We start from the raw sequence: 109746 nt of genomic DNA, 5'->3' as shown, positions 1-109746 counted from the left end.
GGCGACCTTGAAACGGCTGATCACTTCGACCGCATCATGCCCGCGCTCGGCCTTGCCGATCATGGCGAGGAGGCCGAGATCGAGCATCATCTCGGTGAACTTGTCCATGCGGGTGGCCGTGGTCGGGCCAGCCGGACCGACGACCTCGCCCATCACCGGATCGACCGGGCCGACATAGTAGATCGCGCGGCCCTTGAACTCTACCGGCAGCTCCTCGCCCTTTTCGAGCATGTCGTGAATGCGCTTGTGCGCGGCATCGCGCCCGGTGAGCATCTTGCCCGAAAGCAGCAGGCGGTCGCCATGCTCCCAGCTCGCCACTTCTTCGGGAGTGAGATTGTTCAGGTCGACGCGCTTGGCCGCCGTATCCGGCTTCCAGGTCACATCGGGATATTCGTCGATGTTCGGCGGATCGAGATAGGCGGGACCCGATCCGTCGAGCATGAAGTGCGCATGGCGCGTGGCAGCGCAGTTCGGGATCATCGCCACCGGCTTGCCCGCCGCATGGCAGGGCGCGTCGAGGATTTTCACGTCGAGCACGGTCGAAAGGCCGCCGAGGCCCTGCGCGCCGATACCCTGCGCGTTGACGGCATCGAAAATGTCGATCCGCAGCTGCTCGAGATCGGTCTGCGCGCCGCGCTGTTTCAATTGGCCCATGTCGATCGGGTCCATCAGCGAAAGCTTGGCGAGCTTCATGCAATGCTCCGCCGTGCCGCCGATGCCGATACCGAGCATGCCGGGGGGGCACCAGCCAGCGCCCATCGACGGCAGCTGCTCGACCACCCAGTCGACGATATTGTCGCTCGGGTTCATCATCTTGAACTTCGACTTGTTCTCGCTGCCGCCACCCTTGGCTGCGACGTCGATGTCGATCGTGTCGCCCGGCACCATCTCGACCGAGAGGACGCTGGGCGTGTTGTCACGCGTGTTGCGGCGGGTGAATGCAGGATCGGCGAGAATCGAGGCGCGCAGCTTGTTGTCGGGATGGTTGTAAGCCTGGCGCACACCCTCATCGACCACTTCCTGCAAGCTGCGCGTCGTGTCGAGGCGGCAGTTCATGCCCCATTTGACGAAGACGTTGACGATACCCGTGTCCTGGCAGATCGGGCGGTGCCCCTCGGCGCACATGCGGCTGTTGGTGAGGATCTGCGCGATGGCATCCTTCGCCGCCGGTCCGGCTTCCGCCTCATAGGCTTTGCCCAGCGCGCGGATATAATCCATCGGATGATAGTAAGAGATGTACTGGAGCGCGTCTTTCACGCTCTCGATAAGGTCCTCTTCCTTGATAACCACCATGCCGTTCATCGCTGCCTATTCCCATGTTGCAGATTTGCGCTCCCCGATAGGCGCGTTTGACGGCATCGGTCAAAGCGCTTGGAAGCAAAGGGTCTTGCGCCTAAGGCAACGCAGCACTTGCGCAACCGTGTTATTACTGTAATACAGCACTCGGATATTTATGAGCACCACGACCAAGACCCGCCCCGACTACGCCGCCGCAAGGAAGGCGATGATCGACAGCCAGCTGCGCACCAGCGGCGTGAACGAGCCCTTCGTGCTCGAACGCATGGGCACGCTTGCCCGCGAGGATTTCGTTCCCGAGAACGCCAAGGGCACCGCTTACATGGATCGCGCGATCCGGCTGGGCGAGGGCGGCTTCCTGCCCGCACCGCTGTTCCACGGCGCGATGCTCGCCGAAGCCAGCCCCAAGGCGGATGACACCGTCCTCGTGATCGACGGCGGCAGCGGCTACCTGCCTGCGCTGGTCGAACCGCTGGTGGCCTCGGTCAAGGCGATCTCGCCTGCTGACGCGCTCAAGGCCAAGAAGGGCAATTACTCGCTCGTCCTCGTCGACGGTGCGATCGAACATGTTCCGGCAAGTCTTGCCAAGCAGGTCGCCGAAGGCGGCCGTATCGTCACCGGCCTGGTCGAACGCGGCGTGACCCGCCTCGCCACGGGCCGCAAGTCGGGCAAGGCGCTCGCGCTGCTTCCGCTTGCAGAAATGGGCGTTCCGCGCCTCGGCGCATTCGACAAGCCGGAGAGCTGGAGCTTTTAAGAGATGCACAAGGGAGGGGTAGTGAACAGACTGGTACTTTCGGGGAGCGCAATCGCGCTGGCCCTGGCCGCAAACCCTGCCCAGGCCGACACGCTGCAGGAAGCGCTGACCGACGCCTATGTGAACAACCCGACGCTCGAAGCGGCGCGCGCCAACCAGCGTGCGACCGACGAAGGCGTGCAGATCGAACGCTCTGCAGGCCTGCCTTCGGTCGACGGCGCGGCCTCCGTCACCGAATTCATCAAGCAGCGTTCAACCAGCTTCTTCACTCCCGACCGCGTGCTGACGGCAGGCGTCGATCTCGGCGTTCCCATCTATTCGGGCGGCGCCGTGCGCAACTCGGTCGCTGCCGCGAAAGAACGCGTGCAGGCCGGTCGCGCAGACCTGCGCGGCTTCGAAAGCGCAATCTTCACTCGCGTAGTGGCCGCATATATGGACGTGCTTCGCGGTCAGGCGCTCGTCGCCCTGTCGGCCAACCAGGTCGACGTCCTTTTGGTCAACGTTTCGGCGACCAGCGACCGTTTCGAAATCGGCGACCTGACGCGCACCGATGTTGCCCAGTCGCAGGCCCGCCTCGCGCTGGCCGAGGGCGACCTGCGCAGCGCACAGGCCAACCTCATCGCCGCGCGCGAGGACTATATCGCCCTCGTCGGCAAGGCTCCGACCGACCTGCAGGCACCGCCGCCGCTTCCCGGCCTCCCCGGCGATGTGGAAACCGCCGTCGATGTCGCTCTCGAGAACAATCCCGACCTGATCGCTGCCAAGGAACGTGCAGCTGCGGCAGGGTACGATATCGAAGTCGCCGGTTCGAGCCGCCTTCCCCGCCTGTCGGTCTTCGCAGGCTACGATTACGACAACTATCTGGGCAGCATCGCAGACGGTCCGCTCGATCCTTCGGATCCCAACAGCCCGATCGTTCCCAGTGACCAGACCGCGACAGCCGCATCGGCAGGTGTTTCGCTGCGGATTCCCCTGTTCCAGGGTGGCCGTCCGGCAGCCTTGCAGCGGCAGGCAACCGCGCGGGCTACAGCCGCCTTCGAAAATGTTGTCGCCGCCGAACGTGATGTGATCGCGCAGACCCGCGCCGCCTATTCGAGCTGGCAGGCGAGCCTCGCGATCATCGAAAGCTCGCAATCGGCCGTCGATGCCGCCGCGCTCAGCCTTGAAGGTGTGCGGGCCGAAAACTCGATCGGCAACCGGACGATCCTCGACGTGCTGAACGCGGAACAGGAACTCCTGTCTTCGCGCGTCCAGTTGGTGACCGCACGGCGCAACGCCTATGTTGCGGGCTTCTCGCTCCTCGCCGCGATGGGCCGCGCGGAAGCGCGCGACCTCGGCCTGGGCGACGAGGGCGTGCTCTACGACCCGATCGACAATTACGACCGCGTCAGCGGCAGCGTCTGGGACTGGGGGCGCGATCCCGCTCCGGAAGCAAAGACCAGCAGCACCGTCGACATCCCGGCCCCCACTGCCGAGATTCCCGAGATTGAAGACTAGGGCATTAGGCCTTAGCACTGGGTCCGTACCCGATTCGGGACGGCAATGGAGGCAGGGGCTTGGCGTACATGCAGAATAACGGCGAACCTTCGGTCGAAGAGATCCTCGACTCGATCAAGAAGGTGATCGCGCGCGACAGCCGCGACGTCGAAGCCAGTGCATTCGGTCGTCGCCGCGGGCTCATTGCCGGCAGCGCCGAGCCCGCCGACGCGGAAGAAGCCGAGGAAGTGCTCGAACTGGGCGCCGAGCTCGGTGAAGAACTCATCATCGAGGACAATGCCGAGCTCGACGCCCGCTTCGGTGAAGAACCGGGCGAGGACGACGATCTCGACGAGAGCCTGATCGCCGATGCCACCCGCAGCGCGATGCAGCAGAATTTCGCCGCGCTTTCGATGCTCGCAAAGCCCGGCAAGCAGCCGCAGATCGTCCGCTCGGGCGAAACCTCGCTCGAAGGCCTCGTGCGCCAGATGTTGCGCCCGATGCTGGCCCAGTGGCTCGACGACAATCTGCCCTCGATGGTCGAAGAGCTGGTCAAGGCGGAAATCTCGCGCATCGCGGGCAAGAAGCGCTAGAAAACAACCATTTCATCTGCCGTTAACCCGGCGCGTTCCCTATTGGTGACTTCACCAAGGGGAGAATGAAATGCTTGCTCTTGTTACTGCCGCCGTCGCTCTGACCCCGGTTTCACTCGACGATCCCGTCCTGCAGTCCCCCGACACCTTCGTATCCGAAACAACCCGAACGGCGATCGCCGAGGGCGAGCCGGTGACGGTCCAGTGTCTCGATGTCTCGAGCGAAGATGCCAGTGCGAATCTGGTCTGCCTGAGCGAGGGCGAATGGCAGTCGGTCTATGACCGTATCGCGCACAACCGTTCCGCAGACCGCCGAGAACGAGCCATCACGATGGGCCTCAATTTCTCGCGCCGCTAAACCACTACCCAAGCGGTCGGCGCCGCGCTAAACCGCGCGACCATGACAGCACGCATCCGGGCCGCATTCCCGCTCGCCAGCGCTTTCGCGCTCATCGCCACACCGCTCGCCGCGCAGGACGCGGCCGAGCCGATGCAGGCGAAAGACCTCATCACCATGCCGCGCCTCGGCAGTCCGACGGTTTCGCCGGACGGGACCATGGCGGTCTATTCGGTCACCACGACCGATGCAGAAACGCTCGATCGTTCGGGCCAGCTCTTCGTGCGCTCGCTCACCGACAAGAATGCGCAGCCCATAGCGCTCGATCTCGCAGGCGGAGCGGCAAGTTTCGCTGGCGACGGGTGGCTCTACTATCTTGCAGAAGGCCATCACGGCGGAGCCACGCAGGTCTGGCGCGCACAAATCGCTGCGGACGGCACGGTTCTGAACGGCAGCCAGGTCACCGATATTGCGCGCGGCGTGGGCGGCTACAGCATTTCGGCCAATGGCGAGAAGGTCGCGATCTGGACCGACATCGCCCGCACCTGCACCCAACTTTCCTGCGACGACAGCGCCAAGCCCTATGCTCCGGGCCCCGGGGAAGGGCGGCTCTTCGACGGGAGCGGCGGCTTCTATCGCCACTGGGACCAGTGGGAAACGCCGGGCACCTACAGCCGCGTATTCACCGCCGATCTGGCCGAAGCCATGTCGAGCGATGCCTTCACACCCGTCGATGGTGCGATTGGCGCAGGCGGCCCGCAGGGCGACACGCCGACCAAGCCCTTCGGCGGTGGCGAGGACGTCGCATGGGCACCCGATGGCTCGGGCGTCTATTTCGTCGCCCGCGAGGGCGGGGCAAGCGAGCCCTATTCCACCAATCTCGACATCTGGTGGTCGGACCTTTCGGGCGAGGCGCCCGTCAACCTGACGGACGCGAACGAAGCGCTCGATGCGCTGCCGACCCCTTCGCCCAATGGCCAGTACCTTGCCTATGTCGCCATGGCGCGCCCGACTTATGAAGCCGACCGCCAGGTTATCATGCTGCGCGACCTCGAAAGCGGCGTGACGACCGCGCTGACGAAGGATTTCGACCGCAGCTTCTACACGCTGGCATGGACCCCGGATTCGCGCTGGATCGTCGCCACCGCCCAGGACGTGCTCGATACGCCGGCGTTCCGCATCGATCCGCGCACCGGCGCAGTCGAGCGCATCGACCTTATGGCCGGCAACGAAGCGCATATCGGCAATGTCACCCCGCTTGCCGGAGGCGATGTGCTCTTCACCCGCGATTCCATCGGTGCGCCTTCGGAAATGTTCCTCTCGAAGGACTGGGGCATGGCCGAACCGCTCACGCAGGTCGCCACCCCGACGATCGGCAAGTTCGCGCCCGTCGTGGTCGAGCGTTTCAGCTTCGCCGGCGCGAATGGCGACACGGTGTGGGGCCAGATCACCAAGCTCGAAGGGCGCGAGGGCAAGATGCCCGCGATCCTTTACGTCCACGGCGGCCCGCAAGGCTCGTTCAACGATGGCTGGTCGAGCCGCTGGAACCCGCGCGTCGTCGCAAGCCAGGGCTATGCGGTGATCTCGGTCGATTTCCACGGCTCCACCGGATACGGGCAGGAATTCACCGACAGCATCAACCGGGACTGGGGCGGCAAGCCGCTCGAAGACCTCAAGCTCGGCCTCGCCGCAGCGCTCGAGCGCGACACGCAGATCGACGGCAGCCGTGCCTGCGCAATGGGCGCGAGCTATGGCGGCTACATGATGAACTGGATCGCGGGTAACTGGCCCGACCGGTTCGACTGCCTCGTCCAGCATGACGGCCTCTTCGACATGCGCAGCTTCTATTACACCACCGAGGAACTGTGGTTTCCCAAGTGGGACTTCGGCGGCAGCTACGCCGAGAACAGCGAGCTCTACGAGCGCTGGAACCCAGTGAACTATGTCGAGAACTGGAAAACCCCGATGCTGGTCGTCGCGGGCGAAAGGGACTTCCGCGTACCCTATACGCAAGGCCTCGCCAGCTTCACCGCGCTGCAGGAGCGCCAGATCCCCAGCCAGCTGCTTGTATTCGAGAACGAGAACCACTGGGTACTCGGTGCGAAGAACTCGCTCCAGTGGCACAACACCGTCTTCGATTGGCTCGACCGCTGGCTGAAGCCGGATGAGTAAGAAGGGCGGGCTTGAAAAGGCGCAGAAGGCGCTGGCAAAGATCGGCGGTGAGACGGCCGAACGGCAGATCTTCCTGTGTGCTGTCAGCGAGAAGCAGAAATGCTGCTCGCGCGAGGACGGCAAGGCTGCCTGGAATTATCTCAAGAAACGCCTCAAGCAGCTCGACCTTGTGGGGCGGGGCGGCACGGTCCAGCGGACCAAGGCGGACTGTCTTCAGGTCTGCGCCCACGGCCCGATCGCGGTCGTCTGGCCCGATAACGTCTGGTATCATTCCTGCGACGAGGAAGTTCTCGAAGCGATCATCCAGCGCCACCTGATCGGCGGCGTTCCGGTCGAGGAGTACCGCCTGCGCGGTGCCGAAAAGGACTAATTCTCGTCGATCGAATTGTCGGGCAGATTGTTGTCGACCGCTTCGTCGTGGCCGGTGCCCGACGACAGGAAGACGAGGCCCATCAACGCGCCTGCCAGCAGCATGACGAAACCCACGCCCAGCGCAGTCGCGATGTAGAAGTGAACGGAGACTTCACCGCCGAACTTGTAGAGCAGGGCCATCGCGATCGAGACGAGACCGATTGTCAGCAGCAGCATGAAGCGCATGATCCTGCGATAACGGGCCCAGGCAAATGCCGCGGCTTCGGGATCGTCCAGGGGTGATTTGTCGACCATCGGCGCCTCCATGGGCCTATGCGGGCCCCGTTTCAACGCCTTAGGGGCGGATACTGGCTTTTCCTGCGCGAAAGTGGCATCTTTCCTCCAGCAAGAGGAGGCGCGAATGAACATCAGTAGCCTGATCGAGGGCAGGGCCAGCTCCGACATCATCTCGGTCACGGTGGACCAGGCGGTTCGCGACGCGGTAAAACTGCTTGCTTCCAAACGTATCGGTGCCCTGCCTGTCATGTCCGGCGGACGGATTGCCGGGATATTCTCCGAACGCGACGTGATCTATCGCCTCGCCGAAGAAGGTTCGGCCTGTCTCGATCGCCCGCTCGGCGAAGTGATGACTTCGCCCGCCATCACGACGACGACCGAAACGCCGATCCTGGACGCGCTTTCGCTCATGACGAAGCGTCGCATCCGCCATCTTCCGGTGATCGACGGGGAAGCCATGTGCGGCTTCATCTCGATCGGCGACCTCGTGAAGGCCCGACTGGACGAGATCCAGCACGAAGCCGAAGCGATGCGCGAATATATCCAGACCGCTTGAGACCAGGCCCAACGCCTCCTACATCGCGCTCATGGCCGAAATGCTCACCCTGACCCAAGCCGCCGCGAAACGTGTGGCGGCCATTGCCGACAAGCAGTCCAAGCCTGCGATCCTGCGCCTTTCGGTTGAGGGCGGGGGCTGTTCGGGCTTCCAGTACAAGTTCGACCTCGCCGAAGCGGCGGAGGGTGACGACATGGTCAGCGAGACCGAGGGCGTGCGCCTCGTCGTCGACCCGGTGAGTCTCGACCTTGTCGCGGGAAGCGTGGTCGATTTCGTCGAATCGCTGGGCGGGGCGGCCTTCCGCGTCGAAAACCCCAATGCGGCTGCCGGATGCGGCTGCGGCTCGAGTTTCGGGATTTAGGTTAGACCCGCGCGGCGGGTTCGGGCATGGGTTCTTCCATGCGTATCGCCAGCTTCAACATCAACGGTATCAAGGCGCGCCTGCCGCGCCTCATCGAATGGCTCGAGGAAACCCGGCCCAGCGTCGCCTGCCTGCAGGAAATCAAGACGATGGACGAGGGCTTTCCTGCCGAGGAATTCGAGAAGATCGGCTACCAGGCCATCTGGTACGGCCAGAAGAGTTTCAACGGCGTGGCGATCCTCGCCGATGGGACCAAGCCGGTCGAAATCAAGCGCGGCCTCGGTATCGATGGACCCAAGGACGGGGAGGGCGAGCAGGCCCGCTATCTCGAGGCAGAGGTGAACGGTGTGCGCATCTGCAACCTCTACCTGCCCAACGGCAATCCGCATCCCGGGCCCAAGTTCGACTACAAGCTGGCGTGGATGGAGAAGCTGCGCGCACGGATGAAGGAAATCTGGGCCGAGGAAGTCCCGGCCGTCGTGCTGGGCGACTATAACGTCATTCCTGAGGACAAGGACGTCTGGTCGCCCAAGGCCATGGCCAGCGATGCCCTGATGCAGCCCGAAAGCCGCGATGCCTACAAGCGCATGCTTGCAGACGGCTGGACCGATGCGATCGACACGCTCAACCCGCGTGGCGGGGTGTGGACCTATTGGGATTACCAGGCCGGTGCCTGGCAGCGCGACCACGGATTCAGGATCGACCACCTGCTGCTCTCGCCCGAGCTGGCCGACCGGATGACCGCGGCTGGTGTCGACAAGGAGTACCGCGGGCGGGAGAAGGCATCCGACCACACGCCCGTCTGGGTCGAGTTCGCCGACTGAGCGCAAACCACGAAAAAGGGCCGCCGCACATGGCGACGGCCCCTCTTTGTCTCTTGGCTGCCGCTTAGCGGTAGAAGATGTGCGTCTTGATCGCTGCGCGGCGGGTCTTCTTCGAAGCCCAGCTCGGTTTCACGTAGGTCGCGTGGAAATAGAGCGAATCTTCCGCTTCGCTGTCCCACATTCCCTGATGCGCGATACGGGCGATCGCCTTGGCGCGCGTCCAGGCGGCAGTGCCCGTCTGGATGCGCGGCATGGTGCCGCCCCGTACGAAGCTGAACTGCGCGCGCTGGTAAACGACGCCGCAATAGCTCGAGGGGAAGCGGCTGGATTCCGCACGATTGATCACCACCTGCGCAACGGCAAGCTGGCCGTGGAGCGGTTCGCCCCGCGATTCGAAATAGACTGCGCCGGCAAGGCAGCGCATCTCGTCGGAAAGTTCGCCGGCAGCAGGCATGGCCGCGACGAGTTCGCGCAGGCTATTGGCCTCGGGCACATTTCCGGAAAATTCTGTGGCAGCTTCCTCGGGAAGCTCCTGGACCACTTCTTCGCTGACGAAGACGGGAACCACCTCTTCGGTGAGGACCGCTTCTTCTGCAGTGGTTTCTTCTGCGGCTGCCTGGGCAGCCTGGGCACCGGTTTCTTCCGCACCGGCAAACGTTGCAATCGTGGCTGCGGCGCCTGCCGCAAGGCCAAAAATAGACTTTCGCATAGTTCCGCTTGTTTCGGCGGTGAGCGAGCTGTCACAGGCTGGGATTCAGTGCGCGTACTCTTGCGTCTTGAAACTCGAATCCGTTAGCGGGCCTGCCGCTGGCTCCCCGTCTGCGTGCTTGTCGTCTGACCCCATTGCCAAATCCGACCGCCTGCGCATCGAAGCTGCGGCGCCAAATAGTCACAATTGAAACCGTGTCAAGTTAACGGGCGGGAATTTCGAGAAGGCGTTCCACATCGGGACCGTCCAGCTCGACGAACCAGCAATCGGGGTCCTGGCTCTTCCTGCGGGCCACATATTCGTCGAATTCTCGAGTATTTTCATCGTCTTGTTCGCGGGTACAGGTGAACTTCCTGGACCCGTCCATCTGCGGCATCCGCTCCCACAAACGGGTATTTTTGCCACTATGTGTGGTTAATATGGCAATAGTTCCGGCATCGTATTCACCCTTCTGCAGGACCATGCCGAAGCCGCCCAATTGCTGTGTCAGACGCAGCAATCCCGCCACTTCGAGGTGGGCCGGGAGGCGGGCATCTTCCATCAGGCCGAATAGCCTTCGAGGCTGGAGAGCGGGATGCGCGATTTCATGAATGTCCCGGTGCCGCGCCCGATCTCGTCGCCTTCCGCATCCACCAGGCGCGATTCAGCCACGAAAACACGCCTGCGCCCGCTCACCCAGCGGCCTTCGGCAACCACCTTTCCTTCGCGGACCGGCTTGGTGAAATGCAGGTTGAAGGAGGTGGTCAGCAGGAAACGGTCGGTCACCAGCGTGTTGGCCGCGTAAAAGGCCGCATCGTCGAGCATCTTGAAATAGATCGTGCCATGCGCCGCACCGGCCGCATGGAAGCATTCGCCGGTAACTTCGAACTCGATCCGCGCCGCACCTTCACCGGTTACTTCCAGCGAGGAGGCGAACTGGTTGTTCACCGGGGCGGACGCGTAGAGGCTTTCGAGCGCGCGCCAGTGCCGCTCGGCTCCGCTGGTTGCCGCTGCGCTCATCAAATCCTCATCCGTTACAGTTCAGCCGCGCGGTTCGACCCAGCCGATCGAACCGTCGGGGCGGCGATAGACCATGTTATGCACTTCGGTAGCCCCGTTCTTGAAAAAGAGCGCATTGGTGTTCTGCAGATCGAGCAGCATCACTGCGTCGGCGACCGAGCATTCGGGGATAAGCGCGCTGGTTTCCGCGATCACCGGGGGGCTTTCGCTGGTAACTTCCTCCTCGGTATCGACCTCGGGCGCGGCGAAGATGGTGTAGGCGGCTTCCTGCTCGCGCATCGCGTGATCGGCCTGTTCGTGACGATCCTTGATGCGGCGCTTGTATCGGCGCAGCTGCTTTTCGATCTTCGCTGCCGCAGCGTCGAAAGCTTGGTGCACGTCATGCGCCTCGGCATGCCCCTTGAGGATCAGGCCCTGCATCACATGGGTAACGATGTCGGAGGAGAAGGCGCCACCGGACGCCTTGCCGAAGGTCACATGGCTGCTGATCGCTCGATTGAAATACTTCTCGACGATGCCCTGCAATCGGTCCTCGACATGGGTTTGCAAGGCTGCGCCGGTGTCGATCTGGTGGCCCGAAACGCGGATATCCATAAGCTTCGTACTCCTTCTTCGTACCCCTGCACGATCCCGTCGACCCCGTCCGTCGACCAGTCCGGGAATTCATCTACCCCCAGAGAGGGTTTTCGATCCCGGACATGAATTTCCTGTGCCGCGCCAGTTCTTCAGGCGAAGGCGCATGCGGCCGCGGTTCGCGGCGCGGGCCTTCCGGCGCCTGGCGGACCGCCACGGTTTCCTGCTCGATCTCGACCACGGTCGCTTCGGCGGCGAGTTCGAGCCCGATCTGGCGCCCGCCCTTCAGCTCGACATAAACCTGCGCGAGCAGTTCGGCGTCGAGCAGCGCGCCATGCTTTACGCGATGGCTGCGATCGATGCCGTAGCGGGTGCACAGCGCGTCGAGCGACAGCTTGGCGCCCGGATGGCGCTTCTTGGCGATCGCGACGGTGTCGATCATGCGGCTCATGCAGACCGGCTCGCGATCAATCAGCGTCAGCTCTGCATTGAGGAAGCCGAAGTCGAACCCCGCATTATGCGCGATCAGCGGCGCATCGCCGATGAAATCGAGCAGTTCATGCGCGATATCGCGGAACAGCGGCTTGTCCGACAGGAAAGCTGCCGAAAGACCGTGCACGGCTTCCGCGCCGGCAGGCATGTCGCGTTCGGGATTGTAATAGGCGTGATACGTGTTCCCGGTAGGGACGAGATTGACCATCTCGACGCAGCCGATTTCTACCATCCGGTCGCCCGTCTTGGGGTCGAGTCCGGTGGTTTCGGTGTCGAAAACGATTTCACGCATTGGGTAACCTATCGGACTCGTTCGCGCAGATTACAAGGGGTCTTGGCTACCTGCCTCGGCGCGCAGCCGCGCGATCAGCGAGAGGACCTCTTCCTCGGTTTCGGCGAGCGATTGCCCCGTATCGATGATGTGGTCCGCGCGCATACGTTTCTCGGCATCGGGGGTCTGGAGCGACAGGATGTGGGCGAATTTTTCCGGAGTCATGCCGGGCCGCGCAAGCACGCGGACACGTTGCACGTCCCCCGGCGCCGAGACGACGACGATCCTGTCGACCGATTCGTGTCCGCCCTTTTCGAACAAGAGCGGGATATCGAAAACCACGAAGGGAGCGCCGAAATGTTCGATCAGGAAAGCCTCGCGCTTGCGAGCCAGCGCCGGGTGGACGATCGCCTCGAGCCGGGCGAGCGCTTCCTTGTCGCCGAAGACCTCCTTGCCGAGAACATCGCGCAGGACGCCGGTTTCATCGGTACTACCGGGGAATTCGGCCTCGATCGCCGGAACCAGCTCGCCTTGCGGCCCCTGCAGCTTCCAGACTTCTGCATCGGCATCGAAAACGGGGATGCCTGCAGCCTCGAACATCGCAGCAACAGTGGACTTGCCCATGCCGATCGATCCGGTGAGGCCGATGATGAGCGGTTTCGTCATGCCATGAGCCTTTCGCGCAATTCTTCGTCATGCTCGCGGGGCGCCTCTTCGCCGAAGAAATAGGCAAAGGCCGAGGCCGCCTGGCCGATCAGCATCGACAGCCCGTCGATGGTCTCGAACCCGGCATCCCGCGCCGCCTTGAGGAATTCGGTTTCGACCGGGTCGGTGACGATATCATATGCGATCGATCCGGGCGGCGCATGGCTCCAGTCGAAAGCGAGGGGCGACTGGCCGCGCATGCCCAGCGGGCTCGCATTGACCACGAGGTCGCAGCAGCCTTCGCGGTCGTCGAAAGCGAAATCGGTGCCTTGCGCAAAATGCGAGAGCGGCGCCACGTGGTGCTCGCCCTCGGCCAGCTCCTCGAGGATGCCACTCGCCTTTTCCGGATTACGGCCTGCAAGGACCAGTGTGAAACCTTCCTTCGCCAGTCCCGCCACCACCGCTCGCGCGGCGCCGCCGGTGCCGATGATGCGCGCCATGCGGAAATAATGCTGGTGGGCCAGCCGCTCGCGCAAGGGTTCGAGGAAACCCCCGACATCGCTATTGCGCCCGACTAGCGCGCCATCCTTGCCGCGGTGGATCGTGTTGACGGCGCCGACGCGCCTGGCGAGCGGCTCGATCCGGTCGAGCAGCGGCATGACCGCCTGCTTGTGCGGCATGGTGACATTACAGCCGAGCCACGCATCGTCCGCACGGCGGGCGGCGAGATAGCTTTCCAGCTCGTCACCCGTCACGTGATGCGCGCGATACGCCGCGTCGATCCCGAGCTTGTCGATCCAGAAGCCGTGGATCGCGGGAGACTTGGACTGGGCGATGGGATCGCCGATGACTTCGGCATATTTGGTCACGAGGGAAGGGCGCCTTCTTCGCGAAGGGCATCAAGCACCTGCAGCAGCGGCATGCCGAGAACGGTGAACTGGTCGCCCATGATGCTTTCGAACAATTGCACGCCGGGACCTTCGATCCGGAACACACCCACGCAATAGGATACTTCCGGCCATTCCGCATCGAGATAGGCTTCGATGAAGTCTTCCGACAATTCGCGCACGCGGAGGCGCGCAAAATCCGATCCGACCCAGACGATCTGCCCGTCCTTTGCGAGCGCCGCCGCGCTGTGCAGCGTCATCACCTTGCCGGAAAAGAACCGCAGGTGCTCTGCCGCCTGTTCGCGGCTGGCGGGTTTGTCGAAGCGGCGACCGTCGACTTCGACGAGGGAGTCGCTGCCGAGCACGATCCGCGCATCTTCCACCGCAGCCGCTTTCGCAGCGGCAAGGGCCTGCGCGATCTCGGCAGGATCGGCATCCTCCATCTCGGCTTCGAGACCGCGCTCGTCGATATCGGCCGCACGCGCTTCGAATGCGACCCCTGCCGCTTCGAGCATGGCCTTGCGCGATGCACTGTTCGAAGCCAGCACAATGCCTTCACCGGCAATCGAGGTCATATCGGCTTTGCTCCTTCGAATGCGGTATCGTCCGACTGCTCGCGTTCGCCGAACAGGCGGATCACGGCCGCGGCGGTTTCCTCGATCGAGCGCCTGGTCACGTCGATCACCGGCCAGCCGTTATCGGCGAACATGCGCCGGGCAAAGGCCACCTCGCTCTTCACGCGCTCGTTATCGACGTAGGATGTCTCCGACTTCTCGTTTAGCGTCAGGAGACGATTGCGGCGGATCTGCACCAGCCGTTCCGGGGCCGTGGTCAGGCCGACGACCATCGGGCTTTTGAGTTCGAACAACTTCGGCGGAGGGGGGCTTTCGACCACCAGCGGGATGTTGGCGACCTTGTAGCCACGATTGGCGAGGTAGATGCTGGTCGGCGTCTTCGAACTTCGTGACACGCCTGCAAGCACGATATCCGCCTCCTCCCAGTTCTCCCATCCGATGCCGTCGTCATGGGCAATGGTGAACTGGATCGCCTCGACTCGCTCGAAATAGGCCTTGTCCATCTGGTGCTGGCGGCCGGGACGGCCATGGGCTTCCTGTCCCAGCGCCTTCTCCAGCGCCTCGGTCACGCGATCGAGGATGGGGACCGCGGGAAGCCCGTTCTGCGCGCAGACTTCTTCCAGCCGCGCGCGGGCTTCGGGATTGACCAACGTGAAGAGGACAAGTCCCGGGTTGCTCTTGAGTTCGGGCACGATGCGGTCGAGATGTTGCTTGCTCCTGACCATGGGCCAGAAATGGCGTACGACATCGGCATCGTCGAACTGCGCCAGCGCCGCTTTTGCGAGCATTTCCAATGTCTCACCGGTTGAATCGGACAAGAGATGGAGGTGGATGCGATCGGAAATGGGAGGCTCTCCGGCGGGTTGTTGATAGCTTCGGGATAAACCACGGGACAGGTCTGGCGACAAGTTCGGTGATGAATTCCCTCCCCGCTACGAGTCACCTTCGGGGGTGATTCCCGCACACCAAGGGACGAGTTTTGCGCAGGCTGGGAACAGTGGGGACAAGTTTGACTCGACTCATGTGCGAGCACGAGTCGCAAACCCGCCAGAAGCCTTCCAATCGCCGAAGAATTCGGGCAGGGGCCGCTTGTGCCCGATATCCACAGGGCCAACAGACTCCATCAATCCTTATAATAACTAGGTATTATTGGACTCCTGAATGCCCGGTCTCCTTCTCGACACGCTAAACGGTGCGCCTAGCGCACAGGTCCCTCTCTGGCTCATGCGCCAGGCTGGTCGGTACCTTCCCGAGTATCGCGAGCTTCGCGCACAGAAGGGCGGTTTCCTCGCAATGGCCTACGATAGCGAGGCGGCATGCGAGATTACCTTGCAGCCCATCGATCGCTTCGGGTTCGACGGGGCCATCCTGTTTTCCGATATCCTGATCGTCCCCCATGCGCTGGGTCAGCACCTCGAATTCCTTGCCGGCGAAGGGCCGAAGCTCTCGCCCAAGCTCGTCGACAGCTCGCTCGAGGCACTGACTCGCGATCCTTCGCGCTACGAACCGATTTACGAAACCGTACGCCTGTGCCGGAAGCGCCTACCCGAAGGCGTGACCATGCTTGGCTTTGCGGGAAGCCCCTGGACCGTTGCGACCTACATGGTCGCAGGCGAGGGCAGCCGGGACCAGCACGATGCGCGCGCTCTCGCCTATCGCGATCCGGCAGCGCTGCAGGCGATCGTGGATGCGATCGTGGGTGAGACGATCGAATATCTCTCAGGCCAGATCGAAGCGGGTGCGGAAGCCGTGCAGCTGTTCGACAGCTGGGCGGGCAGCCTTGCGCCCGACGAGTTCGAGAAATGGGTCATCGCGCCCAATGCACGGATCGTTGCCGCTCTTGCAGAGAAGCATCCCGACACGCCGGTAATCGGTTTTCCGAAGGGTGCAGGCGAGAAACTGCCCGCCTATGCCCGCGAGACCGGTGTGAAGGCCGTCGGTGTGGACGAGACGCTCGATCCGGCATGGGTCGCGCGCGAACTGCCCGATGGCATGCCCGTACAGGGCAATCTCGATCCGCTGCTGCTGCTCGCCGGTTCGGCCGAGCTCGAGAAGCGCGTCGAGACGATTCTCGGAGCATTCGCCGGGCGCCCGCATGTCTTCAATCTGGGCCACGGCATCGACCGGCGCACGCCGATCGAGCATGTCGAGCGCCTGATCGCCACCGTGCGCGGCTGGCGGGGGTGAAATTGGCGGCCGCCTTCGCTACATCGCGGCCATGCAGGAAGTGCTTTCGATGACCTATCTCTGGCTCAAGGCCGGCCATATCATCTTCATGGTCTTCTGGATGGCAGGCCTCTTCATGCTGCCGCGCCAGATGATCTATCTCCATCCCGCGGCGCCGGAATCGGAAGAATCCGCACTCTGGGCGAAACGCATGGGCCTGCTGCGCAAGATCATCCTGACGCCCAGCATCATCGTGGTGTGGGTTTTAGGCCTGCTGCTGGCCCAAACGCTGCAGGTGTGGGGTGAGGGATGGCTGCACGTCAAATTGTTGCTTGTCGTCCTCCTGAGCGGCTTCCACGGCTATATCGTCGCCCAGTCCAGGAAGATGGCGGCGGGCGAGAGGCCGCTGAGCGAAAAGCAGCTGCGCATGTGGGGCGAGGCTCCCGGCGTGCTGCTGGCGCTGATCGTCGTGACGGTGGTCGTCTTCCGCTACATGTGACGCCCTGCGCAATCCGATTGACGCGGGCTCCAACCGAATTTATCTGAAGCCTACCGACCGGCTAGAGGCCCCGCGCATTCGACGGGACCAGGTCCGCTTTCTCCAAGCCCTTCGACCTGCCGGCCATTTCCACATTCGAATATTCGAGAAATAAAATGCATCTCAAAGACTTGAAAGCAAAAGCACCCGCAGAGCTCGTGGCCATGGCCGAAGAGCTGGGTGTCGAGGCTGCGGGCACCATGCGCCGCCAGGACCTCATGTTCTGCATCCTGCGCGAACTCGCAGACGATGAAGAATACGACGAAGAGATCATGGGTATCGGCACGATCGAGGTGCTGCAGGACGGCTTCGGCTTCCTGCGCAGCCCCGAAGCGAATTACCTCGCCGGCCCGGACGATATCTATGTCTCGCCCAACCAGATCCGCAAATGGGGCCTGCGCACCGGCGATACCGTCGAAGGCCAGATCCGCGCACCGCAGGAAGGCGAGCGCTATTTCGCGCTGACCGGCCTGACCTCGGTCAACTACGAAGATCCGGCGAACGTGCGCACGCGCACCAATTTCGACAACCTCACGCCGCTCTATCCGGACGAGAAGCTGACGCTCGACAATGTCGATCCGACGGTCAAGGACAAGTCGGCGCGCGTCATCGATATCATTTCGCCGCAGGGCAAGGGCCAGCGCGCACTGATCGTCGCGCCGCCGCGCACCGGTAAAACCGTCCTGCTGCAGAACATCGCCAAGGCGATTACCGACAACCACCCGGAAGTCTTCCTGCTGGTCCTGCTCGTCGACGAGCGTCCGGAAGAAGTCACCGACATGCAGCGCAGCGTGAAGGGCGAGGTCATTTCCTCGACCTTCGACGAGCCTGCCAACCGCCACGTCCAGGTCGCCGAAATGGTGATCGAGAAGGCCAAGCGCCTCGTCGAGCACAAGAAGGATGTCGTCATCCTGCTCGACTCGATCACGCGTCTCGGCCGTGCGTACAACACCGTGGTGCCCAGCTCGGGCAAGGTGCTGACCGGCGGTGTCGACGCGAACGCACTGCAGCGCCCGAAGCGCTTCTTCGGTGCCGCGCGTAACATCGAGGAAGGCGGCTCGCTTTCCATCATCGCGACCGCGCTGATCGACACCGGCAGCCGCATGGACGAGGTCATCTTCGAAGAATTCAAGGGCACGGGTAACAGCGAAATCGTCCTCGACCGCAAGGTCGCCGACAAGCGCATCTTCCCGGCTCTCGACGTCGGCAAGTCCGGCACCCGCAAGGAAGAGCTGCTGGTCGACCAGGCCCAGCTGTCGAAGATGTGGGTCCTGCGCCGTATCCTCATGCAGATGGGTACGGTCGATGCGATGGAATTCCTTCTCGACAAGATGAAGGATTCCAAGACCAACGAAGACTTCTTCGCCAATATGAACCAGTAAGCGAAAGGGCCGCTTCCCAAACCGGGGAGCGGCCCTTTTCCTTTGGAGTGTCGAGGCCGGTCAGCCCTTCATGCGCTCGAGCATGGCTGCCATCTGCTCCCACACCTTGTTCACGGCCTTCAGCGGCCTGACCATCACCTTGAAATCCGCAATCATCCCGTCTTCGTCGAAGCGGATGATATCGACGCCGTTGACGTGGATGCCGTCCATCTCGGTGGTGAATTCGAGCATTGCGTTCTCCCCGTCCACCAGCTCGCGAACGTAGGTGAAGCTGTCATTGCCGAGCGTCTGCCCGGCTGCCGAGAGGTAGGCGACGACAATATCGCGCCCCTGTTGCGGCGTGTGGACCACCGGCGAATGGAACGCGGCATCTTCACGGATGATGGCCGCAAGGTCCGCCGGAGAAGAGCCGGCTTCGATCACCTCATGCCATCTGGCCAATCCTTTTTCAGCGCTCACATATCCCTCCTGAAACTGTCTGCCCTTGCCGCGGCCCAGTGGCGCGCCAGCGGGGTTGAGGAGGGCCTGTCGAGCAGCACTCCCTCCTCGGCGAAATAATAGATCTTGTCGAAGGCGTCCGAGCGCGCGCCATTGATGCGTTCGCGCATATCCATGGGCTTCATCTCCCAAGGACTGTCGAGGCCCATGGCAATCGTGATTTCGCGCAGCGAGTGAAGCGTCTGGCGCTGGAAGCGTGCGACACGCGGTGCCTTGTCCTCGACGACGAGACCTCGCTGGCGCCACTCTTCCTGCGTTGCAACGCCGGTGGGGCAGGTGCCCTTGTGGCAATTCATCGACTGGATGCAGCCGAGCGCGAACATGAAGGGACGCGCAGCATTGCACCAGTCGGCGCCCAGCGCGAAGCTCTTGGCCATCTGCGCGCCCGAATGGATCTTGCCGCTGGTGGCGATCTTCACCTTGTCGCGCATTCCCGTGCCCACCAGCATGTTGCGCACGAAGATCTGCCCTTCGCGCAGCGGCATGCCGACCGAATTCGACAATTCGAGGGGGGCTGCACCCGTGCCGCCCTCTGCGCCGTCGACGGTGATGAAATCGGGATGCATGCCGGTCTCGAGCATAGCCTTGCCGACTGCAAAGACTTCGTGAGGCAGTCCGACGCACAGCTTGATTCCGACCGGCTTGCCGCCTGAAAGCTCGCGCAACCGGGTGACGAACTCGAGCAATTCGATCGGCGTATCGAATTCGGGATGCGCCGCCGGGGAAAGGACATCCTCACCTTCAGGCACGCCGCGTGCTTCCGCGATTTCCTTGGTGACCTTTGCGCCCGGGAGCACACCGCCGTGACCCGGCTTTGCGCCCTGGCTGAGCTTCAGTTCGATCATCTTGACCTGGTCGCTCGCTGCATTCTCGCGGAACTGGTCGGGATCGAAGCGACCGTCCTCGCGCCGCGCCCCGAAATAGCCGCTGCCGAGCTCCCAGATGAGGTCACCGCTGGGTGCACGGTGATAGCGGCTGATCGAACCTTCGCCCGTATTGTGTGCGAAGTTGCCTTCCTTCGCCCCGGCATTCAGCGCCTCGATCGCGCGCGCGGAGAGCGAACCGAAGCTCATCGCCGAGATATTCAGCAACGAGGAGGAGTAGGGCTTGTCGCAAGTGTCTTGACCGACGGTGACGCGCCATTCCTCGGGCGTGTCCTTGCTGGGCGCGATCGAGTGCCCGACCCACTCGTATTCGTCCGAATAGACGTCGAGCTCGGTACCCATCGGATGCTTGTCGAGATCGCCCTTGGCGCGGGCATAGACGAGCGAGCGGGCCTGATGGCTGAATGGACGGCCCTCGAGGTCGTCCTCCACGAAGTAGGACTGCGCAAAGGGCCGCAAATCCTCCATCAGCCACCTGATGCGGCCGATAAGCGGATAATTCCTCCTAAGAGTATGATTAGGCTGGAAAAAATCCCATATCGCGAACCCCGCCAAGGGTCCCCATAACCACAGGGTCCAGCGTAACGGCTCGACCACCCATGCAGTCGTGGCGAGTATCAGCAAGGCCACCGGAATGAGGTAGCGGAAGGGCAGTCGCTCAATCATCGCGAGGGGTCAGCCCAGGTTTTCGCGGAAGAACTCCGCGGTGCGCTGGTCCGCAAGGTTGGCTGCATCTTCATCGCGCCGCTTGCCGAATTCGGTTGCAAAGCCGTGATCTAGGCCCTCGTAATCGTAAAGCGTCACCTTGGGGTGATCGTCCAGCCCCTCGTGCATGGCCTTCTGCGTATCCTTGTCGACGAAACCGTCTTCGGTCGGAATATGGAGGAGGAGGGCATGGGCAATAGCATGCTTTTCACCCAGCAAGCCGTCGATGCCGACGCCGTAATAGCCTACCGATGCATCCACATCGGTGCGCGCCGCGGTCATGTAGGCGAGGCGGCCTCCGAGGCAGTATCCGACGCAGCCGACCTTCTCGACGCCTTCTTCGCGGCGGATGTGGTGGATCGTCGCCTCGATATCGCGAATGCCCTGGTCCTGGTCGAACTTGCCCATCAGGTCGAGCGCACGCTGGAATTCGGGTTCGACGTCGGGATCAAGCTCTACGCCGGGCTCGAGGCGCCAGAACAGGTCGGGGGCGACGGCGAGATATCCGTCTTCGGCGAGCTTGTCGCATTTGCGCCGGATACCGGCATTCACCCCGAAAATTTCCTGGATGACAAGGATGGATGCGCGCGGCGTGCCGGCCGGTCGCGCCACATAGGCATCGAACTTCGCATCGCCGGACAGGGTGGAAATCTTCACGGTCTCGCTCACGGCATTCTTCTCCCTCGAAAGGTGGTCAGTGTCTTATGCTTGCATGACGGGGCATGCAGTCCCAAATAGGGTCATGCAAGTTCTAACGGAGGAAACCCGATGAAGGTCCATATCGAGATCGACTGCACGCCCGAAGAGGCGAGGACCTTTATGGGCCTTCCCGATGTCGGCAAGGCAAACGACATTTACGTCGACATGATGTCGAAGGCGATGAAGGGCGTTTCGAACACCGACCAGCTCCAGGATTACGCACGCCAGCTGGCGCCGATGGGGCAGGCTGGCTTCAAGCTGTTCCAGAGCTTCATGGAAGGCGCACAGGCGGCCAAGACCACCGGCAAGAAGCCGACCACTTCCGACGACTGAGGACTGTTCGGCCCGATGGATGACACGATCTTCGCCTTGTCGAGCGGGGCGCCTCCCGCTGCGATTGGCGTGGTGCGGATCAGCGGTCCGAAGGCGGGTGATGCCGTCACGGCTCTTGCGGGGTCCATCCCGAAGCCCCGCCGGGCGAGCCTGAGGAACCTGCGCGATAGTGACGGCGCCGAACTCGATAGCGCGCTGGTCATCTGGTTTCCGGGACCCAAGACATCCACCGGTGAAGACCTTGCCGAGTTTCACTGCCACGGGGGCAGGGCGGTCGTGCTCGCGATCGAGAATGCTCTGGCTTCGATTGATGGTTTGAGACGCGCCGAGCCTGGCGAGTTCACCCGGCGTGCATTTGCCAATGGCGTAATCGATCTGGCCGAGGCCGAGGGGCTCGGCGATCTGCTGGCGGCCGAAACCGATCTGCAGCGGCAGGCCGCACAGGCTTCGGCGGGTGGCGGACTGTCGCGCAAAGTCGAAGGCTGGAGGGATCGTGTCCTCTACCTCTCGGCTTTGGTCGAGGCGGTGCTCGACTTCGGCGATGAGGACGATGTCGAGAGCCTGCCGGAAATGTTTCACGTGGAACTTTCGGCGCTTGTGGGCGAATGGCGAGAGGCGATCGAGGCTCCGCGCGCCGAGCGTTTGCGCGACGGGATCCGCATAGTTTTTGCCGGACCTCCCAACACCGGCAAGTCGTCGCTGTTCAACGCGCTGCTCGATGAGGGCGCCGCGATCGTTTCGGAAGAGGCCGGGACCACGCGCGACGTGATCGAGCGGCCGGTCGCTTTTGCCGGAGTGCCCTTCATCTTGATCGACACCGCTGGCCTCCGAGACGAAGGGGCGGGTGCAGTCGAGCAGATCGGGATCGGGCGGGCTCGTCAGGAACTCGAGCGGGCCGACATCGTCCTTTGGCTGGGCGAAGAAGGCGAAGGGCCTTCTGGTGCATGGGAGATCGCATCGCGCTCCGATGTGGATGGCCAGGGCAAGAATCAGCCGCGACATGTCGTTTCGGCTGTAACCGGTGACGGATTGCGCGAGCTGCTTGAGGATATCGTGGCCACCGGAAGGTCGTTACTCCCGAAACCGGGTCTTGCCGCCCTTAACCAGCGGCAGGGCGCTGCGTTGGCCGATGCGCTCGCGGCTATTGAGGCGATCGGACGAGATGACGATCCTTTGCTTACGGGAGAGAAATTGCGGCTCGCGCGGCTTGCGCTCGACAGGCTCTTGGGGCGTCATTCCACCGAAGACATGCTCGACGCACTGTTCGGTAGGTTCTGCATCGGTAAGTGATGTTCCACGTGGAACATCGAGGGCTTTGATCGCGAAGCCGATTGGGCTATCGGCCCCTCCATGCAGAGTTTCGATATTATCGTTGTCGGCGGCGGGCATGCCGGCGTCGAGGCAGCCTGTGCTGCCGCGCGCATGGGTGCGAATACCGCCCTCGTGAGCTTCGACCTGTCGAAGATCGGTGCGATGAGCTGCAATCCGGCAATCGGCGGCTTGGGCAAGGGCCACCTCGTCCGCGAGGTCGATGCGCTGGATGGCGTGATCGGGCGGGCGGCCGATGTGGCTGCAATCCATTACCGGATGCTCAATCGCTCGAAGGGCAGTGCGGTATGGGGTCCGCGCATCCAGGCCGACCGTTCGCTCTTCCATCGCGCCGTGCAGGGGATTGTCGCAGAGCAGGCGAACCTGACGCTCATCGAAGGTGAAGCCGCATCGCTGGCTTTGGACGGTGGACGCGTTTCCGGTCTGCATCTCGCAGACGAGAAAAGGCTCGATGCCCCGGCAGTTATCCTTTGCACGGGGACGTTTCTGGGCGGTACGCTCTTTCGCGGGGAAGAGCGCTTCGAAGGCGGACGGATCGGCGAAGACGCAGCACGCGTTCTCGCTGCGCAGCTGCGCGAGGCAGACCTGCCAATGGCACGGCTCAAAACCGGCACCCCGCCTCGCTTGGATGGCCGCACAATCGACTGGGCGTCGCTCGATGAGCAGCCTTCCGACGGCGAGAGCTGGACGATGTCGTCGCTCTCGAATGAGCGTGTGAACCCGCAAGTGTTCTGTGCGATTACGCGTACCAACCGGGAGGCGCATGACATCATCCGCGCCAATCTCGACCGGTCGCCCCTATTCTCGGGTGCCATCGGTGGGGCGGGGCCGCGCTATTGTCCCTCCATCGAGGACAAAATCCATCGCTTCGGTGATCGGGAAGGGCACCAGATCTTCCTCGAACCAGAAGGCCTCTCCACGCACCTCGTCTATCCCAACGGGATCAGCACCTCGCTCCCGGTCGATGTGCAGCACGACATGCTGCGCGCGATGAAGGGCCTCGAGTGCGTGGAAATGGCGGTGCCCGGCTATGCGGTCGAATACGACCATGTAGACCCGCGCGCACTCAAGCCGGGTCTCGAGCTGAGGGCCATTCCGGGACTCTATTGCGCCGGCCAGATCAACGGGACTACGGGGTATGAGGAAGCGGCGGCGCAGGGCCTCGTGGCAGGAATGAATGCCGCTGCGACTGTCCTGGATCGCGAACCTGTCGGTCTCGACCGTTCCAATTCGTATATCGCCGTGATGGTCGACGATCTCACCCTGCAGGGGGTGAGCGAACCATACCGGATGCTTACTGCCCGCGCAGAATACAGATTGCGCCTGCGTGCAGCCAATGCGGACACACGCCTCACCGGCCTCGGCATCGAAGCCGGCCTCGTCGGCGAGGAACGCGCCCGCTGGTTTGCTTCACGTGAGGCACGCCGGTCGGTCATCGACAACCAGCTGGACGAGGAAGTCCACGCCAATGCGCTTATCGATGGCGGCATCAAGGCAAAGGCAGATCGCGGTTCGCAGCGTCTGAGGGACTGGCTGCGTGGAGGACAGATCTCGATCGACGAACTTTCGCGGATCGTTGGCGGTCTGGATGCGCAGGATGCGCTGACCGTCGAGATGGTCGAGGATGCCATCTACGAACCCTACCTTGCGCGCCAGGAGGCCGAGTTGCGCGACCTGAAGGCGGGCGAGCGCCTCAGGTTGCCGCAGGATTTTCCGTACGGATCGGTTCCCGGCCTGTCGAACGAGATGGTCGAGCGTCTGTCCCGCGCCCAGCCAGAGACCTTGTCGGCCGCAGGGCGTGTGCCGGGTATTACGCCCGCCGCTCTGGCGGCACTTCTCGTGCATGCACGCCGGATTGAGGAGCGCGCCGCTTGATTACCACAGAGGCTGAAGCCCGATCATTCATCGAGGGTTTGGGCGGGCAGGGCGCCATCGAGAAGCTGGAAGCGCTCGCTGCCGCACTGCGGGAAGAGAACGAGCGGCAGAACCTCGTTTCGCGTGGCTCGCTCGAGGAGGTGTGGGTTCGCCACTTTGCAGACTCGGCCCAGCTCATCCCGCATGTTCCACGTGAAACAAAAGGCGCGTGGTTCGACCTGGGTAGCGGAGCGGGGTTCCCTGGCCTTGTCCTCGCCATCTTGCGTCCCGACGAGCCAACTGTCCTGGTCGAATCGCGCAAGCGCCGGATCGACTGGCTCGAGGCCATGGTGGAAAAGCTCGCGCTGAAAAATTGCATGGTCGAAGGAAAAAGGCTCGAACTCGTTGAAACGCAGAAAGCCGCGGTAATCTCGGCCCGGGCGTTCGCACCGCTGCCGAGACTCCTCAATTTATCCTCACGCTTCTCCACAGCGTCCACCTATTGGGTGTTGCCCAAGGGGCGCTCGGCAGCGCAAGAAGTAAGTGAACTGCCGCGCAACTCGCGCAAAATGTTCCACGTGGAACAATCACAGACCGACGAAGAGGCCGGAATCGTGGTCGGCAAGGGCAAGATAGGGACGGGAAAATGATCACCATCGCCATTGCAAACCAGAAGGGTGGAGTGGGCAAGACCACCACTGCGATCAATATCGCGACCGCCATGGCCGCATCCGGCTGGAAAACGCTGCTGATCGACATGGATCCGCAGGGCAACGCGTCGACCGGCCTCGGCATCGCGGCTGCCGCACGAAAGTACACGACCTATGACCTGCTCATGGGTGACGCGACCTTGGCGCAGGCCGCACAGGCGACCGAAATCCCGGGCCTCGACATCCTTCCCGCGACCCAGGACCTGTCGGGCGCAGAGGTGGAGCTCGTTTCGGTAGAGGACCGCACGCACCGCCTGCAGAAGGCGCTCGAGGCTCCGCAGCCCGGTTTCGCCGGTTACGACATCGCGTTTATCGATTGCCCGCCTTCGCTGGGCCTGCTGACGCTCAATGCGCTGGGTGCGGCCGATACGCTGATGGTGCCGCTCCAGTGCGAATTCTTCGCACTTGAGGGCCTCAGCCAGCTGCTCCAGACGGTCGAGCGTATCCAGCAGCGCTTCAATCCCGATCTCGGGATCATCGGTATCGCGCTGACGATGTTCGACCGCCGTAACCGCCTTACCGACCAGGTTGCCGACGATGTCCGCGATTGCCTCGGCAATCTCGTCTTCGAGAATGTCATCCCGCGCAATGTTCGCCTGTCGGAGGCCCCGAGCCACGGCATGCCCGCGCTGATCTACGACCATAATTGTCCCGGAAGCCGCGCCTATATCGGCCTTGCACGCGAGCTGATCGGACGTCTGCCCGAAAAGAGGAAAGCCGCATGAGCACCGCTATCGACCGCAAGAAGAAACTCGGCCGCGGCCTTGGTGCTCTGATGGGCGAAATCCAGCGCGAAGAGCCGCTGGTGCGCGAGGAAAATGCTCCGGCACAGGGCGCGGAAACTGCAACTGTCGCCTCGGCCAACGGCCTGTCGGACATTCCCGTCGCGGATATTTCGCCGCTGCCCGGACAGCCGCGTACGCATTTCGACGAGGAAGCGCTCGACCAGCTCGCTGCCTCGATTGCCCAGCGCGGCGTGATCCAACCCGTCATCGTTACGCCTGCGGGCAAGGGCCGTTATCGCCTTGTCGCCGGTGAACGCCGCTGGCGCGCAGCCCAGCGCGCGCGGCTCCACGCCATTCCCGCAATCGTGCGCGATCTCGACGAGCGCGAAGTCATGGCATTGGCGCTGATCGAAAACCTGCAGCGCGAAGACCTCAACCCGGTGGAAGAGGCGCGGGCCTACCAGAAACTGTCCGACGACGAGGGTATGACCCAGGCCGAGATCGCCAAACTGGTCGACAAATCGCGCAGCCATGTCGCGAACTTCCAGCGCCTTCTCGCGCTTCCCGACGATGTGCTTGCGCTGGTTGCCGACAGCAAGCTGACCATGGGCCACGCAAAGGCGCTGGTCGGACACGACGACGCGAGCGAGATTGCCCGACGCGCAGCGAAGGAAAACCTCTCGGTTCGCGAGGTCGAGAAGCTGGCCCGGGGGGATCGCCCGAAGAAGGCCACATCTGGTTCGCCCAAGCCGATCGCTGACAGCTCGACCGACGCGGATATCGCCGCGGTCCAGGGTCATCTCGAGGAATTCCTCGGCCTGCCCGTCAAGATCAAGACCGAAGGCGCGCCCGGAACCGGTACGGTAACGATTGGCTATCGCACGCTCGACCAGCTCGATCTTATCTGCCAGCGGCTGACCGGCGGCGAAATCTGATTTCAGATCCGATTTGAGAGAATTGAAGCAAGTCGTTCAATTCCCTCACGATCTTCTTCATCGAAGCGCGCTTTTGACGGGCTGTCGAGGTCGATAACCGCCACCGCTGCTCCATCGCGGATAACGGGCACCACGAGCTCGGAATTGGTCACCGAATCGCATGCGATATGGCCAGGGAAGGCATGGACGTCCTCGACCAGCTGCGTCTCGGCATCGGCTGCGGCGACACCACAGACACCCTTGCCGAGCGGGATGCGGATGCAGGCCGGGCGCCCCATGAAGGGCCCGAGAACCAGCTCGCCTTCGACCATGCGGTAAAAGCCCGCCCAATTGAGGTCGGGCAGGAAGTCCCACAGCAGGGCCGCGATATTCGCCATGTTCGCAACCGGATCGGGCTCGCCGCTCGTAAGGGCATCGGCCGCCTCGACCAGCTGGCGATAGGCTTCGGGCTTGGGGCAGTCGGGTGCGGGGCGAAAATCGAACATGCAGCGCATCTAGTGGAGGATGGCGGCCATGCAAGGGGCGTTGCGAGCCGGGCATGGCTGTCGTAACACTATCACCATGAGCATTCTCAAGAAGCTGGGCATCGCCCTTCTCGTCCTGATCCTGGTCCTTGCGATCGCATTCTACTTCATTTCGCGGGGGGATACGGCCGACGTACCCTTCGACGAAGTGACCGGCGCAGATCCGACGCTCCAGGATCCCGATGCGGAAACCTTCCCCACGGTCGCCATTGCAGAGCCGGTGGGCTGGGAAGAGGGCGAAGTGCCCGTCGCGGCGGAAGGGCTCGAGGTAAAGCGCTTCGCCCAAGGCCTCGAACACCCGCGTACGCTTTACGCATTGCCCAATGGCGACGTCCTGGTCTCGCTCACCCGCTCGCCGAGCAAGGGTGGTGGCGGCATCATGGGCTGGATCGCCAATCGCCTGATGTCGAAGGCAGGTGCTACGGGCGAATCGCCCAATCAGGTCGTGCTCCTGCGCGATACCGATGGTGACGGCACGGCGGAAACGCGGCTTGTCCTCGTCGACGGGCTGGATTCGCCATCCGGCCTCGCATGGGGCAACGGTACACTTTACATCGCGAACCACGATGAAGTCCTTGCTTTTCCATATGAACTTGGTGCCGACAGCCCCTCCGGGGAGCCGCGCAAGGTCACCGACCTTGCAGCCGGTGGCGGCCACTGGATGCGCAACCTCGAACTGCATCCCGACGGCAACCGGCTCTATATCGCGGTCGGTTCCGACACCAATATCGGCGACAAGGGCATGGAAGCCGAAGAAGGCCGCGCCCTGATCTGGGAAGTGGACCTTGAAACGGGTCAGCGCCGCCAGTTCGCAGGCGGATTACGCAACGCCAACGGCCTCGATTTCAATCCGTGGTCGGGCGAGCTCTGGACCACCGTGAACGAGCGCGACATGCTGGGCAGCGATCTAGTACCCGACTACCTCACCAATGTCCCCGTCGGCGCGCAGTACGGCTGGCCCTGGGTCTATTGGGGCGACATCTACGACCGCCGCGTCGACGCCCCGCCGCCTGCCTACATCAGCTATGTCCGCAAGCCCGAATACGCGCTCGGCCCGCACGTCGCCGCGCTTGGCCTCGTCTTCAGCAAGGAAGGCGCGACCATGGGCGAGGCATTCTCCAGCGGTGCCTTCATCGCGCGTCACGGCTCGTGGAATCGAAAGCCGCCGTCCGGCTACGACGTCGTCTATGTCGCCTTCGACGAGCGCGGCAATCCGCAGGGCAAGCCCGTGCCCGTCCTGACCGGCTTCCTCAAGGATGACGGCACGACGCGCGGCCGCCCGACCTGGGTCGAATGGGCTGGGGACGGATCTCTGCTGGTCAGCGACGACACCGCCGGAATCATTTGGCGCGTCACTGCACCGGGGGCCAAGGGGCAGGGTGCAATCGAGCAGATCAGCGGAAACCGCCTCCCGCCGCAGCGCGAACTACGCGGCCAGAACGCCACTTTCGGCGAGGATGACTACGCGCGCGAAGTCACCGCGGAATAGGCCGGCGAATCAGCCCAGCAGCGATGCCGTGTCGAGCTCGTAAAGGGCCTCTGCACCGGCCGTCGCGGCGGCCTTGAGGCCAGAGGCTTCCGGCACGATCCTGTCGAGAAAGAACCGCACACTTGCGGTCTTGGTCTTGGCAAGGCCGGGCGCTTCGCCGTTCTCGACGGCGCGCAGCTGCCTGAGAAGCTGCCACCCAGCCGTCGCAACCGAAAGCATGGTGCAGAACGGCACGCTGCCGGCAAGACGATCGTCGAGGCTTGCGTCTTCGCGCATCCACTTGGCGATAGCGGCGCAATCCCCGGCAAGCGCGAATAGCGCGGGCTCGTCGGCAGCATCGCGCGCGATTTCCTCGGTCAGGCCGATCAGTGCCTCGCCGTTGTCGAGGCCGAGCTTGCGTGTCACGAGATCTGCGGCCTGAATGCCGTTGGTGCCCTCGTAGATCGGTGCGATCCGCGAATCGCGCCAGTGCTGCGCAGCGCCGGTCTCCTCGACGAAGCCCATGCCGCCATGGACCTGGATGCCAAGGCTGGCGACCTCGATTCCGATATCGGTGCCCCAGGCCTTGATGAGCGGGGTCAGGACCTCGCCGCGTGCCTTGGCGGCCTCGTCCCCCAGAACGCCGCGATCGACCTGTCCTGCGGTGTAGTAGAGGAGGGCGCGCGAACCCTCGGTCAGAGCCTTCATGCGGAGCAGCATGCGGCGCACGTCGGGGTGCTCGATGATCGAAACCGGACTCTTGTCTGCAGAGCCAGCACGGGCCGACTGGACGCGCTCTTTCGCGTAATCGAGCGCCTGCTGGGTCGCGCGTTCGCTAATCTGGACGCCCTGGTTGCCGACATTGATGCGGGCGTTGTTCATCATCGTGAACATGGCAGCGAGGCCGCGGTTTTCCGCGCCGACCAGCTCGCCAATACATTCGTCATTGTCGCCATAGCTCATCACGCAGGTGGGCGAGGCGTTGATGCCCAGCTTGTGCTCGATGCTGACGCAGCGGACATCATTGCGGGGGCCGAGCGATCCGTCCGGCTTCACATGAAATTTGGGAACCACGAAAAGCGAGATACCGCGGCTTCCCTCGGGCGCATCGGGCAGGCGCGCGAGGACGAGGTGGATGATGTTCTCCACCAGCTCGTGCTCACCCCAGGTGATGTAGATCTTCTGGCCCTTGATCAGGAACTTGCCGGCATGCTCGCCCTCGGTGATGGGTGTAGCTGTTGCGCGCAAGGCGCCGACATCCGAACCGGCCTGCGGTTCGGTGAGGTTCATCGTGCCCGACCATTTTCCGCTCACGAGATCGGGAAGGTATTTCTGCTGGAGCTCTTCGACGCCATGATGCTCCAAAGCCTCTATTGCGCCGACGCTGAGCATGGGCAGCAGGTTGAAGGCCATGTTTGCCGTGCCGAGGTTCTCGAGCACGTTGCAGGCGAGGGTGAAGGGCAGGCCCTGTCCGCCGAACTCTTGCGGAGAGGCGATCGCGTTCCAGCCCTGCTCGACATATTCGGCATAAGCTTCGGCGTATCCGTCGGGGAGGCGGACCACTCCATTCTCGAGCTTTGCGCCCTCGAGGTCGCCAACACGGTTCAGCGGTGCGAATTCACCGGCTGCGAACTGGCCCACGCCTTCGACGATGGCCTCGACCATGTCGGGCTCTGCAGCGGCAAATTTCTCCGAGCGTGCAAGCTCCTCGATGCCGGCGTTCACGCGGATTGCGAGCAACTGGTCCTGGGTGGCGGGAGTGTAGGTCACGTCTTATCCTCTTGGCTTTCCGTAGCAGCAGATATAGCGCGCGGGCATGGGCGGCAAATACGCTACGGAAACGCTTGAAGCGACGAAGGGTGGCATTGCGCGCGCCTCGGCTATCCTGCGCGAAGGGGGGCTCGTCGCCGTCCCGACCGAAACGGTCTACGGCCTTGCGGCGAGGGCGGACAAGGCCGAAGCCGTAGCCCGGATATACGAGGCGAAGGGCCGTCCCTCTTTCAATCCGCTGATCGTGCATGTCGCGGACCTCGACCAGGCACGCACGCTGGCGGATTTTTCGGACGAGGCAGAGGCGCTTGCGAAAGCCCACTGGCCTGGCCCGCTCACTCTCGTCTTGCCGCGCCGCGCCGATGCGCAACTGGCAGAGGCGGTGTCGGCGGGTCTTCCCACAATAGCGCTGCGGATGCCGAACCATCCGGTGACGCAGGCCCTGCTGCGCGAAACAGGGCTGCCGCTCGCCGCTCCCTCGGCCAATCGCAGCGGTTTCATCAGTCCGACCTGTGCCGACCATGTCCTCGCATCGCTCGATGGAAGGATCGACGCCGTGCTCGACGGGGGCTCGTGCGACAGCGGGGTGGAATCGACCATCGTGGCCATGCGTGAAGGGGGCAGGATCGAAGAACTGCGCCCCGGGCCGCTTGCGATCGGTGAGAAGGACACAGGCGGCGACCGCATCGAGGCTCCCGGGCAGCTGGCCAGCCACTATGCGCCCGGAAAGCCGGTTCGCCTTGACGTCACCAAGCCCGAGCCGGACGAATTCATGATTGGTTTTTCGCAGCTTGCGGGCGATTGCTCGCTATCTGCTTCAGGAAATCTCGAAGAGGCTGCTTCGCGCCTCTACGCTTGCCTCCACGAAGGCGCGCGCTCGGAGAAGCCCCGCATCGCGGTGGCCCCGATCCCCGCACGGGGCATCGGAAAGGCGATCAACGACCGCCTGCGCCGCGCGGCAACGCCTGCGGATTAGCCTTCCGGCTCGACCGGGATGGTCGGGATGATCTGCTGCATTTCGGCATAGGTGTCGCGCGCATCGTCGCAGGCGCGGCGGTCGCCTTCCTCGCACTCGTCGAGCTGCTTTTCATACTGGCGTTCGAGCTTGCCGAGCCGTTCCTCGCGCTTGCGCAGTTCGCGCCCGCGCTTCTCGTCCGCTTCCGACTGGCTGGTCGTCGCCAGGTCCACGCCCTTGGATGCAACTTTCACCGGAGCCGTCACGACATCGGCTACGGTTCCGAGGCAGGCGGAGAGCATGACCGCGGAAAGGGGGAGGGCAACAAAAGCAAGGCGACGCATCGATAATTCCTTTCGATGCGCCGCCTATACCAGCTTTGGTGAGTATTCGGTGAACTTAGGCGCCGGGGGCCTCAGGTGCTTCGGGAGCCTCGGGGGCTTCCGGTGCCGAGGGCTTGTCTGAACGTGCCGAGGTGCCCGCCTTGCAGCGCAGCTTCCCCGAGCCGAGCGAGCTCACGGTGCAGGTGGCATTGCCGCTGACGGTGATGTCGCCCGAACCGACGATGCTTGCATCGACATCGCCGTCCGACTGGAATTCGGCATCGCCCGAACCTGCGACGGTGATGTCGGCCTTGCCGACCTTGAGACCGGCCATCTTGCCAGAACCCGAACCCGCGACGGTCATGTCGAGATCGCCGACTTCACCGGCGGTTTCGAAGTCGCCCGAACCGGCAATGGTGAGGTCGAGCTTGTCGGCGCGCATATCGGCGACCTTGGTGCTGCCCGAACCGGCAATGGTCACTTCGGCGCGGCCGTCCATGCGATCGGCCTCGATCGTGCCCGAACCGGCCAGGACGATACCCTCGAGCGAGGGCATGGTGACGTTGACGATTGCCGGGCCATTGGTGCCCTTGCTGTCCTTCTCGCGCATGATACCCAGCGAATTGTCTTCGAGGTTGAAGCGCATGAGCTCTGCGGCTTCTTCATTGCCCGATACGCTGATGTTGAACGTATCGCCTGTGGTGACGATGACGTTGTCCGGCGATGCGAGCACGATCTCGGTCGGCTCGGCGCCGTCCATGTCGAGCTCGGCGAGCGGAACACCCTCGGTGTCGCCGATCTGCATGTCGACATTGCAGCCTGCAAGCATGGCGCTTGCCGCGAGTGCCGCCACCGGGGCGAGGCCTTTCAGAACCTTGTGAATCATCGTGTCCAATCCTCTGCATGAATCCTAAGCGTGTTGGCGATATAATACAGCATGGAGCAAGGTTCAACCCAAAGCAAAAGGGCCGCCCCTTGCGGAGCGGCCCCTTCGTCGACTGCGGATTGCCGTTAGGCGATTACGCGTCTTCTTCCTCGTTGTTGTAATACTGCGGCGCGTGTTCGCGCAGCACGTCGAGGATCTTTTCGAGAGCGGTCGGCTCGTCGGTCTTTTCCATCGCCGCCAGTTCGCGTGCGAGACGGCTCGACGCCGCTTCGAAAATCTGGCGCTCCGAATAGCTCTGTTCGGGCTGGTCGTCGGGACGGAAAAGGTCGCGCGTGACTTCGGCGATCAGGACGATTTCGCCCGAGTTGATCTTGGCTTCGTATTCCTGCGCGCGGCGGCTCCACATGGTGCGCTTTACCTTGGGCTTGCCCTTCAGCGTTTCCATGGCTTCCTTGAGCGTCTTGTCGCTGGAAAGCTTGCGCATGCCGATCGATTCGACCTTGTTGACCGGAACGCGGAGCGTCATGCGCTCTTTTTCGAACCGGAGAACGTAGAGATCGAGCTGCATACCGGCGATTTCCTCGCTCTGGAGCTCGATCACACGGCCAACGCCGTGCTTGGGGTAAACAACGTAATCGCCAACGTCGAAGGCGTCTGCCTTGCTCGCCATGCATAAATCCTTTCGTCGGGACCCTACGGGGGGAGACAAAGCTGCAAGATGCCCGTCCCGCGCTCCTTTTGGGTGCGCGGCTTGAACTTCTCCGATGCCTTGCTGGTAGTACGGCCCTTTCAATTCTCACATCTGCCCGGCTCTAACCGGTGCAGTTGTTGCATTATATAGCACGTTAGGCCGAATATTGCGAGTCTATGACGCTTTCGAAGGCGAAACGTCGTTACCGCGACCTTTCACTGCCGCCAGTTCGGCACCCAGGAGCAGCAGCAAGGCGGTCGCATAGAACCATGTGATGAGGACTACGACCGCACCTAGCGACCCGTAAGTCGCGTTGTAGCTTCCGAAATTCGCTGCATAAAACGCAAAAGCCGCGGTCGCGACGATCCATCCAATTGCAAAAAGCACTGCACCGGGCAGGATCGCTCTCCATTCGGGTGACGGCTTGTTGGGCGCGAAGCGATAGAGCACTGCGGCGCCGCCTGCAGCAGCGGCGGCCAACAGGACGTAGCCGAGAATCGATCCAAGAAATCCGCTCAGCACGGCAAGCGCTGCGCTCGCACCGCCCATGACGGCGAGCCCGACGATTCCCCCGAGCGTGATTGCGAGCGCCACGAGGTTGCCTCGGACGAGACCGCGCCCCTCACCGGCGTGGAAGGCGATGTTCAATCCGGTCATCAATGCCATTGCCGCGCTTCGCGCGCCAACCAGGGCGATCGCCAGCGAAACCAACAGCCCGAGCCCTTTGGTCTCGTCTGCGCCTTCGCTGACGTTTCGTAGTTGGTCGCCGATTAGGCCGGCAGCGGCATCGGGCAGGTTCTCCGAAAGCGTGCGGATGTGTCCGGCCACGGTCTCGGGATTGGCGAATAGGCCATAGCCGAGCACGAGCGCGCCGAGTGCAGGCACGAGCGCGAGCAGCGCGTAATGCGCGATACCGGCTGCGATCAGCGAGATATTGTTGTCGCTACCCGCGGACCAGGCGGCCTTGAGGTCGGCGAACACGCGAAGAAGCGATCAGTCGCCTTCGCCGGGCTCGGGCGAGAAGTACTTGTCGAACTTGCCCTCTTCGCCCTTGTGCTCGTCGGCGTCTGCGGGCGGTTCCTTCTGGCTCGTGATATTCGGCCATTCGGCGCTGAACTTGGTGTTCAGCTCGAGCCACTTCTCGAGGTTGTCTTCCGTATCGGGAAGGATGGCCTCTGCCGGGCATTCCGGTTCGCACACGCCGCAGTCGATGCATTCGCTGGGGTTGATGACGAGCATGTTCTCGCCCTCGTAGAAACAGTCGACCGGACAGACCTCGACGCAGTCCGTGTATTTGCATTTGATGCAGGCGTCGGTGACGACATAGGTCATGGTTCGCTAGTTTCCCTGTGCGAAGAGTAGTTTTGCGCTGCTATGGCTATTCATGCGCCGGGGTCAAGTTCCCGATAACATTCTTGCGCCTCGCGCGGAGGTCCGCGGCGCTCCGGAAGTGCAAGAACCTCGATCAGCTTGACGCTATTTCCGAGCGGCAGGGTGAGCACGTCGCCGGGCGCGATATCGCGGCTGGGGCGCAGCACGCGATCCCCGTTGAGGCGGATGTGCCCCTCATCGACCAGCTTGCGTGCAGTGCTGCGGGTGCGCACGAAGCGCAGGAAGCAGAGCAGGCGGTCGATCCGCAAGCGTCAGCCTTGCTTGATGAGGTCTGCGAGCCCGGCAAAGGCGCTGCCTTCACGTGGGGCGCTGGTTTTCGCAGGCTTGGCGCGCTGTTGCTTGCGCCGCGACGGGCGCCACTCCCAGCTGTCGGGGCGGGGCGGGCCGAAAGCGCCTTCGGCAAGCGGCCTCGCGCGCTGGACGCGGAACCCGGCCTGGCCGAGCAGGCGCTCGACATTGCGCTCTTCCAGCCCGATCGAGATCGGCAAGGCGAGGTCGAGGCGGAACTTGCGGCTCTTCCCGGCCTTGCTCCGCGCCTCGTGCGCGGCGCGGAAGATCTTCTCGGCGAGATCGAGGCGAATCGCCTGGCTGCCGGCATGGCGGTACCCGGCGGGCAGCTTCTTCTGGTCGGGAATGACCGGCAGCATCGCCTCCTGCAGCGGCCTGCGGTCGATGCCCAGCGAGCTCAGCAATTGTCGCGGTGCTGGCTTGAGCAGGAGCGGCGCGAAAATGTCGAGCGCGCCGAAGGTGACGCCGATCTTGCGCAGGAAGGGACGCATTTCCTTGGGCAGGTGCTCGATGCCCGCCTTCTCGCGGGTGACGAAGCCGTGGCCGGAGATAAGGTTGAGGAGCAGCGCGCGCGCCTGGCTTCCGGCCTCGGGATTGGCTGAGGCGATATGCATCTTGCGCAGCGGTTCGAGCGGCTCGAGCTGCTTGTCGAGCCAGCCATCGATCGCGTCGAGCAGGGCCTTGCGCGGCTGGTCTGGCAGCGCAGCCACTTCGCGTGACGGTTCAAGGGCAGGTTTGACCTGCCCCTCGCGCTCGGTGAGCTTGGCCACGACCTGCCCGTTCCAGCGGATTGCACCGCGTGCCAGCTCCAGTTCGGCAAGGTCGGTGGCGGCGAGTTTCTCCGCACGCTCGCCCAGGATGCGGGGCAGGGCTTTCTCGGCCGCGGCCAGCAGCATCTTGCGGTCGGCGTGGTTGGCCGAAGGATCGACTGTGAAGCGGAACCCCTCGACCCTGCCGAGCGCCTCGTCCTCGACGAGCAGCGTGCCGTCTTCCCCGAGCGTGATCGGGAGCATAGAGGCGTCCTGTCCCAGCGATTTCATCAGTATGGCAGTCCTTCGGTTCACGAATCTCTCGGTCAGCCGCGCATGGAGCGCATCCGACAGCTTTGCTTCCACGCCGCGGGCCCGCGACGCCATTTCGTCGCGCGCAAGGACCCAGTCGGGCCGCTGGCAGATATAGGCCCAGCTGCGAATCGCGGCTATCCGGCCCTGCAGCGTATCGATATCGCCACTGGTATTGTCGAGTTCGGATATGCGCGCGGCGACGAAGTCCGCACCGATATACCCCTGCCGCAGGTCCTGCCAGAGGCGTGCGACGAAGCGGGCGTGGACATCGGGGCCGCGAGCGCGGAAATCGGGCAGCGAACAGGCCTCCCAGAATCGCCTCACCGCTCCGGCGCCGCGAACGTCTTGCGCCAGCGGCTCTTCGGCGAGCCGCTTGAGTGTCGCGAGGTCGATGGCCTCGGGCGCCAGGCGCAGCGCCTCGTGCTCGGGAGGCCGTTCGAGATCCGCGATAAGCGTACCCAGGGAATCGAAGCGCGGTTCGGGATTGCGCCAGAAGAGCTTGGTGATCGGGGCGAAGCGATGCTCTTCGATCGCGTAGACCTCTTCCTCGGTGAATTCGGGCGAGGGCCCCATCTTGCCGCCGGCTCCTGCCAGCGTGCCGAAAGTGCCGTCACGCTGGTGCCGTCCTGCGCGGCCAGCAATCTGCGCCATTTCAGCCGGTTGCAAGCGCCTCATGCGAACGCCGTCGAACTTGGTAAGACCTGCGAATGCGACATGATTGACGTCGAGATTGAGCCCCATGCCGATGGCGTCGGTGGCGACGATGTAATCCACTTCACCATTCTGGTACAACTCGACCTGCTTGTTTCGCGTTTCCGGTGAGAGAGCGCCCATCACCACCGCAGCGCCGCCACGGAAGCGCCGCAGCATCTCGGCCACGGCGTAAACCTGCTCCGCGCTGAAGGCGACGATCGCGCTGCGCGGCGGGAGGCGGGACAGCTTGCGCGGGCCGATGTGGGTGAGGGTGGAGAAGCGCGGGCGTTCGGAAATCTCGGCGCGCGGTATCAGCGACCGAACCATGGGTTCGAGCGTCGCCGCGCCCAGCAGCATGGTTTCATCCCGTCCGCGCGCATTGAGCAACCGGTCGGTAAAAACGTGGCCGCGCTCGCGATCCGCGGCGAGCTGCGCCTCGTCGAGCGCGACGAAAGCGCGCTCGTTCGCCGAGCGTGGCATGGCCTCCACCGTGCAGCACAGATAGCGCGCACCCGGAGGCTCGATCCGTTGCTCGCCGGTGATCAGCGCGACGTCCTTCTCGCCCTTGATCGCAACCACCCGGTCATAGACCTCGCGCGCCAGCAGGCGCAGCGGAAACCCCATCGCACCGCTCGAATGCGCGCAGAGGCGTTCGATGGCGAGGTGGGTCTTGCCGGTGTTGGTGGGCCCGAGGACCGCCTTGATCGGGGCGTCGTTCACTCCTGACAGGTGGCATTGCGAAGCAAAGGGCGCAACCGTTCACCGCCCGCTGCACTCAACTCGTCGACAAGGTGACTCGCCTCGTCGTTGGTTAAGACGAATTTCACTTTGTTTTTTTAGGGAGTAGGGCAACGAGGTCGAAAGGCGTGCAGCCCAGCATGCCAGCCTCGGGGGCCACACAGAGGATACGGGTGAAACTTTCCGCAGAGCGAAAGGTGCAGGGGGAAAAGCAGACGGTCGCCGGACTCGGCGAAACGTCTGACGAAGCAACTGCACGCCCGGCATCCTTCAGCTCCATGCGCGACCGGGTCTATTCCAGCATCGAGAATCTCGACATCGCACCGGATCTCGGCGCCGACATCGGTTCCCGCCGCTGGTTCCGCGGGCTCGGTACCTTCGTCGGCCTGTCGGTCGTCGCGCTCGCTTTCTGGCCCGACTTCGCACCGCTCGAAGCGGCATCCCCGCTCCCGGACGATGCCGAAGTGGTCGGCGAATTCCGCAGCCACATGATTACGCCGCTCGCGCTGGGTGCCGATACCGGTCGCCGCATGGGTCCGACTGCCCTTGTCCGCCCGCTCGCCGAAGCGCCCGAGCGTCCGCAGATGCAGATGCTGGCGACGCTGGGCCGCGGTGACAGCCTGGAGCGGACCTTGCGCCGCGCAGGCATCGGCAGCGCCGAAGCCGAGAGCGTCACTTCGCTGATCGCCGGTGCGGTCGACCTAGAAGAGCTCGAACCCGGCACGCAGATCGACATCACCCTTGGCCGCCGCCCCGAACCGGGCGCGACACGGCCACTCGAACAACTCAGTTTCCGCGCCCGCTTCGATCTCGAACTCAAGATCGATCGCCTCGACGAGGACGGGCCGCTCGCGCTTACGCGCCGCCTGATCCGTGTCGACGAGACGCCCCTGCGCATTCGTGGAACGGTCGGTGACAGCCTTTACCGTTCGGCCCGCGCGGCTGGCGCACCGGCGAGCGCAGTGCAGGCCTATCTCAAGGCCGTCGGCCAGGACGTGAACTTACAGCGCGATGTGCGCTCGACCGACCAGTTTGACATGATCATCTCGCACCGCCGCGCCGCCACCGGCGAGCGCCAGGCAGGCCAGCTGCTCTACGCCGGCCTTGACCGTGGCTCACGTAGCGGTGTGAGCCTGATGCGCTGGGGCAAGGACGGCGAATTCTACAGCGCCGATGGCGAGGGCGAGGAAAAGGGCGGGCTGATCGCTCCGGTCCCGGGCCGGATGAGCTCGCGCTACGGCATGCGCCGCCACCCGGTTCTCGGATACCGACGCATGCACGCCGGTGTCGATTTCCGCGCACGGCATGGCACCCCGATCGTCGCCGTCACGGACGGACGCGTGACCGGTGCGGGCCGCATGGGCGGCTGCGGCAATGCAGTGCGCCTTCGCCACGGCAACGGTATCGACACGCGCTATTGCCACATGAGCCGCATCGCCGTGCGCCGCGGGCAGAGTGTGAAGCGCGGCCAGGTCATCGGCTATGTCGGATCGACCGGTCTCTCGACCGGACCGCACCTGCATTACGAAATGTATCGAGGCGGCAAGCATGTGAACCCGACCTCGGTGAGCTTCGTGACTCGCCGCCAGCTTTCTGGCGAGGAGCTCGGCAGCTTCCGCGAGACATTGCAGAAGCTCAAGCAGGTCGAAGAGGGTGCGGCGCTGGCCGATCTCGAACAGACAGCCGAAGAAGCCGCGACTGCAGAGCCCGAGCGCGAAATCGACAAGCTCGACCGGCCGCGCAAGGTCTCCTGATCGCCTCCGATTGCTAAGCGCCGCGCTTTGCGGCAAGGCTCGGCTCCATGACCGAAGCCAGCTATCCTGCAACCCGTCTTCGCCGCACGCGCGCCCATGGCTGGAGCCGTGCGATGCACCGCGAAACCGTGCTCACGACAGCCGACCTGATCTGGCCGCTTTTCGTGACCAGCGGCAAGGGCGTGGAAGAGCCCGTCGCCAGCCTGCCCGGCGTTTCGCGCTGGTCGGTCGACGGAATCGCTAGCCGTGCGAAGGAAGCAGTCGAGCTGGGCATCCCCTGCATCGCGCTGTTTCCCAACACCCCGTCCGACAAGCGCAGCGAGCGCGGTGACGAGGCGCTCAACCCCGACAATCTGATGTGCCAGGCGATCAAGGCGGTGCGCGATGCATGCGGTAATGACGTCGGCATCCTGACCGACGTCGCGCTCGATCCCTATACCAGCCACGGGCAGGACGGGCTGATCGACGATGACGGCTATGTCCTCAATGACGACACGGTGGCGGTGCTCGTCGACCAGGCACTCAACCAGGCAGAGGCGGGCGCGGACATCATCGCCCCGTCCGACATGATGGACGGCCGCGTAAAAGCGATCCGCATGGTATTGGAAATGAACGATTTTCCCAATGCGCAAATAATGGCCTATGCCGCCAAGTACGCATCCGCCTTCTACGGTCCCTTCCGTGACGCCGTGGGCTCGGGCGGCCTGCTCAAAGGCGACAAGAAGAGCTACCAGATGGATCCTGCCAACGCCGACGAGGCGCTGCGCGAAATCGCGCTCGATATCGCCGAAGGTGCGGACAGCGTGATGGTCAAGCCGGGCCTTGCCTATCTCGACGTCATCTGGCGCGCGAAACAGCAATTCGGCGTACCGGTCTTCGCCTACCAGGTGAGCGGCGAATACGCGCTTATCGAGGCTGGCGCGGCGGCTGGCGTGGCCGACCGCGAAGCGCTCCTGATGGAGAAACTCGTCGCCTTCAAGCGCGCCGGCTGTTCGGGCGTGCTGACCTATCATGCGCCGGTTGCCGCGCGCCTCCTCAATGGCTGACTTCCGTCACGAAACCGAAAGGCTGGTCCTGCGCGATTGGCGCGATGAGGACTGGGAGCCATTCTGGCAGGGCACGAACACGGCTGCCGTCATGGAATGGCTCGGTGGTGTTTGCGATGACGCCAAGCGGCAGGGCGCGCAGGACAGGTTGCTGGGATACCAGCGAGATCATGGACACACCTTCTGGGTCGTCGAGCGCAAGGAGGATGGCGCGATCCTCGGATTTTGCGGCCTGAAACGCTGCAACCAGCAAGGCGGCCCCCTCGGCGAGATGGAAGTGGGCTGGCGCCTGCGCGAAGATGCCTGGGGCAAGGGCTATGCCAAGGAGGCCGCAATGGCGTCACTCGATCTCGCCTTCGACCGTTTTGGCGCCGACCAAGTGGTTGCACTGACCGTGCAGCCGAATAAGGCAAGCTGGGGGCTGATGAAGCGGCTCGGCATGGTGCACCGGCCCGATCTCGACTTTGAAAACAGTGACTTCGGCGACGATACTATCATCGTCTATTCGATCTCGCGCGAGCAGTGGGCAGGCCGGCGTGGCTGACATCATCGCCGAAACCGACCGGCTGATCCTGCGCACGATTGAAGAAACAGACGCCGCCGAACAGATGCGCGTCCTCAACACACCCACGGTCATGGCACGGCTCGGCGGTCCGAAGGAATTGCACGAGATCGAGGCGAAGCACGCCAAGTCGATGGCGCTCTACGCTCGCGAAGGCTTCAGCTTCCTGTTCCTGATCGAGAAGGACACCGGCGAAATGGTCGGACACGCGGGGATCAAGCGTGTCGACAACCCGCTCGCCAGCAATGTGGGCGATCACGAGATCGGCTGGCTCATCCGCGAGGACCGCTGGCGGCTTGGGCTTGCCGAGGAAGCGGTGCGCGCGGTGATCGACTGGGCATTCGGCCGCGTCGATGCCCCGCATGTCGTCGCGCTGACGAGCGAGGCCAATGTGCCAAGCTGGAAGCTGATGGAAAAACTCGGCATGGTGCGCCGCAAGGACCTCGATTTCGAGGACCCGGCCTATCCGCCCGACGACAGGATGACGATCCAGTATTCGCTCACGAAAGAACAATGGGAGAGCCAGAAATGACCACGCGTCCCCCAAGCGACAGACCGGGCGTCAATATCGTACCGATCCACGGTAAGACCCCGCAGATTCACGAGAGCGCCTTCATCGCGCCCGGCTGCACGATCATCGGCGACGTCACCATCGGGGCGGGAAGCTCGATCTGGTACAATTGCGTGCTGCGCGCCGACGTCAGCCGCATCGTGATCGGCGAGCGGACCAATGTGCAGGACGGGAGCGTGCTCCACTGCGACCCCGAACGTCCGGGCGATCCCGATGGCAGCCCGCTGATCATCGGCGACGACGTGCTGATCGGCCACATGGCGATGGTGCATGGCTGCCGGATCGAGGATCGCGGTTTCGTAGGGCTCGGCGCGATTGCCATGAACAAGGCGGTGATCGGCAGCGACGCCATGCTGGCAGCCGGCGCGATGCTTACCGAAGGCAAGGTTATGGGTGAGCGCGAGCTGTGGGGCGGCCGCCCCGCGCGCAAGATGCGCGATCTCGACGATATGGCGGTTGCCGGCATGCGCATGGGCACCGCGCATTACGCAGAGAACGCCAAGCACCATTCGAAAGCCGTCGCGGCGGCGCTCGGCTAACCTATGGCTCGGCCAAGGCCAGCCCTTCCGGCGGCGAGCGAAATCAAATCTCTCATCGACGACCGCGGCCAGCTGAAGGTGCACGTTACGCCGGGGGCGCGGACCGACGACGTGAGCCTTCTCGAAGGCCAACTCGCGGTAAAAACACGGGCGAAACCGCAGGATGGCGCCGCCAATGATGCGGTCATCGCCGTGGTCGCCAAGGCGCTCGGCATCGCGCCGAGCAGGGTCGAGCTGTTACGGGGCCAGACCTCGCGCCAGAAAGTGCTCCGGATTACCCGTTAGCCCGCAGGCTGGCGCAAATATTTGAACATGTAGCCGACGAAATCGGCCTTCCCGATCTCCAGCCCTTCGCTGCGCAGGATCGCGTAGGCGGTCGTCGCATGAAAGTAGAACTGCGGCACCGCCCAGTCGCGCACATATTCGCCGGCCGTCAGGTCGAAGGTCATGCCGTTGGGAATGACCAGCTCGATCATCTCGTCTTCGTCGAGGAAATTGTGCTGCGACCACTTTTCGACCTCGGCCTTGCGTGTCTCGATCATGCTGCGCGCATCGGCAATCGTTTCGGGATCGTCTTCCGACGATTTGAAGTCGAGCCCGATCAGCCGGCCCATGGCCTCGCCCGGCATGTTGCAGAGGAAGCGTACCTGGGTCGAAAGCGGCAGCATGTCGTCGGCAAGCTTGGCGCCGAGCAGTTCATCGCCCTTTTCGTGCGAGGCGGCCTTGGCCAGCAATCCTTCGAGCGTCCCCAGCATGTTGAGGTGCGCGTTTACGATCAAATCCTTGTGGGTCATTCGACTCTCCCGTGTGCCGCCAAGACCTAGCGGCTGGGAGCATACCGTCAATCGGCGATGAGCGCGCGCAATGCCTCGATCCGGTCGGCTTCGTGCGGCGGCTTGTCCCAGCGGATGCGATGGATGCGGGGGAAGCGCATGGCGAGCCCTGACTTGTGGCGCTTGCTCTCGTGCACGCTGTCGAAGGCGACTTCGAAGACGAGTTTCTTCTCCGTCTCGCGTACTGGGCCGAAGCGGTTGATGGTGTTCTGGCGGACGTGGCGATCGATCTTCTTCAGTTCCTCGTCGGTGAAGCCCGAATAGGCCTTGCCGACGGGCAGCAGGTCCGCGCCCTTGTCGGGATCGCCGTCCCAGCACCCGAAAGTGTAGTCGGAGAAGAAGCTCGACCGCTTGCCGCTGCCGCGCTGGGCATACATCAGCACGCAGTCGACCAACAGCGGGTCGCGCTTCCACTTGTACCAGTATCCCACGCGCCGCCCGGCGATGTAGGGGCTGTCCTTGCGCTTGAGCATCAGCCCTTCGATTGCATCCTCGCGGCTGCCTTCACGAATCTGTGATAAGTGCTCGAAATCAGTCGCTTCGACGATGGAGCTGATGTCGAAATGCGACTTCGGCAAGCGTGACGCCAATGCTTCGAGCTGCCCGCGTCGCTTTTCCCAGGGGAGGGGGCGCAGGTCCTCGCCGTCGAGCAGCAGGACGTCGTAGAGCCGCACGAAAGCCGGATATTCGGCGAGCATCTTTTTCGAAACGGTCTTGCGGCCGAGCCGCTGCTGGAGCGCATTGAAACTGGCTGCGCCGCCTGCCTCGCCGCCCTGCGTGCTGCCGCGCACGAGCAATTCGCCGTCGAGCACCGCATTCATCGGCAGGACGTCGAGCAACTCGGGAAAGGTGGGCGAAATATCGTCCCCCGAGCGCGAATAGAGCCGTGTTTCACCGCCAGCCCGCACCAATTGCACGCGGATACCGTCCCATTTCCACTCTGCAGCATAGTCCTCGAGGTCGACCACCGTCTCCTCGAGCGGATGCGCGAGCATGAAGGGGCGGAAGGTGGGCAGGTTCTCGATATCGGGCGGATCGGCGCCGTCGGCCGCCCAGGCGAAAAGCTCTGCGTAGGGCGGCGTCAGGCCATGCCAGTACTCCTCGACCTCGTCGACGTCGACGTCGAAGCCTTGCGCAAATGCCGTCTTGGCGAGGCGCGAAGAGACGCCGATGCGCATGCCGCCCGTGGCGAGTTTCAACAAGGCATAGCGACCCGAAGAATCGAGCCTGTCCAAGAGCTTGGGCAGCTCAGTTGTCACGCTCTTGCGGTTCATTGCGGACAACAGTTCGACCGTCTCGCTGACCGAAGGCGGGGAGGGAGGTTCGTCTGGCGCGGGCCAGAGCAGGCTTGCCGTCTCGGCGGTATCGCCCACGAAGTCACGGCTAAGCGTCCACAGCACCGGGTCGACCCGGTCCTTGAGCAAATTGCGGATGGTCGAGCTTTTCACCGCTGGGAAGTCGAGCCCGTCCGACAACGCAGCAAGCGCCCACCCACGGTCCGGATCGGGCGTAGCCCGCAGATACTCTGCGATCAGTCGCAATTTCTCGTTGCGGCTGCGCGTATAGACCAGCGCGTCGATGAGGGCGGCGAACTCTTCCACGCCTCAATCGTCCTCGTCGTCATAGCCGACCAGCGCGAGCGCGCGGGCGCGGCGCTGGTGGAGCTGGCACCACCGCAGCAGCGCATCCTCGCGCCCGTGCGTGATCCAGTTCTCATGCGCGTCGACTTCCAGAATCGTGCGCGTGAGTTCGCCCCAGTCGGCGTGGTCGGAGATAACCAGCGGCAATTCGACATTGCGCTGGCGGGCGCGCTGGCGGACGCGCATCCAGCCGCTCGCCATGGCAGTGATCGGGTCGGGCAGGCGCCGGCTCCAGCGGTCGTTGAGCGCGCTGGGCGGACAGACGACTATCGCGCCGCGCATGTCGTCCTTCGAATAGTCGGCCACCAGACGCAATTCGCCGAGGTCGACGCCATGCTCTTCGTAGAGGCGGCACATCTTCTCCATCGCGCCGTGAAGGTAGATCGGATCCTTGTGTCCGGCTGCACGCAGCTCTGCGATCACCCGCTGCGCCTTGCCCAGGGCATAGGCGCCCACGAGCACGCAGCGGTCGGGATGGGCCTTCAACCGGTCGAGCAGCTTGGCCATCTCTTCCTCGATCGGCGGATGGCAGAAGACCGGGAGGCCGAATGTCGCCTCGGTGATGAAGATGTCGCAGGGAACGACTTCAAAGGGCGGGCAAGTCGGATCGGCGCGGCGCTTGTAATCGCCGGTGATGACAACCCGTTCACCCGCATGCTCGAGCAGGATCTGCGCACTGCCCAGCACATGGCCTGCCGGCACATAGGTCGCGTCGACGCCGCCCTTGAGACGGATCGTCTCGCCATATTCGACCGGTACAGCCCTGTGCGGGATCTGGCCGGCATCGTCCTCGGCGCCAGTGCGATAGCGCAGTTCCATGATCGCCAGCGTTTCGGGCGTCGCCACCGTGCGGCCATGTCCGCCGCGTGCATGGTCTGCATGACCATGCGTCACCAGCGCATGATCGACCGCGCGCGAAGGATCGACCCAGCAATCGGCCGGTTCGATATAGATCCCGTGCGGTTCGGGTTTGATCCAAGAAAAGGGCGCGCCCATCGCCGGTTCAACGACGGGCGCGCCGCAAATATCCCTACTCGGAGTCTTCGCCCTTCCGGTACTTGTCGAACCAGTCGATCACGGCAGTGGTCCGCGCGGCCTGTTGGCTGGGGCTCTGGCTGAGATTGTTGTGGCTCGACCCCGGGGTGATCACCAGCGCGGTATCGACACCGGCGAGCTTCAGGGCGCCGTAATACTGCTCCGCCTCGCTGCGCGGCGTGCGGTAATCTTCCGCACCGACCAGCACGAGCGTGGGCGTCTTCACATTGCCGACGAGGCTAAGAGGCGAACGCTCCCAATACTGCGCCTGGTCTTCCCACGGCAACGCGCCGAGCCAGTAGCGGCCGAAGAAGGGCGTGCCGTCGGCCATGAGCGCCTGGCTGGTCCAGTTGATCACCGGCTTGTGCGTCGCCGCCGCCTTGAACCGGTCGGTCTTGCCGACAAGCCATGCCGTCAGCACACCGCCGCCCGATCCGCCGGTGACGAAGAGATTGTCGGGATCGGCTATGCCCTGTGCAACGGCGGCATCGACCACTGCCATCAGCTCGTCGAAATTGCTGATCGGGTAATTGTCCTCGATCCGGTCGGCAAATGCCTCGCCGTATCCGGTCGAACCGCCCGGGTTCGAGAAGACGACTGCATATCCGGCCGCGCCATAGAGCTGGTAGTCGACCGAGAATTCGGGGCCGTAGGCGGCATAGGGTCCGCCATGCATTTCCAGCACCATGGGGACACGCGTGCCCTCGACATAGCCCGGGGGCAGCATGATCCATGCAGGGATGGCCGTGCCGTCGGGTGCGGTGACCGCAAGCTCCCGCGTCTCGCCCAGCGCCTTGCCCGAAAGCTTCAGGTCGTTGAGCTGCGTCAGCTGGCGCGTCCCACGCGAGGTCGTGACGCCGATATCGGTCGGGCGCGTGGCGCTGGCGGTCGTGAAGGCAACGGTGCCGCGATCGCTCACCGACCATTCGCCGCCGGTATAGGGCAGGGCGTAATAGGTGCTGCCGATACGCGCGGGCAGCCGGTCGACCTTGCCATTGAGGCCGATTTTGGCGACGCGGTGCTCGCCGTCTTCCTCGAAGCTGGCGAACAGGCCTGCATCGGTCCATTCGATGCCGTCGATACCGCGGTCGAGCGAGGCGGCGACCTGCCGCGAATTCGAGCCGTCCGCGTCCATCACGTAGAGATTGGTCTGGTCGAAGGCATTCCCGAGATCGTCGAAGCCGAGATAGGCGATGCTTCTGCCGTCCGGCGAATATTGCGCACCGAAGTCGGGACCGTTGCGACTGGTCAGCGCGCGAATGCCGCCGCTGGCGACATCGAGCGCGTAGATCTCGCCGCCATAGGGTTCCAGCTCCCAGTCCTCGCGGCGATTGGCCGAGAACAGCAGCGTGCGGCCGTCGGGACTCCACTCGACGCTACCACCATTGTCGTACTCGCCGAAGGTCAGCTGGCGCGGTGCGCCGCCGGTCGCATCGACGACGAAGATCTGCGACGTGCCGGGGCGGGCATAGCCTCCACCGTCGAAGCGATAGGTCACCTTGTCGATGACCTGCAGCGGGGCCTTCCATTCAGCGCCTTCAGGCTTCGTGGGGGTTTTGCCGAGCTTCAGTCCTTCGCCCGGGACGCGGGCGGAATAGGCGATGCGCGTGCCGTCGGGCGACCAGCTGATCGCGCCGGGTGCTTCGGGAAGGGCGGTGATATTGGCGCTCACACCGCTCGCCATCCAGCGAACGTGCAATTCGGGGCCGCCGCCGCTCTCGGTCGAAACATAGGCGAGCCGTGTGCCGTCCGGCGACCAGCGCGGGCTGGTGTGCGATCCTTCGCCGGTCACAAGCGGCGTCTGCGCACCGCTCGATGCATCGACCAGCCAGATCGAACTCACCGCAGCATCGGTCATGATATCATTGGTGCGCCTGACATAGGCGATCTGCCGGCCGTCCGGGCTGATCTGCGGATCGGCGGCAACGGTCAGGCCGAACAGGTCGTCGACGGTAAAGTTGCGCTGGGGCGCGTCCTGCGCGGCGGCCGGTGCCGCAATTCCCAGTGACAGCGCGAAAACCAAGGCGATACGCATGAAAAAACCTCCCCTGCAGTGAGCGGGGGAGGTTCAATCACATTTCGCTTCGCTTGGCGAATCGGCCGGAAGGATTAGCCTTCGTCCTTGTCGCCGCCTTTGCTCTCGCTGGCGCCGGCATCGGGCTTCTTCTTGGGCGCGGCCTTCTTCTTCGCTGAGGCTTTCTTCTTGGGCTCAGCCTTGGCCTTTGGCGGGGCAGGAGTGAGTTCGAATGCGGGCTTGCCGTCCTTCATCGTCACCGAAACCTCGCCGCCATCAGAAAGCTTGCCGAACAGCAGTTCTTCCGCGAGCGGCTGCTTGATCTTTTCCTGGATCAGGCGGCCCATCGGGCGGGCACCGTAGAGCTTGTCATAGCCCTTGTCGGCGAGCCATGCGCGGCTTTCCTTGTCGAACTGGATGTCGACATTCTGTTCGGCCAGCTGCAGTTCCAGCTGGAGGATGAACTTGTCGACGACGCGGGCAACGGTGCTCTTGCCGAGGTAGCCGAAGGGCACGATCGCATCGAGGCGGTTGCGGAATTCGGGGGTGAACATGCGCTTCACCGCTTCCTCGCTCGCATCTTCCTTCGACACGTCGCCAAAGCCGATGCCCTGCTTGGCCATGTCCGACGCGCCCGCATTGGTGGTCATGATGAGCACCACATTACGGAAGTCGACCGTCTTGCCGTGATGGTCGGTCAGGCGGCCGTTATCCATCACCTGCAGCAGGATGTTGAAGAGGTCGGGATGCGCCTTCTCGATTTCGTCGAGCAGCAACACGCAATGCGGGTTCTGATCGATGGCATCGGTGAGCAGGCCGCCCTGGTCGTATCCGACATAGCCCGGAGGCGCACCGATCAGACGCGAAACGCTGTGACGCTCCATGTATTCGGACATGTCGAAGCGCTTCAGTTCGATGCCCATGATGCTGGCGAGCTGGCGCGCGACTTCGGTCTTGCCGACGCCGGTCGGGCCGGAGAACAGGAACGAGCCGATCGGCTTGTCCGGATCGCGCAGGCCTGCACGCGAAAGCTTCATCGCGGTCGAAAGCTTGTCGACGGCAGCATCCTGCCCGAACACGACGTGCTTCAGGTCGCGGTCGAGGTTCTGGAGCGCCTTCTTGTCGTCGCTCGACACCGATTTGGGCGGGATCCGCGCCATGGTGGCGATGACCGCTTCGATTTCCTTGGCGGTGATCTTCTTCTTGCGGCGGCTGGGTGGCACCAGCATCTGCATCGCGCCGACTTCGTCGATGACGTCGATCGCCTTGTCGGGCAGCTTGCGGTCGTTGATGTAACGCGCCGACAGCTCGACGGCGGTCTTGAGCGCGTCGGGCGTGTACTTGACCTTGTGATGTTCCTCGAAGGCCGAACGCAGGCCTTTCAGGATCGCAATCGTATCCTCGATCGTCGGCTCGTTGACGTCGATCTTCTGGAAGCGCCGCAGCAATGCGCGGTCTTTCTCGAAGTGGTTGCGGAATTCCTTGTAAGTCGTTGACCCGATGCAGCGAATGCTGCCGCTGGACAGCGCGGGCTTCAACAGGTTCGAAGCGTCCATCGCCCCGCCGCTGGTCGCGCCGGCACCGATCACGGTGTGGATCTCGTCGATGAAGAGGATCGCCTCGGGCATGTCCTCGAGTTCGTTGACGACCTGCTTCAGGCGTTCCTCGAAGTCGCCGCGATAGCGCGTGCCGGCAAGCAGCGCGCCCATGTCGAGCGAGTAGATCACTGCGTCTTCGAGCACGTCGGGCACGTCGCCTTCGACGATCTTGCGCGCAAGACCTTCGGCAATCGCGGTCTTACCCACGCCCGGATCGCCCACGTAGAGCGGATTGTTCTTCGAACGGCGGCAAAGGATCTGGACCGTGCGGTCCACTTCAGGCCCGCGACCGATCAGCGGGTCGATCCGGCCGTCCTCTGCCTTCTGGTTGAGGTTGACCGTGAACTGGTCGAGCGCCGTTTCCTTCTTCTCGCCAGGCTTGCCGCCTTCTGCGCCCGGTTCGGCAGCTGCACCTTCTTCGGCGCCCTGCGGGCTTTTGTTCTCGACCTGCTTGCCGCCCTTGCCGATACCGTGGCTGATATAGCTCACCGCATCGAGGCGGCTCATGTCCTGCTGCTGCAGGAAATAGACGGCATAGCTGTCACGTTCGGAGAACAGGGCGACCAGCACGTTTGCGCCGGTGACCGTGTCCTTGCCCGAAGACTGGACATGCAGGATGGCGCGCTGGATCACGCGCTGGAAACCGGCGGTGGGCTGCGGATCGGCGCCGTCGTCGCTTTTGAGCGACTGGTATTCCTGTTCGAGATACTGCTTCACGACCGCAGCCAGTTCGCCCGTGTCGACCCCGCAGGCGGCCATGACCGCCGCTGCATCCTCGTCGCCGATCAGCGCGAGCAGCAGGTGCTCGAGCGTGGCGTATTCATGACGCCGCTCGCCCGCGTCGGTGAGGGCGGCGTGGAGGGTCTTTTCGAGATTCGCGGCAAAACTAGGCATCTGGTCTCTGCTTTTCAGGGGACTCGCAGCAGTGCGAGCAAGGGAAAGGCTACCTTATGAAGGTTAGCCAAAGCTGTATGTTCCGAGGATATGGCCAATGATATGGGAAGCGGGCGGCGGAATGTCAGCCCCTCCGGCACGCTCAATCCTTTCGCCCGAACAGCGCATCGGCTGCATCGCGGTGGGCGGCGGCCTTGAGCCGGTGCGATTCAACGCGGGCGATCTCGCGTTCGAGCAGGGCAATGCGCTCTTGCAGTTCATCCTGCGAGTAGGGGCCGAGATCCTCGGCTGCGAGCTTGCTCGCGGCGTCGCCTTTGGGGCGTGGACGATCGTCGTCTTCCATTGCCCGTCCACAATCCTCCTCGTGCCGGTTGCTGTCAACCGAGGCCCACGGTAATGCACCGTTTCTCTGGCACGACGTCACGCATTCGAGGGGGCTTTCTTGGCTACTGGTCTACCCAAGACAATGACTGCAATGGGTTACGACAACCCGGGCGGTCCGGAAGTTTTCCGGCCAGAAGAATTGCCTGTGCCCGATCCGGGCCCGAACCGGGTGCTTATCGAGGTCAGCCACGCGGGCGTGAACCGTCCCGACGTCATCCAGCGGCAGGGCTTCTATCCGCCGCCGCCGGGCGCCTCGCCCATTCCCGGGCTCGAGGTCGCCGGCAAGGTGGTGGCCGTAGGTGAAGGCGTGGCCCCTGAAATGCTCAACCGCCGTGTATGCGCGCTGGTGAGCGGAGGTGGCTATGCGGAATATTGCCTCGCCCATGCGGCGCATTGCCTCACCGTACCGCGCCATCTCGACATGGCGGACGCCGCGGCGATCCCCGAAACGCTGTTCACCGTCTGGCACAATGTCTTCGAACGCGGCTTTGCCGCCGATGGCGAGACCCTGCTGGTCCATGGCGGCACCAGCGGTATCGGCACCATGGCGATCCAGCTCGCCAAGGCGTTCGAGATGACGGTCGTCACGACGGCCGGGAGCGAGGAAAAATGCAACGCTGCCCGCGAGTTGGGCGCCGACCTTGCGATCAATTACAAGACGCAGGACTTCGTCGAGGAGGTGAAGAAATTCACCGAGGGCAAGGGTGTCGACGTTGTTCTCGACATGGTGTCGGGCGATTATGTCCAGCGCAATCTCGACTGCCTCGCCGAAGACGGACGTCATGTCACCATCGCGGTGCTCGGCGGGCTGAAGGCGGAAATCAACATGGCCAAGCTGATGAGCAAGCGCCAGATGATGACCGGATCGACCCTCCGCCCGCGCTCGGACGAGTTCAAGGCGCTGCTCGCGGACGAGATCTACAATCACGCCTGGCCGCTGATCGAAGATCGCACGATTGCCCCGGTGATGGACAAGATCTTCCCGCTGGCGGAGGTTTCAGCCGCCCATGCGCGGATGGAAGGCGGCGATCATATCGGCAAGATCGTGCTGAAAGTACGCGAAGAATCCTGACTCGAAACGGTAGCAAAGACGCCATTCCGTAACGGAATGGAGGTTCGCGCGTAACAATCGCCTGTCATGGCATCCTTCAAACAGCATGGGGGATGGACCATGACTCGGCTGCCCAATGACCTTACCGATTTCACCAATGTGGCGGGCTTTCCGCCAGTCGAACCGAGCGTCCCCGAAAGGATCGTCGACGAGCGGCGCAAGTACCGCACGATCTGGATTAGCGACGTCCATCTCGGCACCAAGGGCTGCAATGCCGAGCTGCTGATCGACTTCCTCGACCACACCGACAGCGAAACGATGTACCTCGTCGGCGACATTATCGACGGATGGCGGCTGAAGAAGAAGTTCTACTGGCCGCCCGAACACAACGACATCGTCTGGCGTATCCTCAAGCGCGCGCGCCGCGGCACGCGGATCGTTTATATCCCGGGCAATCACGACGAGATGGTCCGGCCGTTTGCGGGAATGAACTTCGGCGGCGTCGAGATCATGCGCGCCGCCTTCCACGACACCGCCGACGGGCGCCGCCTGATGGTGCTACATGGCGATGAATTCGACACGATCATGCTGGCCCACCGCTGGCTCGCCTTCGTGGGTGACGCGCTCTACCACCTGATGATGAAGCTCAACGGCTGGGTTGCACGCGTGCGCAGCATGCTGGGCTTGCCGTACTGGTCGATTTCCAAGGCGGCCAAGCACAAGGTCAAGAACGCAGTCGAGTTCATTTCCAAATACGAGGAAGTCGTCGCGCGCGCGGCCGGTGAGCGCGGTGTGGACGGAGTTGTCTGCGGCCACATCCACACTGCCGAGATCCGCGACTTCACCCATGAGGGACGCAAGGTCGAATACTATAATGACGGCGACTGGGTCGAAGGCTGCAACGCGCTGGTCGAGCATTTCGACGGCACGATGGAATTGCTGCACTGGCCCGAGGAAGTGGCCCGCCGCGAGCCTGCGCTGAAACGGGAAGCTGCGTGAAGTTGCCCGAAGACCGGCCCCTGCCTTCGGGCACCCCGTTGCCGCCACGCCAGCGGATCGCGATCGTGACCGATGCGTGGCTCCCGCAGATGAACGGTGTGGTCCGCACGCTGACGACGACCTGCGACATCCTGCGTGCACAGGGGCACGAGGTCATGGTCGTTTCGCCTGACCAGTTCGCCTCGATCCCCTGTCCGACATATCCCGAGATCCGGCTGGCACTGAGCCGGCCGGGCGCCGTCGCCCGCAAGCTGCGCGAATTCGCGCCGGGCGCGATCCATATTGCCACCGAGGGACCGCTCGGCCTTGCGGCACGGCGCTATTGCAACCGGCGCGCGACGCCGTTCACCACCGCCTATCACACCCAGTTTCCGGACTATGTCGCCAAGCGCACGCACCTGCCGGCGCAGTGGTTCTGGCGCTATATCGAGTGGTTCCATGGCCCTGCGAGCCGTGTGCTGGTCGCCACCCACAGCATTCGCGAGGAACTGCGCGGTCACGGTCTTGCGCAGCTCCACCACTGGACGCGCGGCGTCGATCTCGACTGTTTCGACCCCTTTGCCCCGCCGCCGCGCGAATTCGCCCACCTGCCGCGGCCGATCCAGCTTTATGTCGGGCGTGTCGCGGTGGAGAAGAATATCGAGGCCTTCCTCGAGGCCGGACACCCGGGCAGCAAGGTCGTCGTCGGAGACGGACCATCGCTGGATCGCCTCAAGGCCCGCTATCCCGAAGCGCTCTTCCTCGGCCGAAAGTCGGGCCGCGAGCTGGCGGGATGCTATGCAGGGGCCGACGTGTTCGTCTTCCCGAGCAGGACCGATACCTTCGGCCTCGTGATGATCGAGGCATTGGCCTGCGGCACTCCGGTTGCGGCATTCCCCGTCGCGGGGCCGCGCGATATCGTGGTCGACGAGGTCGGCGCGCTGTCCGAGGATCTCGACCGGGCGATCGACGCGGCGCTCTATTGCGACCGCAGGGCATGCGCGGATTACGGCGCACGCTTCAGCTGGGAAGCGGCGACCGACCAGTTTCTTGCAGGCCTTGCCGAGCTGGAGCCCGGCGCGCTGGCAGACTAGCTGCCGGCGCCCCAGCCGCCGTCGTCGGCGTAATAGTCGTCCGTGCCGCTGCCCTCACCCCAGCCGCCGCCATCGTCATAGCTGGCATCGTCCCAGTCGCTGGTGCTGCCTGCAGCCCAGTCGCTGGTGCCACCGGTGTAGAACAGGCTTCCCGTATCCGCACCCTGCGCCGCGATCGCGACAGCCGCCATGTTGGCATCGAGCGTGTCGCGGCTGGCCGCGGCACCGAAATCGCCGTATTTCTTGCCCCAGACCTTGAGCGCCTTGCGAAGTTCGAATTCGACCTTCTCTTCGCTCAGCACCATGTTCTCGCCCATCGGTACCATCGGCATGTCGACGGTCACTGCCACCGTGGTGAGTTCCTCACGTTGCGAGAAATCCATCTTGATCCGACCGGGGTCGAACCCGTCCTTGGCGGGAACGGTGAACACGAGGCTGTCGCCTTCGCTCGATAGGGCGATCGGGGCTACGCCGCCTATGCCCGAAGTGCCGCCGGCGATTTGCGCCAGCTCCTGCTTGATGGCCGCCGCGTCGCCGCGCACACCGACATCGAAGTCTGGACCGCTCTCCCCACAGGCGGTCAGTGCCAGGCTGGCGATAAGAATGGCTGATTTTTTCATTGCGTCCCCCGCATACGTTCCGGTCGCCTGCGAGATAGCGGCAAATCGTTAAAAAACCGCAGCTTACGCAGCCGTGCTTGCCGAATCCGTAGCGCTCGCCTACATGGCAGGGTGCAACGGCCGCTCCGCAAGGGGCGGCCCTTATATTTTATACCCTTAAGCAAAGGCGCTTAAATGGCCGACCAACCCACTCCGCTGATGCCGCATGCGACCGCCACCTGGCTGGTCGACAACACCGGCTTGTCCTTCGAGCAGATCGCAGAATTCTGCGGCCTCCATATCCTCGAAGTGCAGGCCATGGCCGACGATCTGGCGGGCAGCAAATACACGGGCCGCGACCCGCTCCACTCGGGCGAGCTGACGCAGGAAGAAATCGCCAAGGGCGAGGCCGACAGCGAATACAGCCTCAAGATGCAGCGCGCGCCCGTCGCGGTCAGCCGCACCAAGGGCCCGCGTTACACGCCGGTGTCGAAGCGTCAGGACAAGCCCGACGGCATCGCCTGGCTGCTGCGTAGCCACCCGGAAATCTCCGATGCGCAGATCTCCAAGCTGATCGGCACCACGCGCAACACGATCACCGCGATTCGCGAGCGTAGCCACTGGAACATCCAGAACATCCAGCCCAAGGATCCGGTGACGCTCGGCCTGTGCTCGCAGCGCGAACTCGACGCCGTGGTCGCCAAGGCCGCGAAGAACCTTCCGGCTCCCGAAGAAGGCGCAGAAGCCCCTGCAGCTCCTAGCGGCGTTAGCGATCGCGAGAAGCTGATCGAGGAACTGCGCGCCGAACGCGATGCCAACGAAAAGGCAGCCGCCGAAGCTGCGCAGGAAGCCGAAGCCGAGGCATGGCTCACTGCCAAGCGCGCCGCCGAAGAAGCGGGCGAGGGCGCGGACGAAGCCTGATCGTCATGCGAAACATTTGAAAGGGCGGGAAAGGCTGGGCGCTTTTCCCGCCCTTTTTACTTGCGTTTAAGCGATGTTGCTCCATGCTACTGACATGGATGTAAATAGTTACGTGTACCACCATCCCACACCCTGGGATGCGAAGTTCGAGCCGGCCAGCCTGCCCGACATGCTGGCGCACACGACTGCCAAGAACCCGCGAGCGCCATTCCTGCATTTTCTTGGCCGGACCTATGATTATGCATCCATCCATGAAGAAGCGAAGCGTTTCGCCGCCGGCCTCATCACGCGCGGGATAGAGCCGGGCGACCGGGTCGGCCTGTTCCTGCCCAACGTGCCGATCTATGCCTCCGCCTATTACGGGGCGATGCTGGCGGGCGCGATCGTCGTCAATTTCTCGCCGCTCTACACGGTGGAAGAACTGGCATGGCAGGTCGCGGATTCGGGAACGCGCCTGCTCGTGACCGTAGACGTGCCCGAACTCTATTCGACGGCGTCTGCCGTGCTCGACCAGTCGGAACTCGAGACGCTTGTGGTCGGCTCGCTCGCCGACATGCTGCCGTGGCACAAGAAGCTCGCGCTCAAGACGCTTGGCCGCCGCAAGGTCGCAAGCGTCGCGTGGAAAGCCGATACGCTCGCATTCTCGGACCTGCTCGTCGATCCTACGGGCGCGACTTTTCCCACTATCGACGTCGATGACGACATCGCCCTGCTACAATATACCGGCGGGACCACCGGGCGGCCCAAGGGAGCAATGCTCGGCCATTCGCAACTCTCGATGAATGCGCAGCAGGTTGCCGGCCTCAACCCTTTCGGCACACTGGACGAGGAAGTTTTCATGGGCGCGCTGCCCTTCTTCCATGTCTTTGCGAATACCGCGCTGCTCAACCACGCGATGGTGACCGGCGCGTCGATCGCGATGGTGCCGCGTTTCGAGGCGGGGCAGGTGCTCGACACCATCCAGAAGTACAAGACGACCGGTTTCCCGGGCGTGCCGACAATGTTCCAGGCACTGCTGGACCATCCGAAAATGGCCAAGACCGACGTCTCCTCGATCAAGGTCTGCATTTCCGGCGGCGCGCCGATGCCGGCCCCGCTGCATGACAAGTTCGAGGAAGTGACGGGCGTGCGCGTGGTCGAAGGTTACGGCCTGACCGAGAGTTCGGGCGTCGTCTCGGCCAATCCCTACAGGGGCGTGCGCAAGAAGGGCACGATCGGGCAACTCGTGATGGGCACCGAGGTGATCTTCCTCGACAAGGAAGACCCCACCAAGCTCGCCGCCGAAGGCGAACCGGGCGAACTCGCCGTCCACGGTCCGCAGATCATGCGCGGCTACTGGAACCGGCCCGAAACCGATGCCGACACCTTCGTCACCCGCGACGGCAAGCGATACCTGCGCACCGGCGATGTCGCGGTGATGGACGAGGACGGCTTTCTCGAGATTGTCGACCGCATCAAGGACATGATCGCGGTCGGCGGCTTCAAGGTATTCCCGAGCCAGGTCGAGGACGTCCTGCTCGAGAATGAAGCGGTGAAAGAGGTCCTCGTGATCGGCGTGCCGGACGATTACCTCGGCGAACGGCCACGCGCCTATGTGACGCTAAACGACAACACCGCGTCTGCTGCAGACCTCGCCAAATGGCTGAACGCCCGCGTCGGTAAGCATGAGCGGGTCGAGGGCGTCGTGATCCGCGACGAATTGCCCAAGACACTGGTTGGCAAGCTCGATCGCAAGGCGCTGCGCGCCGAGCTGGGCATTTAGCCCGCCCGCATAAAGAAAGGGCCGCTCCCGTCTAGCGCGGGGCGGCCCAATCCTCTCCTAGGGAGAAAACTCAGTTGGCGAGCTGGAGCTCGGGCTTGCTGTCGCCCTGCGGCTTGGCGGCCGGCTGCGCGCTCTTCTTGGGATCGCGGTGTGCGAAACGGCCTTCGACCTGCGCGCCCTGCTCGATGGTCAGCGCGTCGTAGAACACGTCGCCGGTGATCTTGGCGGTCTTGAGGATGACCAGCTCGCGTGCGGTGATCGAACCTTCGACCGTACCAGCAAGACGCGCGCTTTCGGCCGAGATCGCGCCGGTTACCTTGCTCGTTTCGCCCTGGACGAGGCTGGTGCAGGCGATGTCGCCTTCGATGCTGCCGTCGACATGCAGGTCGGCCGAAGCCTTGATGTCGCCCTTGATGGCGAGGTCGGAACCGAGAACCGAGAAGGTGGAATTGCTTTTGGAGGCCATGGAGGAATTGCGTCCTGGATTAGTGGGCGGCGTGGGCGAGCTCTGGTGCTCGGCGGATTTCTTCGAGAACATTGGGGGCTGTCTCCAGGAAGGTACGGGGGTTTACGGCCCGTCCGTTGATACGGACCTCGAAGTGCAGGTGCGGGCCGGTCGAACGCCCGGTGCTGCCGATCGCGCCGATCGTCTCACCCGGTGCGACACGGTCGCCGACTTTCGCGTTGAAGCGCGACATATGCGCATAGCGGGTCATGAGTCCATTGCCGTGGGTGATTTCGACGGTCTTGCCGTAGCCGCCCTTCCAGCCGACGAAAGTGACGCGGCCCTTGGCGGCGGCGTAGATCGGGGTGCCGGTGGCGCCGCGGAAGTCGAGGCCCTTGTGCATGGCGGCGCGGCGGTTGAACGGGTCACGGCGATAGCCGAAGCCCGAGGAAATCATGTCGCGGCGAGCCGGAGCGACCTGGGGAACCCCTTCAAGCGCGCTTTCCAGTGCAGTCATGCGGGCCATCGAGAGGCCGAGGCGTTCGAAACGCGGGTCGATGCTGCCGTCGGCGCTGGTCGAAAGGCCTTCGAGCGGACCACCCATCGCCTGGTTGTTGGCGCGGCGGACGACTGCGTCGGGATTGAGCTGGAGCTTCTTGAGCGCTTCGGCAGCGCGGGCCGAACGCCAGTCGGCGTAGCGCGTCAGGCCTTCGACGATGGCGAGCTGGCGCGCTTCGATACGGGCGAGTTCGGCGGCCTGCGGAAATGCGGCGCTGACTTTTTCGACCGTGGCGGCGGCTTCGCCGGTCGAATCGCTGATCGCGGTATCGACCTTCATGTTCTCGGGCAGCAGCTCGGCAACGCCTTCGATGAATTCCATGCGGCGGTCGAGATCTTCGCTGACCGCTTCGAGGTTGTCGCCGTAAGCGGCGAGGCGTTCTTCGGAGGTTGCGACCTTGGCTTCGCGGTTCAGCAGCGACTGGCGGTCGGCCGAAGCGCTGTACTGCGCCCAGCCTGCGACTGCGAGCGATACGGCCCAGACCAGCATGACGAACAGCGCAGTGGCTGCAGCAGCCTTCTGCACGCGCGATGAAATGGTGATGAAGCGTACCTGGCCTTCCGATCGCATGAAAAATTCGCGATCCGGAAACCAGCTGTTGATGCGGCTTGCCCAGCCGCCAATGGCGCTATCTTTATCCAAAACGACCCGTCCCTTGGTCTTTGACCCTGCCATAAGCCCTAGAGGCAAACCTTAACGAAATCGAATCCTAGTTCCCGTGGAATCCACGAGTCGATGCTTCGACGGGACGAAGCGTTTCGCCGAGACGGAATTTTCGTTCATCGGCGCGCCACAAAAGTTGCCAAGAGGTTAATTTCCGCTCGCGACTCGTGAACGTTCCCACGACGCTGACAGGGCGGCGCATCGCTGTTAGGCGGGAGAACATGACCGGCAACAGCCCGACACGATTCGCATGAGCCGCATCGGCCTGCTCGGAGGCAGCTTCAACCCGGCGCACGGCGGCCACCGGCGAATCTCGCTGTTTGCGCGCGAAGCGCTCGGTCTCGACGAGATCTGGTGGCTCGTTTCTCCCGGGAATCCGCTGAAACCTAAGAAGGGCATGGCGCCGCTCGCGGCCCGCGTGTCCTCGGCCATGGCGCAGGCCAGGCGGGCGCCGATCCGGGTCACCGCGATCGAACGCGAGCTGGACACGCGCTACACGGTCGACACGCTCGCGGCGATCAAGCGCCGCTTCAAACGGCACGAATTCCTCTGGTTGATGGGCTCCGACAACCTCGCCCAGTTCCACCGCTGGCGCGATTGGCGGGGGATCGCAAACGCGATGCCGATTGCGGTGATCGCGCGGCCCGGCTATGACGGGGATGCTGTCGCAAGCCCCGCGATGGCCTGGCTGAGGCGCTTTTCGGTTCCTCTTTCCAGCTTTCGACACAGGGGCGAATGGAGCGCACCGGCACTGGTGACATTGCGTTTCGATCCCGACCCGCGTTCGGCCACGGCCATCCGCCGCGCCGACCCCGACTGGGCATCGCGCCACGCCGGTTCTTCCCTGCGAGATCAGGTGACACACCATCCGATTCCCTCGGAGGAGGAAACGGCCACGCCATGACGAGCGTTGTCCTTTCCACGATGCACCCTATCTTAAGGGCCTACAAACTCAGGAGTAATGCAATCGCCTATGACTCAGGCGCATACAGACCCGGCTGCATCCGGGAACGAAACCGCGAAGGTGGTACGCATGGCTAAGCCCGACAAGCAGGAACTGCTCGATTTCGTGCTCGGCCAGCTCGACGACGACCAGGCCCAGGAGGTCGTGACCATCGATCTCGAGGGCAAGAGTTCGATTGCCGATTACATGGTGATCGCCTCGGGTCGTTCGACCCGCCAGGTCGCCTCGATCGCGCAGAAACTTGCCGAGAAGCTCAAGCAGAACGGCTATGGCCCGGTGAAGCTGGAAGGCTTGCCGCAGGCCGACTGGGTGCTGCTCGATGCCGGCGACATCGTGGTTCACCTCTTCCGCCCCGAAGTGCGTAGTTTCTACAATCTCGAACGCATGTGGGCGTTCGGCGACGCACCGCCGGTGGCCGGCACAGCGTGATAGCTTTGCGCGCCGACCTCCGTCGGCGCGTCCTCGGTGCTGTTTCGACGCGGGTCGCGTCGAGCACCTGCGGGCGGGCAGTCGCCCTCTGACTGCCGTGACCAGGAACCTTCGAGTTTCAGGGGTTTGCTCTTGCTTCTTCATGTCATCGCTAGAGGAAAGATCGCCCGTTCTCCCGAGGCCGATCTCGTTGCGCGGTACGAGAAGCGGCTGACATGGCCGGTGAAGTTCACCGAACTCCCCGAGACGGGCGGGCGTATTCCCGATCCGCAGACTCCCTACAAGACCGTGCTGCTCGACGAGCGCGGCAAGGACCTCTCGTCCGAGAAGCTCGCCGAAATCCTCGGGCACTGGCGCGATGACGGCATGCGCGAGTGCCGCTTCGTGCTGGGCGCAGCCGACGGCCATTCCGAGGAAGAACGGCGCGATGCGGACCTGCTCCTCGCCTTCGGCAAGGCCACCTGGCCGCACCTGCTGGCCCGTGCCATGCTGGCCGAACAGCTGTATCGCGCGACGACGATCATCGCCGGTCACCCCTACCATCGCAGCGGATAATGATGCAGGAATGACGTCATGAACCGCGCCGCTATCGCCTGCCTTGCCCTTAGTGGAGCACTAGCGCTGGCTTTTCAGGGTCTTGAGGCTCAAACCTCTACCGATATTTCGGGCGTGGAGGATACCGCCAGCGCCCGCGAGGCGCTCGAAATTGCACGCCAGCAGCAGCGCAATGCTCGCCTTCGCGCCGAACAGCTCGAGGAACGCTCGCAGCAGTCGAATCTCGCGGCCCAGCAGGCGCTCCAGCAAGCCGCCGCCCTCGCGGCGCGCGTCCAGCAGGCGGAGGCCGGGATCGCCGCGGCGGAGGCGGAACTCTCCCTCGTCGAAGAACGGCGCAGCGCGCTCGACCGGCGGTTGGCAGAGCGGCGGGAACCGCTCGCCCGCCTGACCGGGGCGCTGCAGGCCATGGGCAACCGGCCGCTCGTGCTTTCGGCGCTGCAACCCGGAAGCCTTCGCGACGTCGTGCACACAAGGGCCGTCCTCGAAAGCGCGGTTCCGGTGGTCCGACAGCGCACGGCCGCCCTGCGCGGCGAGCTCGACCGGGCAAGGGCGCTCGAGAGCGAACGGCAGGCAGTGCTTGCCGAAAGGCGCGAGGCGGAAGCGAGGCTGGAAAGCCGCCGCCGCGACGTCGTCGCCATGGCGGAGAAAGAACGCATCCTTGCGCGGCAGGCCGCAGGCGGCGCCAATCGCGAGGCGGAACTGGCCGTCGAACTGGGCGAAGAAGCCCGCGATCTCGACGCATTGGTCGGCCGGATGGAGCAGGCCGGATCGCTGAGGACGCGTCTTGCAAAGCTCGATGGTCCGGTCGCTCGCCCCGCCGATCCCGGCACCGTGACGGCACCTGTACCTGCGCGAGCCACTGCGAGCGCGAATTCTCCCGACCGCTTCCTGCTCCCCGTGGCGGGCCGGGTGGTCGAGGGTTTCGGCGAGGCCGACACGAGTGGTGGTCGAGCCTCCGGAATCGCAATCGCACCGCGACCGGGTGCGCAAGTCGTCGCTCCCGCACCGGGCCGCATTGCGTTTGCCGGACCCTATGCGGGCTATGGCAACATCCTGATCGTCGAGCACGAGGGCAACTGGACCAGTCTCGTCACCGGTCTCGGCCGTCTCGACGTCGAGGTCGGCCAGCAGGTCACTGCGGGTTCACCCCTCGGCCTCGCCCCGCCGAGCCGCCCGCGCATCGAATACGAGCTGCGCCGCGGCGGGAATCGGGTCAATCCGCTCGATTTCCAGCGCTGAGACGCCCAGAAACGGTACGTTCGTCGAATTTGCGTGGCCATCGGCGCGCCAATCGGCTCATCTTTCATTCACGCCTGAAGCGCTATAGAATGTCGCCAAGTGCCTTTGAGGAAGTCGTCCAATGAAGATCGCTAACCTGGCCCGTTCGGCCGCTCTCGTCACCGCCGTCGCGCTGATCCCCGCGACCACCGCCGGTCTTGCCCGGGTCGATGGCAATGCGGGGCCGGAATTCGGCAAGCTGTTCGCGGTCTACGAACGCGTGAAGGCAAGCTACGTCGAGCCGGTCGAGGACGATGTCCTGATCAACGGTGCGATCGACGGCATGCTGGCGGCACTTGATCCGCATTCGGCCTTCCTCGACGGGTCGGACCTCCAGCGCCTCGAAACCATGATCGACGGCAATTATTCGGGCCTCGGCCTTTCGGTCGTGAGCGAGGATGGCGCGGTGAAGATCATCTCGCCCTTCCGCGGCAGCCCTGCGGACCAGGCGGGCATCAAGGCAGGCGACTACATCACCCATCTCGACGGCGAGCTGATTTACGGCCTCGAACTCGACGAAGCGGTCTCGCGCATGCGCGGCCGCGAAGGCACTTCGATCCGCCTGACCGTCTTCCGTCCGGGCCGTGACGAGCCGTTCGAAGTCGACGTGACGCGCGGCGTGATCGAGCTCGAGCCGGTTACTTGGGAGCTCAAGGACGGCAACATCGGCCACATCATGGTCAACGAGTTCTCGCGCGACGTCGGCAGCGACGTCTACGCCGCGTGGAAGGACCTGCAGGTCAAGGCGACCGGCCGCCTCAACGGCCTCGTGCTCGACCTGCGTTCGAACCCGGGCGGTTCGCTCGACGAAGCGGTCGCGCTTTCCGACCTGTTCCTGACCAAGGGCCGGATCGTTTCCCAGCGCGGACGCGCCCGCGGCGAATCGGTCACCTACGATGCCGAAACAGTATTCCGCGGCGATATCGCCGAAGGCCTGCCGATGGTCGTGCTGATCGACGCAGGCTCGGCCTCGGCCAGCGAAATCGTCGCCGGTGCACTGCAGGACCACCGCCGCGCGGTGATTATGGGCGACCGCAGCTTCGGCAAGGGCAGCGTCCAGTCGCTCCTGCCGCTCGGTCGCAGCGCCGCGCTGAAGCTCACGACGGCGCGCTATTACACGCCCTCGGGCCATTCGGTGCAGGAAGGCGGTATCCGTCCGGATATTGCGGTCCCGCAGCTGTCCGACCCCGATCTCGCCACCCGCAGCCGCTTCCGCATGCGCGAGAGCGACCTGCGCGGCCATCTCGTCAACGAAATCGGGCTCAAGGACGAGGATCTGGAGCGCGACAAGCGCGACGATCCGCGCTTCCAGCTGACCGCAGAGCAACTGGAAGCGCAGGGCATCGAGGATTTCCAGCTGCACTACGCGCTCGAAAACCTGCGCCGCACGACACCAAGCGCCGTTGCCAGCCGGACGAACTGACGGTAGCGCTTCTGGCGCAATGACAGAGACTTCCTCCCTGCGCCTTGCGCAGCGTATCGCGTTCGCCGTGCCGGCCCTGCTGCTGGCAGGAGCTTATATCTCGCAATACGGCTTCGACCTGTTCCCGTGCGAAATGTGCTGGTGGCAGCGATATCCGCATTTCGCCGCCGTGGTCCTGGCGCTGATGGGATTCTTCCTCGCGCCCAAGCGGCTGTGGGTTGCGCTCGCGGCCGGGGCGATCCTCACCTCGGGCCTGATCGGGCTGTTCCATGCAGGCGTCGAGTACGGCTGGTGGGAAGGGGTGACTTCCTGCGCGGCCATCCCGCAAGCGGACGAGGGGCAGAACGCGCTCGACGCGATCATGAACGCACCGATCGTACGCTGCGACGAGGCACCATGGACGTTCCTGGGCGTTAGTCTTGCAGGGTTCAATTTCCTGATCTCGACCGGCGCTGCGCTGGCCATATTCAACCTCCTTCGCAAGGGTGAGAAGGCATGACCAAAACTCCCGACCACATCGCCCGCATGATCCGGGTCGACCAGGCCGGTGAATTCGGTGCCACCCGCATTTATGCCGGCCAGCTCGCCGTTATGGGTGATCGCGCACCCGATTCCGCGGAAATCGCAGGCATGGCCGAACAGGAAGCGGGCCACCGCGCCAAGTTCGACGCTTTGATGGCGCGGCGCGGCGTGCGCCCGACCGCGCTGCAGCCGTTCTGGGACAAGGCGGGCTTCGCGCTCGGCGCGGCGACTGCGCTGATCGGACCCGAAGCCGCCATGGCCTGCACCGCCGCAGTCGAGACCGAGATCGACAAGCATTATTCGGACCAGCTCGACCAGCTCGAAGCGACCAACGAGGATCCCGAACTCGCCGCGATGATCGAGGAGTTCCGCGAGGACGAGCGCGAGCACCGAGATGCGGCGCTTGCCGCCGGTGCCGAGCGTGCGCCAGCCTATCCGCTGCTCTCCGGTATCATCCGGCTGGGGTGCAAGGCGGCTATTCGGATTTCGGAGCGTATCTGAGGAAGGCGCCGCCCTTTCGTCGCTCGCTTCATAGACAGTTCACCCGGAAAGGCGCCACAATGCGCCGTCCCGATTCAAGAGGCCCAGCATGACCAAGTCCCTCCTTGCCCTTTCCGCCATCGGCGTCGCAGCCCTTGCCGTTCCCGCGCAGGCGCAGACCCCGGTCGACACGGGCGATGAAAGCTACAACATGGTCATCGTCTACGGCGACGACGAATGCCCGCAGGGCGAAGAGGGTGAGATCGTCGTCTGCGCCCGCCAGGCCGAAAGCGAACGCTTCCGCATTCCCCAGGCGCTACGCTTCACCGATGGCCCGCAGACGCAAGCCTGGCCAGAGCGCGTCGAGCGTCTCGAAATGGTCGGCAAGTCGGGCATCATGTCCTGCTCGCCCACCGGCGCTGGCGGCTTTACCGGTTGTACGCAGGAACTGATCGCCAAGGCCTATGACGACAAGGAAAACGCCTCGTCGGTCCGCTTCAGCGAAATCATCGCCGAACAGCGCGCAGAGCGCTTGTCGACCATCGACGAGGACGCAGAGCGCACCCAGGCCGAAGTCGAAATGATCGAGCGCGAATATATGGAACGGCTCGAGAAGGAACGTGCCGGCACCACTCCCGACGAAGAAGCGCTGCCCGAGCCCGAAGCGGAAGTGGTCGCTGAACAGCCTGAAGGCTGAGATTTTCCTTTTAATTCCGTAATTTGCAGCTAGGTCTTTCTCCATGGGGGGAAAGATCAGGGTTGTCACCGTCTTCGGCACGCGTCCCGAGGCAATCAAGCTGTTCCCGCTAATCCATGCGCTCGAGGCGGATGACCGCTTCGAAAGCCGCGTCTGCGTTACGGCGCAGCACCGCGACATGCTCGACCAGGTGCTCGCTATTGCGGGGATAGAGCCGGATCACGATCTCGACCTGATGACCGCCAACCAGTCGCTCGACGAACTGACGGCCCGTGCGCTGACGGGGATCGGTCGGGTTCTGGACAAGGAGCGGCCCGATTGGGTCGTGGTGCAGGGCGATACGACCAGCGTTCTCGCAGGCGCTCTCGCCGCGCATTACCGCAAGATTCGGGTCTGCCATGTCGAGGCCGGGCTTCGCAGCGGCGATCTCAACCATCCCTGGCCCGAAGAGGCAAACCGCAAGATGGTCGGCGCAATCGCCCGCCTCCACTGTGCGCCGACGCAGGCCAGCGCCGATGCCCTGCTTGGCGAGAATGTCTCGCCTGCCAGCATCCATGTGACGGGCAATACCGTGATCGATGCGCTGGATTGGGTGACGGAACGCATTGGGCAGGACCCGTCTATTGCGGCCGGCCTGTCCGGTCTCGAAGCGCGTTTTGCGGACAGGCGAATTATCGGCGTGACCAGCCACCGCCGCGAAAATCTCGGCGATAGCATGCTCAGTATCGCCAAATCGGTTAGAGAACTCGCGAATCGTGATGACGTTGCGGTTATCTTTCCCGTTCACCCCAATCCCAGCGTTCGCAGCGTGATGGAGAGGGAACTCTCAGATCTCGACAATGTCGCGCTGATCGAGCCGCTGGATTATCCGCATTTCGCCCGGTTGCTCGCTATCAGCCACGTGATCCTTACCGACAGCGGAGGGGTGCAGGAAGAAGCGCCCGCGCTCGGCAAGCCGGTTCTCGTCATGCGCAAGACGACCGAGCGGCCCGAGGGCGTGGCAGCGGGAACCGCGCGGCTCGTGGGGACCGAAACGGACACCATCGTGCGCGAAGCCGAACGCCTGCTCGATGACGAAGCGGCCTATGCGACGATGGCGCGCGCACACAATCCCTATGGCGACGGCAGGTCGGCGGCGAGGATCTGCGATCTGTTGGCCACAAGCTGAGGCTTCAGACCCCGTGGTACTCGCGGTACCACTTCACAAATTGCGGGATGCCCTGTTCGATGCTCGTGGTCGGCTGGTAGCCGATGTCGCGCTGGATCGCGTCGATATCCGCATAGGTCTTTTCGACGTCGCCCGGCTGCATCGGCATGAGCTCGACCTCGGCCTTCTTGCCGCAAGCGTCTTCGATCAGTTCGATCACGCGGGTCAGCTTTTCGCTCCGGTGATTGCCGATATTGTAGAGCGCGTGGGGCTTCACGCTGCCGCCGGCTTTCTCCGCTCCGTCATCCGCCGGAGGCTTGTCGAGACATGCGACCACGCCGCTCACGATATCGTCGATGAAGGTGAAATCGCGCCACATCTCGCCCTGGTTGAAGACCTTGATCGGGCGGCCGTTGAGGATGGCGTCGGTAAACAGCCACAGCGCCATGTCGGGCCGACCCCAGGGGCCGTAGACGGTGAAGAACCTCAGGCCGGTCAGCGGCGTGCGGTAGAGATGGGCGTAAGTCTCGCTCATTAGCTCGTCCGCCTTCTTGGTGGCGGCATAGAGCGAGACCGGGTGATCGGCGCGGTCCTCTACCGAGAAGGGCAGCTTGTCGTTGCCGCCATAGACCGAGGACGAGCTCGCATAGACCATATGCGCGCACTCGCGGTGCCTTGCCACCTCGAGCATGTTCACATGGCCCATAAGGTTCGCCTCGACATAGGCGCGCGGGTTCTCGAGGCTGTAGCGAACGCCCGCCTGCGCGCCGAGGTGCACGATGCTGTCGAACGCCTCACCATCGAGCGCGGCCGAGAGCGCTTCCCAGTCGGAGAAATCGACCTGCTTGAAGGCAAAAGCGTCGGGCGCCGCCTCGCGCACATGCGCCACGCGGTCATGCTTCAGCGAGACCTGGTAATAGTCGTTGAGGTTGTCGATCCCGAGCACTTCGTCGCGTGCGCACAAGCGATGCGAGACCGCTGCCCCGATGAAGCCTGCCGCTCCGGTTACCAGTACCCTCGCCAAATCAACCCCCGCTTGAGTGTCAGCCCTTGTCCAGCCCGATGTCGGGTGCGTCTTCCTGCTTCATGCCGACGACGTGGTAGCCCGCATCGACGTGATGCGTTTCGCCGGTCACGCCGGAGGAAAGGTCCGACAGGAAATAGACGCCCGAGCCGCCGACATCCTCGATCGTGACATTGCGGCGCAGCGGCGAGTTATATTCGTTCCACTTCAGGATATAGCGGAAGTCGCCGATGCCGCTGGCGGCCAGCGTCTTGATCGGTCCGGCGCTGATCGCGTTGACGCGAATGCCCTGCGGGCCGAGATCGTTGGCAAGGTACTGGACGCTGGTTTCGAGCGCCGCCTTGGCAACGCCCATCACGTTGTAATGCGGGATGACCTTTTCGGCACCGTAATAGGTCAGCGTGACGATGCTTCCGCCGTTCGGCATCATTTCAGAAGCGCGTTTGGCCACTGCCACGAGGCTGTAGGCCGAGATGTTCATCGTCATCAGGAAGTTGTCGAGGCTGGTGTCGACATACTTGCCGCGCAGCTCGCTCTTGTCGGAAAAGCCGATCGCGTGGACCACGAAGTCGATCGTATCCCAGCGTTCCTTCAGCGTGTCGAAGGCGCGGTCGAGTGCCTCCATGTCCGACACGTCGCATTCGAACACGAAATCGCTGCCGAGCTGTTCGGCGAGCGGCGCAACGCGCTTCTTCAGCGCTTCGCCCTGATAGGAAAAGGCCATTTCCGCGCCCTGGTCGCGCAGCTGCTTGGCAATACCCCAGGCCAGCGACTTGTCGTTGGCGAGACCCATGATGAGGCCACGCTTGCCTGCCATCAAACCGCTCATTGCTCGCATCCTTCCTTTTCGCACAGCAGTTCCTGCTCCAGGTATGCCCGCCGTTCCTCGTCGGTTTCGTCCGCGAGCTCTTCTTCGGGCGTCTCTGCCAGAGCAGCATTCAGTTCCGCGCCGATAACGACCCCGAGGCCGACAAGCCAGAAAAAGAACAACGCGATCATGACGCCTGCAAGCCCGCCATAGGTGAGATTGTAGGTGAAGAAATTGCTCAGTACCGCGGGCATTATCGTGGTCACCGCGATCCACCAAAGGGTCGTCAGGAGTACTCCTGGCCATTTGGGGTAGCGCCGCCTCCGGTATTTGGAGGGGGTGAGCGTATAGAAGATGAGATAGAGCGAGCCGAACAGCCCGAGCGCAGGCACGATCCGCGAAAGCTGCAGTTCGAGAATCCGGTCGAGCAGCTGCGGGAAATAGGCCTCGATCACTTCCTGCGCGGTGCCGATGACGAATTGCGCCATCAGGCTGAGCATCAGCAGCAGCACTGCGCCGAGGATCACCCCGGTCGAAAACAGGCGGTACTTCCAGAAGGCCTGTGTCGCCTCGGTGCCATAGGCGCGGCGCAGGATGTCGCGGATCGTCTCGATCAGGCTGCCTACGGTCCACAAGGCCACGAGCGCGCCTGCCCACAGGAGCCAGCCAGAGCGCGCCTGGATGACGTCGCGCGCAACCGGTTCGATCACGTTCCCCACCACCGGCGGCAGGGCATAGAGCACCGCGTTGATGGTGGCGGCGCGCTCGCTTTCCTCGCCGATCGCGGAGAAGATCGCCGCACCGAGGATGAAGAAGGGGAAGATCGCCAGCATGGCGAGATAGGCGAGGTTGCCCGCGTGGATGAAGCCGTCGTTATAGGTGCCGACGAGCGTGCGCTTGGCCACTTCCCATGCGCGGGTGCCTGGGCCGACGTGCCGTTCGATCCGGCCGCGCAAATGGATCGCTTCCTTCCGGCGCGCCTCTGGTGACAGCGAGTAGAGTTCGCGGTCTTCTGGCGCGGGAAGATGGTGTTTGTTCAAACGCTAGGCCCCAAGGTCGGCTCGCGGGTCGCTCTCGTCCTTCCATCCCTCGAGCCGCTTGGCAAGGTCGGCCAGGTCATCGGGTAGCTGGATTTCCAGCGTGACCAGCTGGTCGCCGCGTGTGCCGTTCTTGCGGGTGAAGCCCTTGCCCTTGAGGCGCAGGACCGTGCCGCCGTCGGTGCCGGGTTTGATCGTCATCATCACCGGACCATCGACCGTGGGCACGCGCACCTTGCCGCCGTTCACCGCCTCGTCGAGCGTGATCGGCAGGTCGAAACGCACATCGTCGCCCGAACGCTTGTAGAGCTTGTGGCCGTCGACCCTGATCGTGACGATCCCGTCGCCGGCACCGCCCGGGCCCTGTTCGCCCTTGCCCTTGAGGCGCATCTGCGTGCCGTCCTCGAGACCCTTGGGGAGTTTCAGGTCGATGGTCTTGCCGTCGGCCAGCGTGATCCGCTGGTCGCGTAGCGTGGCCGCATCGATGAAGGGCACGCGCAGGGTATAGCCGATGTCGGCCCCTTTTCGCGGAGGCGGGCGCCTGCCGGCAAAGCCGCCGCCCGGGCCACCGCTGCGTGCGCGACCGCCGCCGAACAGGCCTTCGAAAATGTCGCCGAGATCGACCTGCTCGTTGCCGAAGCCCTGGAAGTCCTCGGCCCGGAAGCCGCGCTGGCCGCCCGGGCCCCCTGGGCCGCCACCGAAGCCGCCGCCCATCCCGCCGAAGGGATTTGTCGGATTGCCTTCCATGTCGATCTCGCCGCGGTCGAACTGGGCGCGCTTGTCCTTGTCCGACAAGAGGTCGTACGCCTTTGTCACGTCGGAGAACTTCTCCGCCGCCTTGGGATTGTCCTTGTTGCGGTCGGGATGCAGCTCCTTGGCGAGCTTGCGATAGGCGCTCTTGATCGCCTTTTCGTCCGCGCTGCGCGTTACGCCGAGGGTGGAATACGGGTCTGCCATGGTGTGTTAGCTAGTTGCTACGCTCTGCAACCGCAAGCGGAGAGCCTTTCCTACTTTCAACCGTGGGGCTAGGGGACGGGTCATGTCTCTGCCAAAGTCCCCGAAACCGGCGAAAGTTCCGCCGTTTCAGGCACGATTGGCAGCGCCGGTATTTTTCGCCCTAGACCGTGTTCCATCTGTTCCAAGCTGTAGGATTGCCCAGTGAACGAGACCGAAAGCTCCATCCCGGTCACAGATCCCTTTGCACTGTTCGAGCTATGGTTCGGCGAAGCGAAGGAAACCGAGCCCAACGATCCGAACGCGATGGCACTTGCCACCGCGACGCCGGACGGTCGCCCCTCGGTGCGCATGGTGCTGCTCAAAGGCCACGGCAGCGAGCTGGGTGAGGGCGGTGGCTTCGTCTTCTACACCAATGCCGAAAGCCGCAAGGGCGAGGAAATTCGCGCCAATATGCATGCCAGTCTGCTGTTTCACTGGAAGAGCCAGCGCCGCCAGGTCCGTATCGAGGGTCCGCTCACCGAAGTGAGCGAGGAGCAGGCCGATGCCTATTTCCACTCGCGCCCGCGCGCTTCGCAGATCGGCTCGGCGGCCAGCGACCAGTCGCGCCCGCTGCCCGACCGGCAGGTCTATCTCGACCGTGTGGCAGCACTGGAGGAACGCTATCCCGAGGGCGATATCCCGCGCCCGCCGCACTGGACCGGCTTCCTGCTGACCCCGCGCGCGATCGAGTTCTGGAACGACCGCGAATTCCGCCTGCACGACCGCCGCCGCTTCACGCGCGAGGAGCCGGGCGAGGCATGGTCCAACACGCTGCTCTACCCATGACCGAGAAGAAGCACCTGCTGGCCCGCTCGGCCGCCATCGCCTCGATCACCGTGGCGGTGATCCTCGTCCTCATGAAGAGTTGGGCGAGCTGGCTCACCGGCTCGACTGCCATGCTCGGCAGCCTTGCCGACAGCGCGCTCGATCTCATCGCCAGCATCGCCACGCTGACCGGCGTATGGATCGCATCCATGCCCGCCGACGAAGACCACCGCTTCGGCCACGGCAAGGCGGAGGCGCTCGCGGCGATCTTCCAGGTGATGCTGATCACCCTGTCGGCCTTCGGGATCGCGGTGCGCGCGATCACGCAGCTGGCCCAAGGAGGGCAGACCGCTGCGGCGGAAGAGGGCATTGTGGTCTCGACCATCGCGATCGTGCTGACTTTCGCGCTGCTCGGCTGGCAGCGGTATGTGATGAACAGGACGCGCAGCCTCGCGATCCAGACCGATCACCTGCACTACAAGTCGGACCTGCTGCTGAACCTTGCCGTCATCGCCGCGCTGGTGCTCGACCAGTATGCAGGCTTCGGCATGGCCGACCCGCTGTTCGGCCTCGCCATTGCGGCATGGCTGGGGTGGGGCGCCTTCAATGCGGCACGCGATGCGGTCGACGATCTGATGGACCGCGAATGGCCCGAAGAGCGTCGTCTCGCCTTCGTGGAGGCGGCGGCGCGGCATCCCGAGCTCTCCAACCTCCACGATCTGCGCACCCGCACAAGCGGCAACCGCGATTTCGTGCAGTTCCACGTCGACCTGCCGGGCGAAATGACGGTCGAAGAAGCGCATGACATCATCGAGCGGGTCGAAGATGACCTGTGCAAGCGCTTCCCCGCCATGGACCTGCTGATCCACATCGATCCGGTCGGTCATGTCGACGAACCCGACAACCCGCTGGTCGAGGAAGACGAATTCGCCAAGCTGGAGGACGACGAATGACGAAGCTGCCCTACTGGCATGTCGATGCCTTCTCCGACCGGCCCTTCGCGGGCAACCAGGCTGCGGTGATGCCGCTCGATGCATGGCTCGACGATGCGACGCTGCTGGCGATCGGCGAGGAGAACAACTTTGCCGAAACCGCCTTCGTCGTGAAGGACGACACCGGCGAGGCGGACTGGGAGCTGCGCTGGTTCACGCCGACCGAGGAAGTGCGCCTGTGCGGCCATGCCACCCTTGCGAGCGGCCATGTCCTCCTGACCCGCGATGGCGGCGATCGTGTCACCTTCCGGACGCGCAAGGCTGGCGTGCTCGAGGTGCGGCGCAGCGAAGCGGGCTATGAGCTCGGGCTTCCCGCGATCCCGACCGAACGCGGCGATTGGGACGAAGCGGTAGCGCTGATTGGCGCGCAGCCGCAGGAAGTGTGGCTCAACCCTGAGGGCTACGGCATCTACCTGTTCGAGAACGAGCATCAGGTGCGCGCGCTCGATCCCGATTTGCGCGGCCTCAGGGCACTGGGGAACGACCAGTTCATCTGTACCGCGCCGGGCAGCGATACCGATGTCGTCAGCCGCGTCTTCGTACCAGGCGGTGGCGTCGACGAGGACAGCTTCACCGGCTCGGCGCATGCCTGCCTTACCCATTTCTGGGCAGGCCGGCTTGGAAGGGCCAGCTTCACCGCATTCCAGGCCTCGCAGCGCGGCGGTTTCGCCACCTGCAGGCTGGAAGGCGACCGGGCGTGGCTCGGGGGCCCTTGCGTGACCGTAGTCGAAGGAAGCTTCTACCTGCCCTGAACGGGGTAGAGATCCATGATATCGGCGAGTTGCTGGAGCATGGCGATGCGCTCCTCGCGGTTCGAATGGCCAAGGCGCACGATGGTAAGCCCCTGCTCGGGCGAGACGATGACGTACTGACCCATGTGACCGATCATCGCATACATGGATTGCGGCGCGCGGCCCGGAAACAGCGGATGCTCCGCTTCGCCATTAGGGCGGTTGAGCCAGGTCTGGAGGCCGTAATGCGGGCTGGCGGGGCTGGGCTTCACCATCGCCTCGATCCAGCTGCGCGGGACGAGCTGTTCGCCCCGGTGCGAGCCCTTGCGGCGCATCAGTTCGCCCAGCTTCGCCCAGTCGCGCGCAGTGGCGTGCATCAGGCTTCCGCCGACCAGTGTTCCCGCACGGTCGAATTCGGGGACCATCGAGTCCATGCCCAGCGGCTCGAACAGCCGGGCGTGGAGATAATCGCTCACCGCGCGGCGACGGGCTTCGGCATGATCGGCATCGGCAAGCGAGCGCGCAGCAATGTCGGCGAGGATGACCGTCGTGTTCGAAGAATATTCGAACTTCTCGCCCGGTTCGGCCTCGGGCGGCTGCGCAGTCGCATAATCCGCCATATCGTCGCGCCCGTCGAGGAAGAGCATGCGGACCTCGCCGCTCTCCCAAGGCGGATCGCCGGCTTCGGTATGCTCCAGCCCGCTGCGCATCTGGAGCAGGTGGCGCAAAGTGATGTCGGCGCGCGGATCGCCGCTTCTCTGCCAGCGGGGCACCGGCGCCGGTTCGTCGAGGCGCAAGAGCCCGTCGCCCACCAGCTGCCCGATCAGGAGCGCGGTGACCGTCTTGGCCATCGACCAGCTGACGAAACGCGTGTCCGCGTCATAGCCTTCGCCATAGCGCTCGGCGGCAAGCTTGCCGTCCTTCATCACGATTAGCGCGCGCGTTTCGCCCAAGCCTTCCATGCGGAAAAGATCGTCGACTTCGCGCGCCAGCGCCTTGGTCGGCGCGCCCGGATCGGCGGTCACGGCAGCCAGCGCTTCCTCGCTCAGCGGGGGTTCCTCGGCAGGACCGGGCGAACCGCATGAAGCAAGGCTTGTGGCAGCAAGGGCAAGGGCGATAAGGGGGCGCGACCGCTTCGACATGATCCTGTCACTCGCATGAGGAAATGACCCGCGCAATGGCGAAAAAACGCTCCCTGTTCTCCCGCTGGTGGTTCTGGCTGCTCGTCGTTGCTGCAGCCCTGCTCGCCGCTGCCTGGCTGGCCTGGGGCGAGGGTCTGAGGAAGACCGGCGAGACCGGCACCGCCTATACGGCGCGGGTGGCGTGCTCGTGCCGCTATGTCGCCGGACGGAGCCTCGAAGATTGCGGGAAGGACAAGGTGGAAGGCCTGGAACTGGTGATGCTGAGCGAGAACGAAACCAGCCGCAGCGTCACCGCTTCGATTCCCTTCGTCGCTTCCGACACGGCGAGCTACCGCGAAGGCTACGGCTGCGTACTGAAGAGCTGGGAAAACTGATCAGGCTTCTTCGTCAACGAAGGCAGCGTAGGCTTGCCTGAGCCCTTCTTCGAGAGAAATTGCCGGCTTCCAGCCCATCGCGCGTAGCCGCGAGCTGTCCATCAGCTTGCGCGGCGTCCCGTCGGGTTTCGACGTGTCGCACTCGATCAGGCCTTCGAAACCGACTGTCTTGGCGACCAGCGCGGCAAGATCGCGGATCGCGATTTCCTCGCCCGATCCGACATTGATGTGCAGCGGATCGGAATAGGTGCCGAGCAGGAAGATGCAGGCATCGGCAAGGTCGTCGACATGCATGAATTCGCGCAAGGGCGTGCCGCTGCCCCAGATCGAAACGCTGTCGGCACCCGCCAGCTTCGCTTCGTGGAAGCGGCGGATCATACCCGGGATCACATGGCTTGATTGCGGGTCGTAATTGTCGCCCGGGCCATAAAGATTGGTCGGCATCGCGGAGATGAAGTCGCAGCCATATTGCGCCCGATAGGCGGCGGCGAGTTTCAGCCCCGCGATCTTAGCGACGGCATAGGCTTCGTTGGTCGGCTCCAGCGCACCGGTCAGCAGTGCCTCTTCCGCAATCGGCTGCTGGGCGAACTTTGGGTAGATGCAGGAGGAGCCGAGGAAGAGCAGCTTTTCGGTTTCGGCCCGACGCGCCGCCTCGATCACATTCGTGGCTATGGCGATGTTGTCATAGAGGAATTCGCCCGGCCTTTCGCTATTGGCGAGGATCCCGCCGACCTTTGCCGCCGCAAGGATCACGGCATCGGGCCGCTTATCGTCGAACCAACGCCGTACATCGGCCTGTTCGCGCAGGTCGACGCTGCGATCCGCGGTGTGAACTTCGCAATCTTCCTCTGCCAGCCTTCGCACCAGCGCGCTGCCCACCATGCCGCGATGCCCCGCGACATAGATACGCTTGCCCGCCAGCGGATAGATGCTCACCCCGCGCTTCCCTTCAGCGCGGCCATGTCCGCCTCGAGCATTTCGCGCGCCAGTTCGCGCACGGGCGTTTCGGCTTCCCAGCCAAGCTGTGCCCTCGCCTTCGATGCGTCGCCGAGGAGGAAATCGACCTCGGTCGGGCGGAAATAGCGCGGGTCGATCTCGACGAGGCATTTGCCGGTCTTTGTGCAGAAACCCTTCTCGTCCTCGCCTTCGCCGCGGAAATCCAGTTCGATTCCGGCATCCTCGAAGACCCAGCGCGTGAAATCGCGTACGCTGACGGCCTCGCCGGTCGCCAGCACGTAGTCGCCCGGCTGGTCCTGCTGCAGCATCATCCACATCCCGCGCGCATATTCGCGGGCATGGCCCCAGTCGCGCCGCGCATCGAGATTGCCGAGGAAGAGCTTGTCCTCGCGGCCTGCGGCAATCGCCGCCACCGCGCGGGTGATCTTGCGGGTCACGAAGGTCTCACCGCGAACCGGGCTTTCGTGGTTGAACATGATCCCGCAGCTCGCGTGCATGTTATAGGCTTCGCGGTAGTTCACCGTGATCCAGTGCGCATAGAGCTTGGCGACCGCATAGGGACTGCGCGGATAAAAGGGCGTGGTCTCGGTCTGCGGCGTTTCCTGCACCATGCCGAACATCTCGCTGGTCGAGGCCTGGAAGAAGCGCGTGTGGCCTTCCAGTTTCAGGATGCGGATCGCCTCGAGCAGCCGCAGCGCGCCCAGCGCATCGGCATTGGCGGTGTATTCGGGCGTTTCGAAACTGACCTGCACATGGCTTTGTGCTGCAAGGTTATAGACCTCGTGCGGCTGCACTTCCTGCATCACGCGGATGAGGTTGGTGGCGTCGGTCACATCGCCGAAATGCAGGTACATTTGCGGATCGGGATCGTGCGGATCCTCGTAAATGTCTTCGATCCGGCCGGTGTTGAAGGAGGACGAGCGGCGCTTGAGGCCGTGGACCTCGTAGCCCTTCTCCAGCAGCAGGCGCGCCAGATACGACCCGTCCTGACCGGTCACCCCGGTGATCAATGCCCGCTTGGCGCTCAACCCGTTTCTCCTTTTATGGCGCTGCGGTAATTCGGGGGCTGCCTATTTGGCAAGCGCCTCCTCGGCAGAAAGCCGGGTAGTGGTGTCGATCCAGCCACCTCCCACGACCCTCTCGCCCGCGTAGATGACCGCGGCCTGTCCCGGCGCCACGCCATATTCGGGCGTTTCGAAACGGATCGTCGTGTTGGCATTGTCGCCGAGCGGGCCATCGAGCGTGATCGGCACGGGCTTGGCGAGGCTGCGGACCTTGGCGGTCAGCGGCACGTCGGGAAGCGGGCCGATGCGGTTCGTCTCGATTAGATGCGCGGCGCTCACCGCGAGCATTCGCTTCGGGCCGACCTTCACCTGTGCCTGCTCCGCATCGATCCCCACCACATAAAGCGGTTCCGGCTGGCCGCCGATATCGAGACCGCGGCGCTGGCCGACGGTATAGTGGATCACGCCCTTGTGTTCGCCCAGCTTCTCGCCGGTAGCGGCATGGACGATCGCGCCTTCGCGCGCGCCTTCGGGGCGCATTTTCTTGACGATCTTGGCGTAATCGCCGTCGGGCACGAAGCAGATGTCCTGGCTGTCGGGCTTGGCTGCATTGCGCAGGCCTGCCGCCTCAGCCAGTTCGCGCACTTCCGCCTTGGGCAATCCGCCGAGCGGGAAACGCAGGTAGTCGAGCTGGTCCTCGGTGGTGGCGTAAAGGAAATAGGACTGGTCGCGCGCCGGATCGACCGCGCGGTGCATTTCGGCACCCGCAGGTCCCATCACGCGTCGGACGTAATGTCCCGTGGCGAGGCAATCGGCACCAAGCTCGCGCGCCATGGCGAAGAGATCGGTGAATTTCGGACCCATGTTGCAGCGGATGCAGGGCACGGGCGTGCGGCCGGCGAGATATTCGTCGGCGAAAGTCTCTACCACGTCTTCGCGAAAGGCGCTTTCGTGGTCCGACACGTAATGCGCGATGCCGAGCCGGTCGGCGACGGCACGCGCATCGGCGATGTCGTCACCCGCGCAGCAAGCGCCCTTGCGGCCCGTCGCCGCACCGTAATCGTAAAGCTGCAGCGTGATGCCGATCACTTCCGCGCCGCTTCTCGCCGCGAGCGCGGCGACGACCGAGCTGTCAACGCCGCCCGACATGGCGACCACGATCCGGCACTCGCTGGCCGGGCGCGGAAGATCGAACAGGTCTGCGGCAGAGGCCGCATCGAGAAGACGGGATTCGGGCATGGCGCGGCCCTTACACGTGTGCGCGCGCATCCTCCAGTATTTCCCGATTTCCCGCCGGATCCGATGTTTCACAGAGTCTTTACCATACTGGCGTATCCCCACTCTCATGTTCGAGGGGCACATCAACAAAGAGACATTCTCGCAACCGCGCGAGTCGGGGGTTTTGCGCCAGTTTCGCTGGACCGACCTCGTCGCACGCCTGTCGGCGACTCGGGAATTGCGGGAAGAACTGAACAAGGGCGAGGGCGGCGGTTTCGAAGCCTTCGGTGAAGCGCGCCGCGAAAGCGACGAAGAAAGTAACCGGCCTGTTAACCAAACTGATTTATCGCATGGCAAATCAAGTGGGTTAGGCACAGGTCGAGCCGCAACTGGTGCGGTGCATGGCGACCGAGAGAAATAGATGATCGAAAATCAGGACATCCGCCCTGCACAGGTGATCGGCCCGCTTGGCGAGCCGCTGACCCTGGAAGACTTGCCGAAGCCCTCGACCAAGCGTTGGGTGGTTCGCCGCAAGGCCGAAGTCGTGGCAGCCGTAAACGGCGGCCTGCTGACGATCGACGAAGTGCTCGAGCGCTACGGTCTCACGCTGGAGGAATTCGCTTCCTGGCAGCGCGCGGTCGACCGGTCGGGCATGCAGGGTCTTCGCGTGACGCGCATCCAGCACTATCGCGACCTCTACGAGCGCCAGTTCAAATACTGATCGGCTACGGCCAGGGCGCACCTGCAAGGCCTTCTGTTGCGGGAACAATTTGCTTGCTTATCCGCTGCTAACCTGTCCCCATGCAACGAGGGGACCGGCGTGAACCTGCGCGCATATGGCGCAGGGGTTCTCATGGCCGGCTAAAACAGGAGGATTTGCAATGGGTTGGATTATCGCACTTATCGTAGGCGGCATTGCCGGTTGGCTCGCCAGTCTCGTCATGAACCGTGATGCCTCGATGGGCATTTTCTGGAATATCGTGGTCGGCTGCGTCGGCTCGATCATCGGTAACTTGATCGCAAACCAGTTCGGTATCGTCGGAAGCGTACAGGAATTCTCGCTTACCGGCCTCTTGGTCGCCGTGTTCGGCGCAATCGTCCTGCTCGGTATCGCAAATCTCGTCCAGCGTGGACGCGTGCGCTAACGCTTCAAGGCGATTTTTGAAATTCGGAAGGGCGGTGCGGGGTAACCCGTGCCGCCCTTCGTCGTCGGAAATTGGCGATTCTTACCCTTCGTCAGGCGTGCTATACCCCCGGTCGAGTGATGCATTGCCCGCCAGTCTGGATGCAGTAAGGCGGGAATGCGCGCTCTTGCGCTTTGTGATTTAGTGAACTAACACACTTCACCAGCAATGGCCGCGACCAGGATGGGGCAGGCAAATGACGTATGAATCCGATATCAAGGCACAAGGTGAGGAGCCTGTGGCCGTGACACTCGATGGAACGACTTTCGACGGGAGCGACGAGCCCCGTTCGAAGAAGCGCCTCTATATCCTGATCGCCCTCGGCGTTCTCGCGGCGATTGTCGCCCTCTATGTCTTCCTGACGATGGGCGCGGAAGAAGAAGTGGCCGATCGCGGTGCGCAGGCCCCTGCGATTACCGTCGTCTCGCCCGGCCGTACGACGGTCGAGGGCCAGATTGTCGCAACCGGCGTGCTCGCCGCACGGCGCGAGGCACCCGTTGGCGTTGTCGGCGAAGGCGGCCGGGTCGTTTCGATCCCCGTCGAAGCCGGTGACTGGGTCCGCCAGGGCCAGGTGCTTGCCGTTATCGACCGCTCGGTCCAGTCGCAGCAGGCGCGCGCCGCCGCAGCACAGGTCGAAGTGGCGCAGGCCGACGCCAATCTCGCCCAGTCCAATCTCGACCGTGCCCTCCAGCTGGTGGAGCGCGGCTTCGTCTCGAAGGCCGATGTCGACCGTCTCACCGCAACCCGCGACGCCGCGGTCGCCCGTGTCCGCGTCGCGCAGGCCAGCCTGAGCGAACTCCAGGCCCGCAATGCGCGCCTGAACATCGTCGCACCGTCGGCCGGCCTCGTGCTGGAACGCAATGTCGAAGTCGGCGCCACGGTTTCGGCCGGTTCGGGCGCACTCTTCCGCCTTGCCCGCGGCGGCGAGATCGAAATGCTCGCCCAGGTCGGCGAAGAGCAGCTCGCGCGCCTGAGCGCAGGAGTTTCGGCCGAAGTCACTCCGGTGGGGTCGGACAAGAGCTTTACCGGACAGGTCTGGCAGGTTTCACCGACGATCGATGCCCGCAACCGTCAGGGCACGGCGCGTATCGCGCTGTCCTATGATCCTGCGCTGCGCCCCGGTGGTTTCGCCACGGCACGCATCCTCAGCGGCACCACCACGGCACCGCTGCTGCCCGAGAGCGCGGTCCTGTCCGACAACGAGGGTAGCTTCGTTTACGTCGTCGATGATGAAAACAAGGTCCAGCGCATGGCGGTCGAAACCGGCATGGTCACCAGCGAAGGCGTGGTCATCACAAGCGGCATCAGCGGCAACGAGAAGATCGTTCTTCGCGCCGGCGGCTTCCTGACCGAAGGCGAAACCGTAAACCCGCGTTCGGCCGACGACTAAGGGGCGCCAAGCGATGAATTTCCGCAATATTTCCGCCTGGTCGATCCGCAACCCGGTGATCCCGCTGGTTGCCTTCACCGCGCTGCTGCTCGCGGGGATCCTGAGCTTCATCCGCATGGACGTGGTGAACAATCCGGACATCGAATTCCCGGCGGTCAACGTCACGATTTCGCAGCCCGGCGCCGCGCCGACCGAAATCGAGAACCAGATCACCCAGCAGGTGGAAGCGGCGGTTCGTTCGGTCAACGGGGTCAACAAGATCACCTCGACCGCGCGCGAAGGCAGCTCGAACACCTTCGTCGAATTCGAGATCGGCACCGATCCGAACAATGCCACTGCGGAAGTGAAGAACGCGATCGACCGCGTCCGCGGCAGCCTGCCCGACGGGATCCTCGAGCCGCGTGTCGAGAAGGTCGAGATCGCCGGCGGCTTCCTCGGCATCTATGCGGTCGAAGCCAATGACATGACCATCGAGCAGCTGAGCTGGTTCATCGACGATACGGTGGCCAAGCAGCTTCTCTCGATCGACGGCATGGCCGAAGCGGGCCGTTTCGCCGGCGTGAACCGCGAAATCGAAGTCATTCTCGACCTGCCCAAGATGCAGGCCTACGGCGTCACCGCGAGCGAGATCAACTCGGTCCTGCGCCGCGACAATCTCGACGCGGCAGGCGGCATGGCCGAAGTCGGCGGTACGCGCCAATCGGTCCGCGTGCTCGGCAACACAGGCACCGCATTCGAACTCTCGCAGCGCCAGATCCGCCTCTCCAATGGCACTACGCTCAAGCTCGGCGATGTGGCGACCGTGCGCGACGGTTATTCCGAACGCACCTCGATCTCGAAGGTTCGCGACCAGGAAGTCGTCAACTTCTACATGAGCCGCGCGAAGGGCGCCTCGGACGTCACCGTCTTCGAAGAAGCGCAAAAGAAGATCGCAGAGATCGAAGCGGCGAACCCCGATGTGAAATTCATCCAGCTGTTCGATACGGTCAAATACACGAAGGACCAGTATTCCAGCTCGATCGCCGCGATGATCGAGGGTGCGATCCTCGCCGTCGTGGTCGTGTTCTTCTTCCTGCGTGACTGGCGCGCGACCTTCATTTCCGCCGTCGCCATCCCGCTGTCGGCAATCCCGACCTTCTGGTTCATGGACCTGCTCGGGTTCAACCTGAACCAGATGTCGCTGCTCGCCCTGGCGCTGGTGGCCGGGGTGCTGGTCGACGATGCGATCGTGGAGATCGAGAACATCGTCAGGCACATGCGAATGGGCAAGACCGCCTACCAGGCCTCGATCGACGCGGCCGACGAGATCGGCCTGCCGGTGGTTGCCACCAGTTTCTGTATCGTCGCAGTCTTCCTGCCGGTCGGCCTGATGCCGGGCGTCACCGGCCAGTTCTTCAAGAACTTCGGCCTCACCGTGGTCGTCGCAGTGCTGATGAGCCTTGCGGTGGCGCGTATGATCACCCCGATGCTCGCGGCCTATTTCCTGCAGGCCAAGGGTCATGCCTCGCATGGCGAAGGCAAGTGGATGGACCGCTACATGAGCGTGCTCCATTGGTCGCTCGAACGCGGCAAGATGCACAAGCGCCGCGATGGCGTGACGCCGCCCAAGCGCCGCTGGGCCTATGCGCTCTCGCTGCTGTTCACCACGATCATCCTGCTTGTCGTCTCGGCTATTGGCGTCTTCATGAGCTTCAATGCGCTCGAAGGCTTGCAGATTCCTCAGACGCTGGCGAACGCAGCAGCAGAGGAAGAGACCTTCCTCCACTCGCTGATCATGCGCCCGCTGCAGCTCGTCCAGCTCGCCGTGGCGACCGCTGTCGGCTTCGCCATCGCATTCGGATTGCTCAAGGGTCTCGGCTTCGTGCTGCGCTTCCTCGGCCAGCGCCTTTCGCAGAGCTGGCGCTATCTCGAAGCGCGCTTCTACGACCACCGCGTGTGGATGCTCGGCGTTGGCTGGTTCTCCTTCCTGCTGACGATCCTGCTGTTCGGACAGACGCCGTTCCAGTTCAATCCGGAGGTCGACGATTCGACCACGCAGGTCCGTATCGAGATGGTGCCGGGCACCACGCTGGAAGATACCGAGCGCGTGGCCGACCGCGTTGCCGCCCTGCTGTACGAACAGCAGGAAGTGGAACGCGTTCTCGAGCGTGTGTCGGAAGGCAATGCGACCTTGTACATCACGCTGTCGGAAGACCGTGAACGTCCGTCCTACGTCTTTACCCGCGATCTTGCCCCGACCCTGTCGAGCATTCCCGATGCGCGCGTGCGCTGGAACAACATGAACGGTCCTGGTGGCGGCGGCAGCGGCCGCGATCTCTCGATCATGCTGGCCGGCTCCGATCCGGTGCTTCTGAACGACACGGCCGCCCAGCTTGTCGAGGAGATGAAGGGTCTCGACATGATCGTCGCGCCGCGCATTACGGCCGACGTTCCGCGTCCGGAAATCCTGATCCGTCCGCGTCCCGAGCTGATGGCAGATCTCGGTGTATCGACCGCCGCTGTCGGCCAGGCGATCCGTATCGCGACCATGGGCGAGATCGAACAGAACGCCGCCAAATTCTCGCTTTCGGATCGCCAGATCCCGATCACCGTGCGCCTTCCGGAAGAAGCGCGCGAGGATATCACCACGATCCAGAACCTTCCGGTACCGACTGCCAATGGCACCTCGGTTCCGCTCGGCCGGATTGCGGATATTTCCTTCGGTGCAGGTCCCACGACCATCCAGCGCTACAACCAGAACCGCCGTGTGCTGATCGGTGCCGATCTCGCCAGCGGCGTGCTGCGCGGCAATGCGATGGAGCGGGTAAATGCCCTGCCGACGCTCACCAACCTGCCGCAGGGCGTGATCCGCGACCAGGTGGGCGAGGACGAGCTCCAGCAGGAACTGCTCGACAATTTCGGTATCGCGCTGCTCGCAGGCATCCTGCTCGTGTTCGCGGTGCTGGTGCTGCTCTACAAGCGACTGATGAGCCCGTTGGTCAATATGACCTCGCTGGCCCTCGCGCCGCTCGGCGGGATCTTCCTAGTCTGGATTGTCGGACAGCCGCTGTCCTTCCCCGTCCTGATCGGTGTCCTCCTGCTGCTCGGCATCGTCTCGAAGAACTCGATCCTGCTGATCGACTTCGCGATCGAGGAGATGGACAAGGGCACGCGCAAGATCGACGCGATCATCGATGCCGGTCACAAGCGTGCACAGCCGATCGTCATGACCACGGTCGCAATGACCGCCGGCATGGTGCCGACTGCGCTCAGCCTGTCGGGCGACGGCGCATGGCGCGCTCCCATGGGCACGGTGGTGATCGGCGGCCTGATCCTGTCGACCCTGCTGACGCTGCTCATCGTCCCGGCGGGCTTCAGCCTTGCCGACGGCTTCGAGAAGCGCGCCGGACCGTGGTTGCGGAACAGGTTCCTCACCTATCGTCCGGGCGACGAAGACAACTTTGCCGAATCCAAGGGCAGCCAGCCCGGGATCGAACCGGCGGAGTAATCGTCACCTAGGTTATGGGGCGGCCACTCGAACCAAGCACAATGACGGGCGGGACACCGCTCCCGCCCGATCGTGCACGCGCCATGCGCCGCACTGCCACGGGGATGCTGTTCCTGATGGCGGCGATCTTCATCTTCTCGGCGCGCTATCTCGAGGTGCATCCGGCCTGGGGCTACGTCCACGCGTTTGCGGAAGCGGCCATGGTCGGCGGTCTGGCCGACTGGTTCGCAGTCACGGCACTGTTCAGGCGACCGCTCGGCCTGCCGATCCCGCACACCGCGATCATTCCTGAAAACAAGGACCGCATCGCCGATACGATGGCGGGCTTCCTGCGTGACAATTTCCTCACCCCGCAGGTCGTCGCGCGCCGAATGGGCGCGATGAACCTTGCTGGAGCTGTTGGAAGCTATCTCGCCGACCCCAAGGCGCGCAACGACGGCCGGGTGCGCGCCGGCGCAGGCGAGCTGGCGGTCGAGGTGCTCGAATCGCTCGATCCCGACCGTCTCGGCACGCAGGTCCGCAGCGGTCTCGCTGCGCAGATCGAGAAACTGGAAATCGCGCCGCTGCTTGGCGGAATGCTCGACGCGATGATTGCCGACGGGCGCCACAAGCTGGTGATCGACAAGATCATCCGCTGGGCAGGGCTGGTCCTCGAAGACAATGAGGGCATGGTGCGCGACATGGTGCACAAGCGCGCCAATGCCGTGCTGCGTTTCACCGGACTGGACGAACGGCTCGCCAACTCCGTGATCGACGGCCTCTACAAGCTGCTCGCCGAAGTGCTGGTCGATCCCGAACATCCGCTGCGCGACAAGATCGAGGAAGGTCTTGCAGAACTCGCCAAGGGCCTACGCGAAGATCCGGAAATGCAGGAGCGGGTCGAGCGCATGAAGGTCGAACTGCTCAACAACCCCGCGATTGCCGACTGGTGGCAGGGTGTGTGGGAGAGGATCCGTGCGCGCCTGATTAAAAGCATCCGAGAGAGCGGCGGTACGGGCAGCGGCTACATGGGCGAAACGCTGGCCGAACTGGGCTCTGCACTCCGCGACGATGTGCGCCTGCAGCAGCAGGTCAACCGCTTTGCCCGCCGCACTGCCGTTGGCATTGCCACGCGCTATGGCGACCAGATCGTGCAGCTGGTGTCGGAAACCGTCCGCCGCTGGGATGCGACCACGCTGACCGGCCGTGTAGAGGGCGCTGTCGGCCGCGATCTCCAGTTCATCCGTATCAACGGTACGCTGGTCGGCGGGCTCGTCGGCGTGACGCTACATGGCCTGATGGCGATCTTCGCCTAAGCCCTTGCGATCAATCGTGGCGGATGGCGAAGCCGTGCGCGTCCGCCGAGAACGGGCGCTGGCCGCCAGCGGTGAGATAGCGGACCTGCTGGAAGGCGAAATCGGTCGCCGGATTGCCTTCCGCATCCTTGGCGGGATCGAAGCGGGCATGCTCCTTCATCGCATCGCAGGCTGCATCGCGCAGAACCTTGGCGGTCAGGAAATTGGTGACGTGGCAATGCACGACACGCCCGTTTCCGTCGATGATCAGGCGTAGCGGAACCATGCCGTCCCAGCCTTTGCGGACGGCCTCTTTCGGATATCCGCGCTGGATCGCCTCGGCCAGCTTGCCGACGTCCAGCAGGGTAACGTGCTTGTCGAGCTTCGAATGCGCCTCGAGGTCGAGGCCGAAATCCTTCAGCCTGTCGGTGACGCAGCTGTCGAGTGCCGCAATCGCCTGATCGATCGCGCGGGTATGCAGCGTCGTCTTGGTCCCGCGCGGATCGACGATCACGAAATCGGTCACCTCGCTTGCCTCGAGCCGCTCTTCGCCCTCTTCGGGCTTGGGAAAGAGGCGTCCGGCAAAAACGACACCCTCGCGTTCGCCTATCGAGGCGGAAGCCACGCGGTCGAACCGGTGGAGATTGTCGCTGGGAAGGAATCCTGCCTCGAGCGAACCGCTGCCTTCGATGATCGGTGCACCGACAACCGCAAACTGGACAGCCGAGCGCGGGTGGATGCGCTTGATCGAAAGCGTGACGCGTTCGTCACCCCTTACGAAGTCGCGCGCGACCGAGCACCCGTCCTCAAGGGTCGACAGGCGCCACTGCCCATCGGTCTGGAAGGCTTCCGGAGCGCCGGGTTCGACTGCCGCCGCGCTGCTCGCCAATGCGGCCCCGGCGAGCAGCGATAGCGCGACCTTGCGCAACTTAGCGTCCCATCCGGTACACGATCCGGTTGGTGAGATAGGTTCTCACGGGCTGGCCGGCAGCATCGCGTGCCGGTTCGATCTTCGCATAGCGCTCGAAGGCCGTGCAGGGATGGCCGCCAAGTTCGAAATCCTCGGCAGCCGTCTGGTTGAGGAGCACGCAATTCTCGATTTCGCCTTGCGTGTCGATGGTCAGGCGAATGTGAAAGTCTGCCTGCGCGCCGCGATTCAAGGCTGCGTTGGGATATTGCTCGGCGACTTCGCGTGCGACGTTCTTCATGTTCGTTACTTCAGGCGGGCTGGCAACGGTGCGCTGCTCCGCAATGTCGAAGCCCCAGAACTCGACCAGGTTTTCCATGCACACGTTCATCGCAGAGAGCGGGGCATCGAGCGCGCCGAGGTGAAGCCGCACCGGCGTACGACCGCGCTGAGAAATGGTCAGCCATTCGATAGCCGAGGCGCCCTTGGCATCGAGTTCGGGCAAGCTGCGCGGGTTGGCGACGTAGTCGGGCTCTTCGCCCTCCTCGCTGGCCTCTTCCTCGTCTGCAACGAAGCCGCTCGAATACTGGATGGCATTGCCGAATTCGCCGAAGAACGAACCGAGGAGTTCGAATTCGCCGGCGTCACCGCCCTCGCTGAATTCAAATCCCGTGTCGCGGCCATTGCGGTATTTTTCGAGGGCAGGCCCTGCCACGGTCCACTGCGCCGTCTTCGACGGGTCCCACTGGTCGATCACGAAAATCGTCTGGTTCTCGCCTTCGCCGAACAGCCGCGCGATGCGGCACTTGTGCTCGCCCATGTCGAGATTCCATGGACTCGACGGCTTGAGAACGACGATTTCCGGATCGTCTTTCGCCGACGCAGCATTGGCTGCTGTCAGACAAGTTATCGCGAGCAAAGGCGATATGGATTTAACGAGCGACCGCATAAAAAACCCCTCCGAACCAATATTGGTTCGAAGGGGTCTGAATTATATCGGGAATTTCGTCAAAGCTTTTCGGTAAGCTCCGGCACGATCTTGTAGAGATCGCCGACAAGACCGATGTCCGCGACCTGGAAGATCGGGGCGTCTTCGTCCTTGTTGATCGCGATGATCGTCTTGGAGTCCTTCATGCCGGCGAGGTGCTGGATAGCGCCCGAGATGCCGATGGCGATGTAGACTTCCGGTGCCACGATCTTGCCGGTCTGGCCGACCTGGTAATCGTTCGGGACATAGCCCGCGTCGACTGCGGCACGCGATGCGCCGATGCCTGCGCCGAGCTTGTCAGCGAGCGGCGTGATGACCTGCTCGAAGGTTTCCGCGTCCTTGAGCGCGCGTCCACCCGAAACGATGACCTTGGCGCTCGTGAGTTCAGGGCGGTCGCTCTCGGCGATTTCCGCGCTCACGAAGCTCGACAGGCCGGCATCGCCCGCACCCGTGATTTCTTCGATCGTGCCCGAACCGCCTTCGGTGGCAGCCTTGTCGAAGGCAGTACCGCGGACGGTGATGACGAGCTTTGCGTCGGAGGATTCAACGGTCGCAATCGCGTTGCCGGCGTAGATCGGACGGGTGAAGGTCTTGTCGCCTTCGACCGAAAGGATGTCCGAAATCTGCATCACGTCTAGTAGGGCTGCGACGCGCGGTGCAATGTTCTTGCCGGTCGTGGTGGCGGGCGCGACGAAGGCGTCGTGGTGGCCCATCTGATCGGCGATCAGCGGCGCGACGTTTTCGGGAAGGGCGTGCTCGTAAGCAGCATCGTCGGCGAGGTGGACCTTGCCGACGCCAGCGACCTTTGCAGCCTGTTCGGCAACTGCGCGGCAGCCCGAACCTGCGACCAGCAGGTGGACTTCGCCCAGCTTGCTGGCGGCAGTGACCGCTGCCAGCGTTGCGTCCTTCATCTCGGCATTGTCGTGTTCGACCCAGACGAGAGTTTTCATAAGTCTATTCCTTTCCTGTCCGGGTTCTTACGCGATGCCGAGCGCTTTGATCTTGGCGACTAGCGCATCGACGTCCTCGACCTTCTCGCCTGCCTGGCGAACCGGCGGTTCGGAGACATTAGTGGTCTTGAGGCGCGGCGCGGTGTCGACGCCGTAATCGGACGGGCTCTTGGTATCGAGCGGCTTCTTCTTTGCCTTCATGATGTTCGGCAGCGAGGCATAGCGCGGCTCGTTGAGGCGAAGGTCGGTGGTGACGATGGCCGGAAGCGTCAGCTTCACGGTTTCGAGACCGCCATCGACTTCGCGCTTCACGACGACGCTGTCGCCGTCGACTTCGACCGTGTTGGCGAAGGTGCCCTGCGGACGGCCCATGAGGGCAGCGAGCATCTGGCCGGTCTGGTTCGAATCATCGTCGATCGCCTGCTTGCCCAGCATCACGATGCCTGGGGTCTCTTCTTCGGCAATGGCCTTGAGGATCTTGGCGACGGCGAGCGGTTCGACTTCATCGTCGGTTTCGACGAGGATCGCGCGGTCCGCACCCATGGCGAGCGCGGTACGCAGCGTTTCCTGCGCCTTTGCCGGGCCGATCGATACGGCGACGATTTCTTCCGCCTTGCCGGCTTCCTTGAGACGGATCGCCTCTTCGACGGCGATTTCGTCGAAGGGATTCATGCTCATCTTTACGTTCGCCAGGTCCACGCCCGAGCCATCGGCCTTGACGCGCGGTTTGACGTTGTAATCGATCACCCGCTTGACGGGGACGAGGATTTTCATGCGAATTACCTTCCTCTCGATAGAAACTGTGGCGCCCACCTAGCTTGCGTTTACGTAAACGTCAAGTTGGGTCGGCGCGGAATCTGGTTGGCCTCTCCGGCTCCCTCGCCCGCAGAAATCCTGAGGTCAAGCGCGCTCGGGCAGTCTCCTTTACTATGGTTGGCAGGGCGAATAGTTTCGCGCGTCAGACAGGAGGTTTGCGATGCGCGGCTGGACGATGATTGCAGGGGCTCTGGCGCTGCTGGCAGCACCTCTCGCGGCACAGGAAACGCGCGTTGCGCCGGAAGGTCACACTCCGCCTCCGGCAACGCTGGAACAGATGGACTGGCTGGTCGGACAATGGGTGGGAACCGGCATCGGCGGCGCGCCTGCCATGGAGAGCTGGCTACCCCCGAGCGGCGGAACCATGGTCGGCAGTTTTGTGCAGGAAGGCGATGACGGCACGATCCGCTTCACCGAGCATCTCTACCTGATGGAAGAAGAGGGCACGCTGGTCCTGCGCCTCAAGCATTTCAACGCCGACCTCACCGGATGGGAAGAGAAGGACGGCATGCTGACCTTCCGCCTGATCGCGGTGGAGGATTGCGCGGCCTATTTCCGCTCGCTCACGCTGAGGTGCCGCAATCCCAATTTCCCGGGCGAGGGACTCCTCGCGGCTGTCCGCATGCAGTCGGGCGGGGAGCTGGTCTTCCGCTTCGACGCCCTCGGCCCCGATCATCCGCAGCGCTGCCCCGATGCCATGACCACGATCGACATGAACCAGTGCTACGCCGATGTGCTTGGCCGCGCGGACGAGCGGCGCGAGGCCTATCTCACGAAGGCCATCGAAAGGCATGCCGACCGGCCGGAGCTGGCGAAAGAGATCGAGGCCAGCGATGCGGCCTTCCTCGCCTATCGCGATGCCGAATGCGGCGCAGTTTGGGAAGACTGGAAGGAAGGCACGATCCGCGGCGTGATGGGGCTGGACTGCCGCATCGCCATGACTGACCGCCGGACGCTGACCATCTGGCGCAACTGGCTCACTTACATGGACAGCACCCCGCCCGTCCTGCCCGAGCCAAAGCCGACCCACTGACAAGCAAAGGCCGCGCCAGCATGACGCTGGCACGGCCTTCGTATTTGATCGGCAAGGAGGCTTACGCCGCCTTCTTCACCTCGGCCACGATCTTGCGGGCCGCGTCGCCCAGATCGTCTGCCGGTACGATCGGCAGGCCCGAGTTGGCGAGGATTTCCTTGCCCTTCTCGACATTGGTGCCTTCGAGGCGGACCACCAGCGGCACGTCCAGTTCGACTTCCTTCGCCGCCACGACGATGCCTTCGGCAATCGTGTCGCAGCGCATGATGCCGCCGAAGATGTTGACGAGGATGCCCTCGACCGCCGGATCCTTGAGGATGATCTTGAATGCCGCGGTGACCTTCTCGGTCGTCGCGCCGCCGCCCACGTCGAGGAAGTTCGCCGGGAAAGCGCCGTTGAGCTTGATGATGTCCATCGTCGCCATGGCAAGGCCTGCGCCGTTGACCATGCAGCCGATGTTACCGTCGAGCTTGATGTAGGCGAGGTCGTACTCCGATGCTTCGACTTCGGCCGGGTCTTCCTCGGTCTCGTCGCGCATCGCTTCCACATCCTTGTGGCGGTAGAGCGCGTTGCCGTCGAAGCTCATCTTGGTGTCGAGGACGAGGAGGCTGCCTTCCTTGTCTTCCACCAGCGGATTGATCTCGAGCATTTCCATGTCGAGGTCCATGAAGGCGGTGTAGAGCTGCTTGGCGAGCTTCTGCGCCTGCTTGTTGGTGTCGCCCGTCAGCTTGAGCGCGAAGGCAACCGCACGGCCGTGGTGGGGCATGAAGCCCTGCGCCGGGTCGATGGTGATGGTGGTGATCTTCTCGGGCGTCTCGTGTGCGACGTCTTCGATGTCCATGCCGCCTTCGGTCGAAGCGATCATGACGACCTGGCCGGTAGCGCGGTCGACGAGCATCGAAAGGTAATATTCCTTTTCGATGTCGACGCCGTCGGTGACGTAGAGGCGGTTGACCTGCTTGCCTTCATCGCCGGTCTGGATGGTCACCAGCGTGTTGCCGAGCATTTCCTTCGCGTTGGCTTCGACTTCCTCGATGCTCTTCGACAGGCGGACGCCGCCCTTTGCATCGGGGCCGAGTTCCTTGAACTTGCCCTTGCCGCGGCCACCGGCGTGAATCTGCGCCTTCACGACATAGAGCGGCCCGGGAAGCTGCCGCGCGCCTGCGACCGCTTCTTCGACGGTCATTGCTGCGTGTCCTGCGGGAACGGCGATGCCGTATTTCGCGAGGAGTTCCTTGGCCTGATATTCGTGAATGTTCATCGGGGGTCTGGTCCTTCGCGCAGATGCGCGGTTTGGGTGAAGGGAGTCGCGGTGCGCATAAGCATACGTAGGCCCGCTTGAAAAGTGCCGTTTTCCGGTGCAGGGCGACCGCAATCCCATGATCGACAGCAAACGACTCGAATCAATTGTCGCTGAAGCCGGCAAGATCGCGCTTGGCCTGTGGCCCGGCGCGGGTGCAGAGCTGCGCTCGTGGGAGAAGGAGCCGGGGAGCCCCGTGTGCGAGGCAGACCTCGCCGTGGACGCCTTCCTGAAACGCGAGCTGGGCGCGCTGTTGCCCTCGGCAGGGTGGTTGTCCGAGGAAACCTCCGACGATCCTGCACGGCTCGAACACGATCTCATCTGGATGGTCGACCCGGTCGACGGCACGCGCGATTTCATCCGCGGCCGTGAAGGCTGGGCGGTCTCCGTGGCGCTCATCAGCAGCGGCAGGCCATTGATCGGTACGCTCTGCGCCCCTGCGCGCGGCGAGGTGTGGCAGGCGGTCGCCGGCCAGGGCGCGACGCGCAACGGACAGAAGCTCGTCGCATCCACCCGCAGCGAATTCGCAGGTGCACGCGTTCCGGCGGCGGACCTGATGAAGCAGGACCGGATGCTGACCAAGGTCGACCAGCCCAACTCGATTGCCCTGCGAATCGCTATGGTCGCCGCCGACGAGGCGGACCTCGTGGCAACGCTGCGCTGGGGTTTCGAATGGGATATCGCCGCAGCCGGCCTGATCGCCCGCGAAGCCGGGGCAGCCGTGTCCGACAGCTTTGGCCGCAAGCTCAATTACAACAAGCGCGACCCGCGCGCTTTCGGCGTGGTGGCGAGCGCTCCTGCGATCCACGGCGCGACCATCGATCACCTCGCCGAGCGCGCGGCGGCGGTTTCATCCAAAACCAAGTAATCCAAAACCAAGTAATAAGGGGAACCGGCTGGTCGGCCGGCTCCCCTTATGCGACTTTCCGAAGGTCTCGGATCAGCCTTGCCCTGTTACGGGCGCATCTGCATCAGTTACCCTGTGCAGCATCCACGTCATCCTGGTCGAACGGGATGATCTTGATTTCGACGCGGCGGTTGAGCGGTTCGTTCACGCCGTCGGCGGTCTTGACCTTGAGGTGCTCGTACTGCTCGCCATAGCCTTCCCAGCGGATACGCGACGAGCTGACGCCGCGGCTGATCAGGTAGTTGGCAACGGCCTGGGCGCGCTGTTCGGAGAGGCGCTGGTTGAGCGAGTCCGAACCGGTCGTGTCAGTGTAGCCGTAAACGTCGATCAGGCTGTTGGGATACTGGACGAGGTTGGCAGCGACATTGTCGAGCGTGGCGCGGAACGCGTTGTTGATCGTCGCGCTGCCGGTGGCGAAGGTCACGCCGTCGGGCAGGTTCACGAGGATGGCTTCGCCGCCATCGACTTCGGTAACGTCGACGCCCGAGCCTGCGGTCTGTTCTTCCAGTTCCTTGATCTGCTGGTCCATCTTGTAACCGACATAACCGCCGGCTGCGCCGCCGGCTGCCGCACCGATGATGCGTCCGGTCTTGCCGCCGATCACGCCGCCGAGCAGGCCGCCGGCGACTGCGCCGCCGACACCGCCGAGAACGGTACGCGAAACCTTCTTTTCACCCGTGTTCGGGTCGGTGACACAAGCCGAGGTGCCGAGCAGGGCGATCGAAGACAGTCCTGCGAGAAAAATCCGTGATGTTTTCATTCTAAATTCCCCTTCATTCTGACCGTCTTGTCCGGGCTTTGTTGCCTCTTGGACGGCCGGGTGCGGTGGGACGCGCCCACCAGCGCCTCTAGAAGTTTCCAAACACATCAATTCACAGCCTGTTCCGAGAACCGCTGGCAGCGCTGCACTTTTGTGCTAGCGAAGCCCTTGTGACACCCTTTCCCTGGACCGACCTGCTCATCATTGCCGGGCTCATCCTGCTCAACGGCGTTTTCGCCATGAGCGAGCTAGCAATCGTTTCCGCCAAGACCTCGCGATTGCGCTCTGCCGCACAGCAGGGGAGCCTCGGGGCGAAGTCGGCGATTTCGCTGGCATCGGACCCCGGCAAGTTCCTCTCGACCGTGCAGATCGGCATCACGCTGGTGGGCATCATCGCTGGCGCCTATTCGGGTGCGAGCCTCGGCGGCCCCGTGGGCGAGCGGCTGTCGGTCCTCGGCGTACCGGCAGACTGGGCCGACCAGGCCGGTTTCGCGCTCGTGATCGCACTGACCACCTATTTCAGCCTCGTCGTCGGCGAGCTGGTGCCCAAGCAGGTCGCACTTCGGGCCGCCGTCCCGATCGCGATCACCATGGCGCGGCCCATGGCGCTGCTGGCAAGGGTGGCGGCGCCGCTGGTGTGGTTGCTCGATACCTCCTCCGGCCTGTTGATCCGCGCGCTCGGCGTGCGCCCTGCCGGTCAGAGCGCTGTCACGGCGGAAGAGCTGCACATGCTGTTCGCCGAAGCGACACGCACAGGCATTATCGAATCCGAACAGCACCAGATGCTCGCCGGGGTTGTCCGCCTCGCTGAACGACCTGTCCGCGAAGTGATGACGCCGCGCACCGAGCTCGACTGGATCGACGTCAACGCGGATGAGGAAGCGATCCGCGCGCTACTCGACGAAAGCCCGCATTCGGTCTGGCCCGTTGCGGACGGCTCGCCCGACAAGGTGATGGGCCTTGTGCGCGTGCGCGAAGTGCTGAGCGCCCTGCTGGCAGGCGGGAGCGTGGCTCTCGAAACGCTGATGACCAAGGCCGAGGTGGTCCCCGACCAGCTCGACGCGGTCGACGCGCTGCGCGTGCTGCAGCAAGCCGATATCGCCATGGCCATGGTGCATGACGAATACGGACACCTCGACGGTATCGTGACGCCGGTCGACCTGCTGACCGCGCTGGTCGGTGATTTCGCCAGCGACCAGGACCCGGGCGATGCGCCGGGGATCGTGGAGCGTGCCGATGGATCGCTGCTGGTTGCCGGATCGCTCTCTGCCGATGCGCTCGCCGACAGGCTGGGCCTCGATTACGGCGACGACCGCGAATTCGCCACGGTGGCGGGTTTCTGCCTCGCCGTGATGAAGAAACTGCCCCTGGAGGGCGAGTTCTTCGAAGAACAGGGCTGGCGCTTCGAGATCATCGACCTCGACGAACGCCGGATCGACAAGGTGCTGGTGAGCGAAATCGCTCCCAATACGAAGAGCGACGCTCCGGAAGACTACGCGATTTAGTAAAAGCGAAACCGGGCTGATTGAGGCCCGGCGAAGCAAATCTGACCCGCAGTGGCGGGTCAACGGCGACTGCCCGCCCGCAGCGGGTGCGGCTTGCCGCACGCCTAGCGAGGACGAACCCGCGGAGGCGGGCTCTCAAATCTAGGGAATCAGTAATTCCCAGCGATTAGCTGGGAATTACGGCCTGTGCCGATGCACCGTCGCCTTCTGGGGCGGCGATGATGTCGCGGGTCACTGCGCCCTTGGCGACAGTGTTGGTTTCTTCCGAACCGACCATCGAGCGGATGCCTGCTTCGGCAGCGCCTGCGCGGTCGAGGACCGAGGTTTCGACGCCGCTGCGCTGGGCAGGGCCGCCGAACAGGGCTTCGAGAGCCTGCTCTGCCGCAGTGCCTTCTGCCGGACGCGGAGCACCCGGCGCCGGGGGCACGAGGTTGAAGTCGGGCGGAACCACCAGCGGCGCCTGGCGCTGCACTGCGAATTCGTCGGGGCGTTCACGGTTCAGGAAACCGCCGCCACCACATGCGGCCAGCATGCTCGCGGTTGCGCCGAGAATGGCGATACGGGCGTACATATTCATCAATTGCTCTCCGCGGCGTCTGCCGGTTTGCCTTCCATGAGGTCATCGACCTCTTGATCGTCCTTGTCGCGCATCAGGAAGGCGCGCACAAGGATTATGACGACGCCGATGGTGATAGCTGCATCGGCTACGTTGAAAATGAGGAACGGGCGGAACTCGCCGATGTGAAGATCGGCATAGTCGATGACGTAGCCGAGTTCGTAGCGATCCTTGATATTGCCCAGCGCGCCGCCGAGGATGAACGACAGGCCGAGGATGTCGCCGAACAGCTTTTCGCGGAACATCCAGATCGTCACCACCAGCGCGATCAGCGCGGTCACTCCGACGAGGATCCAGCGCGATTCCATGCTGTCCGCTTCGAACAGGCCCATCGAGACGCCGAAATTCTGCGTCCAGCGCAGGTCGAAGAAGGGCAGGAGCTCGATCACGCGGACTTCGCGCAGGTTCAGCGGCCCGACCATGAGCGCCTTGATCCACTGATCCACGCCATAGATGATGAAGGCGATCAGCACGCCGAACAGGCGCATTTTCAAGAGCGGGTTCATTCTGCAGCGTCCAGTTGGGCGACGACCGGTTCGCAGCGATCGCACAGCGCGCCGTCTTCCTCAACGGAAGGCAGCAGGCGCCAGCAGCGGCCGCATTTGCTTTCATCGGTGCGCGAAACTTTCACCGTTTCGCTATCGCCGCGCGTCACTGACGCGGTGATGAACAGCTCGGCGAGGTCATCGTCGCTGAAACCTTCGGGCACTTCGCTTGCAGGTACGACTACATCGGCCTCGAGGCTAGAGCGGATGGTCTTGTCGCGGCGCAGCGGTTCGATTGCTTCGGTGACCTTTTCACGCAGCGCACGCAGCTTGTCCCAGCGCGCACCGTCGGCAGTGACACCGGGGACCGGCGGCCAGTCGAGCAGGTGGACACTGCCACCTTCGGGATAGCGTGTGCTCCACACTTCCTCGGCCGTGTAGACCAGCACCGGCGCGGCGTAGCGGACCAGCGCGTGGAACAGCAGGTCGAGCACGGTGCGATAGGCATTGCGGCGGGTCGAATCCGGACCGTCGCAATAGAGCGTGTCCTTGCGGATATCGAAGTAGAAGGCCGAAAGGTCCTCGTTGCAGAAATCAACCAGCAGGCGCGTGTAGGTGTTGAAGTCGTACTCTTCGAGCGCCTTCCTCAGCTTGCCGTCGAGGTCCGCCAACAGCGCGAGGACATAGACCTCAAGCTCGGGAATCTCGCCCGCATCGCCCATGTCGCCGACGAAACCGTCGAGCGCGCCGAGCAGGTAGCGGAAGGTATTGCGCAGGCGGCGGTATTGGTCGCCCACACCTTTCAGGATCTCATCGCCGATGCGATGGTCTTCGGTGAAGTCGACCGAGAGCGCCCAGAGACGGATGATGTCGGCGCCGTACTGTTCCATGACCTTGAGCGGGTCGATGGTGTTGCCGAGGCTCTTCGACATCTTCTTGCCGTCGCTCGCCATGGTGAAGCCGTGGGTGAGCACCGCGTCATAGGGCGCACGGCCGCGCGTGGCGGAGCTTTCGAGCAAGCTCGACTGGAACCAGCCGCGATGCTGGTCGCTGCCTTCGAGATAGAGGTCTGCGGGCCAGCGCTGGTCGGGCCAGCGGTCGCCTTCGAGCGTGAAGGCGTGGGTGCAGCCCGAATCGAACCAGACGTCGAGAATGTCGGTGACCATCTCGAATTCTGCCGGGTCGTGATCGGCGCCGAGATATTCGGCCTTGCGGCTCTCGTCCCACGCATCGACGCCCTGTTCGCGCACGGCGGCGACCACGCGGGCATTCACCTGCGAGTCCTGCAGATAGGTGCCGTCGCTGCGGACGAAGAGAGTGATCGGCACGCCCCATGCGCGCTGGCGTGAAAGCACCCAGTCGGGACGGCCTTCGACCATCGAACCGATGCGGCGGCGGCCCTTTTCGGGATAGAATTTCACCCGCTCGATCTCGCGCATGGCGATTTCGCGCAATGTCGAGTGGTCCTTGCTCGTGGCCATGGCGACAGCCGCGCCGAAACCTTCGGGCACGGCCACATCGAAGTCACCCACGTCGAGCGGCTTGTCCATCGGCACGAACCACTGCGGCGTGCAGCGATAGATGACCTTGGCCTTCGACCGCCACGAATGCGGATAGGAGTGCGGATAGTTATCCGTGGCCGCCAGCAGGGCGTCCGCTTCGCGCAGGTCCGAGCAGATCGGGCCTTCGGGCGCGTTGAAAGTCTTGTTGATCACCGCACGGCGGCGCTCGTCCGATGCGCCGAGCCATTCCCAGTCGTCGCGATAGCGCCCGTCGGCCATGACCGCGAAGACCGGCTCGATGCCGTGTTCGCGGCAGAGCAAGAAGTCGTCCTCGCCATGGTCGGGTGACATGTGGACGAGGCCCGTACCGCTTTCGGTGGTGACGAAAGCGCCCGCAAGAAGGGGGCGCGGCTTGGCGTAGAACCCGCCGAGATGGTGCATCGGGTGACGCGCGACCGTTCCGGCGAGGTCGGAGCCTGAAATTCTCGTCTCTTCCACATAGTGAATTCCTGCCGGCATTCGAGCGGCCCATTCTTCTGCCAGCGCCTCGGCAACAAGAAATTTGGAATCTCTATATCGATCAAGAAAGTCGAAAGACGTTTCGCCGATTCCGGTATCGCCCAAGAAGCGATCCATTTCTTCAACGCCGTCGTTTGCCTCGACAGAAACCAATAAGTACTCAACATCCGGCCCATAGGCCAAAGCCTGGTTCACCGGGATCGTCCACGGCGTGGTGGTCCAGATGACCGCATGCGCGCCGACCAGTTCCGGAATCGGCGATTCCATGATCTCGAAAGCCACGTCGATCTGGGTCGAGGTGATGTCCTCGTATTCGACTTCGGCCTCGGCCAGCGCGGTTTCTTCGACCGGCGACCACATCACCGGCTTCGATCCGCGATAGAGGTTTCCGGCTTCGGCAAACTTCATCAGCTCGGCGACGATCGTCGCCTCGCTTTCGAACTGCATGGTGAGATACGGATTGTCGAAATCCGCCATCAGGCCGAGGCGCTTCAGCTGTTCGCGCTGAACGTCGACCCAATTCTGCGCATAGGCGCGGCATTCGGCGCGGAATTCGCTCGCGGGAATGGCGTTCTTGTCGCGCTTCTTCTTGCGGAACTGTTCCTCGACCTTCCACTCGATCGGCAAGCCGTGGCAGTCCCAGCCGGGCACGAAGGGCGCGTCCTTGCCGAGCAGCGTCTGCGAACGCACCACCATGTCTTTCAAGATACGGTTCAGCGCATGGCCGATATGCATGTCGCCATTGGCATAGGGAGGGCCGTCGTGAAGGATGAACTTCTCGCGGCCTTCACGCGCCTCGCGCAGCTGCTGGTAGAGGTTTTCTTCCTGCCAGCGCGCAAGGATCTTCGGCTCCTTCTGGGGGAGGCCGGCCTTCATGGGGAAATCGGTCTTGGGAAGGAAGACCGTGTCTCTGTAATCGCGCTGTTCAGTCATTGCCGCGCGCGCTTAGAAGATGGCGCGCTTTCTCGCAATCTTTCTCCATCTGCGCGATCAAATCATCGAGGTTGTCGAATTTCGCCTCGCCGCGCAGGAAGTGGTGGAAGGCCACCTCGATCTCCTGGCCGTAGAGGTCACCGGAGAAATCGAAGAAGTAGGGCTCAAGCAGTTCCTTGGGCGGTTCGAACTGCGGGCGCACGCCGATATTGGCCGCGCCCTTCAGTTCCTGTCCGGTCGAAAGGATGCGCCCCGTCACGGCGTAGATGCCGTATTTCGGGCGCAGGTAATGCTCGATCGAGAGGTTGGCGGTGGGATAGCCGATCTCGCGCCCGCGCTTGTCACCATGCTGGACCACGCCGCGAATCGCGAAGGGGCGGGTGAGCAGGCGCGCGGCTTCCTGCGGGTCACCCTCGCGCAGCGCCTCGCGCACGCGGCTGGAGGAAACGGGCGCGCCACCATCCATCACCGGATCGACTGCGCGCGCCTCGATGCCGACTTCCTTGCCGAGCTCGACCAGCTTCTCGAAATTGCCGCCGCGCGCCTTGCCGAAAGTGAAGTCGCCTCCGGTCACGACGCCTTTCACGCCGAGCTTTTCAGCGAGCAACACGCGGACGAAATCCTCCGCGGTGGTCCCGGCCAGTTCGCCGTCGAAATGGAACACCAGCATCGCCGTGGCCCCTGCGGCAAGGTAGAGTTCCTGCCGCTGTTCGAGCGTGGTGAGCCGGAAGGGAGCGGCATCGGGCTTGAAGAAGCGCACCGGATGCGGATCGAAGGTGGCGATGATCGAGGGGCGGCCCTCGGCGCGCGCCCAGTCGATCGCCTCTTTCGCCACTGCCTGGTGGCCGAGGTGGAAGCCGTCGAAATTGCCCAGCGCAATGATCGCACCGCGCAGGCTTTCGGGCAGCGGTTCGCGGTGGTCGAGGAACCTCACGATGCGGCCTCCATCGGTTCGATCCCGGCGCCAAGGACGCGCAGGGCGTTGCCGCCCATGGCCGCGCGAATTTCCTCGTCGGTGAAGCCTTCGTCCAGCAGCGCCTGCGTCACCTGGGTCAGCTCGCTCGTGTCGAACCGGGTCGTTACCGAGCCATCGAAATCGCTTCCAAGGGCGACATGCTGAATGCCGACAAGATCGCGGATATGACGCATCGCCTTGGCGACCGAGCGCGGTGAGGTGTCGCAGACTGCGCCCGGCCAATAGCCCACGCCGATAATCCCGCCGGTGCGTGCCACGCCGCGGATCTGGTCGTTGCTCAGGTTACGGTTCACCTCGCAGGTCGCCCGGACGCCGCCATGGCTCGAGACGACGGGACGGCGGGCCATGGCAAGGATGTCGGCGACGCAGGCGGGGCTGCAATGCGCGATGTCCACGATCATGCCGAGCTCCTCCATGCGTCGCACAACCGCACGGCCCATGTCGGTCAAACCGCCCTTGTCGACGCCGTGCATCGAGCCGGCGAGATCGTTGTCGAAGAAGTGGGTGAGGCCCGCCATGCGAAAGCCTGCCGCGTGGAGCTTTTCCAGATTGGCGGGGTCGCCTTCGAGATTGTGCAGGCCCTCGATAGAAAGCATCGCGCCGACGCTGTCCCGACCGGTATCGCGCGAGCGGAGCAGGCGCTCGACGTCTTCCTGCCCGTGGATCTGGAACAGCGTGTCGCGCTCTTGCTCGACGGCGCGGTCCAGCTTTGTCGCGTGCCAGAGCGAGCGTTCTAGCAGGCTGTTCCACGTGCGAATTGGCTGTAGCTGGCCGATCACCAGCGGAGTGATGTTGTCGGTCTCGCCGGTGTTGGAATCGTAGTTCTGGCCCCGCGGCGATTTGGTCACGCTGGAGAAAACCTGCAGCGCAACATTGCCTTCGCGCAGCCGCGGCAAGTCCACATGGCCGCGATCCGCCTCATCCAGCATATCGCGCTTCCACAGCAGCGTGTCCGAGTGCAGGTCGACGATCTGCAGGCCGGCGTGGAGTTCGCGCGCTTCCTGGCTGACCTCGATCAGCTGCTCGCCGTCGATACGATTGAGGTCGCGCTCGATATAGGCTGGCGCGAAGATGAAGAACGCTGCGAGGGCTGTCACGAGGATGACCCCGATGCCGATGACGATCCGGCGCTTCATTCGGCGGTCTCGCCGACGCGCGTGTAGGTCAGGAAGGAATAGGCGGGTCGCTCGTCCTTCGCATCGCGGTCTTCGCGGCCTGCGATTTCCCATTCGGGGCCGAGTGGTGGCATGAAGACGTCGCCGTCGAACTCCTCGTGGATCTCGGTAAGTTCGATTCGTTCGGCGAGGGGCATGAACACGTCGAAGATCGCCGCGCCGCCGATGACCGCGACCTCGCCTTCGCCCGCTTTTGCGATTGCCTCGTCGACCGATCGCACGACTTCGGCGCCGGTCGAATCCCAGCGCTCCTTGCGCGTCAGCACGATGTGGCGGCGACCGGGCAGCAGGCCGGGGAGGCTCTCGAATGTCTTGCGGCCCATAATCATGGGCTTGTCCATGGTCAGCGCCTTGAAGCGCTTCAGATCGGCAGGCAGGTGCCAGGGCAGCTGGCCGTTCTTGCCGATCGCGCCATTGGCGGCGCGCGCATAGATTAGGAAGAGGCTCATCCGCGCGTGTCGAGGAACAGGCGAGTGACGTGGCCCATCTTGCGCCCTTCGCTCGCCTCGGCCTTGCCATAGTCGTGCAGGTGCGCAGCGTTGTCTTTCAACAGCGCGTGCGCCCCGTCGATCTCGCTGCCGATGATGTTGCGCATCTCGACCGAGCTTGCCGTAGTGCGCGTGTCGCCCAAGGGCAGGCCGGCAACGGCACGAATGTGGTTCTCGAACTGGCTCGTGGCTGCGCCCTCGATCGTCCAGTGACCCGAGTTGTGCACCCGCGGCGCCATTTCGTTGAAAATCGGGCCTTCGTGCGTGGCGAAGAATTCGAGCGTGAGCACCCCGACGTAATTGAGCGCGTCGGCCACCTTGCGGGCGAGCTCGCGCGCAGGGGCGACCTGGTCAGTTACCTTGTCGCCTGCCGGATAGTGCGACGCGGCAAGGATGCCGCCTTCATGCACATTGCGCGTCGAATCCCAAAACCGGATCTCGCCGTCCTGTCCGCGTACGAGAATGACCGAGAACTCGGCCTCGAATTCCACGAAGCCTTCGTAGACGCAGGGCACGTCGGGAAAGCGCAGGGCATCCGCATCGCGCGACGACCCCATGCGCCACTGGCCCTTGCCGTCATAGCCGTCGCGGCGGGTCTTGAGGATGCCGGGGGCACCCATGCGGTCAACTGCGGCGACGAGGTCGAGGCTCGAATCGACCTTGGTATAGGCAGCCGGTCGCCCGCCGAGGCCCTCGATGAAGCGCTTCTCGGTCAGCCGGTCCTGCGCCGTTTCGAGCGCGAGCGGGCCGGGAAATATCTTGTCCGCGGGGATGGCGCGCGCGGTGTTGACGGGGACATTCTCGAATTCCCACGTCACGACGTCGCAGCGCCCGGCGAAGGAGGCGAGGGCCTCGCTATCGTCCCACGTAGCGGTGATGAAATCGTCGTTGACCGGGCCGCTGACATTGTCGCCCTCGGGAGCATAGCCGATGGTGTGATAGCCGAGCTGGGCGGCGCTCATGGCCATCATCCGGCCGAGCTGGCCTCCGCCGAGGATGCCGATCGTCGAGCCGCGCCCCAGCATCAGTCGGCGGGCCTTTCGGTGACGGCGTCGCTTCGCGCCTGCCGCCAGTCTTTGAGGCGCTGGCCCAGTTCCTTGTCGTCATTGGCAAGTATAGCGGCGGCGAAGAGGCCTGCATTGGTCGCGCCTGCCTCGCCAATCGCCAGAGTGCCGACCGGGACGCCTGCGGGCATCTGCACGATCGAAAGCAGGCTGTCCTGTCCAGAAAGCGCCTTGGACTGCACCGGTACGCCGAGCACGGGTACATGGGTGAGCGCAGCAATCATGCCGGGCAGGTGGGCCGCGCCGCCTGCGCCTGCGATGATGACGTGGAAGCCGTCCGCTTCGGCGGCCTTGGCGAAATCGTACATCCGGTCCGGCGTGCGGTGGGCGGAAACGATGCGGACATCGGTTGCGACACCCAGTTCGTCCAGCACCTCGGCGGCGCATTTCATGGTGCTCCAGTCGGACTGGCTGCCCATGACGATTGCGACTTTTGGCTCCGAGCTTTCTCCCCCTGCGCTCATCTTATGCGTCCTTCAGGTAATAGCGTTCGCCGACGGGCGTAGCTCCGTCGAAGTCGTAGATGATCGGCTGGCCGGTCGGGATTTCGAGGCCGGTGATCTCGTCGTCGGAAATGTTCGAAAGGTGCTTCACCAGCGCGCGCAGCGAGTTGCCGTGGGCGGAGATGATCACGTTCTCGCCCTTGGCGAGTTGGGGCAGGATCGCCTCTTCCCAATAGGGCAGCACGCGTTCGATGGTGAGTTTGAGGCTCTCTGTGCGCGGGACGTCGATGCCGTCGTATCGCGGGTCGTCCGACAGGTCGAATTCGCTGCCCGCTTCGAGTTCGGGCGGCGGCACGTCGAAGCTGCGGCGCCAGATGTGCACCTGCTCGTCACCGTGCTTGTCGCGGGTTTCCTGCTTGTTGAGGCCCGTAAGGCCGCCATAGTGGCGCTCGTTCAGGTGCCAGTCGCGGGTGACGGGGATCCAGAGGCGTTCGCATGCCTCGAGCGCGATATTGAGCGTCTTGATCGCGCGTTTCTGCACGCTGGTGAAGGCGACGGTGGGCAGGACGCCCTTGGCTTTCATCAGTTCGCCGGCTTCACGCGCTTCCGCCTCGCCCTTCTCGGTGAGGTCGACATCCCACCAGCCGGTGAAACGGTTGGCGAGGTTCCACTCGCTCTGGCCGTGGCGAACGAGGATCAGCTTCGACATGATTACTCCGGTTTTCCCCTAGGAGCACTGCGCGTTAGCGGTCAGACCCATCCTTGGGAAGGCCTGTATCTCCCGATTCGCGCATTTCCCGCGTCTGGGCCTTGCGGCGGCGGAGGTTCTCGCGAAGTTTCGCGGCGAGGCGTTCCTCGCGAGTCATCTTGTCGTCGGCAGCACTCATGGCGCAACCTTTTGCGAAATTCGCTTTCGGGGGCAAGCGAAGGTTGACTTATGCGCCGCGTCTGCCAATAGCGCGCGCCTCCACCCCGCGACGCTTTTCTCGCGGGCACCATGTGCTGCTGTAGCTCAGTGGTAGAGCGCACCCTTGGTAAGGGTGAGGCCGGGAGTTCAATCCTCCCCAGCAGCACCATTTTCTTCGAAAATGAATTTTGGTTTTCCGCACCGACATCCGTCGGTGCGTCCTCGGTGCTGTTTCGCCGCGTGCCGCGTCGAGCACCTGCGGTCGGCCGGGCGGCCTCTGACTGCCGTGGCCAAGAAGCGGGTTGCGTATTGCTACCCATCGCGGCACTCGTGGTCTCGAGGGAGAGCACGATGGATTTCCGCCTAACCGAGCAGCAGCGCGAGCTTCAGGACGCGGCGCGCACATTCGCGCGCAAGGAATTGCCCGATCTTGCGCGCGAGATGGAGGAGAAGGATTTCTCTGTCCCGTCCGAAATGATGGTCCGTTATGGCGAGATGGGCTTTCTCGGCGTGAACCTGCCCGAGGAATATGGCGGGCTGGGTCTCGGCCATCTCGAGGCCTTGCTGGTGCTCGAACAGTTCGCGATGATCTCGAATGCCGTGGCCTTCCCGATTTTCGAGGCGCTCGTCGGGCCGGTCAGGACGATCGAGCGATTCGGTTCGGATGCGCTGAAAGCGAAGATCATTCCCCGGGTAGTCAGGGGTGCGGCGACGGTTGCGGTTTCCATGTCCGAGCCTGATGCAGGCACCGCGCTGACGGATCTGACGACCAACGCGTTTCTCCAGAATGGTCACTACATCCTCGACGGAAACAAGCGTTGGACGTCCGGAGCTGGGCACGCATATTATTACGTCGTCTACACGCGCCTCTCCGACGCGCCCGGGGCAAAGGGGATCGGGGCGCTGCTGGTCGAAAAGGAAATGGAAGGCGTCTCCTTCGGCAAGCGCGAGCAGCTGATGGGCTTTCGCGGGATCGAAACGCGCGACATCATCTTCGACGGGGTGAGGGTGCCGGAAGAAAACCTGATCGTGCCCGCAGGCGGCTTCGGCAAGCTGATGAGCGCTTTCGGCCTCGAACGCTGCGGCAATGCCACCCAGTCGCTGGGGCTGGCCGCCGCCGCGCTCGAACAGGCAACCGAATATGTGCAGGAGCGCAAGGCATTCGGGAAACCGATCGTCGATTTTCAGGCGGTTCAGATGCGGCTGGCCGAAATGGCGATGCAGGTCGAGGCGGCGCGGCTCCTGATCTACCGCGCGGCCGCGAATGCCGAGCATGCCGATGACGGCTTGCCGAGCGTTTACGAGAGCTCGACCGCGAAATGCTTCGCCAACGAGATCGTGCGCAGCGTCACCGCGAACGGCATGCAGGTGATGGGCGGATACGGCTATCACAAGGAATACGGCATGGAGCAGCGCGTGCGCGACGGCTTTGCCTGGGGCATCGCCGGGGGAACCACCGATGTGCAGAAGACCAATATCGCCGCCGCGATCGTCGGGCGCAGGTTCGATCAAAGGCGTTGATCGGTCCCGCTGTATTGCATAGATAAAGCGGTATGGACGAAAGCGAAGACCTCACCCAGCTCGACCCCCGCTACAAGACGATGATGCAGCTAATCGCTGCCATCGTCGCCGTTGCATTGCTGGTCGGCGCAAGCATTGCCGAATTTGCGATCCCCGGATGGACCGGGATCGTATGGGCGCCTGCCGCACTCGTCGTTGCCTATCTAGTTTTCTACCTGCCGATGCGCCGCTACGCCACGCGCGGATACTCGCTCGTGGAAGAGCGATTGCGGGTGGTGCGCGGCGTGCTCTTTCATTCCGATACCGTCGTGCCGTTCGGCCGCGTACAGCATATCGATGTCGGGCAGGGCCCGCTCGAACGCGGCTTCGGCCTCGCCACGCTGACCGTGCACACGGCGGGATCGCACAATGCCTCCGTGTCGCTGCCCGGCCTCGCGCATGAGGATGCAATCGCGATGCGCGAGGAAATCCGCGCGGCAATCCGGCGCGATACGCAATGACCGTTCGCGAGCCGGATTACCGGCGGACCGATCCCAAGGGCTTCATCGTTCGCGCGGTCATGATGCTCGCGCAGCTGGTAATCCCGCTCGGCCTCGCTGCCGTGACGTTTTCCGACGATGGCGATTTCAGCGGCAAGCTCGCTTTTGCGGTGCCCATCATCGCCGCGATGATCCTCTTCAATACCGTGATCGCCTACCTCCAGTGGACCAAGCTGACCTACACCGTCGGCACGACCGATATTCGCGTCGAGAGCGGCGTTCTCTCTCGCGCAGCACGTTCGGTCCCGTACGAGCGCATCCAGGACGTGAGCCTCGAGCAGAAGCTCCTGCCGCGCCTTTTCGGGCTGGTCGAAGTGAAGTTCGAAACCGGCGCCGGCGGCAAGGACGACCTGTCGCTCACCTATCTGTCCGAAAGCGAGGGCGAGCGCCTGCGCGAACTGGTCCGCAACCGGCGCGAAGGCGCGGAAGAGGCGAGCGAGCCGGGCACGGAGAAAGCGCCCGAACAGGCCGATACGATCTTTGCGATGGGCCCGAAGCGCGTCTTCACCTTCGGCCTGTTCGAATTCTCGCTAGCCGTGGTGGCGGTGATCGGCGGCCTGGCGCAGCAGTTGGAATTCCTCCTGCCGTTCGACCTGTGGGACGTTGGCGAATGGGAACAGCGGCTCGCAGGACCCGGGCAATGGCTGGCTGGCCTCGGGCCGCTCGCCCAAGTCGCCGGGATCATAATTGCCGTGGCCATGCTGGCGGTTCTCGGCGTTGCGACGGGACTGGTGCGGACGGCCCTGCGCGAATGGGATTTCCGGCTCGAGCGGACAGCCAAGGGCCTGCGCCGCCGTCGCGGCCTGCTGACGCGCACCGACCTCGTCATGCCGCTGCACCGGGTTCAGGCGCTGCGCCTCAACACCGGCTTCGTGCGCCGCCTGTTCGGCTGGCATTCGCTGAAGATTATCAGCCTTGCCAGCGACAGCGGCGGGGCGAACCACGATGCGGTCCCGTTCGGCCAGATGGATGAAATCCAGCCGGTGGTCGGGGTGACCGGTTTCGAGCTTCCGCCGGCGCAAACCAATTGGCAGCGTGCGATGCCCGAATACCGGATCGACAAGGCGGTGCTGGCGGTGCTCGTCCTGATCCCCGTGACAGCAGTTGTCGCCGTGATCGGCAGTGCGTGGTTCTGGCTCCTGCCTGCCGCCGGTCTCGTGTTCACGCTGGCCGAGCAATGGTGGCGCTGGAAGCACGACTTTCGCGCCCTCGGGGAACGCCAGGTCTATTCGAGGCATGGCTGGTTTTCGCCGAGCCTTGCCATCGGCTCGCGCGTAAAACTGCAGTCTGTCGATATCAGGCAGGGACCGCTCGCAAGGCTACGGGGTTATGCCAGCCTCCATTTCGGCCTCGCTGGCGGTCGACTGCGCATCCACGGGATGCCGATTGCCGAAGCGCGGCGCTGGCGCGACGAGATCAGCCGGAGCATTTCCAGCGCCGACTTCTCGGAGCTGCTCGAAACTAAAGGCGCGCCCGCAACTTAGGCGCGCAGGTCGGCCAGCCCTTCGTGACGGTCGAAATAGCGTTCGACATAGGAGCAATTGGGAGCGATCTTGAAACCCTGGCTGCGTGCATCGCTCACCAGCGCTTCGACCAGCCTGGCGGCGATGTTGCGGCCGCGCGCTGCGGTCGGGACGAATGTGTGTTCGGCGTGACGAACGCCTTCGCGCATTGTCCAGCTTAGCTTGGCCGTTCCGTTCACATCGGGCAGTTGCGCAACATAATCACCGTGTGTGACCCTGTCGTGACGCTCTATTTCGATTTCTGCGGTACCCATGTTGTTTTCTTTCCTTGCTGTGCAACCAACGCATCGCTCGCTACAGGCGTTCCCATGAAGTTCCTGTCAGACAACGCCGCCAGTGTTCACCCCGCGATCTGGGACGCCATGCGCGCTGCCGACACGCCCGATTCGCCCTATGACGGCGATGACCTGAGCGCTTCGCTCGACGAGAAGATGTCTTCCCTGTTCGGACGTGAATCGAAGTGCCTCTGGGTGGCAACCGGCACTGCGGCCAATTGCCTTGCGCTTGCGACGATGGTGCAGCCGCACGGGGGCGTGGTCTGCCACCGTGAGGCGCATATTGAGATGGACGAGGGCGGCGCGCCCGGTTTCTATCTCCACGGCGCAAAGCTGCTGCTGGCAGAGGGCGAGGGGGCGAAGATCGACCGCACTTCCGTACTCGAGGTGATCGATCCGATCCGCGACGATGTGCACCAGGTCCAGCCGCATGCGATCTCGATCACGCAGGCGAGCGAATACGGACGCAGCTATCGGCCCGACGAGGTCGCGAGCCTCAGGGCGGTGGCCGACGAGCGCGGTCTCGGCCTTCATATGGACGGCGCGCGCTTCGCCAATGCCGCCGCCTTCCTCGACCTTCCTGCAGGCGAGGTCGCGGGGCCTGTCGACGCGCTCAGCTTCGGCTTCGTCAAGAACGGTGGGATGAGCGCCGAAGCGATCGTCTTCTTCGATCCGGCGCTGGCCGACGTGGCGCTCTATCGCCGCAAGCGGGCGGGACATTTGCAGAGCAAGGGGCGCTTTCTTGCAGCCCAAATCCACGCGATGCTCGATGGCGATTTGTGGCTTTCGAACGGCCGCGCGGCCAATGCGGCTGCGGCCGAGATCGCCACGGCTTGTGGCGAACGGCTGATGCATGCTGTCGAGGCAAACGAGCTTTTCGTGCGCTGCACCCCGGCAGAGCGTGAAGCCCTTCGCACCCGCGGCTTCGAATTTTACGACTGGGGCGCCGATGCGGCCCGGTTCGTCACGGCCTGGAACACGCGCGAGGAAGATGCCCGCGCCCTTGCGAAAGCGATCGCGGACCTATGAACGCATCACCGGGCGGCGAAAGCCTGCTGAGCCCACGCAACCTTGTCGCTTTCCTGCTCGTCAGCCTGATCTGGGGCGGGACATGGCTGGTCATCCGCGACCAGATTTCGAGCGTGCCCGCCAGCTGGTCGATCACCTGGCGCTTTATCGTGGCGGCCGCCGGTATGTTCGTCCTCGCGAAAATGCGCGGAGAGCCGCTGGCATTGCCGCGTGCCGGATGGCGCTGGGCGCTTGCGCTCGGCCTGTTCCAGTTCAGCCTCAACTTCAGCTTCGTCTACAATGCGGAGAAATTCATCACGTCGGGGTTGGTGGCAGTGATGTTCGCCCTGTTGGTGGTGCCCAATGCGATCCTCGGCAAATTCGTCCTCGGCCAGCCGATCCGGCGCGAATTCGTGCTCGGTTCCACGATTGCAGCTGTCGGCGTGGCGATGCTGTTCGCGCAGGAATGGCGTGCATCGCCTGCTACGCTCGGTGAAGTGCTGCTCGGCGCAGGACTGACCGTGGGCGGTATCCTGTCGGCCAGTGCCGCCAATATCGTGCAGGCGATGGAGGGCGCCAAGCGCCAGCCGCTGCTGACCCTGCTTTCGTGGTCGATGGTCGTCGGCGTGGTGCTGAACGCCGGTTTCGCGCTTGCCACACAGGGACCGCCGCAGTTCGATACGCGGCCTGCCTATTCGCTCGGCATCCTCTACCTCGGCCTAGCCGGATCGGTGATTACCTTCCCGCTCTATTACGGCCTCGTGCGCAAGGTCGGGGCGGGGCAGGCCGCTTATAGCTCGGTCATCGTTCCGATCGTCGCGATGATCCTGTCGACCCTGTTCGAGGGCTTCGTCTGGGGCCCGCTGCCAGCCGCCGGGGCTGCGATCACGCTGCTCGGCATGGTCGTGGCGCTACGCGGTCGCAGCGCACCGCCGCCGCGCCGTGCTACGCCCGAGCCCTGATCGCCGCGAGACCCTCGCGATAGGTCGGATAGCGCGGCTCCCAGCCGAGCACGCGCTTTGCCTTGCCGTTCGCGACCCTGCGGTTCTCGGCATAGAACCCGCGCGCCATCGGCGAGAGGTCGGCTTCCTCGATGGTCTGTAGCGGTGGCGGTTCGACACCCATGATCCGGCACGCTTCCTCGACCACGCAATTCTGGCTGACCGGAAGATCGTCGGAAAGATTGTAGGCCCCTTCCGGCGCATCGCTCGTGAGCGCAGCGACAACGCCTGCGGCGATATCGTCGACATGGCAGCGGCTGAAGACCTGCCCCGGCATGTCGATCCGGTGTGCCTTGCCCTGTTCCAGCCGCTCGAAAATGCTGCGTCCCGGCCCGTAGATACCCGGCAGGCGGAAGACCCGCGCGCCGAGCTCGAGCCACAGCGCATCCGCATCGCTGCGCGCGCTTCGCCGGCCGGTGCCCGTGGGCGAGCTTTCGTCCACCCATGCGCCTGCGGCATCGCCATAGACGCCGGTCGAGGACAGGTAGCCGTACCAGGCGCCGCCCATGCTTTCCCGATAGGTGTCCAGCACCGGATCGAGACCGCTTTCACGGTCCGGAGGGACCGAGGAAAGCACATGCGTCGCTCGGTCGAGGGCCTGCATTACGATGTCCCGATCATCGAAATCGAGATTGCCCGCACTGCCCGTCGCATCGACCTGCCACCCGCGATCGCGCATGGCGTCCGCAATGCGCGAGGCGGTGTAGCCGAGACCGAATATCAGCAGGCGGGTCATTTTGCGTCGAGATAGCCTTCGGGCGGTGTCTCGATCTGCGGATTTTCGACATTGTCGGCTTTCCACTGCATCGAGCGCCGCACGCGGTTTTCGCCCGAGGGGTGGGTAAAGAAGATGAACTCCTCCAGATCGCCCGGCTCCAGCTTGCGGTATTCGGACAGGCGCATCGCGGCGCGCGCAAATCCGTCCGGCTCCTGTGCGGCTTCGAGACCGAAGGCGTCCGCCTCGTTCTCCTGCACGCGCGTGATGTTGTTGAACAGCGGTGTCGCCAGCATGAAGTAGATCGACAGCAGCAGGCTCAGCACCGGGATCGACGCGGGGTCAGCGACAT

117 protein-coding genes and 1 tRNA gene (2 of these 118 only partly in view) are annotated in these 109746 nt (G+C 63.7%); 59 read left to right on the top strand and 59 right to left on the bottom strand.

The window, feature by feature from the left end:
- Window positions 1-1293 carry the 5' portion of a fumarate hydratase gene (locus tag K3165_RS13710; protein ID WP_221549502.1) on the bottom strand. 225 nt of this gene lie to the left of the window's left edge, so only the first 1293 of its 1518 coding nucleotides appear in the window; it begins with the start codon at window positions 1291-1293; the stop codon falls past the left edge of the window.
- Window positions 1294-1453: 160 nt separating this feature from the next.
- Between K3165_RS13710 and K3165_RS13705 the strand changes: the two genes are divergently transcribed.
- From K3165_RS13705 to K3165_RS13680, 6 genes are all read left to right on the top strand, one after another.
- On the top strand, window positions 1454-2050 hold the full coding sequence (locus K3165_RS13705) for a protein-L-isoaspartate O-methyltransferase family protein (RefSeq protein ID WP_247714137.1): 597 nt from the start codon (window positions 1454-1456) through the stop codon (window positions 2048-2050).
- 3 nt (window positions 2051-2053) lie between these two features.
- Window positions 2054-3547, top strand: coding sequence for a TolC family outer membrane protein (locus tag K3165_RS13700; protein WP_221549437.1), 1494 nt, complete (start codon window positions 2054-2056; stop codon window positions 3545-3547).
- 68 nt (window positions 3548-3615) lie between these two features.
- Window positions 3616-4119, top strand: coding sequence for a DUF2497 domain-containing protein (locus K3165_RS13695; protein WP_221549436.1), 504 nt, complete (start codon window positions 3616-3618; stop codon window positions 4117-4119).
- A gap of 70 nt (window positions 4120-4189) precedes the next feature.
- On the top strand, window positions 4190-4477 hold the full coding sequence (locus tag K3165_RS13690; RefSeq protein ID WP_221549435.1) for a hypothetical protein: 288 nt from the start codon (window positions 4190-4192) through the stop codon (window positions 4475-4477).
- 42 nt (window positions 4478-4519) lie between these two features.
- Window positions 4520-6628 carry a S9 family peptidase gene (locus K3165_RS13685; RefSeq protein ID WP_221549434.1) on the top strand — a complete coding sequence of 703 codons (2109 nt, stop codon included), beginning with the start codon at window positions 4520-4522 and terminating at the stop codon, window positions 6626-6628.
- Window positions 6621-6998 carry a (2Fe-2S) ferredoxin domain-containing protein gene (locus K3165_RS13680; RefSeq protein WP_221549433.1) on the top strand — a complete coding sequence of 126 codons (378 nt, stop codon included), beginning with the start codon at window positions 6621-6623 and terminating at the stop codon, window positions 6996-6998. Before K3165_RS13685 ends, K3165_RS13680 begins: the two co-directional genes overlap by 8 nt.
- Here K3165_RS13680 and K3165_RS13675 read toward each other — a convergent pair.
- Window positions 6995-7294 carry a hypothetical protein gene (locus K3165_RS13675; RefSeq protein ID WP_221549432.1) on the bottom strand — a complete coding sequence of 100 codons (300 nt, stop codon included), beginning with the start codon at window positions 7292-7294 and terminating at the stop codon, window positions 6995-6997. The genes K3165_RS13680 and K3165_RS13675 overlap by 4 nt on opposite strands.
- Before the next feature lie 106 nt (window positions 7295-7400).
- Between K3165_RS13675 and K3165_RS13670 the strand changes: the two genes are divergently transcribed.
- Genes K3165_RS13670 through xth form a run of 3 tightly spaced genes read left to right on the top strand, consistent with a single transcriptional unit; the run spans window position 7401 to window position 9017 of the window.
- Window positions 7401-7832 (top strand): CBS domain-containing protein, encoded by a 432-nt coding sequence (locus tag K3165_RS13670; protein WP_221549431.1) that lies wholly within the window; start codon window positions 7401-7403, stop codon window positions 7830-7832.
- Between the two features lie 31 nt (window positions 7833-7863).
- The gene (gene erpA, locus K3165_RS13665) at window positions 7864-8193 is read left to right on the top strand and encodes an iron-sulfur cluster insertion protein ErpA (RefSeq protein ID WP_221549430.1); all 330 of its coding nucleotides are present in this window, start codon (window positions 7864-7866) and stop codon (window positions 8191-8193) included.
- 38 nt (window positions 8194-8231) lie between these two features.
- Entirely contained in the window at window positions 8232-9017 is a 786-nt protein-coding gene (gene xth / locus K3165_RS13660) for an exodeoxyribonuclease III (protein WP_221549429.1), read from the top strand.
- Between the two features lie 64 nt (window positions 9018-9081).
- Here xth and K3165_RS13655 read toward each other — a convergent pair whose 3' ends face one another.
- The 9 genes from K3165_RS13655 to K3165_RS13615 all read right to left on the bottom strand — a co-directional run bounded on the left by K3165_RS13655 (window position 9082) and on the right by K3165_RS13615 (window position 14956).
- Complete coding sequence (locus K3165_RS13655) at window positions 9082-9726, bottom strand: cell wall hydrolase (protein WP_221549428.1); 645 nt, start codon at window positions 9724-9726, stop codon at window positions 9082-9084.
- Between the two features lie 202 nt (window positions 9727-9928).
- Window positions 9929-10267: a DUF1491 family protein gene (locus K3165_RS13650; protein WP_221549427.1), complete on the bottom strand. Its 339-nt coding sequence runs from the start codon at window positions 10265-10267 to the stop codon at window positions 9929-9931.
- Window positions 10267-10725, bottom strand: coding sequence for a PaaI family thioesterase (locus K3165_RS13645; protein WP_221549426.1), 459 nt, complete (start codon window positions 10723-10725; stop codon window positions 10267-10269). Before K3165_RS13645 ends, K3165_RS13650 begins: the two co-directional genes overlap by 1 nt.
- A gap of 21 nt (window positions 10726-10746) precedes the next feature.
- The gene (gene hpf / locus K3165_RS13640; RefSeq protein ID WP_221549425.1) at window positions 10747-11319 is read right to left on the bottom strand and encodes a ribosome hibernation-promoting factor, HPF/YfiA family; all 573 of its coding nucleotides are present in this window, start codon (window positions 11317-11319) and stop codon (window positions 10747-10749) included.
- 73 nt (window positions 11320-11392) lie between these two features.
- The gene (gene dnaQ / locus K3165_RS13635) at window positions 11393-12082 is read right to left on the bottom strand and encodes a DNA polymerase III subunit epsilon (RefSeq protein ID WP_221549424.1); all 690 of its coding nucleotides are present in this window, start codon (window positions 12080-12082) and stop codon (window positions 11393-11395) included.
- A 30-nt stretch (window positions 12083-12112) separates the two neighbouring features.
- On the bottom strand, window positions 12113-12727 hold the full coding sequence (gene coaE, locus K3165_RS13630) for a dephospho-CoA kinase (RefSeq protein ID WP_221549423.1): 615 nt from the start codon (window positions 12725-12727) through the stop codon (window positions 12113-12115).
- Entirely contained in the window at window positions 12724-13575 is an 852-nt protein-coding gene (locus K3165_RS13625; RefSeq protein WP_221549422.1) for a shikimate dehydrogenase family protein, read from the bottom strand. The genes coaE and K3165_RS13625 overlap by 4 nt, the downstream gene beginning before the upstream one ends.
- A complete protein-coding gene (locus tag K3165_RS13620) occupies window positions 13572-14168 on the bottom strand; it encodes a Maf family protein (RefSeq protein ID WP_221549421.1) in 597 nt (198 codons plus the stop codon). The genes K3165_RS13625 and K3165_RS13620 overlap by 4 nt, the downstream gene beginning before the upstream one ends.
- Entirely contained in the window at window positions 14165-14956 is a 792-nt protein-coding gene (locus tag K3165_RS13615; RefSeq protein ID WP_247714171.1) for a pyruvate, water dikinase regulatory protein, read from the bottom strand. The genes K3165_RS13620 and K3165_RS13615 overlap by 4 nt, the downstream gene beginning before the upstream one ends.
- A 373-nt stretch (window positions 14957-15329) precedes the next feature.
- On the opposite strand from K3165_RS13615, the gene hemE reads away from it, so the two are divergent.
- The 3 genes from hemE (at window position 15330) to rho (ending at window position 18254) form a co-directional block, all read left to right on the top strand.
- A complete protein-coding gene (gene hemE, locus K3165_RS13610) occupies window positions 15330-16355 on the top strand; it encodes a uroporphyrinogen decarboxylase (protein WP_221549420.1) in 1026 nt (341 codons plus the stop codon).
- Between the two features lie 31 nt (window positions 16356-16386).
- Window positions 16387-16833 (top strand): CopD family protein, encoded by a 447-nt coding sequence (locus K3165_RS13605; protein ID WP_221549419.1) that lies wholly within the window; start codon window positions 16387-16389, stop codon window positions 16831-16833.
- 155 nt (window positions 16834-16988) lie between these two features.
- Window positions 16989-18254, top strand: a complete 1266-nt coding sequence (rho, locus tag K3165_RS13600) for a transcription termination factor Rho (RefSeq protein WP_221549418.1) — start codon at window positions 16989-16991, stop codon at window positions 18252-18254.
- A gap of 60 nt (window positions 18255-18314) precedes the next feature.
- Here rho and K3165_RS13595 read toward each other — a convergent pair whose 3' ends face one another.
- From K3165_RS13595 to K3165_RS13585, 3 genes are read right to left on the bottom strand one after another with little or no spacing between them, the layout of a single operon-like run.
- On the bottom strand, window positions 18315-18713 hold the full coding sequence (locus tag K3165_RS13595; protein ID WP_221549417.1) for a nuclear transport factor 2 family protein: 399 nt from the start codon (window positions 18711-18713) through the stop codon (window positions 18315-18317).
- The gene (locus K3165_RS13590) at window positions 18710-20302 is read right to left on the bottom strand and encodes an FMN-binding glutamate synthase family protein (RefSeq protein WP_221549416.1); all 1593 of its coding nucleotides are present in this window, start codon (window positions 20300-20302) and stop codon (window positions 18710-18712) included. The genes K3165_RS13595 and K3165_RS13590 overlap by 4 nt, the downstream gene beginning before the upstream one ends.
- Before the next feature lie 9 nt (window positions 20303-20311).
- Complete coding sequence (locus tag K3165_RS13585) at window positions 20312-21010, bottom strand: dienelactone hydrolase family protein (RefSeq protein WP_221549415.1); 699 nt, start codon at window positions 21008-21010, stop codon at window positions 20312-20314.
- A gap of 99 nt (window positions 21011-21109) precedes the next feature.
- Here K3165_RS13585 and K3165_RS13580 point away from each other — a divergent pair, with 99 nt between their 5' ends.
- The 6 genes from K3165_RS13580 to K3165_RS13555 are packed head-to-tail and all read left to right on the top strand — an operon-like array spanning window position 21110 to window position 26926.
- The gene (locus K3165_RS13580) at window positions 21110-21373 is read left to right on the top strand and encodes a DUF6489 family protein (protein WP_221549414.1); all 264 of its coding nucleotides are present in this window, start codon (window positions 21110-21112) and stop codon (window positions 21371-21373) included.
- A gap of 15 nt (window positions 21374-21388) precedes the next feature.
- Window positions 21389-22663 (top strand): tRNA uridine-5-carboxymethylaminomethyl(34) synthesis GTPase MnmE, encoded by a 1275-nt coding sequence (gene mnmE / locus K3165_RS13575; protein ID WP_221549413.1) that lies wholly within the window; start codon window positions 21389-21391, stop codon window positions 22661-22663.
- 60 nt (window positions 22664-22723) lie between these two features.
- Window positions 22724-24577: a tRNA uridine-5-carboxymethylaminomethyl(34) synthesis enzyme MnmG gene (mnmG, locus tag K3165_RS13570; RefSeq protein ID WP_221549412.1), complete on the top strand. Its 1854-nt coding sequence runs from the start codon at window positions 22724-22726 to the stop codon at window positions 24575-24577.
- Window positions 24574-25206 carry a 16S rRNA (guanine(527)-N(7))-methyltransferase RsmG gene (gene rsmG, locus K3165_RS13565; protein WP_221549411.1) on the top strand — a complete coding sequence of 211 codons (633 nt, stop codon included), beginning with the start codon at window positions 24574-24576 and terminating at the stop codon, window positions 25204-25206. The genes mnmG and rsmG overlap by 4 nt, the downstream gene beginning before the upstream one ends.
- A complete protein-coding gene (locus tag K3165_RS13560; RefSeq protein WP_221549410.1) occupies window positions 25203-25991 on the top strand; it encodes a ParA family protein in 789 nt (262 codons plus the stop codon). The genes rsmG and K3165_RS13560 overlap by 4 nt, the downstream gene beginning before the upstream one ends.
- The gene (locus tag K3165_RS13555) at window positions 25988-26926 is read left to right on the top strand and encodes a ParB/RepB/Spo0J family partition protein (RefSeq protein WP_221549409.1); all 939 of its coding nucleotides are present in this window, start codon (window positions 25988-25990) and stop codon (window positions 26924-26926) included. The genes K3165_RS13560 and K3165_RS13555 overlap by 4 nt, the downstream gene beginning before the upstream one ends.
- A 2-nt stretch (window positions 26927-26928) precedes the next feature.
- On the opposite strand, the gene K3165_RS13550 is transcribed toward K3165_RS13555, so the two are convergent.
- Window positions 26929-27411 (bottom strand): GAF domain-containing protein, encoded by a 483-nt coding sequence (locus K3165_RS13550; protein WP_221549408.1) that lies wholly within the window; start codon window positions 27409-27411, stop codon window positions 26929-26931.
- Between the two features lie 76 nt (window positions 27412-27487).
- On the opposite strand from K3165_RS13550, the gene K3165_RS13545 reads away from it, so the two are divergent.
- Complete coding sequence (locus K3165_RS13545) at window positions 27488-28939, top strand: PQQ-dependent sugar dehydrogenase (RefSeq protein ID WP_221549407.1); 1452 nt, start codon at window positions 27488-27490, stop codon at window positions 28937-28939.
- 9 nt (window positions 28940-28948) lie between these two features.
- On the opposite strand, the gene K3165_RS13540 is transcribed toward K3165_RS13545, so the two are convergent.
- Window positions 28949-30688 (bottom strand): acyl-CoA dehydrogenase family protein, encoded by a 1740-nt coding sequence (locus K3165_RS13540; RefSeq protein WP_221549406.1) that lies wholly within the window; start codon window positions 30686-30688, stop codon window positions 28949-28951.
- Between the two features lie 46 nt (window positions 30689-30734).
- Between K3165_RS13540 and K3165_RS13535 the strand changes: the two genes are divergently transcribed.
- Entirely contained in the window at window positions 30735-31664 is a 930-nt protein-coding gene (locus K3165_RS13535; protein WP_221549405.1) for an L-threonylcarbamoyladenylate synthase, read from the top strand.
- On the opposite strand, the gene K3165_RS13530 is transcribed toward K3165_RS13535, so the two are convergent.
- The 7 genes from K3165_RS13530 to K3165_RS13500 form a co-directional block, all read right to left on the bottom strand.
- Window positions 31661-31987: a hypothetical protein gene (locus tag K3165_RS13530; protein ID WP_247711318.1), complete on the bottom strand. Its 327-nt coding sequence runs from the start codon at window positions 31985-31987 to the stop codon at window positions 31661-31663. The two genes, K3165_RS13535 and K3165_RS13530, sit on opposite strands and share 4 nt — an antisense overlap.
- A 55-nt stretch (window positions 31988-32042) precedes the next feature.
- Window positions 32043-32852 (bottom strand): head GIN domain-containing protein, encoded by an 810-nt coding sequence (locus tag K3165_RS13525; RefSeq protein ID WP_221549404.1) that lies wholly within the window; start codon window positions 32850-32852, stop codon window positions 32043-32045.
- A gap of 133 nt (window positions 32853-32985) precedes the next feature.
- A complete protein-coding gene (locus tag K3165_RS13520; protein ID WP_221427309.1) occupies window positions 32986-33522 on the bottom strand; it encodes a CarD family transcriptional regulator in 537 nt (178 codons plus the stop codon).
- 195 nt (window positions 33523-33717) lie between these two features.
- Entirely contained in the window at window positions 33718-34524 is an 807-nt protein-coding gene (locus K3165_RS13515; protein WP_221549403.1) for a YihY/virulence factor BrkB family protein, read from the bottom strand.
- Window positions 34525-34536: 12 nt separating this feature from the next.
- The gene (gene fdxA / locus K3165_RS13510) at window positions 34537-34875 is read right to left on the bottom strand and encodes a ferredoxin FdxA (RefSeq protein WP_040964444.1); all 339 of its coding nucleotides are present in this window, start codon (window positions 34873-34875) and stop codon (window positions 34537-34539) included.
- Window positions 34876-34925: 50 nt separating this feature from the next.
- Entirely contained in the window at window positions 34926-35183 is a 258-nt protein-coding gene (locus K3165_RS13505) for an RNA-binding S4 domain-containing protein (RefSeq protein WP_221549402.1), read from the bottom strand.
- Window positions 35184-35186: 3 nt separating this feature from the next.
- Window positions 35187-37700 carry a helicase-related protein gene (locus K3165_RS13500; RefSeq protein WP_221549401.1) on the bottom strand — a complete coding sequence of 838 codons (2514 nt, stop codon included), beginning with the start codon at window positions 37698-37700 and terminating at the stop codon, window positions 35187-35189.
- A 191-nt stretch (window positions 37701-37891) separates the two neighbouring features.
- Between K3165_RS13500 and K3165_RS13495 the strand changes: the two genes are divergently transcribed.
- From K3165_RS13495 to K3165_RS13470, 6 genes are read left to right on the top strand one after another with little or no spacing between them, the layout of a single operon-like run.
- Complete coding sequence (locus K3165_RS13495; protein ID WP_345721198.1) at window positions 37892-39472, top strand: M23 family metallopeptidase; 1581 nt, start codon at window positions 37892-37894, stop codon at window positions 39470-39472.
- Window positions 39473-39519: 47 nt separating this feature from the next.
- Window positions 39520-40518, top strand: coding sequence for a porphobilinogen synthase (hemB, locus tag K3165_RS13490; protein ID WP_221549399.1), 999 nt, complete (start codon window positions 39520-39522; stop codon window positions 40516-40518).
- Window positions 40511-41062 (top strand): GNAT family N-acetyltransferase, encoded by a 552-nt coding sequence (locus K3165_RS13485; RefSeq protein ID WP_221549398.1) that lies wholly within the window; start codon window positions 40511-40513, stop codon window positions 41060-41062. Before hemB ends, K3165_RS13485 begins: the two co-directional genes overlap by 8 nt.
- Entirely contained in the window at window positions 41055-41612 is a 558-nt protein-coding gene (locus K3165_RS13480) for a GNAT family N-acetyltransferase (RefSeq protein ID WP_221549397.1), read from the top strand. The genes K3165_RS13485 and K3165_RS13480 overlap by 8 nt, the downstream gene beginning before the upstream one ends.
- Window positions 41609-42190: a gamma carbonic anhydrase family protein gene (locus tag K3165_RS13475; protein ID WP_221549396.1), complete on the top strand. Its 582-nt coding sequence runs from the start codon at window positions 41609-41611 to the stop codon at window positions 42188-42190. The genes K3165_RS13480 and K3165_RS13475 overlap by 4 nt, the downstream gene beginning before the upstream one ends.
- Before the next feature lie 3 nt (window positions 42191-42193).
- A complete protein-coding gene (locus tag K3165_RS13470) occupies window positions 42194-42475 on the top strand; it encodes a DUF167 domain-containing protein (protein WP_221549395.1) in 282 nt (93 codons plus the stop codon).
- Here K3165_RS13470 and K3165_RS13465 read toward each other — a convergent pair.
- The 6 genes from K3165_RS13465 to K3165_RS13440 all read right to left on the bottom strand — a co-directional run bounded on the left by K3165_RS13465 (window position 42472) and on the right by K3165_RS13440 (window position 50547).
- The gene (locus K3165_RS13465; RefSeq protein WP_221549394.1) at window positions 42472-42984 is read right to left on the bottom strand and encodes a DUF1993 family protein; all 513 of its coding nucleotides are present in this window, start codon (window positions 42982-42984) and stop codon (window positions 42472-42474) included. The genes K3165_RS13470 and K3165_RS13465 overlap by 4 nt on opposite strands.
- A 47-nt stretch (window positions 42985-43031) precedes the next feature.
- Entirely contained in the window at window positions 43032-44624 is a 1593-nt protein-coding gene (locus K3165_RS13460; protein WP_221549393.1) for a cisplatin damage response ATP-dependent DNA ligase, read from the bottom strand.
- Between the two features lie 3 nt (window positions 44625-44627).
- The gene (locus K3165_RS13455; RefSeq protein ID WP_221549392.1) at window positions 44628-45659 is read right to left on the bottom strand and encodes a ligase-associated DNA damage response exonuclease; all 1032 of its coding nucleotides are present in this window, start codon (window positions 45657-45659) and stop codon (window positions 44628-44630) included.
- Between the two features lie 34 nt (window positions 45660-45693).
- Complete coding sequence (locus K3165_RS13450; RefSeq protein WP_221549391.1) at window positions 45694-47733, bottom strand: alpha/beta hydrolase family protein; 2040 nt, start codon at window positions 47731-47733, stop codon at window positions 45694-45696.
- 74 nt (window positions 47734-47807) lie between these two features.
- Window positions 47808-50204 carry an ATP-dependent Clp protease ATP-binding subunit ClpA gene (gene clpA / locus K3165_RS13445; protein ID WP_221549390.1) on the bottom strand — a complete coding sequence of 799 codons (2397 nt, stop codon included), beginning with the start codon at window positions 50202-50204 and terminating at the stop codon, window positions 47808-47810.
- A 142-nt stretch (window positions 50205-50346) separates the two neighbouring features.
- On the bottom strand, window positions 50347-50547 hold the full coding sequence (locus tag K3165_RS13440) for a DUF1192 domain-containing protein (protein ID WP_221549389.1): 201 nt from the start codon (window positions 50545-50547) through the stop codon (window positions 50347-50349).
- Between the two features lie 132 nt (window positions 50548-50679).
- Here K3165_RS13440 and K3165_RS13435 point away from each other — a divergent pair, with 132 nt between their 5' ends.
- The 3 genes from K3165_RS13435 (at window position 50680) to K3165_RS13425 (ending at window position 53711) form a co-directional block, all read left to right on the top strand.
- Window positions 50680-51660: an NAD(P)H-quinone oxidoreductase gene (locus K3165_RS13435; protein WP_221549388.1), complete on the top strand. Its 981-nt coding sequence runs from the start codon at window positions 50680-50682 to the stop codon at window positions 51658-51660.
- Between the two features lie 99 nt (window positions 51661-51759).
- On the top strand, window positions 51760-52638 hold the full coding sequence (locus K3165_RS13430; RefSeq protein ID WP_221549387.1) for a UDP-2,3-diacylglucosamine diphosphatase: 879 nt from the start codon (window positions 51760-51762) through the stop codon (window positions 52636-52638).
- A gap of 89 nt (window positions 52639-52727) precedes the next feature.
- Window positions 52728-53711, top strand: a complete 984-nt coding sequence (locus K3165_RS13425) for a glycosyltransferase family 4 protein (RefSeq protein WP_221549496.1) — start codon at window positions 52728-52730, stop codon at window positions 53709-53711.
- Here the strand turns inward: K3165_RS13425 and K3165_RS13420 are convergent.
- Window positions 53708-54331, bottom strand: a complete 624-nt coding sequence (locus K3165_RS13420) for a hypothetical protein (RefSeq protein ID WP_221549386.1) — start codon at window positions 54329-54331, stop codon at window positions 53708-53710. The two genes, K3165_RS13425 and K3165_RS13420, sit on opposite strands and share 4 nt — an antisense overlap.
- Before the next feature lie 174 nt (window positions 54332-54505).
- Between K3165_RS13420 and K3165_RS13415 the strand changes: the two genes are divergently transcribed.
- Both K3165_RS13415 and K3165_RS13410 read left to right on the top strand, forming a co-directional pair.
- Window positions 54506-55231 (top strand): DUF1013 domain-containing protein, encoded by a 726-nt coding sequence (locus tag K3165_RS13415; protein WP_221549385.1) that lies wholly within the window; start codon window positions 54506-54508, stop codon window positions 55229-55231.
- Window positions 55232-55325: 94 nt separating this feature from the next.
- Entirely contained in the window at window positions 55326-56993 is a 1668-nt protein-coding gene (locus K3165_RS13410; protein WP_221549384.1) for a long-chain-fatty-acid--CoA ligase, read from the top strand.
- A 70-nt stretch (window positions 56994-57063) separates the two neighbouring features.
- On the opposite strand, the gene K3165_RS13405 is transcribed toward K3165_RS13410, so the two are convergent.
- Window positions 57064-57459 carry a bactofilin family protein gene (locus tag K3165_RS13405; protein ID WP_221549383.1) on the bottom strand — a complete coding sequence of 132 codons (396 nt, stop codon included), beginning with the start codon at window positions 57457-57459 and terminating at the stop codon, window positions 57064-57066.
- A gap of 19 nt (window positions 57460-57478) precedes the next feature.
- The gene (locus K3165_RS13400; protein ID WP_221549494.1) at window positions 57479-58567 is read right to left on the bottom strand and encodes a M23 family metallopeptidase; all 1089 of its coding nucleotides are present in this window, start codon (window positions 58565-58567) and stop codon (window positions 57479-57481) included.
- A gap of 337 nt (window positions 58568-58904) precedes the next feature.
- On the opposite strand from K3165_RS13400, the gene K3165_RS13395 reads away from it, so the two are divergent.
- The 9 genes from K3165_RS13395 to wecB all read left to right on the top strand — a co-directional run bounded on the left by K3165_RS13395 (window position 58905) and on the right by wecB (window position 66176).
- Window positions 58905-59564 carry a nicotinate-nucleotide adenylyltransferase gene (locus tag K3165_RS13395; RefSeq protein WP_345721232.1) on the top strand — a complete coding sequence of 220 codons (660 nt, stop codon included), beginning with the start codon at window positions 58905-58907 and terminating at the stop codon, window positions 59562-59564.
- Between the two features lie 129 nt (window positions 59565-59693).
- Window positions 59694-60053: a ribosome silencing factor gene (rsfS, locus tag K3165_RS13390; RefSeq protein ID WP_247711320.1), complete on the top strand. Its 360-nt coding sequence runs from the start codon at window positions 59694-59696 to the stop codon at window positions 60051-60053.
- Between the two features lie 132 nt (window positions 60054-60185).
- Complete coding sequence (locus tag K3165_RS13385; RefSeq protein WP_221549381.1) at window positions 60186-60608, top strand: 23S rRNA (pseudouridine(1915)-N(3))-methyltransferase RlmH; 423 nt, start codon at window positions 60186-60188, stop codon at window positions 60606-60608.
- Window positions 60609-60626: 18 nt separating this feature from the next.
- Window positions 60627-61847: a murein hydrolase activator EnvC family protein gene (locus tag K3165_RS13380; RefSeq protein WP_221549380.1), complete on the top strand. Its 1221-nt coding sequence runs from the start codon at window positions 60627-60629 to the stop codon at window positions 61845-61847.
- Window positions 61848-61968: 121 nt separating this feature from the next.
- Complete coding sequence (locus K3165_RS13375; RefSeq protein ID WP_221549379.1) at window positions 61969-63309, top strand: S41 family peptidase; 1341 nt, start codon at window positions 61969-61971, stop codon at window positions 63307-63309.
- Window positions 63310-63328: 19 nt separating this feature from the next.
- On the top strand, window positions 63329-63808 hold the full coding sequence (locus K3165_RS13370; protein ID WP_221549378.1) for a disulfide bond formation protein B: 480 nt from the start codon (window positions 63329-63331) through the stop codon (window positions 63806-63808).
- Complete coding sequence (locus K3165_RS13365; RefSeq protein WP_221429953.1) at window positions 63805-64332, top strand: demethoxyubiquinone hydroxylase family protein; 528 nt, start codon at window positions 63805-63807, stop codon at window positions 64330-64332. The genes K3165_RS13370 and K3165_RS13365 overlap by 4 nt, the downstream gene beginning before the upstream one ends.
- Window positions 64333-64420: 88 nt before the next feature.
- Entirely contained in the window at window positions 64421-65008 is a 588-nt protein-coding gene (locus tag K3165_RS13360; protein WP_221549377.1) for a hypothetical protein, read from the top strand.
- A 43-nt stretch (window positions 65009-65051) separates the two neighbouring features.
- The gene (gene wecB, locus K3165_RS13355) at window positions 65052-66176 is read left to right on the top strand and encodes a non-hydrolyzing UDP-N-acetylglucosamine 2-epimerase (protein ID WP_221549376.1); all 1125 of its coding nucleotides are present in this window, start codon (window positions 65052-65054) and stop codon (window positions 66174-66176) included.
- Window positions 66177-66180: 4 nt separating this feature from the next.
- Here the strand turns inward: wecB and K3165_RS13350 are convergent, their stop codons facing one another.
- From K3165_RS13350 to K3165_RS13335, 4 genes are read right to left on the bottom strand one after another with little or no spacing between them, the layout of a single operon-like run.
- Window positions 66181-67179: a GDP-mannose 4,6-dehydratase gene (locus K3165_RS13350; protein WP_247714136.1), complete on the bottom strand. Its 999-nt coding sequence runs from the start codon at window positions 67177-67179 to the stop codon at window positions 66181-66183.
- A gap of 19 nt (window positions 67180-67198) precedes the next feature.
- Window positions 67199-68008: an enoyl-ACP reductase FabI gene (gene fabI / locus K3165_RS13345; protein WP_221549375.1), complete on the bottom strand. Its 810-nt coding sequence runs from the start codon at window positions 68006-68008 to the stop codon at window positions 67199-67201.
- Complete coding sequence (locus K3165_RS13340; protein ID WP_247714135.1) at window positions 68005-69027, bottom strand: YihY/virulence factor BrkB family protein; 1023 nt, start codon at window positions 69025-69027, stop codon at window positions 68005-68007. The genes fabI and K3165_RS13340 overlap by 4 nt, the downstream gene beginning before the upstream one ends.
- Before the next feature lie 3 nt (window positions 69028-69030).
- Window positions 69031-69981, bottom strand: coding sequence for a DnaJ C-terminal domain-containing protein (locus tag K3165_RS13335; RefSeq protein WP_221549374.1), 951 nt, complete (start codon window positions 69979-69981; stop codon window positions 69031-69033).
- 201 nt (window positions 69982-70182) lie between these two features.
- On the opposite strand from K3165_RS13335, the gene pdxH reads away from it, so the two are divergent.
- The 3 genes from pdxH to K3165_RS13320 are packed head-to-tail and all read left to right on the top strand — an operon-like array spanning window position 70183 to window position 72529.
- The gene (gene pdxH / locus K3165_RS13330; RefSeq protein WP_221549373.1) at window positions 70183-70806 is read left to right on the top strand and encodes a pyridoxamine 5'-phosphate oxidase; all 624 of its coding nucleotides are present in this window, start codon (window positions 70183-70185) and stop codon (window positions 70804-70806) included.
- Complete coding sequence (locus K3165_RS13325; protein WP_425594408.1) at window positions 70779-71738, top strand: cation diffusion facilitator family transporter; 960 nt, start codon at window positions 70779-70781, stop codon at window positions 71736-71738. Before pdxH ends, K3165_RS13325 begins: the two co-directional genes overlap by 28 nt.
- Window positions 71735-72529 (top strand): PhzF family phenazine biosynthesis protein, encoded by a 795-nt coding sequence (locus K3165_RS13320; RefSeq protein ID WP_221549372.1) that lies wholly within the window; start codon window positions 71735-71737, stop codon window positions 72527-72529. Before K3165_RS13325 ends, K3165_RS13320 begins: the two co-directional genes overlap by 4 nt.
- On the opposite strand, the gene K3165_RS13315 is transcribed toward K3165_RS13320, so the two are convergent.
- A complete protein-coding gene (locus K3165_RS13315) occupies window positions 72517-73650 on the bottom strand; it encodes a serine hydrolase domain-containing protein (RefSeq protein WP_221549371.1) in 1134 nt (377 codons plus the stop codon). The genes K3165_RS13320 and K3165_RS13315 overlap by 13 nt on opposite strands.
- 35 nt (window positions 73651-73685) lie before the next feature.
- On the opposite strand from K3165_RS13315, the gene K3165_RS13310 reads away from it, so the two are divergent.
- On the top strand, window positions 73686-74024 hold the full coding sequence (locus K3165_RS13310) for a hypothetical protein (RefSeq protein ID WP_247714134.1): 339 nt from the start codon (window positions 73686-73688) through the stop codon (window positions 74022-74024).
- Here K3165_RS13310 and fcl read toward each other — a convergent pair whose 3' ends face one another.
- The 3 genes from fcl to mnmA are packed head-to-tail and all read right to left on the bottom strand — an operon-like array spanning window position 74025 to window position 77224.
- Window positions 74025-74954: a GDP-L-fucose synthase gene (gene fcl / locus K3165_RS13305; protein WP_345721229.1), complete on the bottom strand. Its 930-nt coding sequence runs from the start codon at window positions 74952-74954 to the stop codon at window positions 74025-74027.
- A 2-nt stretch (window positions 74955-74956) separates the two neighbouring features.
- Window positions 74957-76009: a GDP-mannose 4,6-dehydratase gene (gene gmd / locus K3165_RS13300; protein WP_221549369.1), complete on the bottom strand. Its 1053-nt coding sequence runs from the start codon at window positions 76007-76009 to the stop codon at window positions 74957-74959.
- Between the two features lie 42 nt (window positions 76010-76051).
- Window positions 76052-77224 (bottom strand): tRNA 2-thiouridine(34) synthase MnmA, encoded by a 1173-nt coding sequence (gene mnmA / locus K3165_RS13295; RefSeq protein WP_221549368.1) that lies wholly within the window; start codon window positions 77222-77224, stop codon window positions 76052-76054.
- 106 nt (window positions 77225-77330) lie between these two features.
- Here mnmA and K3165_RS13290 point away from each other — a divergent pair, with 106 nt between their 5' ends.
- The 6 genes from K3165_RS13290 (at window position 77331) to K3165_RS13265 (ending at window position 84559) form a co-directional block, all read left to right on the top strand.
- Window positions 77331-77624, top strand: coding sequence for a hypothetical protein (locus K3165_RS13290; RefSeq protein ID WP_221549367.1), 294 nt, complete (start codon window positions 77331-77333; stop codon window positions 77622-77624).
- Entirely contained in the window at window positions 77625-77924 is a 300-nt protein-coding gene (sciP, locus tag K3165_RS13285) for a CtrA inhibitor SciP (protein WP_040964402.1), read from the top strand. It begins immediately after the preceding gene.
- A 160-nt stretch (window positions 77925-78084) separates the two neighbouring features.
- Window positions 78085-78348, top strand: coding sequence for a GlsB/YeaQ/YmgE family stress response membrane protein (locus K3165_RS13280; RefSeq protein WP_221549366.1), 264 nt, complete (start codon window positions 78085-78087; stop codon window positions 78346-78348).
- 235 nt (window positions 78349-78583) lie between these two features.
- Window positions 78584-79777 (top strand): efflux RND transporter periplasmic adaptor subunit, encoded by a 1194-nt coding sequence (locus tag K3165_RS13275; protein ID WP_221549365.1) that lies wholly within the window; start codon window positions 78584-78586, stop codon window positions 79775-79777.
- A gap of 13 nt (window positions 79778-79790) precedes the next feature.
- Window positions 79791-83264 carry an efflux RND transporter permease subunit gene (locus K3165_RS13270; RefSeq protein ID WP_221549364.1) on the top strand — a complete coding sequence of 1158 codons (3474 nt, stop codon included), beginning with the start codon at window positions 79791-79793 and terminating at the stop codon, window positions 83262-83264.
- 41 nt (window positions 83265-83305) lie between these two features.
- Window positions 83306-84559, top strand: coding sequence for a DUF445 domain-containing protein (locus K3165_RS13265; protein WP_221549363.1), 1254 nt, complete (start codon window positions 83306-83308; stop codon window positions 84557-84559).
- A 10-nt stretch (window positions 84560-84569) separates the two neighbouring features.
- On the opposite strand, the gene K3165_RS13260 is transcribed toward K3165_RS13265, so the two are convergent.
- The 4 genes from K3165_RS13260 to K3165_RS13245 are packed head-to-tail and all read right to left on the bottom strand — an operon-like array spanning window position 84570 to window position 88157.
- Window positions 84570-85466, bottom strand: a complete 897-nt coding sequence (locus K3165_RS13260) for an energy transducer TonB (protein WP_221549362.1) — start codon at window positions 85464-85466, stop codon at window positions 84570-84572.
- 1 nt (window position 85467) lies between these two features.
- Window positions 85468-86394, bottom strand: coding sequence for an energy transducer TonB (locus tag K3165_RS13255; RefSeq protein WP_221549361.1), 927 nt, complete (start codon window positions 86392-86394; stop codon window positions 85468-85470).
- Window positions 86395-86453: 59 nt separating this feature from the next.
- On the bottom strand, window positions 86454-87383 hold the full coding sequence (locus K3165_RS13250) for an electron transfer flavoprotein subunit alpha/FixB family protein (protein WP_221549360.1): 930 nt from the start codon (window positions 87381-87383) through the stop codon (window positions 86454-86456).
- A 27-nt stretch (window positions 87384-87410) separates the two neighbouring features.
- The gene (locus tag K3165_RS13245) at window positions 87411-88157 is read right to left on the bottom strand and encodes an electron transfer flavoprotein subunit beta/FixA family protein (protein ID WP_100260154.1); all 747 of its coding nucleotides are present in this window, start codon (window positions 88155-88157) and stop codon (window positions 87411-87413) included.
- A gap of 202 nt (window positions 88158-88359) precedes the next feature.
- Between K3165_RS13245 and K3165_RS13240 the strand changes: the two genes are divergently transcribed.
- Window positions 88360-89232, top strand: a complete 873-nt coding sequence (locus K3165_RS13240) for a DUF6265 family protein (protein WP_221549359.1) — start codon at window positions 88360-88362, stop codon at window positions 89230-89232.
- Between the two features lie 61 nt (window positions 89233-89293).
- Here the strand turns inward: K3165_RS13240 and sucC are convergent, their stop codons facing one another.
- The gene (gene sucC / locus K3165_RS13235) at window positions 89294-90493 is read right to left on the bottom strand and encodes an ADP-forming succinate--CoA ligase subunit beta (protein WP_221549358.1); all 1200 of its coding nucleotides are present in this window, start codon (window positions 90491-90493) and stop codon (window positions 89294-89296) included.
- A gap of 118 nt (window positions 90494-90611) precedes the next feature.
- Here sucC and K3165_RS13230 point away from each other — a divergent pair, with 118 nt between their 5' ends.
- Entirely contained in the window at window positions 90612-91400 is a 789-nt protein-coding gene (locus tag K3165_RS13230) for a 3'(2'),5'-bisphosphate nucleotidase CysQ (RefSeq protein ID WP_221549357.1), read from the top strand.
- A 103-nt stretch (window positions 91401-91503) separates the two neighbouring features.
- On the opposite strand, the gene K3165_RS13225 is transcribed toward K3165_RS13230, so the two are convergent.
- On the bottom strand, window positions 91504-92199 hold the full coding sequence (locus K3165_RS13225) for a YiaD family glycine zipper/OmpA-like lipoprotein (protein WP_221549356.1): 696 nt from the start codon (window positions 92197-92199) through the stop codon (window positions 91504-91506).
- A 170-nt stretch (window positions 92200-92369) separates the two neighbouring features.
- Here K3165_RS13225 and K3165_RS13220 point away from each other — a divergent pair, with 170 nt between their 5' ends.
- Complete coding sequence (locus tag K3165_RS13220) at window positions 92370-93704, top strand: hemolysin family protein (RefSeq protein ID WP_221549355.1); 1335 nt, start codon at window positions 92370-92372, stop codon at window positions 93702-93704.
- Window positions 93705-93870: 166 nt separating this feature from the next.
- Here K3165_RS13220 and K3165_RS13215 read toward each other — a convergent pair whose 3' ends face one another.
- From K3165_RS13215 to K3165_RS13170, 10 genes are read right to left on the bottom strand one after another with little or no spacing between them, the layout of a single operon-like run.
- Complete coding sequence (locus tag K3165_RS13215) at window positions 93871-94281, bottom strand: DUF3035 domain-containing protein (protein WP_221549354.1); 411 nt, start codon at window positions 94279-94281, stop codon at window positions 93871-93873.
- Entirely contained in the window at window positions 94281-94826 is a 546-nt protein-coding gene (lspA, locus tag K3165_RS13210) for a signal peptidase II (RefSeq protein ID WP_221549353.1), read from the bottom strand. Before lspA ends, K3165_RS13215 begins: the two co-directional genes overlap by 1 nt.
- Window positions 94823-97759 carry an isoleucine--tRNA ligase gene (gene ileS, locus K3165_RS13205; protein WP_221549352.1) on the bottom strand — a complete coding sequence of 979 codons (2937 nt, stop codon included), beginning with the start codon at window positions 97757-97759 and terminating at the stop codon, window positions 94823-94825. Before ileS ends, lspA begins: the two co-directional genes overlap by 4 nt.
- Entirely contained in the window at window positions 97752-98693 is a 942-nt protein-coding gene (locus K3165_RS13200) for a bifunctional riboflavin kinase/FAD synthetase (protein WP_221549351.1), read from the bottom strand. Before K3165_RS13200 ends, ileS begins: the two co-directional genes overlap by 8 nt.
- Window positions 98690-99871, bottom strand: coding sequence for a dipeptidase (locus K3165_RS13195; RefSeq protein WP_221549350.1), 1182 nt, complete (start codon window positions 99869-99871; stop codon window positions 98690-98692). Before K3165_RS13195 ends, K3165_RS13200 begins: the two co-directional genes overlap by 4 nt.
- Entirely contained in the window at window positions 99868-100359 is a 492-nt protein-coding gene (locus K3165_RS13190; protein WP_221549349.1) for a dihydrofolate reductase, read from the bottom strand. The genes K3165_RS13195 and K3165_RS13190 overlap by 4 nt, the downstream gene beginning before the upstream one ends.
- The gene (locus tag K3165_RS13185; RefSeq protein WP_221549348.1) at window positions 100356-101423 is read right to left on the bottom strand and encodes a 5-(carboxyamino)imidazole ribonucleotide synthase; all 1068 of its coding nucleotides are present in this window, start codon (window positions 101421-101423) and stop codon (window positions 100356-100358) included. Before K3165_RS13185 ends, K3165_RS13190 begins: the two co-directional genes overlap by 4 nt.
- A complete protein-coding gene (purE, locus tag K3165_RS13180) occupies window positions 101423-101926 on the bottom strand; it encodes a 5-(carboxyamino)imidazole ribonucleotide mutase (protein ID WP_221549347.1) in 504 nt (167 codons plus the stop codon). Before purE ends, K3165_RS13185 begins: the two co-directional genes overlap by 1 nt.
- A gap of 1 nt (window position 101927) precedes the next feature.
- Window positions 101928-102614 (bottom strand): 2,3-diphosphoglycerate-dependent phosphoglycerate mutase, encoded by a 687-nt coding sequence (gpmA, locus tag K3165_RS13175; RefSeq protein WP_221549346.1) that lies wholly within the window; start codon window positions 102612-102614, stop codon window positions 101928-101930.
- A gap of 34 nt (window positions 102615-102648) precedes the next feature.
- Window positions 102649-102792, bottom strand: a complete 144-nt coding sequence (locus K3165_RS13170; RefSeq protein ID WP_221549345.1) for a hypothetical protein — start codon at window positions 102790-102792, stop codon at window positions 102649-102651.
- A gap of 114 nt (window positions 102793-102906) precedes the next feature.
- On the opposite strand from K3165_RS13170, the gene K3165_RS13165 reads away from it, so the two are divergent.
- From K3165_RS13165 to K3165_RS13150, 4 genes are all read left to right on the top strand, one after another.
- Window positions 102907-102981 (top strand) — tRNA-Thr (locus K3165_RS13165).
- A 182-nt stretch (window positions 102982-103163) separates the two neighbouring features.
- Entirely contained in the window at window positions 103164-104333 is a 1170-nt protein-coding gene (locus K3165_RS13160; RefSeq protein ID WP_221549344.1) for an acyl-CoA dehydrogenase family protein, read from the top strand.
- Between the two features lie 32 nt (window positions 104334-104365).
- The gene (locus tag K3165_RS13155) at window positions 104366-104833 is read left to right on the top strand and encodes a PH domain-containing protein (RefSeq protein WP_221549343.1); all 468 of its coding nucleotides are present in this window, start codon (window positions 104366-104368) and stop codon (window positions 104831-104833) included.
- Window positions 104830-106356 carry a PH domain-containing protein gene (locus K3165_RS13150; protein WP_221549342.1) on the top strand — a complete coding sequence of 509 codons (1527 nt, stop codon included), beginning with the start codon at window positions 104830-104832 and terminating at the stop codon, window positions 106354-106356. The genes K3165_RS13155 and K3165_RS13150 overlap by 4 nt, the downstream gene beginning before the upstream one ends.
- On the opposite strand, the gene K3165_RS13145 is transcribed toward K3165_RS13150, so the two are convergent.
- A complete protein-coding gene (locus K3165_RS13145) occupies window positions 106353-106649 on the bottom strand; it encodes a GNAT family N-acetyltransferase (protein ID WP_221549341.1) in 297 nt (98 codons plus the stop codon). The two genes, K3165_RS13150 and K3165_RS13145, sit on opposite strands and share 4 nt — an antisense overlap.
- Window positions 106650-106703: 54 nt before the next feature.
- Between K3165_RS13145 and K3165_RS13140 the strand changes: the two genes are divergently transcribed.
- Together K3165_RS13140 and K3165_RS13135 are read left to right on the top strand one after the other, a co-directional pair.
- The gene (locus tag K3165_RS13140) at window positions 106704-107699 is read left to right on the top strand and encodes a threonine aldolase family protein (protein ID WP_221549340.1); all 996 of its coding nucleotides are present in this window, start codon (window positions 106704-106706) and stop codon (window positions 107697-107699) included.
- Window positions 107696-108640, top strand: coding sequence for a DMT family transporter (locus tag K3165_RS13135; RefSeq protein ID WP_221549339.1), 945 nt, complete (start codon window positions 107696-107698; stop codon window positions 108638-108640). Before K3165_RS13140 ends, K3165_RS13135 begins: the two co-directional genes overlap by 4 nt.
- Here K3165_RS13135 and K3165_RS13130 read toward each other — a convergent pair.
- Together K3165_RS13130 and K3165_RS13125 are read right to left on the bottom strand one after the other, a co-directional pair.
- The gene (locus K3165_RS13130) at window positions 108624-109415 is read right to left on the bottom strand and encodes a Rossmann-fold NAD(P)-binding domain-containing protein (protein WP_221549338.1); all 792 of its coding nucleotides are present in this window, start codon (window positions 109413-109415) and stop codon (window positions 108624-108626) included. The genes K3165_RS13135 and K3165_RS13130 overlap by 17 nt on opposite strands.
- On the bottom strand, window positions 109412-109746 hold the 3' portion of the coding sequence (locus K3165_RS13125) for a M48 family metallopeptidase (protein WP_221549337.1). 910 nt of this gene lie beyond the right edge of the window; only the last 335 of its 1245 coding nucleotides appear in the window; its start codon lies off the right edge, out of view — the gene reads right to left on this strand; it ends in the stop codon at window positions 109412-109414. The genes K3165_RS13130 and K3165_RS13125 overlap by 4 nt, the downstream gene beginning before the upstream one ends.

Source organism: Qipengyuania xiamenensis, from assembly GCF_019711495.1.
In the GTDB taxonomy this organism is placed as follows: domain Bacteria; phylum Pseudomonadota; class Alphaproteobacteria; order Sphingomonadales; family Sphingomonadaceae; genus Qipengyuania; species Qipengyuania xiamenensis.
Note: the sequence above shows the minus strand (reverse complement) of the source record. Positions and strands in the feature narration are given on the sequence as shown.

What these genes read in the sequence shown, in the direction of transcription:
- K3165_RS13705 (WP_247714137.1), top strand. Translation starts at nt 1,454, where the DNA reads ATGAGCACCACGACCAAGACCCGCCCCGACTACGCCGCCGCAAGGAAG.
- K3165_RS13700 (WP_221549437.1), top strand. Translation starts at nt 2,054, where the DNA reads ATGCACAAGGGAGGGGTAGTGAACAGACTGGTACTTTCGGGGAGCGCA.
- K3165_RS13695 (WP_221549436.1), top strand. Translation starts at nt 3,616, where the DNA reads ATGCAGAATAACGGCGAACCTTCGGTCGAAGAGATCCTCGACTCGATC.
- K3165_RS13690 (WP_221549435.1), top strand. Translation starts at nt 4,190, where the DNA reads ATGCTTGCTCTTGTTACTGCCGCCGTCGCTCTGACCCCGGTTTCACTC.
- K3165_RS13685 (WP_221549434.1), top strand. Translation starts at nt 4,520, where the DNA reads ATGACAGCACGCATCCGGGCCGCATTCCCGCTCGCCAGCGCTTTCGCG.
- K3165_RS13680 (WP_221549433.1), top strand. Translation starts at nt 6,621, where the DNA reads ATGAGTAAGAAGGGCGGGCTTGAAAAGGCGCAGAAGGCGCTGGCAAAG.
- K3165_RS13675 (WP_221549432.1), bottom strand. Translation starts at nt 7,294, where the DNA reads ATGGTCGACAAATCACCCCTGGACGATCCCGAAGCCGCGGCATTTGCC.
- K3165_RS13670 (WP_221549431.1), top strand. Translation starts at nt 7,401, where the DNA reads ATGAACATCAGTAGCCTGATCGAGGGCAGGGCCAGCTCCGACATCATC.
- erpA (WP_221549430.1), top strand. Translation starts at nt 7,864, where the DNA reads ATGGCCGAAATGCTCACCCTGACCCAAGCCGCCGCGAAACGTGTGGCG.
- xth (WP_221549429.1), top strand. Translation starts at nt 8,232, where the DNA reads ATGCGTATCGCCAGCTTCAACATCAACGGTATCAAGGCGCGCCTGCCG.
- K3165_RS13655 (WP_221549428.1), bottom strand. Translation starts at nt 9,726, where the DNA reads ATGCGAAAGTCTATTTTTGGCCTTGCGGCAGGCGCCGCAGCCACGATT.
- K3165_RS13650 (WP_221549427.1), bottom strand. Translation starts at nt 10,267, where the DNA reads ATGGAAGATGCCCGCCTCCCGGCCCACCTCGAAGTGGCGGGATTGCTG.
- K3165_RS13645 (WP_221549426.1), bottom strand. Translation starts at nt 10,725, where the DNA reads ATGAGCGCAGCGGCAACCAGCGGAGCCGAGCGGCACTGGCGCGCGCTC.
- hpf (WP_221549425.1), bottom strand. Translation starts at nt 11,319, where the DNA reads ATGGATATCCGCGTTTCGGGCCACCAGATCGACACCGGCGCAGCCTTG.
- dnaQ (WP_221549424.1), bottom strand. Translation starts at nt 12,082, where the DNA reads ATGCGTGAAATCGTTTTCGACACCGAAACCACCGGACTCGACCCCAAG.
- coaE (WP_221549423.1), bottom strand. Translation starts at nt 12,727, where the DNA reads ATGACGAAACCGCTCATCATCGGCCTCACCGGATCGATCGGCATGGGC.
- K3165_RS13620 (WP_221549421.1), bottom strand. Translation starts at nt 14,168, where the DNA reads ATGACCTCGATTGCCGGTGAAGGCATTGTGCTGGCTTCGAACAGTGCA.
- K3165_RS13615 (WP_247714171.1), bottom strand. Translation starts at nt 14,956, where the DNA reads ATGCTCGCAAAAGCGGCGCTGGCGCAGTTCGACGATGCCGATGTCGTA.
- hemE (WP_221549420.1), top strand. Translation starts at nt 15,330, where the DNA reads ATGCCCGGTCTCCTTCTCGACACGCTAAACGGTGCGCCTAGCGCACAG.
- K3165_RS13605 (WP_221549419.1), top strand. Translation starts at nt 16,387, where the DNA reads ATGCAGGAAGTGCTTTCGATGACCTATCTCTGGCTCAAGGCCGGCCAT.
- rho (WP_221549418.1), top strand. Translation starts at nt 16,989, where the DNA reads ATGCATCTCAAAGACTTGAAAGCAAAAGCACCCGCAGAGCTCGTGGCC.
- K3165_RS13590 (WP_221549416.1), bottom strand. Translation starts at nt 20,302, where the DNA reads ATGATTGAGCGACTGCCCTTCCGCTACCTCATTCCGGTGGCCTTGCTG.
- K3165_RS13580 (WP_221549414.1), top strand. Translation starts at nt 21,110, where the DNA reads ATGAAGGTCCATATCGAGATCGACTGCACGCCCGAAGAGGCGAGGACC.
- mnmE (WP_221549413.1), top strand. Translation starts at nt 21,389, where the DNA reads ATGGATGACACGATCTTCGCCTTGTCGAGCGGGGCGCCTCCCGCTGCG.
- mnmG (WP_221549412.1), top strand. Translation starts at nt 22,724, where the DNA reads ATGCAGAGTTTCGATATTATCGTTGTCGGCGGCGGGCATGCCGGCGTC.
- K3165_RS13560 (WP_221549410.1), top strand. Translation starts at nt 25,203, where the DNA reads ATGATCACCATCGCCATTGCAAACCAGAAGGGTGGAGTGGGCAAGACC.
- K3165_RS13555 (WP_221549409.1), top strand. Translation starts at nt 25,988, where the DNA reads ATGAGCACCGCTATCGACCGCAAGAAGAAACTCGGCCGCGGCCTTGGT.
- K3165_RS13550 (WP_221549408.1), bottom strand. Translation starts at nt 27,411, where the DNA reads ATGTTCGATTTTCGCCCCGCACCCGACTGCCCCAAGCCCGAAGCCTAT.
- K3165_RS13545 (WP_221549407.1), top strand. Translation starts at nt 27,488, where the DNA reads ATGAGCATTCTCAAGAAGCTGGGCATCGCCCTTCTCGTCCTGATCCTG.
- K3165_RS13535 (WP_221549405.1), top strand. Translation starts at nt 30,735, where the DNA reads ATGGGCGGCAAATACGCTACGGAAACGCTTGAAGCGACGAAGGGTGGC.
- K3165_RS13530 (WP_247711318.1), bottom strand. Translation starts at nt 31,987, where the DNA reads ATGCGTCGCCTTGCTTTTGTTGCCCTCCCCCTTTCCGCGGTCATGCTC.
- K3165_RS13525 (WP_221549404.1), bottom strand. Translation starts at nt 32,852, where the DNA reads ATGATTCACAAGGTTCTGAAAGGCCTCGCCCCGGTGGCGGCACTCGCG.
- K3165_RS13520 (WP_221427309.1), bottom strand. Translation starts at nt 33,522, where the DNA reads ATGGCGAGCAAGGCAGACGCCTTCGACGTTGGCGATTACGTTGTTTAC.
- fdxA (WP_040964444.1), bottom strand. Translation starts at nt 34,875, where the DNA reads ATGACCTATGTCGTCACCGACGCCTGCATCAAATGCAAATACACGGAC.
- hemB (WP_221549399.1), top strand. Translation starts at nt 39,520, where the DNA reads ATGACCGAAGCCAGCTATCCTGCAACCCGTCTTCGCCGCACGCGCGCC.
- K3165_RS13485 (WP_221549398.1), top strand. Translation starts at nt 40,511, where the DNA reads ATGGCTGACTTCCGTCACGAAACCGAAAGGCTGGTCCTGCGCGATTGG.
- K3165_RS13475 (WP_221549396.1), top strand. Translation starts at nt 41,609, where the DNA reads ATGACCACGCGTCCCCCAAGCGACAGACCGGGCGTCAATATCGTACCG.
- K3165_RS13470 (WP_221549395.1), top strand. Translation starts at nt 42,194, where the DNA reads ATGGCTCGGCCAAGGCCAGCCCTTCCGGCGGCGAGCGAAATCAAATCT.
- K3165_RS13465 (WP_221549394.1), bottom strand. Translation starts at nt 42,984, where the DNA reads ATGACCCACAAGGATTTGATCGTAAACGCGCACCTCAACATGCTGGGG.
- K3165_RS13455 (WP_221549392.1), bottom strand. Translation starts at nt 45,659, where the DNA reads ATGGGCGCGCCCTTTTCTTGGATCAAACCCGAACCGCACGGGATCTAT.
- K3165_RS13450 (WP_221549391.1), bottom strand. Translation starts at nt 47,733, where the DNA reads ATGCGTATCGCCTTGGTTTTCGCGCTGTCACTGGGAATTGCGGCACCG.
- clpA (WP_221549390.1), bottom strand. Translation starts at nt 50,204, where the DNA reads ATGCCTAGTTTTGCCGCGAATCTCGAAAAGACCCTCCACGCCGCCCTC.
- K3165_RS13440 (WP_221549389.1), bottom strand. Translation starts at nt 50,547, where the DNA reads ATGGAAGACGACGATCGTCCACGCCCCAAAGGCGACGCCGCGAGCAAG.
- K3165_RS13435 (WP_221549388.1), top strand. Translation starts at nt 50,680, where the DNA reads ATGGGTTACGACAACCCGGGCGGTCCGGAAGTTTTCCGGCCAGAAGAA.
- K3165_RS13430 (WP_221549387.1), top strand. Translation starts at nt 51,760, where the DNA reads ATGACTCGGCTGCCCAATGACCTTACCGATTTCACCAATGTGGCGGGC.
- K3165_RS13425 (WP_221549496.1), top strand. Translation starts at nt 52,728, where the DNA reads ATGAACGGTGTGGTCCGCACGCTGACGACGACCTGCGACATCCTGCGT.
- K3165_RS13420 (WP_221549386.1), bottom strand. Translation starts at nt 54,331, where the DNA reads ATGAAAAAATCAGCCATTCTTATCGCCAGCCTGGCACTGACCGCCTGT.
- K3165_RS13415 (WP_221549385.1), top strand. Translation starts at nt 54,506, where the DNA reads ATGGCCGACCAACCCACTCCGCTGATGCCGCATGCGACCGCCACCTGG.
- K3165_RS13410 (WP_221549384.1), top strand. Translation starts at nt 55,326, where the DNA reads ATGGATGTAAATAGTTACGTGTACCACCATCCCACACCCTGGGATGCG.
- K3165_RS13405 (WP_221549383.1), bottom strand. Translation starts at nt 57,459, where the DNA reads ATGGCCTCCAAAAGCAATTCCACCTTCTCGGTTCTCGGTTCCGACCTC.
- K3165_RS13400 (WP_221549494.1), bottom strand. Translation starts at nt 58,567, where the DNA reads ATGCGATCGGAAGGCCAGGTACGCTTCATCACCATTTCATCGCGCGTG.
- rsfS (WP_247711320.1), top strand. Translation starts at nt 59,694, where the DNA reads ATGGCTAAGCCCGACAAGCAGGAACTGCTCGATTTCGTGCTCGGCCAG.
- K3165_RS13380 (WP_221549380.1), top strand. Translation starts at nt 60,627, where the DNA reads ATGAACCGCGCCGCTATCGCCTGCCTTGCCCTTAGTGGAGCACTAGCG.
- K3165_RS13375 (WP_221549379.1), top strand. Translation starts at nt 61,969, where the DNA reads ATGAAGATCGCTAACCTGGCCCGTTCGGCCGCTCTCGTCACCGCCGTC.
- K3165_RS13370 (WP_221549378.1), top strand. Translation starts at nt 63,329, where the DNA reads ATGACAGAGACTTCCTCCCTGCGCCTTGCGCAGCGTATCGCGTTCGCC.
- K3165_RS13365 (WP_221429953.1), top strand. Translation starts at nt 63,805, where the DNA reads ATGACCAAAACTCCCGACCACATCGCCCGCATGATCCGGGTCGACCAG.
- K3165_RS13360 (WP_221549377.1), top strand. Translation starts at nt 64,421, where the DNA reads ATGACCAAGTCCCTCCTTGCCCTTTCCGCCATCGGCGTCGCAGCCCTT.
- wecB (WP_221549376.1), top strand. Translation starts at nt 65,052, where the DNA reads ATGGGGGGAAAGATCAGGGTTGTCACCGTCTTCGGCACGCGTCCCGAG.
- fabI (WP_221549375.1), bottom strand. Translation starts at nt 68,008, where the DNA reads ATGAGCGGTTTGATGGCAGGCAAGCGTGGCCTCATCATGGGTCTCGCC.
- K3165_RS13335 (WP_221549374.1), bottom strand. Translation starts at nt 69,981, where the DNA reads ATGGCAGACCCGTATTCCACCCTCGGCGTAACGCGCAGCGCGGACGAA.
- K3165_RS13325 (WP_425594408.1), top strand. Translation starts at nt 70,779, where the DNA reads ATGGTCCAACACGCTGCTCTACCCATGACCGAGAAGAAGCACCTGCTG.
- K3165_RS13320 (WP_221549372.1), top strand. Translation starts at nt 71,735, where the DNA reads ATGACGAAGCTGCCCTACTGGCATGTCGATGCCTTCTCCGACCGGCCC.
- K3165_RS13315 (WP_221549371.1), bottom strand. Translation starts at nt 73,650, where the DNA reads ATGTCGAAGCGGTCGCGCCCCCTTATCGCCCTTGCCCTTGCTGCCACA.
- K3165_RS13310 (WP_247714134.1), top strand. Translation starts at nt 73,686, where the DNA reads ATGGCGAAAAAACGCTCCCTGTTCTCCCGCTGGTGGTTCTGGCTGCTC.
- mnmA (WP_221549368.1), bottom strand. Translation starts at nt 77,224, where the DNA reads ATGCCCGAATCCCGTCTTCTCGATGCGGCCTCTGCCGCAGACCTGTTC.
- K3165_RS13290 (WP_221549367.1), top strand. Translation starts at nt 77,331, where the DNA reads ATGTTCGAGGGGCACATCAACAAAGAGACATTCTCGCAACCGCGCGAG.
- sciP (WP_040964402.1), top strand. Translation starts at nt 77,625, where the DNA reads ATGATCGAAAATCAGGACATCCGCCCTGCACAGGTGATCGGCCCGCTT.
- K3165_RS13280 (WP_221549366.1), top strand. Translation starts at nt 78,085, where the DNA reads ATGGGTTGGATTATCGCACTTATCGTAGGCGGCATTGCCGGTTGGCTC.
- K3165_RS13275 (WP_221549365.1), top strand. Translation starts at nt 78,584, where the DNA reads ATGACGTATGAATCCGATATCAAGGCACAAGGTGAGGAGCCTGTGGCC.
- K3165_RS13270 (WP_221549364.1), top strand. Translation starts at nt 79,791, where the DNA reads ATGAATTTCCGCAATATTTCCGCCTGGTCGATCCGCAACCCGGTGATC.
- K3165_RS13265 (WP_221549363.1), top strand. Translation starts at nt 83,306, where the DNA reads ATGACGGGCGGGACACCGCTCCCGCCCGATCGTGCACGCGCCATGCGC.
- K3165_RS13255 (WP_221549361.1), bottom strand. Translation starts at nt 86,394, where the DNA reads ATGCGGTCGCTCGTTAAATCCATATCGCCTTTGCTCGCGATAACTTGT.
- K3165_RS13250 (WP_221549360.1), bottom strand. Translation starts at nt 87,383, where the DNA reads ATGAAAACTCTCGTCTGGGTCGAACACGACAATGCCGAGATGAAGGAC.
- K3165_RS13245 (WP_100260154.1), bottom strand. Translation starts at nt 88,157, where the DNA reads ATGAAAATCCTCGTCCCCGTCAAGCGGGTGATCGATTACAACGTCAAA.
- K3165_RS13240 (WP_221549359.1), top strand. Translation starts at nt 88,360, where the DNA reads ATGCGCGGCTGGACGATGATTGCAGGGGCTCTGGCGCTGCTGGCAGCA.
- sucC (WP_221549358.1), bottom strand. Translation starts at nt 90,493, where the DNA reads ATGAACATTCACGAATATCAGGCCAAGGAACTCCTCGCGAAATACGGC.
- K3165_RS13230 (WP_221549357.1), top strand. Translation starts at nt 90,612, where the DNA reads ATGATCGACAGCAAACGACTCGAATCAATTGTCGCTGAAGCCGGCAAG.
- K3165_RS13225 (WP_221549356.1), bottom strand. Translation starts at nt 92,199, where the DNA reads ATGAAAACATCACGGATTTTTCTCGCAGGACTGTCTTCGATCGCCCTG.
- K3165_RS13215 (WP_221549354.1), bottom strand. Translation starts at nt 94,281, where the DNA reads ATGAATATGTACGCCCGTATCGCCATTCTCGGCGCAACCGCGAGCATG.
- lspA (WP_221549353.1), bottom strand. Translation starts at nt 94,826, where the DNA reads ATGAACCCGCTCTTGAAAATGCGCCTGTTCGGCGTGCTGATCGCCTTC.
- ileS (WP_221549352.1), bottom strand. Translation starts at nt 97,759, where the DNA reads ATGACTGAACAGCGCGATTACAGAGACACGGTCTTCCTTCCCAAGACC.
- K3165_RS13195 (WP_221549350.1), bottom strand. Translation starts at nt 99,871, where the DNA reads ATGAAGCGCCGGATCGTCATCGGCATCGGGGTCATCCTCGTGACAGCC.
- K3165_RS13190 (WP_221549349.1), bottom strand. Translation starts at nt 100,359, where the DNA reads ATGAGCCTCTTCCTAATCTATGCGCGCGCCGCCAATGGCGCGATCGGC.
- K3165_RS13185 (WP_221549348.1), bottom strand. Translation starts at nt 101,423, where the DNA reads ATGCTGGGGCGCGGCTCGACGATCGGCATCCTCGGCGGAGGCCAGCTC.
- purE (WP_221549347.1), bottom strand. Translation starts at nt 101,926, where the DNA reads ATGAGCGCAGGGGGAGAAAGCTCGGAGCCAAAAGTCGCAATCGTCATG.
- gpmA (WP_221549346.1), bottom strand. Translation starts at nt 102,614, where the DNA reads ATGTCGAAGCTGATCCTCGTTCGCCACGGCCAGAGCGAGTGGAACCTC.
- K3165_RS13170 (WP_221549345.1), bottom strand. Translation starts at nt 102,792, where the DNA reads ATGAGTGCTGCCGACGACAAGATGACTCGCGAGGAACGCCTCGCCGCG.
- K3165_RS13160 (WP_221549344.1), top strand. Translation starts at nt 103,164, where the DNA reads ATGGATTTCCGCCTAACCGAGCAGCAGCGCGAGCTTCAGGACGCGGCG.
- K3165_RS13155 (WP_221549343.1), top strand. Translation starts at nt 104,366, where the DNA reads ATGGACGAAAGCGAAGACCTCACCCAGCTCGACCCCCGCTACAAGACG.
- K3165_RS13150 (WP_221549342.1), top strand. Translation starts at nt 104,830, where the DNA reads ATGACCGTTCGCGAGCCGGATTACCGGCGGACCGATCCCAAGGGCTTC.
- K3165_RS13145 (WP_221549341.1), bottom strand. Translation starts at nt 106,649, where the DNA reads ATGGGTACCGCAGAAATCGAAATAGAGCGTCACGACAGGGTCACACAC.
- K3165_RS13140 (WP_221549340.1), top strand. Translation starts at nt 106,704, where the DNA reads ATGAAGTTCCTGTCAGACAACGCCGCCAGTGTTCACCCCGCGATCTGG.
- K3165_RS13135 (WP_221549339.1), top strand. Translation starts at nt 107,696, where the DNA reads ATGAACGCATCACCGGGCGGCGAAAGCCTGCTGAGCCCACGCAACCTT.
- K3165_RS13130 (WP_221549338.1), bottom strand. Translation starts at nt 109,415, where the DNA reads ATGACCCGCCTGCTGATATTCGGTCTCGGCTACACCGCCTCGCGCATT.